Raw genomic sequence first — 112291 nt, forward strand, 5'->3', positions numbered from 1 at the left:
ACTTCGCAAGGTCGGACTCAGCGGAGTGGATGGACGTCAGGCTCCGGAGCGACTCAGCGGCGGACAGCAGCGGCGACTGGCCCTGGCTGTGCAGCTGCTGCGCAAGCCTGATGTGCTGCTGCTCGATGAGCCCACCGCCGGACTCGACTGGTCAGTGCGTACCGAAGTGCTCGAACTGCTTGACCGTTTGAGCCACGACCGTTTGTTGATCGTGGTGACTCACGAGCCGGAACTGTTCCAGGACTGGAGCTGCGAGCATCTGCGCCTGCGTGATGGTCGACTGCACGCTCTGTCACCATGACGCCTGGATTGTTGAAGAGCCATGGCTGATCGGCTGGTCCGCGCCACCGCAGCAGGCGGGGGAATCAGGCTTGTGGCGGTAACCACCGGCGAAACCTCTCGTGTCGCCCAATCACGGCATGGGCTCTCCTACCTCACCACCGTGATGCTCGGCAGAGCCATGGGGGCGGGTCTGCTGTTAGCCAGTTCCATGAAGGTGCGTCACGGTCGCGTCAACCTGAGACTGGGCTCAGACGGACCTCTCAAAGGTCTGACAGTGGATGCCGGCCGTGACGGCAGCGTGCGGGGCTTTGTCGGCAACCCCTCGCTTGAACTCGACCCGATACGCGATACCGAAGGACGAGCGAGTTTCGACTTCAGTTCGGCGGCGGGAACGGGTTATCTGCATGTGGTGCGCGACGACGGCAAAGGCGAACCCTTCAGCAGCACAGTGGAACTGGTAAGCGGAGGCATCGGAGACGATGTTGCCTCCTATCTGCTCCACTCCGAACAGACACCCTCAGCGGTATTCGTGGGCGAAATGATCAATAGTGAAGGCTTGCAAAGCAGCGGAGGGCTTCTGGTTCAGGTGCTGCCCAAGGCAGCAGAAGAACCAGCTCTGGTGGCTCTGCTCGAAGAAAGGTGCCGCGAGATCGAACATTTCAGCCAGAAGCTGCACAGCTGCGGCGACCATCCGGAACAGTTGCTTCGGGATGTGTTCCCGGATCTGGATCCTCAGCCCATCCCAAGCAGCGAACCGATGCAGGCGGTGCAGTTCCTTTGTCCTTGCAGCCGTCAACGCAGCCTGGGCGCACTCACATTGCTAGGCAGCAAGGAATTGCATTCCATGCTGAAGGAAGACAAAGGAGCAGAGCTCACCTGTCATTTCTGCAGTGAGGTTTATCGATTCAATGAATCAGAGCTGCAAAGCCTGATTGAGGACATGACCCAATCAGGCGAGGAGAAGAGCACCGGCAAGCAATAAAAGCAAGGTGGGCAGTGCCTGCCATTGCTCCACACCCAGTGGCAGAGCGGTCTGAGCTGTGACAGCACTGAGCAATGCCCCCAGCGCCAGGCCCACAATCAGAAGCAAAAGGGTCCAGCCAAGAGAGCCCAAGGGCCGCCTGCCTCGTTTGACCTGACTGATGAACACAGCAATCGTGGACAAGGCCAGAAGCAGATCAACGGTTTGCGGAGCCAGCAGCAGCAGCAACAAGGCCAAAGCTCCCGCAATGGAGCGCACGAGCAAACCCTGTCCCTGCACCAATTGAAAATCGGGCATAAAACCGGCGCCACTGAGCGAGGGCGCCGGCAATGACATTCCGCGCAGACGAGTTAACAAAGCGGCGGGACCATTGCCACTGCTGGGCACTCCGGCGGAAACCTGCTGGCGCTCGATTTGTGAAGCAGAGGCGGCTGCTGAACTCAGACGACCTGACTGACGGTCACGAAGACGTGCCATCAACACAGCGTCGTAGGCAGCCTCAACACGCGCGCGCGCGACTGCATCATCGCCGCAGGATGCAACAACCCGATCTCTGGCTTTCTGAACGTCGTCAAATCCAGCGCCAGGATTGACGCCGAGCAAGGAGTAGGGATCTTTCGGATCCGAATCCGAGCTTGGATCCAGCCCTGCAGCCATTGATATACGGAAATCTATTTAGAGATTATCGAGAGACCTGCCCAAGCGAGCACAAACCCTGAATTTGGAAGCGACTCAGAACAGAGGCGGACCGTGACGGAATCCGTGCTGACGCTCAAAACGGTGTCGAAAACTGGGCACATCGGCGTTGAGCAGGAACTGACGGTGCTTGATCAAAGGCATTTGGGGAGGCAAGTGATATCCCTCGAGAACCTCAACGTGATCCTGATGATCGCGAAAACAGACGTAATCGGTACCGCCGTCGTCGCAGGGACGATGCAGCCAGAGGGTGTCCACAGCAGACCGATTCAGGGGCAACATTCTGGCGATGGAATTGCTTCTCCGTGACTGAAAAACGGTCATGAGTGAATCTCAACCTTTCAACAAGGATTGGGACTGCAGCCAGGAACGATTCGAATCAGATCTCGCAACAGACCTCAGGCCACAGAGCAGGCAGCATCCTGCAGACCAACTCAGAGACCACTGAGAGCACCGAGAAAGAGCCTAAAAATTCAAACTGACCAACCCACAAACGCAACGCATTAATATTGATCAAGATCCTTCTGAGTAGCATCTTTACAATTGTCATTCAGCAGAGAAACAATCGATTCCGGAGGCGCATCTTCAAAGTAATAAGCCTCCCATTCAGACTCGTAAAGATCTGAGCCAGGCTGATGACCCAGACGCTTTAAGGCCAAATCCGCATGCTTGTAAGTCAGACCCTTTTTGATTGCATTGGCCCTTAAATTCTGGCTGCTGTAAAGGGACGATGTCCCCCAACACCACTGGGCCATGTGCACGGCTTCATGATGGAGTGCACGTTCAATCAAAGCCAGTGACTCTGCCGATTTTGGACAGATAATCAGGTATGGATTCGGGCCATAGTTAACGAACATTGCATAGTTATCTGCTTTGCATTGATCTTTGATAACGACCTTGCCGCGGTACTCACGAACCGAAGCAACCACTGGATGGGAATCGAGAACGCCTCGAACAGCCGAGACCTCAAGCGCTGATGCAGCAGAGGAGAACATGACCACCACTGAGAAAGCAAGAAAACGCCCGACGGAGAACACAAAAAGCTCATCAGTGCTGATCCGAATCAGATTAATCAATCCAGGACTCACTCAAACCAGCGACTGCGACCATCGAACCGAATCAGATCGACTGGTGAAGATTTGCGTGTCAACAGTTAAGTCGACTGAGCTGTACACAAAAGGAGTGGCATGTACCCAGAACTTGCTTTTGCTCAGCAGGGCAGCGACTGGTGATGTTGACGGCGGCAGACCTCTGGCGTTGCCGTCATCAACTTCAAGACAAGCCTTTGTCAAGAGTCAGCTGGTTTCCTGTCATCAGTTCACAACACCAGGACCACAGCTTGACGCCGAGGCTCTGGCCGAAGATTGCGACTCAGAGAAGCAACCGCAGTGAGAAGAGAGCGGGCTCATCGCCCACTCCACTGAATGAGGCCAATCAAGCGAAAACAGACACTTTTCAGAGAAGCGGTCTCGCTTTGCGCAGAGACAGTCTTTGCGAGAGGTTTTCACACTGAAGCCCAAACACCACAGCTGGCCATGAAAAATGGGCTTTTGGCGAATTCACACCCCTCTAAAACCTGGATCACAGTATGGAAGCACTCAGCTCAACCAGAAACAACAGATCCCTCCGATCCGTTGTCAACGATCTCCACCGCATTCAAGCGCTCAGCAGCACAGACACCCATCCAAACAACACCACCTAGAGAACCGGATTGAATAGTTGACGAACTGATGCGTGTAATGCATAAATAAACATAGATAAGGTTTATCGATGCTTACTGGATCTGATCTTCTGGCGAAGGTAAAAGAGCTTGGTGATGTCTCCAAAACTGACCTAGCCACAGCCTGCGGATACGTCACCGACAAAAAAGATGGAGGCCAGCGGGTCAATTTCACGGCTTTTTATGAAGCACTACTGAGCGCCAAAGGTGTCGAACTGGGCACTGGCACCGCCGGCATCGGCAAAGGTGGCCGCAAACTCAGCTACACCGCAAAAGTTCAGGGCAACGGCAATTTGCTTGTGGGCAAGGCCTACACCGCCATGCTTGACCTCAATCCAGGTGATGAATTTGAAATCAAGCTTGGTCGCAAGGCGATTCGCTTGATCCCCGTTGGCGCAACTGACGAAGACGGCGAGGAGTGATGAGCTGATTGCCAGCTCATTTCAGCATCAATCCACAAGCCCTCCCCATCACGGAGGGCTTTTAATTGCCCGAACATTGAGCGAAAGCTGCGTTCAAAGGCTGATCGGCTCGACCCCACTCACAACGGGAGCCACAGTGTTGAGCTCAAGATCGGGATGCTCTTCATGAAGCTGATTGAGATTCCAGTCGTTTTTGAATAGCAGAACCGGTCGATTCCATGCATCCCTCACGGTTTTGCAATTGAAAATCCGACCGACTTTCTCCAAAGACGGCCATCCACCAGTGACCCAACGAGCCACTTGATAGCCCAGTGGCTCTAACCGCGTTTCAACGCCATATTCGTTCTGAAGACGATGTTGCACAACCTCGAGTTGCAACTGACCAACTGCAGCGAGAATCGGATCCCTTTTGCTTTCGTCGTTGTCATACAGGATCTGAACTGCCCCCTCTTCACGCAATTCATTGACCCCCTTACGGAAATTCTTGAACGCTGAGGGGTTGGGATTACGGAGCCAGCTGAAGATCTCTGGACTGAAGCAGGGAATCCCCTCGTATTCCACCTTGGTTCCGGTGTAGAGGGTGTCGCCGATCGAGAACATCCCGGGATTATTCAGTCCAATCACATCACCTGGGAACGCATCCTCCACAACCTCACGATCCTGCCCGAACAGTTTCTGTGGACGTGACAAACGAATGGCCTTTCCCGTGCGGGCATGACGGACGGTCATATCTTTTTCAAAACGTCCGCTGCAAACGCGTACAAAAGCGACCCGGTCTCTGTGACGAGGATCCATGTTGGCCTGCAGCTTGAACACGAAACCACTGAAGTCAGGCCGCAACGGGTCGACTGGACCGTCTTGGCTTTGACGCGCCACAGGCTTTTGAGCCATCTCCAGAAACGCATTCAGGAAAGGACGCACACCGAAATTGGTCATCGCCGAACCAAAAAACACAGGTGTCAGCTCGCCGGCATGCACCAGCTCCAGATCAAGTTCAGCACCCGCAGCGTCCAGCAGCTCCATCTCCTCAACCGCCTGCTCGAGCAACTCAGCTTCCACAAGCTCTTTGAGCTCAGGATTATCCAGAGTGAGATGACGTTCTTCCGATTGTCGCCCGCGTTCAGCACGGCTGAACAGAATCACTTCGTGGGAGCGTCGATCAATCACCCCACGGAACTGTTCGCCACTTCCGATCGGCCAGTTCACGGCCCAGGGGGTCAGTTCCAGTTCCGATTCAATTTCATCGAGCAGTGCGAGAGGTTCCCGACCCGGTCGGTCCATCTTGTTGATGAACGTGAAGATGGGAATTTCTCGCATGCGGCAAACCTCAAACAGTTTGCGGGTCTGCGGCTCAAGCCCCTTGGCCGCGTCTTCAAGCATCACGGCGTTATCCGCTGCGGCCAGGGTCCGGTAGGTGTCCTCGGAGAAATCCTGGTGGCCAGGCGTATCCAGCAGATTGATGGTGTTACCCGTGTAATCGAACTGAAGAACAGTGGAGGTGATCGAAATACCCCGTTGCTTCTCAAGCTCCATCCAATCGGACGTGACCTTGCGCTGCTCACCACGGGCTTTCACCGCACCCGCCTGCTGAATCGCCCCCCCATACAGCAGCAATTTCTCGGTGAGGGTGGTTTTACCCGCGTCAGGGTGAGAAATAATCGCAAAATTGCGCCGTCTCGCCACCGCATCCAGCAGCTCACGTCCGTCCTGAAGTGCTGAATCCGTGCTCATGGCCTGCGTTGATCAGAACCAGCCTGACAGCCCATGATCCAGCCACTCACCTCCAGATAACGATCTTCAACGGCCACCACCCGCAGATGCCCCAGACCGGCATGCAGCAACTGCTCTTTGACCTCATCCAGCGTGAAGGATGCATGCAGTGATGCCCTGTAATCACGCTGCAGCACTGCAGGCGCATCGGCGACATGGCACTCACAGAGTTGATCAATACTTGCCTCGCTGTCAGGGCGCCGGAGGTCGCGATGCAGTACCAGACAGTGAGGCGATGCAAGTGGAATCAGCGATGACCAAAGCTGCTGAGGATCATGTAAGTGATGCAGCAAGCTGTTGCTGACAATCAGATCCGCCGGTTGATCTGCCTGGTGGATCGGCAACGAAGCCTTTTTGTATCGGAGACGCTCGTGGGACAACCCGAAGTCACGAAGGCGATCCTCCGCAACAGCAATCATCCGGTCTGCCGCATCGAGTCCAAGCACGGAACAGTGAGGCCACCGCCGGGCCAGACGCGCCGTGATATTTCCCGGTCCACAACCAAGATCAAGCAATCGCGACTTTGCCCCGAAAGACGCCCCCGATGACTGAAGCAATGTGCAGATCCGCTCCACCATCGCCTGATCAGTTCCACTGAAATCAGCTGCTGCATAGGCATCAACCTGCAGCGGATCGTTCATGACTTCCGGTTCAGGAATGCGCAGAATCATTGACTTGATCCACTGGAATGCAACTCCAGAGTCTGTGTGGGGAAGGGAATCTCAATGTGATGCTGCGAGAGCACTTCGAGGATCCTGCGATTGAGGCGGTGCACACTGTTTTCAAAAGTGTCATGCGTGGCATGGCATGAACGGATTTCCAACTCATGGTCATAGCTGAATGCTGAAATGCGCACGAGCCGACAAGCCTCGAAATCAAGCTGAGAATCCTCCGCCACCACTGATCGCATGAGCTCCGGAATGCTCTCCAATTGTTCAGGGGTTGTGCTGTAGGAAACACCCACAACAACCTCACTCAGTGAGACGCGTTCCAGCAATTCTTCCAAAGCCACCAGCAGGGTTTCACGCACTTTCAGGAATGCTGTCCAGCCGTGAAGTTGGACCATCACAAACACAATCAGCTGATTTGTGCCGTCCTCGAGTGATTCGAGACTCACTACAGGTTCATGCAGTGCCACCTCCAACCGAAGCGTTTCAGGCATGGCCACCATCCTTCTGGCCTGGCGCATCAACTCCTCCAGCTGAAACGGGGAGAGTGGATCACGAATCGGCAAGCGCAATTCGAGTCCCTGCATCGGCTGACGCTCCCAGCTGACGCCTCGTCTTGAAAAGTTGACGATCGTGGCTTCATCCGCAACTGAATTAGGAATCGTGACGCGACTTTCCAACGTTTGCAGTTCCATTGAACGCAGACCGATCTTGGTCACGAAGCCGAGATTGCCCCCCACTTCACAAAATTCACCCACCCGCAGCGGACGATCGGTCTGAATCGACAAGCCCGCGAACAGATTGCCGAGCAACTTGGAGGCTCCAAGGCCGATGGCGAGACCCGGTACGGCTGAAAAGGCAAGCACAGTGCTGGAAGGAAGGCCCAGCAACAGCAGCAGCCGATAAATCAGAACGACTGAAACCAAGGCGCCGACTGCACGGCTGATCGGCATCACCAGACTGGTGATCCTGCGCAATTGAATCGGAGATTCACCACCGCGAACCCGAGCAAGAAACTCAGAGCTGCTTCGACCAAGCGCCTCAAAGAGAAAGAAAACGAGAACACTGGCCGAGAAATACCAGATCACATAAAAGGAATAAATGGCCACCACGAGTGGCAGGCCAGTGAAATTGAGGATGTTATCGATCAGCTGTTCAGTGACATAGGTGAGAGGCAGTGAAGGCAGCACAATCAGCACCCGCTTCCAGGCTAATGAATCCAGTTGAAAAATCTCCTGATCATTTTCAAGACGCTGGGACCCGGTTCTGTACGTGCTGAACAGCATCCGCAGCAGGCGGTATGAGATCAATCCATAAACACCGATCAAAAGTGCAGCACAAAGCACCTGAAAGAGTGTTTGATCCCCAATTGGCCACTCGAACAAGCCACGCCAACTCTCAGGAAGAGCCAGATACCAGTCTGGGGGGATGAGATAACCAGGCGTGTAGATGAAGTCGGAGTAAAAGCGAGGCGTGGCGAATGGTTGTTGGATCTCGGGAATGGCCCTGATCTCGTCATACATCGAGCGAATCGATGACACCGTGGATGCAGAGAAATAGAAGCTTTCGTTCTCTGGGTCGCCATCAAGCTCCGATGTGAGTGTGACCGCAGTTCCAGGAATCCGCCATGAATTGGTTGGCGTTGAACGACGGTCGTTGAGCTGTTTCATCCCTTCCACATCGGGCACTTCAATCACCTGCCGGCTGTGGGTCAGCACGTAATCGAGCACGTGCTTCAACTGAATCGCTGCCTCATCGGCCATATCATCGCGAACGCTCTTGGGTATCGAGCTGGCATCCAGTGCCTTGACGGCCAGACCAAACAAGAGATTCGTGTCGTCAATCCGTTCCTGACGTGACCGATCTTTGATGGTGAATTTCCGACCGAGACGGTCAGCACGCAGGCCAACATCAGCCATCACGGCATAGAAGTTCAGCAAGGTGGTCCGAGGGCTGTCGCCCACCACCTGATCAAGCACCACATCACTCCAGGTCTCGGAGGACGTCACCAGCTGTGGGTAGAACGGCTGATCCTCAATCGGAATCAGACCTTTGGAGTTCTGGGGTTGTGGCTGAGAAGCCTGCGTCGCTGTGACAGGCAGCAGCGCCGACCCGATGCTCAAGGCCACTGCCAGCAGAGCAACCAACAGAAATCGCAGCGTTCGCAGGAACAATCGCGTGAACAGTCGCCTCACCAGGCTTTGAGCACAAACCATCTGCCTGCTCACGGTCACTGGCCGAAATGGTGGCAGCCCCTCACCCCTGTTGACCAGCGACACTGCAGATAGTGCCACCAACCACTTGCTACCCCCATTGCTGGCGTTAGGGTGCCGGCACTGACCCGCCCGACAACGTGACCCTGTCTCCAAGCCGCAGTGATACCCAGGACATGGCCAAAACCGTGTCCAGCAATGGGGACTTCCCCGTCACAGCACCCGCAGCCAATCCTGTTTTCTATCGGACCTACAGCCGGCGCAGCACCGCTGGACGAGAAAGCTGGAGTGAAGTTGGTGCCCGAAACCTCGGCGGTTTGCAGAAGCTCGGCCAGCTGACTGACGAAGAGGTTTCGCTGCTAGCTCGGATGCAGGCCGACAAGAAAGCCTTGCCTTCAGGACGTTGGCTCTGGATCGGCGGCACCCCCTGGATCGAACGCCAGGAGAATTTCTCAGGCTCCTACAACTGCACTTCCACCAATCTTGTGGACTGGGAAGCCTTCGGTTTGATGATGGACCTGGCGATGATGGGCTGCGGAACTGGCGCCATCATCGAGCCGCACCTGATCGATCGACTGCCGGTGGTCACCAACCCGATTGAGGTGATCAAAGTCACCGACATCGGTGCAACACCTGCGGGTGAGCGTCATGAGTCAACGAGCCACAGCATCGATGGCGACACGGTTTCGATCCGTGTTGGCGACACCCGTCGTGGCTGGGTCGACAGTTATCAGTTGCTGCTGAACCTCAGCAGTGATGAGCGTTTTGCAGGTCAAACGGTCAAGGTTGAGATTGACCTTTCTGATGTACGACCTGTTGGCGAAACCCTCAAGGGCTTCGGCGGCATGGCCAACCCGGTCAAGCTGAAAGATCTCTACGGACGTGTCGCCCGCCTTCTTGGCAAAGCCGTTGGACGCAAGCTCACATCGATTGAATGCTGCCTGCTGATTGATGAGGCTGCCGTCACCATCGTGGCCGGCAACATCCGTCGTAGCGCTGGAATGCGTCAGTTTTCATCCAACGACACCAGCGCAGCTGGAGCCAAAGACAACCTCTGGCAGCAGGATGCTGATGGCAATTGGCGGATTGATCCAGAGCGTGATGCCCTGCGCATGGCCAATCACACTCGGGTTTATCACACCCGTCCCAGCCGCGAGGTGGTGCTGGATGCGGTGACCCGCCAGTTCCACAGCGGTGAGGGAGCGATCCAGTTCGCACCTGAAGCGATTGCTCGATCCAATGCCGACCTGCTCTCCACCCCTGAACTGCGTCGGGAATTCATCGACATTTATTGCGATCAAGGCAAGGAAGAAGCAGGTCGCTGGCTGAATCTGAATCACGGCCCAATTGCTGATGACGAACTCGAGCATCGGCTCGGCCGCTACGGGCTCAATCCATGCGGAGAAATCCTTGGTGCTGATTTCCACTGCAACCTGGCTGAAGTTCATCTCAATCAGATCGACCCAAGCGATGACGAGGGACAACGGGACGCCTTCAGGGCTGGAGCCCTGTCGGTGGCTTGCCTGCTCAACCATCAATTCGAAGTGGAGCGCTATCGCCAAAGCCGCGCCTGGGATCCGATCGTTGGCGTGAGCTTTACGGGCTTATTCGATTTCTTTGTGCACGCCTTCGGAACTCCCTGGCTGAAATGGTGGGAAGCCGGTCGCCCGGACACTGAGGAAGGCCGTGAGTTCAAGCGTCAGGAAGCCGATTACCTCAGTCGCTGGAAGGCAACGGTGAATGAAGCCGTTTGGGAGTATTGCGACCGTCATGGACTCCGTCGCCCCAACCGCTGCACCACGGTTCAACCCGCCGGCACGAAGAGCCTGCTCACCGGTGCTGCCCCTGGCTGGCACCCCCCTAAAGCGCAGCGTTTCATTCGACGCATCACGTTTGGCAAGAACGATCCTGTGGCGATGGCCTGTATGGATTACGGCTACACAGTGGTGCCTTCCCAGTCCGACAAGGACGAGCAAGGTCGCTTGCTCGATGACCCGTTTGACAGCCGCTGCACCGAGTGGCTGGTTGAGATTCCCACTGAAGTGAGCTGGGCCAACCTGCCTGGCGCGGATGCCGTGGACATCAACTCCTTCTCGGCCATGGCCCAGTTTGATTTCTACATGCAGGTGCAGACTCACTACACAGCTCACAACACATCGGCGACGATCGAATTCCGTGAGCATGAAATTGATGCGCTCGTCGACGCACTGCACGGCAGCATCGACCGTGGAGATGGCTACATCTCAGCTGCTTTGCTGGCCCGTTTCGATGCCAATGCCACCTTCCCCAGGCTTCCATTCGAACCAATCGATGCCGCGACCTACGAGCGGATGCAATCCGAGGTGATCCAGCGTCGCGTGAGTACTGATTTCTTCGAGGCTCTGCAGCGTTACGACATGGGTGAAATCAGCGAAGCCGGCCCTGCCGGCTGCGATTCAGACAAGTGCCTGATGCCTCTGGCAAAGCCCAACAGTTGAAAGCAGGAGGGAGTCATCAGGTGGTGACTCCTTTAAAATGATTCAGCGAACGTCATCGATGTAACGCAGCTTGGAGAGGTGGTCGAGTGGTTTATGGCTCTGGTCTTGAAAACCAGCGTAGGTGCAAGCCTACCGTCGGTTCGAATCCGACCCTCTCCGTTTCAAAAACCCAGTCAATGACTGGGTTTTTTAATGTCTAGGCCCAGCCCTGCGGGGGTGTTTTCGGCAGAGGGCACTGGTTTTTTCGCGAAGGATTTGGCATAAAAGCGGAAGATTTATGCCATGGATTTATGCCATCCGGCGCTGACGCCTTCGAACAGCAGCTTTCCCTGATCAACCAAGGCCTTAAGGCTCAGCGTGCCGGTGTTTCGATCAATCGCCGAGGCCAGGGGTTGGCCCTGCTGTCCACGCTTCCATCGAAAACGCCAGGCAAACCACCACAACAGCAGCGGATTCCTCTCTCCCTGAAAGCAGATTCACAGGGATTGGCCAGGGCTCATGAAAAAGCTCTGCAGCTGGCTGGCGAGAAAGCAGCTGGCACATTCAGCTGGGAGAACTGGGCGAATGCAAAACAGGGCAGCAGCGTGCCCGTCCCTTCCGAAGAACCGAAGCTGACGGTGGCGCAGGGCTGTGAACAACTGGAGGCAGATTTTTGGGAGGGGAAGATCAGAACATCAGCAGCGGTCAGAACCTGGCAACGGATTGGAGCTGAGCTGAAGCGGATTGGCACACCTGATGCTGTGCTGACACCTGACCTGCTGCTGACAATCGTCAAAACAACAGAGGCCGGATCTCGCACCAGGCTGGAATCCTGCAAGGTGCTCAAACGCCTCGGCAAGTTGGTTGGTTTCAGCAAGGATGAGCTGAGCGAGTTCGACAAGCTCCGCACTCCCTACACACCAGGCGAACGTGAAGTGCCTGGCGATGCCGAGCTGTTCGACACGATCCGCAGACTCAGGGATCACAAGCGGTGGGGATGGGCTACTGCTGCCCTGGCGGTTTATGGCTGCAGGCCATCAGAGACTTTTTCGATAGAACCAGCCGACAACGGGACCGCCCGATGCCTCACGGTCAAGCGAAAGGGAGAACCACCGGAGTGGCGCACCGCAATGGCCCTGCCCACAGAGCTGGCTGATGAGTTGCAGCTGCAGGATGTGGATCGATCGATGAGCTACGACAGCCCGAGCCAGTACGACAGCTTGGAAGCCAAGGCAACAACCGAGAAATGGGGAAAGTGGCTGGGCCGCCAGGCCGAGGGCCTGCAGCTCTATGACCTGAGACACGCCTGGGCCGTTCGTTCAATCAGAGATGCCGTTCCCACAGGATTGGCAGCACGGTGCATGGGTCACGACATCAGCGTTCACACCAGGACTTATCACCGATGGCTCACTGAAGCCGACGTTGCTGCATTCGTCGCGAACCGGCGATAACAGGCAGGGCTGACACCATCCCCAGTGCCCGTTCGGCTTTGGGGCTTCAGGTACGCGAAACCCTCACTAAAGTCCCAGTGTTCGGCAAGTAGCGCGGTCGTTCTGTGGAGAGCACCGATAGCTCAGGTCCGCAATTCTACGATCACAAAAACCATGTAATCCCTTTTATGCCCTGGCTTTTGGGGCTTTTTGTGATGAGTGCTCCAATCAAAGATTCGCCGATGGTTGATGGTTTCCACCCAAGATCGGATCACGTTCAAGAAGCGATCAGTGACACCTGCGATCTGATCAAGCAGATCATGAAGGACTTCAAGCAGGACACGGGCTGCGATGACATGTTCGTGGCTGACTTCCTCGAGCACTGCACTAGTTATTGGAGGTGCAGCAATGTCTGATGCAAAAGTTCAGCAACTCAAGGCTGATGTTCAGACCCTGCTCCAGCGGGTGCCGAGTCATGAACGCAAATGGATCACACCAACTGAGCTGGCTCAACGTGCAGGCGTCTAAGTCCGCACGATCCAGAACTGGCGCGAGACCGGCGTGATCAAACCTGCGAGCTATCGCCCTGGCGGCAGATCGTTCGAGTTTCACGTTGGTCTGGCCCTGGCCGACATCGATTCGAGGCAGGGCTGATGAAAAGGTTTGCCCTCATTGCCCGAGAGCTCCTAGCTGGAGCTCCTGAGTATTGGCGTTTCACTCCCGTTGGCGATGCAAAGGTTCCGGTCGATCCAAAGAGTGGAAAACCCGCAACAGGATGGCCGCATAACCCCTATTCGCTGGAACAGATCTACTCCATGAATGGAGTCGCAAGGCTGTTGGCCTGATGACTGGTGTAGTCAGCCAGACCATGGCGATCGACTTCGATGGCGTTGGCTCGGACCAGACCTTTGAGCAAAGGACAGGCCACAAGGTCAGTGATTTGCCTGATTCGATCAGCTGGACTTCACAGCGTGAAGGCAGGCATCAGGCGGCCTATCGGGTGCCGATGAGCTTCTGACAGCAACTGAGCAATAAAAAGGTTCTCAAGCCAGAAGGTGGCGGAACTGAGGGCCAGGTTGCACTCCGCTGGAACGGCCATCAGAGCGTTGTTGTCGGCCATCACCCGAAGACCGATGGATATGTCTTCCTGCCAGGCCGATCGCCTTCAGAGCAGGAATTGGCGACTGCTCCAGAGTGGTTACTGACGTTGATGCTGGCTCCGGTCATCACACCGGATGAAACGCCTACCAGCAGCTGCAAACCGTTCACCGATGCGGAGCGGACAAGACAATTCCTGAAAAAGGAGTTCGTTCCTACAGAGCAGTTCTGTGACTATGAAACCTGGCTGTCGATTGGGATGGCGGTGCATGACGTTTCCCGTGAATGCGGCAAGCCGGATCTGCTGCTGCCGGATTGGATTGCCTGGTGCGAGGGAATGCCCAACTTCGATGAAGGCGAGTGCCTGCGCGAGTGGAGCAATTGGACCGCAAAGGGTGTCACCGAACCACGGCTGACCTTCAGGTCACTGGTGGATCGGGTGAAGAAGCTGGGTGGCGACATCCTGCATGACGCCGATTGGCATCCCATTAAAAATGCACGTCCGGGCGGCTTCCTGGAGCGAGGAAGGCAGTATGTCCTTCGGAACGCGGAGCAACTGAAGACTGCTGTCGCAGAATGGAACCGAAGCATTCGTGAAGCTCCCCAGACTGAGGAGGAAAAGGAGGCAGCCAAAAGCCAAGGCTGTCGCCGCCATCGATGAGCGGATGCAGAACCTCTAAGAACTTGAGCGAAGCGGTGATTGCAGCAAACAGGCCTGGGCGCACAAGCAATATCACCGCTCTGTACTGGGCGGTTATCGGGTTCGCTGCGAGGAGGTGGATCGGCGGCTGATCGAGATGGTTGCTGCTGAATAGGATCTCCAGATCCAGAGCGAAAACACCGTGGCCAAGCGTGGTCGCTCAATGTCGGCCGGAACGCAGGAACAGGATCAGCTGGTTCCGCAGATTCCCGGTTTCACCCTGTTGGAGCGTGATGCTCTGCTGGTGGGTTCCGGTGGTGTTGGCAAAACCCTCGCGGCTTTGGGGCTCAGCTATCAGACCGCCATTGGCAACCCAAACGTCTTCGATCGTGCTGATGAGATCAAACCTGAAGCCCTGGGCGCAACACTTTGGATCGGCACCGATGGCGGTGACGGGGCCTATTAGATGCTCAACAAATACATCTCGATCCTGAAGGCACCGCAGGAGCGGACCTGGCGATTGAAGTTCAACTTCAGGGGCTCAAACCGAGCCACGGGCGAAACGCCCTGGGCTTTCAATGTCTCCAACCTGCACAAGCTGTTCGAGAAGCTGGAGCAGGGCTTTAACGGTGATCCCTATCGGTTGGTGGTGATCGACTCGCTTAAGGCTGTAATGGATCTGGGTGGCATTGATTTCGGTATTGGCCCGATGGGCACCTGCATGAGGTTGATTCAGGCCGCTGCTGATCGGTTCAACGTCACGGCGCTGTGGCTGCATCACACCAAACCCGGGGCCGCCAAGGCAGATATGGGGATTGATGGAGCGGGCGGAAACAGCAACATCACTCAAGTGCCGTTTGCGGTTCACACCCTGCACAAGGTGCAGCGCAAGGGCCATGACCATGTTGTGAGGTGGACCGTTCAGAAGCTCCGGGGTGAGCCGAGTCGAACCTTCGAGTACACCTTGGATCCCGACAACGGATTCTTCAAGCTGGTTCACGGTGATGTGGAGGAGAACCGGACCACAGACATCCTTTTCCAGCTGTGGCTGAAGCGATCGGATGGTGTCTCGACCACCGAGCTGGTGGATTGCATCGACAACGCCAAGAAAACGATTCAGAACCGGCTCACCGCCCTGGGCAAAGACAAGCTGATCCGCAGTGAGAAGAGGCGATGGCACATCACCTCCAAGGGAACTGAGCCATTGCTGTTGGCGATACCAGAACTCGCTCCTGAGGTTGAGGAGTGGAAGAAGGGGGGAGGGTAATCACTGGGTAGTCGGGATTTTGGGATTTTCTACCGCTTGAACATTGAGAAGTCAGTGTTTAAACGGTTTTTCAATGTTGGGGAAGGTTTGAAAGTGGTGGGATATTCGAGGGATTTCATCGGGATTCGGGATTTTGGGGGAATTGATGGATCACAGTCCTGGCTTCTACGTCTGGGCGAAAATCCCAAATCCCGAGAAAATCCCGGCTAAATCCCGAGTGTTTTAGTCGTTATCAATCTCTGAAATCTATTAATATGACAATGTAAATTTGATTCTTTTCCCTATATATCCCAAAATCTCTCTCTTAGACCTACCCCCCTCCGGTCCTCGTTCCGCCAGGGCTTGGAGCGGTCAGAGTTGATCCGCAGGGACCAGCTTTTCCAATCATTTCCTTAGTGGAACGGAGTCTTCAAGATGCTCCTTGCGTAGGCGTTCCAATTGTCCCTTGCTTTCAGCTGGTCGATCGCTACTTGGCTGTTTGCCTTGATCGACTCCTACGACGACAACAGTCACTAGTGCAAGCACTGCAATTGCTCCTAACTGCAGAATCCGCACCATCCCCTTAATCCACTATCTCGGGACAGTAGGTACCAGCTTTGCTCATATGGCATCGTCTGGCAGTGCTGAGCCGATGTAGATGTCCGCTGGTCCGAACCAGAGCAGCGAATGTCAGAGGCACTCCAGATCTCCACAAGATCATCAAATTCAAATCCGCCTGGTGATCCACAACCGTGCAAACAGGGCTTGATAAAGCTGGGTTGGGGCTTGGCAATTCAGACCCACAAGCTTGGTTTCGAGCTGCGCCGCATCCAGAGAAAAAACGGCAGTGTTCCTTGCAGTGAGAAATTTATCCACCATCTCGGAAGGAAGACCACGATCGAGCAGTCGTCGTGCAGCGATGCTGAAGATCGTGTCGCAGACCTCAGATTCCGCAGCTTCGCTGTAACTGCTGATGAGCAGCACGCCTCCTGGCAGTGACTGCTCTACAAGGAGCTCAATCATCAGATCCTGCTGATCTGGAGCCATCAGGTGCAGCACGTTATGACAGATGACGCCATCAAAGTTCCTTTGCAGGAGATCCGAGCGAACGGCTTCTTCCAGGGTCTTCGGAACCCACTGGCACCTTTCGAAACCGCCATGGCCTTTCAAGGTTTCAATACTGGTCTGCAACATCTGAGCACTGGGCTCAATCACAACAAATTCAGCTTGAGGACAGGCGTCCAGTAGCTGAGGCAGCTCATCTCCCGGTCCAGGCCCTACGACAAGAATTCGCCTAGCTGCTGGAGCCGTATCACCGATTGCAGCAGCAGCGATCTCGAGAAGGGTTGCATGACCCGGTACGGAGTGTTGGATTGTCGTGCGGTATTTGCGTCCATATTCAGCCTCGAAATCAAGCTGAGTCACAGGATTCATAAGCATCAACTCCTTTCATTGAAGACCAACTACTAATCCAGTAGGGATCCTGGTTCAGTCCACCCTTAAACCAAACCCAGCATCTGCAGTTCGGCTGGAGCGTGGGTTGTTCGGTTCCCAAAAGGGCACCCGCTGTAGCCGGAAGGTAGATGACATGGAGCGGATTACTCGCTGTTGTAACGGCTTGCTTAAGCGATGTCTGAACGGCATCGTCTACGGCAATAACGCCTTTTTGAAATGGATTGGATTATTCGCCCCGTACGAGCTGTCTTCTTCGCTGATGAGCAGGCTTTCAATTGGATTCAAAAAAAGCTGGGATTATCGAATTACCAGATGGCAGCTCTGGTATGGGTAAAAGGCACCATTATTGGAATTCTGCTTGGTTGGTGGTTGCTCTGAGCTGACACTGGAGCAAGCGGGAGATTGTTGGCGGCATCATTGGTTGATGAGTATTCGAAGTGTTCTGCGAATTGGTCATCCATCATTACGTCGACGTGCGGCGCAGATCCCCGATGATTGGTTCGGTAGTCGACGCTTACAAACGCTGATAGACGACTTATTCGATACCAAATCGGCATGCTCTGGCGCGGGGCTAGCGGCACCTCAGATCAATGAGCCGTGGAGAATTTTTGTGGTCGGGATGAGGCATAACCCTCGCTATCCCGACGCTCCACCTTTACCAGAGCGTGTCCTGATCAACCCTGTAATCAAATCGATTGGCGAAGAATCGATAGCTGGCTGGGAGGGTTGCCTGAGTGTTCCTGGTTTGCGCGGTGAAGTGGAGAGGTGGGAACGCATTCATCTGCAATATCAAGACCAAGAAGGGTCTTCCCATCGGGAAAAATTGCATGGATTTCATGCACGAGTCATCCAGCATGAAAACGACCACTTAGACGGCATACTTTTCCCTGACCGTCTTACCAGTTCATTGGCCTTTGGGTTCACTGAAGAGCTTCAGGCTTATGGGAAAATTCCCTAGGAATAAAGCTTTTCTTGTTTCTTCGACAACCTAAACTTTATTTAGTAAAACAGTAAATAGTTTTTACATGGTCGATTCAATTCCGCCTCGAAAACGTGAATATGGGAAGCAATCAGCGTTTGTTGAGCGAGGGAAAGAGGTTTTCAAGCTCAAAGCTCACGGATACAGCCTGAGGGATATTGCTCGTCGGCTTGACATCACTCAATCCGCCGCAAGCCGTGACTTTCAGTGGGCATGCTCCGCCTAGGGAGATCTGCCGGAGAACACAGCTGAGGTTGTGAAAGGCGAATGCCTCGAGATTCTGCGGGGTCTCGCTGGCATGCTCCTGAAAGACATTGAGCGTCAGGCGGCAGCAGGCGTGGTGGTCACAACGCTGGGCGCTGATGGCCAACTGCTCCAGCAGCAAGTGAGGAATGGCATTGATCCTCGAGCTGTATCAGAGAGCGGCCGTTGCGTGGAAAGGATGGCGAAGCTTATGGGCCTGATGGATGGGGGCATTGACGCCGCGGGCGCTGCAACTACTGCCATCCAGGTCACATTGCCGGCGCCTTCAGCCGAGGCATTCATGTCACCGGCTCCAGAGCCAGTGGATGTGGCTTCAGAGCCTGCTGAGAGCCCCTCAGGGGGCCCTGAACCAGCAGCGGCCAATCACCCTCCGATCGCCTCGAGAGCGCTCATCTCGTCATTGGGGCTCACGTCCACATACCGCCTGAGCTGCTCGAGCGAGGCATGGCCGGTGAAACGGCTCACCGTCATGAGCGATGTCCCGGATTGAACCATTGTTGTGGCCAGCGATCGCCGGAACGAGTGGAGGCTCATGCCGCTCGGAAGGCCTGCGGCCTGGCATGCCTGGCGAAGCGCCAAGTCACAGGCCTGGCGCGTTAATGGCTCGCCCACGCCAAACCGTCCGGGGAACACGAGATCCCTTGGCCGCGGCTCCCGGCCATGCCGTTTGATCCAGCGGCCGCGATAACGCTCGACCTCTGCGGCCAAACGGTCGCCGATCCGCGGCTCGCGGGTGGTCTTGGTCTTGGTGGTGCTTTTGATGAAAACAATCCGGTCTGAGTGGATCGCACCCCAGCTCAGCCTGAGCGTCTCCGTGAGGCGTGAGCCTGTGAACCTCATCACCTGCCAGGCGAAACGCAACTCAGGGGTGGGAGCGGCCATGAGCAGGGTGTTCATCTGTTCCGGCGTGATGGTTGTGGCCTGGCCGGCGCCGTTGGTTTTGGGCATGACTGACTTGCTGTTTGGTTTGAAATGGCAAATGCCCTGGCGTGACTGGCTGCTGAGGCCGGCTGGGGCCTCATTCAAAACGTCAAGTCAGACAAAAGGGCACAAGGATGCCGCTGATGGCCGGTGGCCTTTCAGCGGATGAGACTGAAAAATTCTTGCTTCAGTGGTGGACTGGCTTTTGGGATGAGACTTGTCTCATCGCTCGCGAGTATGAGCGGCCTTCACGGCCATCACGCAGTCCACCGCTGCGTCCGGCTCAGGTCCGGCCACCGTCGTGATGGCGCCATTTGCCTTCAGCGCTTCACGCAGCTCGCGACTGAGCTTCGCGATCGCCTTCCAGTCACCGGCTTCCGCGGCCTCGGCCAGGGCACCCGCTAACGCTTGCTGGCTCATGGCGATCATGTCGCTGGCGGTCGGCCGAGCGCTGATGCCCTCGCTTCCGTGTTGTTCATTCGCCTTCGCGACGATCCGGAAGGCCTGGGCCCGTGAATATCCGTGCTGGCGCTGAAGCGTCATGGCCACGATCGATCCGGGCGAGCCCATATCGAGCAACCGCGCGGCCACCTCGAGGGCGGCATCACGTTGCTTGGCCGTTTTGGCGCCTCCTGCCATCAGGCGGCCTCCACAAACGTGACGTGACCGCTCTCGAGCGTGGCCCGGTTGGTGACGCCACGCTCAGCCATCAGGACATGACGCGCTGCAGAGACTGCTTCAATCGATCCGATTGAAAGCACTTCAATGTCAGCGAATCCGCGGAATCGCACGTGGTATTTCTCCACAATTGCTGGCGGAAAAAGTGTCATTTTGTTGTAAAACTAAAGCTGACTTGTCTTTAGTCAGTTGTTGATATCGACTGACTGAATTTGCGAAAAAAGAGTGTAAGACTTTTTCACTCCTTTATTTCAACTCACAAGCTCACGAAAAAGTGGGCAGTGTGACAATTTATCAAGCGGAATTGGCGCCCGAAGCTTACGGACAGTGATTTCCAGTTTTTAACATTCAAGAGCTAATCCTCTAAGTGTTAAACGCCTTCGATTAAAGGTGCTTTGGGAGGGGCAGGGGTTGAATTGATATCAGCTCTTAGAGGCCCATCTTGTCTGAATTTTTAGCTTTTAAGGACTTCCTAAACTGCATGAAAAGCATCACCCCATGGCTGAAATGCAGGAGATAAAGCTCACGTCAATTCGTCTTCCTGAACTACTTCATCGAAAGGCCAAGGCAGAGGCCGCGAGCCAGGGAATCAGCCTCTCAAAGCTGATCGCCAGAGGCCTAGCGCTGGTGGTGAATTGATGGAGCTCCAGACCCCTAATCCATTCCAGGAATTGTTGCTCAAAGCACCGCTTGATGAGCATCTGTTCGCTGGCACCGGCAAGGGCCCCGGTAAGTCCACGGGCGTGAAATTCCTTGTGGCTCGCGACGCCACGATGCTCAAGGAAGACTATGCCTGTCTGATCATCCCAAGTTCATATCAGGCCTTACTTGAGATTCAGGCAGATTTGCTCAAATACTTGTCGGCGGTGTTCCCCGGAACGAAATACTCGACCGCTGATTCAGTCTTTCGCCTTGGTGGAAGGGACCCACCATTCGGCACCGTCGAGCTGGCCTGTTCGGCGAGCTCACCGATGGATCAAGTTCGAGCCATGACCCGCCTCCAAGGCCGATCGAAGAGCTCGATCATCGTCGACGAGGCCGGTGCCACGCCGAGCATTTTGGAATTCACGGATGAGCTTGCGGGCGTCTTGAGGGGTGCGCCATCGGATCCGCGGCGAATGATTGTGCTCGCCAACCCCTGCGGCCCGGCCCATGCCGCACTGAAGGCCAGGTTTGTGGATCCGCTCCCGTTTGAGCTAACCCACATGAAGCCGCAGCGCTTCTTTTCGGATCACTACCAGCGGTTCGTGATCAGCCTGACCGCCAACGCGACGGTGAATAAACATCTCGACTTTGAGGCCTACCGCCGCAAAGTCCAGCTGATGGCGCACGACGATCCCGACGTGCTCGCGGCTCTGCTCGAGGGCAAGTGGGGTGACCTGGCCGGGGGGTCGGCTTTTGGCCCTGTGTGGAGTCCCCGCCGATGCCGCCATGAGCTCCCTTCGGGATATCAACTCTCCGAACACATGCCCCGGCCGTTCGTGGTCGGCGACTGAGGAATGAGCGCACCCAGCGCCTGGTATCTGTGCGTCCCTCGGCCGCCAGGCCTGGACACTCCACGGGGCTCGATTCATCTGTGCGATGAGCTCTATACCTGCAGCCAAAATCGCAGTGGTAGACAGTGGTCTAAGGGATCCATGCTCACTAATCAGGAGCAGGCTGAGGCCCTCCGCGAGTGGCTTGAGCGCTGGGGCCTAAGGCCTCGGCAAATCAAGATCCTGTGTGATGACGCGGTGTTCGCCAGGAACGGCTCCCCGAACGGCAGCGTTACAGGTGACTTCAAGATGGCCGGGGTGCCGCTGCAGCCTGTCGGCAAAAACGTGGCAACCCTTGAGGCCGGCCTGGGAGCTCTGAAGAGCCGGCTCTCGAGCACCCGCAAGAACTTCACCGCTCCATGGCTCACGTGGTCCACCCGGTGTGCGGCCTGGGAAGCCACGGTGCCAAGCCTTTCCCGAGATCCCAGCAATGTCGAGAGGATCGCCTCTGGTCAGGCGGATCACGCCTGTGATGCCGGCCGTTATGCCGTGATCTGGAGCAACACCAAGTGGCTCACGGGCCAGACCGACGTGAGGGTGTGGTGATGTTCTTCGATCCGGTGAGCGGCTGCCACTACGGGAGCCGGGAGGAGTTTGAGGAGGGCAAGGCCGCTACCCGTGCCGTGATCGCCAACCTTGCGGAGTCATCACGCCAACAGGCCGAGCAAGACCGGCTCCGCGAAGAGTCCCACCAGGAGGCCTGGGGAGAGATTGAACCCAATCGCTGTGTGTTGATCAGCGCTGCTGCGAGCCGGAAGATCGACCCCTCCACCAGGACCGATATCGGAGAGGTTTGTCTCGATGGGTTGGTGCAGGAGATCTCAGGGGCCCAGGCCTGGATTCGGATCCACTACCTGACAAAGAATCCCCATCAGCCACAGCTGGAGATGACCACCAGCGTTCACCGTGATGAGCTCGAGCTTCTGGGCCATCCCTTCACCTGGTGGCGCCAGTGGAACCTGAAGCATTCCGCCATTGAGAGAAGTCGTCGCTACGGCCGAAACGATGGCTGGAACCGGCCGAGTTTTTCCCAGTTCTGGGAGCCGGTGTGAATGGGGTGGCCGGCCATGTGCCCCCACAAGGCCGACCGTGGTGGTCCACAGAGAGGGTCACTGACGCCTCAGGGCGCGCGCCCACCACTTGCCTGCTTGAGCTCCGCGATCTGGCGGTGCAGCATCTCGAGCTCAACCTGTGCCTCCTTTAGTCGCTTGGCAAAAGAGCCAAACGCTTCATTCATGAACCGCTGGTTTGTCTTGGTGAGCCGAATGACCTCGGCCTTCTCTGAAGCCACGCTGGCCTGGGCCTCGCGGATCTGGCTGAGGATCTTCTGGTTTTCACCTGCAGCGTTCCTGGCCTCATCACGGCTCTTGCTGAGAGCGGTGTGGATGGCGATCGCATCAGCAGCACCGATCGATGCCGGCGCCGGAGGTGCGGCCTCTGGCTCCGGTTCTGGCTCAGCCTGTGGTTCTGGCTCTTCGATCACCACCGGAGCAGCAGCAGAGGCCTCGGCCTCGAGCTCTGCTGTGGCCTGCTCCATCTCGCCTTTGATCCACTGGTCTTCGATCCAGCTGGCCGCCTTCTCGATGGGCAGTCCCTCCGGGAGATCCCACGTTGAACCGTGCAGCTCGAGGACATCGCCGCGGTAGGTAACGCTCAACGGAACCTCTGGCGGATGGTCTCGGCCTGTGCCAACTGCACACCCCTTAATTGAGATTCATGGCGAGCTCTCTCATGAGCTGCTTTCTGCTGAGTCTGCTGAACCAAGAGTTCATCTTCGCTGGGCCCTCATTGTTTGAAATTCGCTTCAAGTTGTGCATGTAGGGCGGGGTCAAGCTTGGCCAGCTCCAAGCACGGACTCATGTTCATTGGGCGACCGTTACCGCCGAAAGGTTTCTGATCGAAGATTTCTTGAACGCGTGCCCTTCGCTGAGCTTCTGCTCTCTCGCTCTGTCGGCGCCACATCGGGAAAGTCATCAGTCAGGGCATCAGCCTTGAGTTGTGCCGGTGCGTTGATATTGAGGAGTGAAACAAGTTCAGGGTCCTTCACTCTCATCCGGATCGCATCTTCTGGGATTGTTTTGCTAAATGTCGCCCAGTCCTCTGGCATCGGCATCTCAGGATTGTGCTGTGCCCATCTCTTCAGACAAAGGATATTCGAAGAAAGGCCGTGTGTCATTTCTGAGCTTTGCGGTATTTATATTTTATGTCGTGAACGGCCAGTTCCTATGTCAAACACTGCATCTGAAAGTAAACAGATTGAGTTGTCTTTGCCGCGTGAAACTCTTTGGGATGTTGCTGTTGGGATTGATCACATCGAGTGTGATGCCGACCTGAACTGGACCACTCGCCTGTCGGAGGAGAACCACCACCTCAGAGCAGCGATGAACCTCACATCGCTCGAGCGGCTGAGGGCCGCGCTTGAGAAGACCCCATCAACAGCCTCGCCAGGTGATCCGGTCGTGCTCAGGGCCGGTGACGCTGTTCTGCTCGCCCGATGCTTGCTCCAGCGCTTGACCTGCGGCCTAGGCCTTATGCCTCGCCCCTCCATCCACGATGTAAATGCGGCGTCATTCCAGCTTCTCTCTGATTGTTGTTTGTGTATTCAATTAGAGAAATTGTGTTTCCTTTCAGCGCGATTCAGAAGTATCCAAAGTGTAATCAGACTGATCGAGCCGGCAGGACCTATAAATACATGCCATATCTGATTACCACTGGAGCTAAGCATGCCTCCAAAAACCGTTGTAAGCACAACCCCGCAAATCGGATAGATCCAAAGAATTGGATCATGAAAACGTCTCCACCATTGAGCCAAAAATATGATTGTTATGATTGATTGGAGCGAAATTGTGACACCTTTTCCGAGAAGCGGATATACCACAATTCCTGCTATTACAAGCAAATAGAGCGACACTCGGAGTGTTTTGTTCGCAGTGACAGATGCAGTCAAGCTCGCCAGGCCTCCTGCAAGGCCTGCATAAAAAAGTCCGTTCCAACCACTTAAACGATTGATGTAGATCCAGTTTGTTTCTGTGTGATCCAACATTTCCGCAAAAGCAGCAATGCTGAAACAAGTAAAGCCAAATAAAAGCAACGAGATGCCGCCATTTGGCAAAACAGTACACATTGTTGATTTTCTTGAGCTTATACGACTTGCGATCCAAGCTGGAATAAGAACTGCCTGCATGTGTGCCAGCAGTAAAACAACAAAAAACAATGACTTGTCCGGTGGAGTTTTTTAGGAATGATCAGTTGACATTAGTCGCCCATCAGTTGGTGGGCTGAATTCGGGATATAAACCTTGTCAGAATGGATTTAACCCCTCTCACTAAACCAATGTCCGAACCCAAAACCGCCCGCAATCCCTGGGACAGCATTCCCACTCCACAGCCATCGCGCCCTGGAGATGCCACCAGGGCTTCAGATCTGATCATCCCCTCGGTGAATGAGCGAGCCGACAAGGCTCGCGGCAAGTGATCAGCCGCCCTGCCGAGCGCAAAGCTTGACAACCACTCCCTTCCTGGCTTAGTACGCCTGTACTGCAGCAGAGGGGGATCGATGGAGGAATGGGATTTTGTGGATGAACGGGAGCTGCAGAACTGGAAAGGCGCCCGGATCTGCCTGACTTGCCAGCACTTCGCCTATGGCGTGGATGCCAACTGCCGAACAATGGTGGCCTGCAACCTCCGTCAGCAGCTGCTGCAGCAGGGCACTCACTTGGTCAAGCGTTGTCGCCACTGGAGCCCTACCTGGCAAGACCAAGCCGGAGGGTGCTCTGAATACAGATGACGCTGCTGCTGGCCATGGCTAAGTCTTCTGTAATGACCAGTCACACATGTCAGATGAACAGCTCAAAGCTTTCTTAGAAAAGGTCAAAGGCGACACCAGCCTTCAGGAGAAGCTCAAAGCTGCAGCAAATGCCGATGCAGTGGTAGCAATTGCTAAAGAATCGGGATTTGTGATTTCGACGGATGAATTGAAGAAAGCCGAAGCAGAGATTTCCGACAAGGAACTTGAAAAAGCAGCTGGCGGCGATTGAATTTTTACCCACAAAATCATTGAAGATTATACAAATTTATCGTGCTGGATACTCTGTTAATGGCGACCTTTAAATGCGACGGGTTCAACAGGAGTGTGTAATCACTGCGCTACAGATAATGAAAACATCAGCCTCCTATGCCTGGCACCATTTAGCGCAGTGACTATTAACCAAAGACGCTGCAGCAGAGCGTTGGTATAACTGCTGAATAGACTTGATACCCATGTCAGAAGAGCAACTCAAAGCCTTCCTTGAAATAGTCAAGGGCGACACCAACCTTCAGGAGAAGCTCAAAGCAGCCGCTGATGCTGAAGCTGTTGTTGGGATAGCAAGAAAGGCTGGTTTCTCGATCGCTACAGAAGAATTAAAGGTGAGGGATGATGAGCTAGAGAGAGCGGGCGGAGGAGCATGTGAGGTTTTGACTGGGCCGGTCATTGAAAGCTATGTAGGTGATAGCTGGCATGATTACTGTTGTAGAATTACTTAAAAAGGTCTGCTTTGGGTGACAAAAATGATGAGCTTGTAAATGCAAGTAGAACAACAGACTACAAACTCATAGGCCTTACATTAACAGGGTTTTTATAGCTTAAAATCCCGACTAATCCTATAAATAGTTCCCAATACCTGGCACGATTGAGCGCAGTTGAGTAGCAATCAGGCAGGTTAAAGCGCTGCCCGACTAGATGGTGACTGAATCACCAGAAGCTCACCAGAACTTCGCGGGGACTTGACCAGAGCTGTGTAGTGGCGTTCACCAGTAGGGCTGTGATCTTGAAGGAGTCGAGGGGGCAACACCCCCAACACAACTCAAACACTTATCAGCTTTGACAATGACTACTTCAATTTTCAATGCTTCCTTGCAAATCAAGGACGCTGTTCCAACATCCAACCAGGCAGAGCGTCAACCGCTCTTTGATAAAGAGTTGGAAGCTGCTGCTGGGGGAAGGTATCTCGGCAATCTGGATCGACCACTCGATCGCTGTCTCTCACCTCTGGGAAGATGTTTGTAAAAACTGAACGCAGGCCTCTCAACAAGTGAGACAAATTACGCCCCGCCAAGTGCGGGGTTTTTTTATTCCCAACTGCCGACTGCTGCTATGACTGCTAAACAGACCTGACACCTATGTCAGAAGAACAACTCAAAGCCTTTCTAGAGAAGGCCAAAGCTGACACCAGCCTTCAGGAGAAACTAAAAGCAGCAGCTGATATTGATACTGTTCTTGCTATTGCAAAAGAAGCAGGGTTTAGTATTTTTGCTGATGACCTTAGACTTTCTGATGAAGAGCTGGAAGGCGTGGCTGTGAGCGGACTTTCTAACAAGCTAACTTCTAACAACTTCTGTGCATTTGCTGTTAGTGTGCCAACTGTTACAAATAGTCTACTGATCAAAGGCAGTCACCCATGTCCCTAGAACAACTCAAGGCATTCCTTAACAAAGTCAAAGGCGACTCCAGCCTGCAGTAGAAAATAAACGCAGCAGAGTCACCAGAAGATGTTGTAGGTATTGCTAAAGAGCATGGTCATGAATTTACTTCTGACGAGATCAACCAGCTCAGTGAAGAGGAGATGGAAGGCGTGGCTCGCAGGGGCTGTGGATACAGATACTGTCGTAAACAATTATTTAATACCTGTATAAATCACCAGATACAATAGTCTGCTCAATAAAACCCCCGCATTGTCAGGGCTTTTATAGCTTCAACAGCCTGACTAATCCCATAAATAGCCTCCAATACCTTGCACAGTTGAACGTAGTTAAGTGAAGACCAGGCTGGCGATGTCCAAGCCTTGGAGGTTGATTTTGGGCAGAGCAAGATCAGGGCACAAGGAGGGCACCTTTGCTGAGGGTATCCCGTGGACTAACGGTGAAGGCTTGCGTCAGCTGCACCTGTTCAAACTTGATGAGCTGGCCATGCAGAGCGCCGCCCCTGAACCATCACTTACAGAGAGACGGAATTTCACACTGCCGTGATCAGTTCATTTGCACTGCTGTTCATGATTGGCCTAACACAGACTGTTTCGACTCTGGACACCGTCACCATACGCAGCTGCTACGACGGCGACACCTGCCGGACTTCTTTCGGTGAACGGATCAGGCTGGCATGCATCGACACCCCGGAGCTGAAAGGCAAGCGGGCTAAACCGGAGCTTGCCAGAGCTGCCCGTGATCATCTGCAGGGCATGGTTGTAGGGAAGTCCGTCAGCCTTCGCCGCATCACAACCGACCGTTATGACCGAACTGTCGGGGAGCTGTTCATCGACGGGATCAACGTCCAGCAGACAATGGTCACCAGTCGCCATGCAGAGATCTCTTGGAAATACGCCAGCCAGAGCCCCTGGACGCGCTGAAGACCTGAATGAAGGAGACGTAGGGCCTTAAGAGACCCTTTCGGGTGATGTGGATTGAGCTCAGTTCAGCGATGCTGAAGACATCGGAGGGATGACCTCCTGCCCTCACACCAAACCCATGAAACTCATCTCTTCCATCGCTGCCGCTTCTGTTATCGGCGCTTCAATGTTTATTGCTCCACCGGCTGCTGACGCAAAAGAGCATCATCACCATCATCATCATCATCACCATAGACATCATGAACTAAGAAGAATTCATCGTGAATTCCGCCATGATGTTCGCGAATTTAATCATTATCAGAGAGCATACGATCGTGATTGGCGGCATGCTCGCAGGGTTTACAACCGCGAGGTCTATGGCTACCCGAGAGTGATTCCTGCCTACGGATACAACCATCGCCATCCTGGGTTCGGAATCCAGATCAGCTTCTGATTTGAAATTTCTGTCGAGAAGCCTGAAGCCATGAAAGCGAGGCTGAGAGCTATACAAGACCCGAAAGGGAAAATCAGGGGGCGTTGAGTATCGCCATCGATCTCCCGACAAAAAACTCACACTGATCACGCCCCGCCAAGTGCGGGGTTTTTAGCGATGCATTAATACCGATCAGCTGTAGATCTCAGACGTTTGCGGAAGGCTGCTTACCTGCTCGTTCAGAGCAGCATTGACGATGACATGTAGATAAGCTGCTCGCCGCAGGTTTTTCATGTTTTGAGATTCAGGGTTGACCGTGTTCATGGAGCAATGAATTATCTTAAGAGCGAACAAGTTCTCTGCGAGGTTCATGGGACAAGTGGCGGTTGATGTCACCATCGATGAATTCAGCGTCTGACTCAATGCTCAATATCAAGTAAATCTGTGATGGTGCTGACAGTCTCATCAGATCGATGAAAGGGTATGCGTCACCAGACCATCGCTAACCCAGCAAATCACAACTGAATCAACATCAGCGATCTGCAAGAGGAGGGGGGGCTTTGGGCCACATACTGCTCCCCCGCAGTGGATGACCTGGCCTATCAACCAGTGCTTGTCGACCCTTTCAGCGCTCAGATTATCCTGGCGCAGGACCACCATCATTCCCGATAAGGGCCTGACTCCGGAAGATCAGCTGCCCTAAGGGGACCTAGGGGTCCAAGAAGCCATGATCGACCGACACGTTTTCCTGGCTAGTGCACCTGCACAGGTCAAGGTTGGGAGAATCTAGCCAAGACCGCCTGGCAGGTCTGTACAGGAAGGTGCCCTGAGTAGCGGTGACGTTCTGCTGGTCATGGCAAAGTTTTCTGTGCTAACCAACCACCCATATTTGAAAAGCAACTCAACTCATTCGTGAGAGAGTACAAAGCGACACCATGCTTCAGAAGAAGATCAAAGCTGCTGCTGTTATTGATGCTGTTGATGCGATCGAAAAAGAGGCTGGATTTATTATCTCCGCTGACGAATTTAAGAAAGCTCAACTAGAATTTTCAGATAAAGAATTGGAAAGTGTAGCTAAGGGCAAACATCACTGAACCTGGTAATACAAAGACCCCACCAAGCTACAATAGATAAACACTCAAAAGCTCAGCATAGGCGTAGGTTTTTATTGCAGCAAGAACCTTCGTTTTTGATTAAAACGGCATAGGATGCCCGAAAGATGAAATACAGGAATCATTGGCCACAGACAACGCCGCACACCACTGCTAAAACTCTTATACATACTTGACAGTCATGACCCTAGATCAGCTTAAGGGATTTTTAGCAAAAGTAAGAAGCGATGCCAGACTCTTTGAGAGGGTAAAAGCTGCTGAGTCCGCCGACGAAATAACACTTATCGCTGCAGAAAATGGCCACGTTTTTACCTCTATGCATATCAATGAACTCACAGATGGCGAATTAGAAAGTGTTTCAGGAGGAGCAAACATATGCACTGGATGCCAAATCGCAACAACCTGCATAGATGACAGCCAAATACTTCAATACACTAATTCCGGCTGACAAGTCTTTTTTTGAAAGATAGATAATATTTCCAAGATCTAATTTGCAGAAACTGTTGGTTTAATAACCAATAAACCAGACCCCTAGATCCAGCGTTTTCGAGCACAGCAATAACTGGGCAAAGATGCTTCGAAACGTCGAGTGCATAATAGACAGATTCTGCTTTTAGACACGACTAATGAACAACGAACAACGCATAGCTTTCTAGGGAGAAATCAAATCAAATGCTGAATCACAAGGGGAGTTCAAAGCGACAGCAGATCCAAATACAGTTCTTGTGATTGCGCAAGAGGTTGGATTTGTGATATCTGCTGATGACTTAATAAGGCTCACTCAATGCTCTCAGATGGGAAATGCAAGAGATAGCTGCTGGCTTTGAATCGATAAATAAATGCCTTGGCTCGCCACTATGACACTGACCGTACTCTTAAGGTTCGACTGTTATATTTACACCTCCCGTAGGCGCTAATTCACTGCGGCTGTGAATCCATACCTCTTTGTTTCAAAACCATGTCACTGAGGGGGGATTGTATTTAAAAGTGCTTGGAGCAGACTTTGATGATTGACAACTTGCTAGTAGTTTCGCGAAAACGTTATACCGGCAGGACAATTAGAAAGCATTTGGAAGACATGAAACATGTTCAAGGCAACTGTTGCTGCATGAAAACCAATGAAATGAAGGGTCACATCTTGGTTTGAGAGTGGCAGTTCCTCCGCAGGTCTCCAAGTGATAATGGTGAAATAAAAAAGTGCAAGATCTAACCCTAATAGAAACATCAGAGCAAGAAGCAATTCATACGTTGGCTGCAGCCAACTCACTGGGAACAGCACTTTTAGATGGTCCATCCAATGTCTTTGACTTGTTTGCACAATGGAGCAAAACAAAAGGTCAACGCGCAAATTTTTTTGAAAACATTCTTTGCTGCTTGCTGTGAGCTCCAGCCGGGTTTTGACAAACAGCCAAACGCTGACGCCCATATTGACCTATGCAGCACTGCAATAGGACTCTGCAGCAGCTGTTTTGGGGATTTCTTGGGCTATGGACAAAAGGAAAATGCCGAAAGTAATTTCGGCACTTGCTCTCGATCGAACAAGACTCAGGCAGAAGTTGTACTCAGATGCCGTCTTCAACATCACCCCGATCTTTTGCTGCCGAGGGATCACAAATATCATAAATCAGCTCATCTGTATCGATAGAGCCATCAACAGTATTAGCCTGCTCCTCGTCTTTTAACCCCAAACGATCAAGCGCTTCATCTTTAGTGATTTGCTCGGTTTTATATTGAGCACAAATTTCTTTAATCTTTTTATCTGATTCACCTGGAACGTCTGCACCCATTTCGCAAGCAACTGCAAGCAAAGTTAACGGTAGGATTGTCAAAACCTTGATTGGCTTCATTCTAAGAAAATTCCTGGAGTGGTACAAAATCAAAATAACCAATTTTTTCGACAAAATCCCGACATATCAAAAGCTACCGACTACTTTTAACCATAGGGTGGATCCAGAAGCACGACACACATGAATCGTGGATTCAGCAGATGGTACACATGTATCCTCCATTCATCACTCGAATAGCAAATTGAAAGAAGAGCAACCGGCCCTAAAGCGGTCCATAGAATTCCTCAAGCGATAACCACCACTGCTAAGCGGTGATGTGCAAATAAGTTTGTGCTGGAGGCAAAGCAGCAGCCATCAGCTTCGATCAGTGAAAAAAACAGAGTTGCGGTGCTTCTCTGCATTGCCACCAAGTGGTGCACTGGTCAACTGTGACTGGGAACGTCAATCCAGCCAGGAAGACATGGCTAAGGACCTTTCTGGATGACTTCTTGGACGCTCTGGAGCAGTGACTAAGGGGAATGCATGCATTACCAACGGGCTGAAAGTGACGGCATAGCAGAACTGAAGTGCAATCAAAAGCAGCTCCGAAACACACGGATGTGCCTGCAATGCGGAAATCAAAAGGACTGCTGCCCAAAAGTCGTGAAATCAACGACACCCGCATGAGATGAAAAATCTGGCACGAAGGGAAACATCTTTGAATAGATTAACTGCAAGTCGGCTAGTCGGCTCAGCAGAAAATCAGATGTGTCTTACAGAAGAAACAAAAAAAGAACAATCCAAGTGCTCCCGATAAGGAATAACTTGTCTGAGCCTTTGTCAATATCGAAAAGTTCATAGGGCTCTGGAATCATTGCGTTAACGATAGAAAACGAGAATCTAATCGTTCTGACCGCAAGAAGGGAGCATGTGGGATACGAAATCAGAGTTGACCCACCTCACTCCGGATCCTATAGCTGTGATCTGAGCAAGGTTATGGTTCTGAGGATCACAGACAGCCGCACAGGCATGAATAACGCGAAAGGTGAAAATGATGGACTCGATTCTTTACAGGCAGCACCTCCCAGCAAGGAGTCCCTCAACCCTGAAGGCAAATCCGTGTAAAACAGCCTCCCTGACTCGGGTGAGCTGTAAACCCTATGTCAAAAGACATGTCCACAAAACTAGGACACCAGTACCAGCACGTAAAGGAGTTGGGCGCCGGTCAAGCCCGTCAATATGCTCCCGTGGAATCTGGTCTGGAACGTTCCTGAATCCGTACCTCTCAGTGCGGCTGTTTCGGCTTCTTCGCGTTGTGAATCATACGTAGAACTTATTTACCGACAGGGGAAAAGCCAATGACTGCACTAGAGAGCTACTGGAAAGGCGTCACTACCGCTCAAGGCAGAAAACTGCTGAAAGACTGTCAAAAACTTTCTAACCAATAAGCCGGTAGGTGCCCGAAGGTCGGCTGACGCTGCTGCTGGCGGTAGCCAAGTCCTCGGTAGTGTCCAATCACCCATGTCCCTAGAACAACTCAAGGCATGCCTCGCCAAAGTCAAAGCCGACACCAGTCTTCAGGAGAACCTAAGAGGAGCTGCTGATTCTATGCAGTAGTAGCAATTGCCAAAGACCAAGGTAATCAATTTACTGCTGATAAGGTCAGCCAAGTCAGCGAATGGGAGCTAGAGAGCGCAGCTGCAGGAGTATCTTCCTTCGCAGGTGCTTGTACTGGTTGTGAATGTAAAGACTCAAACGTGTGCTTTAGTATATAAATCATGAAAACAGAATCACGCCCATGAACGATACTTTATTTGAATAACTAATTAACTCATGGCCAAGTCTAGCCATCAATTAGCCATTGCATCAGCAGATTTTTCTATTGACTCACTCAACCCAAAGAGGCCCACAAATTATAGGCCAATACCTATCACGATTAAGCGCGCTAGCGATTAGCCAATGACGCTGCAATAGTCCGTTGCTATAAATGCAGAACCGACTTCATACACATGTCAGAAGAGCAACTCAAAGCTTTCCTAGAAAAAGTGAAAGCTGACACTACCCTTCAGGAGAAGCTCAAAGAAGCTGCAGATTCAGATGCAGTTCTTGCGATTGCCAAAGCTACTGGGTTCTCTATCACGACAAAAGATCTAAACTCACATAGCCAAAACATACCTGATGATGAGCTAGAGGCTGGTTTGGGTGGCACGGATAATGCCCTAAACAAATGCACTACTGGATGTTCACCTAGTGGTGAGGTTCCCGGGTATACTAAGCCGTGTGATAATGCCATAATTTAAGGTTATTTGAACAGAGCTACTTTCATACTTCAGCATTCGAGCTCTAGCACAGTCTACACTTTCAAACCCCCTCCAAGAAAGAGGCCTTATTGCTTCAATAGCCTGAAATAATCCCTCAAACAAGCTTCCAACAACTGGCACGATTAGGAACAGTAAGTATTAGCCAAAAACACTACAGCATGCTGTTGCTAGAACTAGACTGTAGCTCAATGCACTCTAATGTCAGAGAAGCAACTCAAAGTTTTTCTTGAGAAGATTGAAGGTGACCCTAATCCTCAGGAGACTGACAGCTACTGCTGATTTTGGTGCTGTTGCTGCGATTGCGAAAGAAATAAGATTTATGATTTCTGCTGATGACCTAAAGAAGGCTCAATCAGCGCTTTCTGACGAAGAGTTGGGAAACGCATCTGGAGGAACCAGATACCCAAAATTGAAGCCAACTGTATTGTCGTTTATTGGGAATCTATGCTGAATCTATACAGATGAAGAGCTGTCTGTGCAGGAGATATATGCAATGGGTAATGGTTGCCAGTCGCCATTTCAAGATTAATTAGATAGAAGCACATCGCCCCTGACCTTATGGACACCAGATCTACGCCAATCAACTCGATAGCCGTTGCTTTCCTGGCACTTGCCGTCATTACGCTCGCGATCAAGGAACCGCGTTGCGACTGCAAAAACACCCTGCCATCCGCAGAAACATCAACCAGTGAGAGGGCGTCTCCACCGCGACCTTCAAATACTGGCCGGCAGCGTGAGCTCCGCAAGTTTTGAACAAGCGAAAATGCACTAATTAGAGATCTGAAAGAAACGGGTCACACCATTGAGGGATCGCGTAAGACGAAACATCACCCTTCCGGGTGATGTGTATTGAGCTCAGTTCAGCGATGCTGAAGACATCGGAGGGATGACCTCCTGCCCTCACACCAAACCAATGAAACTCGTCTCTTCCATCGCTGCCGCTTCTGTTATCGGCGCTTCAATGTTTATTGCTCCACCGGCTGCTGACGCAAAAGAGCATCATCACCATCATCATAGACATCATGAACTAAGAAGAATTCATCGTGAATTCCGCCATGATGTTCGCGAATTTAATCATTACCAGAGAGCATACGATCGTGATTGGCGGCATGCTCGCAGGGTTTACAACCGCGAGGTCTATGGCTATCCGAGAGTGATTCCTGCCTACGGATACAACCATCGCCATCCTGGGTTCGGAATCCAGATCAGCTTCTGATTTGAAATTTCTGTCGGGAAGCCTGAAGCCTTGAAAGCGAGGCTGAGAGCCTTACAAGACCCGAAAGGGAAAAGCAAGGGGCGTTGAGTGTCTCCATCGATCTCCCGACAAAAAACTCACACTGATCACGCCCCGCCAAGTGCGGGGTTTTTGCTGCCGTGGAAGCCTCCGGGATGGTACAGACCAACAAGATCCGATTAGTCAGCGAGTGAAGGGGTCTGTTGCCAAGCTGTGAACAATCAGTCCGTCGGTCGAGACCATGACAGCACAACTGGTGGTGATTACAGGAGCGGGGGCAGGGATCGGAAAGGCTTTGGCCCATGCTTTTTCATCAGCCGGTCACCCCTGTTTGTTGATATCAAGAAACCAGAAGGAGGATCCAACATTGGCCAATCAGCCAGTGCTTTACCGGCGGCTTGATGTCTCCGACGCTCAAGCGCTGAGGGATGCCATCGCGACAGCAGAGAGTCAGTACGGGCCCACAGGCTGTCTGATTAACAACGCAGGGATGATTCACATCGGCGGATTGGACAGCCTCAGCATCGAGCAGATCAATGAGGAAGTCGACACCATGATCAAAGGAGTGACAAATGGCATTCACCTTGTTTTGCCAGGTATGCGGGAACGCAAATGCGGAACAATCATCAATATCAGCTCCATTGGCGATCGCAAGCCTGCACCAGGGGCACCGGTCTATCACGCTTGCAAGCACGCCGTGCGCTCATTGGGTGAGAGCCTGAACATGTCGGAAGCTCACCACAATGTCCGTATTATCAACCTTGCCCCCGGACTGATCCGAACAGCGATTCATCAGAAGATGGGGATCAGCTTTGAGGAATACTGCGAAATGCTTGGCAATCCGACTTTCATTGCTCCAGCGGAACTCGCAACAATCGTCCTCTTCTGCTGGCAGCAGCCACAACACATCTGCATCCGAGATATCGCTGTGATGCCTACAGACTGTGCGTTCTGATTATTGCTACGAATTCCTCGGAAGCATAAGCCTTCCTTCTGTTATGAGAACTAGCAGGTTATACCCGTCCAATTAATTCACATACCAGTTATTCGCTGTGTTCGGCAGTCTTTTTGCTGCTTTGGCTTTTTCAGCAGCAGTCATCTCAGACCAAAGCTTGTAGGTGCAGTCCAGGGCGCCACGATCCTTCAGCGCTTCTTGATAGCAAGCCGATAGCTCTGCAAACTCTTTGACGCGGACAACGGGAACGGTCATGCGGTTTGCCCAGTGGTCATTCATGCTCTTTGAAGCAATTCCTATCAGCGTTTCTAGCAACCAGGAAGGATTTGAGTCACCAGATCGGCATTGACCCACTTGATCTCACCGGAATCCACATCAGCGATCTGAAAAAGGTTGTGGATCTTCGGGTCTCGTGCAGGGCCGCCGCAGTGAATCACTTGCCCCATCCACCAGTCTTTATCAGGCTTCTCCCAAGTCAGGCAGTCATGGCGCACGATCACCGTCATCCCTGGACCAACATCCAGGAAAACCGGCCGCTCCGAGGGGTCCTGCTGAGGAATGAAACCAATGCCAACCGACACACCGTCAAGCATAGTACGCACGTACTCTTGCTGAATAGGTTAAGCCTGGGAGGCAATGCTTACCAGCAATGACTCAACCGAGATCAATCCATGGCCGGTGAGCTGCTGCTGCAGCTGGCACTCGGCATGATTGCTGTTGTAGCCAACGCCCTTTCAGCATTTGCAGGTGGAGGCGCCGGCCTGGTGCAGCTACCGGCGCTGATCCTGCTGGGGTTACCCTTCGCCTCAGCATTGGCCACCCACAAACTGGCCAGCGTGGCACTAGGCCTTGGCGCCGCAGGTCGCCACTGGCAGGCCAGCAGCCTCGATCCCCACTTAAGCCTGTTAATTCTGCTGGCTGGTCTCCCGGGAGTATGGATCGGAGCAAGCAGCGTGCTGGCCTTGCCGGATCGCGTCGCCACAGCCGCCCTTGGGTTTCTCACGCTATCCCTCGGCCTGTACTCGGCCCGTCGCCCCAAACTCGGACGGACCGAACGAGTGGTGAATCACAACAGACAGCAACTGCTGATCGGTATTGGCGTGCTCTTCGTGATCGGCATGCTGAACGGTTCGCTTTCATCAGGCTCAGGCCTTTTCGTCACGCTATGGCTGGTGCGCTGGTTCGGATTGAGTTATCCAAGAGCCGTTGCCCACACACTGATCATGGTGGGCCTCGTCTGGAACGGAACCGGCGCTTTGGTCCTCGGGTTCAGCGGCGAAATTCACTGGAGCTGGCTGCCAGTCCTGATCGTGGGATCGCTCATTGGGGGATATCTCGGTGCTCACCTTTCGCTCAAACAAGGAAGCCGACTAGTGAAGAAAGCTTTCGAATGTATCGCTCTGCTGATGGGCCTTTCACTGCTGATCCGCAGCCTCTGAGCTGATCTCCCAACCAACAAGATTAGAACGAGTCATATCCAAATTAAAGATGACGCTGCGGCTGGCCAGGGCAATTTCTCCTGTAGTGACCAATCCTGCATATCTCTAGAGCGACTTGAAGCATTCATCGCCAATGCAACGATGGTTACAACATTCAGGGGATCGAAAGGCAGCAAAGAGACCTGTGAATGTCATGACTATCGCCAAATAAAGCGGGCACGAGCTTAATCAAGAACATGTCAGTCAGCCCAGCCAAAAGGAACTGAAAGGTGTAACTGGAGGGGGCCCCATGTCCTTTTGAGTTAATACTTAGCAATGGAAATACATAGAGCCCGATGGCTCAATCAGCCACCAAGTCTGATTTATTTCAACAACTCCGGTCAAAACTTATTAAGCGGCAGTCATCAGCCTCGACTGCCTGGCATTGGCGCCATAGCGCTGCAGAGTCACCAGCCCTTACAAGCTTCTTTCAAACTGGCCAAGGATATCAATGCCACGATTTTATGAAATACCATCGCCCTAGGGGAAGCTCCCGTCCTGTTCAGCGTTTGCAAAGAAGGACTACTGAAGTGGGAGCATGCAGAGCCATTCATGGCCGAGGATTTACTCCATTTAGCAATGGGGTACAGAGACTAAATCACGCGTAGAGAAGGAAAATTTTTGAACTTCATCATTGTTCCTATGATAAGTGGAGTGCTTAGCTGGAAATCAGCCAGAACGAGATGAGCCGAAAACTAAACCCTGTATTACACAGCCAAACATTCATTGGCCAACCTAGCCAACTTTTAAATTCGAATAAGCAAAACCAGTCCACATCTACCAGCCAATTATTTATCACTAACGACCGACGAATTTTTGGGAGTGGACAAACAGGAACTCACAGCTTCTATCGGCATTGGCGATCTAAATGGCGACTGAATAAATGATCTGGTTGTCACTAATGGACGCCATTGGCCTCAGCAGAATTATCTGTTTTTTAATTATGGAAAGCAAGGCAAGGTCAATTTCACTGTTCAGCGACCTTTGGACCTGAATCTCTCCACCAGTTATGCTGCGGTGCCTGACGACCTGGATGGAGACGGCGATCTCGATATTGCTGTTGGCAATGCTAATGCGCCCAATCGAATCTTTTACAATGATGGGCAAGGCGTGTTTTATGAGACTGGCTCCTTCGGCTATATATCTAGTTTACGGAGTCTGACTCTTGCTGATATTGATAATGATGGTGATATCGATATTCTGATTCCATGTCGAGGTGCACCTAATCAAATTGCTTTCAATAGTGGTTCTGGTGAGTTCCCTGACGCTGATATCAGAACATTTGGAACAGGAATAGATAAAACCATTGACGTTGCTGTAGTTGATTGGGATGGAGATGATCATCTGGATCTAGTACTCACCAATCGTGTTAATGACCCCAATGTGATCTTGCTGAATGATCGAAAGGGAAATTTCTCAGATAAGCAAATATTGCATGATTCGGAGAGGTTGAATTCCCGAGCAGTAGCCATCGCCGACATGAATGGAGACAAGAATTTAGACATAATTATTGGAAATATAGGTGACCAAAATCAAATCTATTTTGGCAACGGGAGTGGTGGCATCATTGAAGTACGAGAATTTGGAAATACAGATGGTCAGACCTACGATGTTATTACTGGTGACGTTGACAACGACGGAGATATTTTAATTGTAGGCAACATGATGGGAAGCCACCACACAAAACAAAAGAATACTGTTTATATTGACCGGGGTGACGGGAATGAGTTTGATGCCATCCCCTTAGGCCCAGGCAAAGCCCCTAATTATGCAGGAAGCCCTACGTACGGAGTCAGTGTTGCTGACTTTAATCAAGATAGTTTCCTTGATATTGCAGTTGCCAATTCAGGCAATTTCAATCGATTGTACATGAATGAAGCAATTCCATAACACAACCCCAAGGAACGACATAAGATTTATATCGCTTAAATTCCTCAGAGATCAAGGCAGCTGGGCATCCAACGCATGCCACAATTAAGCGGAGTTGGGCAGAAATGGTTCAAAATTGATTGAGAATCAACCCTGTTATCAACCAGCAACAATCTAAAACTCGTTCATCGATAGCGATCAAATTCGGCTCCCCTAAAAATCTTGTAATAAAAACTCTGCAGCTTATTTGGTAAGAAATAATTTAATAATGCACAATCCAATCAAAACACCAGACAATGGTCCAGCCACCGGAACCCATGAGTATCTCCAACAAGATGTGCCTTTGCCATCAATAGGTAGAACGGCATGTGCCAGTCGAGGGCCCAAATCTCTCGCTGGATTGATGGCATAGCCGGTTGGTCCCCCAAGGGATAAACCAATCCCCCAGACGACGAAGCCGAAAATATAAGGTAATGAACCGTCCGAAAAATTGTAAGTGTTGCCATATTCGGCAAGCGCACCGGCGATAATCACAAGTGCGGTTGTCGCCAAGCATTCAGATAGATAATTTGCGAAAAAATTCTTGATCGCAGGCGTTGTCGCAAAAACAGACAATTTATCTATCCTACTTTCCGTGTGCTGCCAATGCGGCAAATAAACAAGCCATACAAACACTGCTCCCAGAAATGCTCCAATTAGTTGAGCAATGATGATTGCCGTAACCATCCATCCAGACGAATACTTACCAAGGCCATATTTCATCAAGGTAATGACCGGATTAATGTCCCCGCCCCGGGACCCAGACGCCATAGAAATAAAAATTCCGATCATTACGGCGAAGCCCCAACCTGCTGAAATAGCCATCCACCCTGAGCTATACGATTTTGAAGCCTTTAATAAGGCTCCGCCGCATACTCCGCATCCAAACAACACCAAGAAAAGAGTGCCCAGTAGCTCGCCAATGAAGTAATTCTGGTACATCAAGTTTTTCCTTTATAAACATATTGTATTGCGGCTTTTTCATGCCAACAACAAAAAAACAAGAATTACAAAGAATAGCAAAACCAATCAATTGACAAATTAAATCACCCTTGTTGGCTACTGGGATGAATACTAATGTAGAGGCTTTTATTAATAAAAATGCATCCGACTCTCTGATGTTGACCACCAAGGGATATTGGGCAAGGCAACACCATCCTGGCTGCGCTGCTACATCCCGATCAAATAAGCGCGCACGAAACTGCGTGCATGATTTGATGTCCCATGCAATCAAGCAGGGGATTGGAGCCTGAGGAATCAGACCAGCAAAGGCAACCACAGCCAAGTCAATCGCCCATCACGGCCATGGTGACTTCGATCCTGCACTGGCAGTCGTTATTGGGTTGAAGCTGGATGAGATCTGCATCCATGATACTGCATGAAATTGAACGAACATTTATCTATAACCTTAGAATGATTCTCGACAGGAGCAAGACCAACCCTTGAGGCAAAGTTTTACGTTCACTGATAGACATTCAAAACGAACAAAAATCAACTCGCTTGAGGTGGATCAACTTTGATGCTGGAAACTACCGGTGGACTGTTCCAAGACATCCACGAAAACTGACCAGAACGCCTTGGCATAACGCCGAGGGTTGGTGGAAGCTCAAAACATCAGAATGGCTCTGTTGGACTGCTCTCGGGTCTGACCGATAGCGCTGGAGACCATGGTTCCTCGCCGACGATCAGCTGTGGCACTCGAGCAACACAGCCGTTTCAGAACAGACAGAATCGCTTTTGGAACCATCCGCTGATGGTTGCCAGAGGCAGCTCAACGTGAGTTCTAGAGAAATACTCATGATGCTAAGTAGCGACGTGAACTGAGGCCAATCCAACTAACTAGACAGTACTCCCCTGCTCTCACTGCACGTGCACAGCGAAGCGCAGCACTGCAGAACGAACTTGAGCTACCAACGAATGTCAGGAGCTACGTATGTGAATATCAGCAACACCATCGCCAGCCAGTTACATCAAAAGTCGGAAAAGATTTTTTTTATTTTGCCATCTATCAGGCTAATCAAAATGAATAATGGAAACCCTGGAAATCAATCATTCTATGACTGCATGAACACTGAAGCAGGCAGACCAGAAACATCCACTTCTGCTATAAAAATACCTCCAGCGGCAGGCATTAAAGAGAGACTTTCCTGATCAAGGTCATATTTAGCAGTTGTGATGTAGAGCTTGTCAAACGCCGTACCCCCAAAACAGCAAGAGGTTACTTGCGAGCATGGAATTTCTATCGTAGCCAAATGCTTTCCATTTCTTGGATCCCAACAAGTCACAGCACTTCCATTCCAAAGAGCAATCCAAAGCATGCCATTACAATCGATGGTCATGCCGTCAGGAGAACAATTCCAATCAGGGGGTATTTGAATGCAGATCTCTCCATCACCAGCCAAATCTCCACTCTCAGACAATGGAAACCGCTTGACATGAAGAGTTGGGGTGTCAACATAATATAAATTTTTTCTATCCAATGACCAGGCAAGCCCGTTTGAGATAGTGACACCTTCAATCATACGACTAGATTTTAAAGATTTATTCAACCTCCAGAGAGATCCAGCATTAGGCAAAAAATCATAATGAAGGTTGCCAGCCCATAGTCTTCCCCAAGGGTCGCACTTACCATCATTGAAACGATGATTAGTTAGATCCTTGATTGGATTATGCAACGACACAATTTCCCCGCTATCTGGATTTATTATTTTAAATCCATCCGACGTTGCAGCCAACAATTGCCCCTCGTTTGTTGGCACGACACAACCCACATGGGAAGCAGTATCGATAAAACGATTGGTCTGACGGCAAGGGTCGAACAAGCCAATGCGTGAGTCTTCAATATCGACCCAAATCAAAAGCCCACGCTCGTCCCACCAGTGAGGACCTTCGGCAAGACGCGCTCCCACATCAAGCACGCATTCCGATGAATAGACTTTGACCTGTTGATGCATGAATAATTTCTGATGGCGGTATTGCAATCATTGTGACAACACTAGCGACGAATGTCATAGAAGCAACGACTTTCAACAAGTCTTCTATCCACTGACATGCGTCATCATTAAGTTCTCATCACATCTGCACATCCAATCAAGAGTTTGGTTGTGCTGGCGGAGCAAATCTGATCATAACTTGAGGTTCTTGACTTTCACACGCGTGCCTCAACTAAGCCCGCTGTGGTGGCTTTCTGTGAGACATGAGTGAACATCTCAGAAAATCCTGAAATGGATCTATCCAGACAGCTGTGGATGACGAAGACTTCGATGTCCTCCACTCTTAGAGAATCAAGCCATCGACTCATCGCAGAATGACAAGGATTGATCTCAGTGGTGGCCTGGTTGTGGTGACCGGTGGAGCAGGCTCGATCGGCAGTGCTGTTGCCGTTCAGGCAGCTCAGGCAGGAGCCAGCGTCGCCGTCTGTGACACCAATTACGAAGCTGCTGAACGCATCGCTGAAGAGATTCGCTCAAACGGTGGCGTTTCCGAGGGCTTCCACGTCGATGTCACCGATGCGACCGCCGTGAGAGAGATCATGCAGAGGTCAGTCGGAGAGCTTGGTGAAATGCGCGGCCTCGTGACCGCCGCCGGACTTTTACGCACCGGACCACTCGCGACCCAGACCCATCAAGACTGGCAACAAATGATGGCCGTCAACGTTGATGGAACATTCCATGCCGTGCAGGCCGCCATTCCCTATCTGAAAGCGGCAGGAGGCTCGATCGTGACCATGGGAAGCGTTTCGGCCTTCATCGGCTCAGCGGAGGGAGGGGGCTACACCACCTCCAAGGGTGCCGTGCTCAGCTTGAGCTACGCCGCAGCCGGGGAGTTAGCGCCGCAGGGGATTCGCGTGAACAACGTTGCACCAGGATGGGTCGACGGAGGGTTCACCCACCAGGCCTTGGAAGCTAGCGATGACCCTGAGGCTCTCAGGAAACGAGCTTGCGCACTCCACCCCCTGGGACGGATGGCCGCACCAGCTGATGTCGCCAACGCTGTGGTGTGGCTTCTCTCTGATCAAGCCGCATTCATCACAGGCTCAATGCTGTTGGTAGATGGCGGTTTCATGATTCAGCATTGACCGCAAATCCAATTTTTGAATGACCTGAGTATTCCAACCAATGCAATCAAGCCGAAAAAGCTTTTCAAGTGATTTGCAGCCAATACAATGAACTTTAAGAGTCCTATCCACAATTCCATTTTAGCCAAGAGAGGCAAAGAAAAGGGATAAGTTTCATATGTATTCAAAGAGTGCTGAGAATGGCCTTGTCTCTTAACCTGAAAAGCATTAGAAGGTCTTTCTATGAATCGATTGGAGAAATCGTGTTTGGGATGGAAGATGGAGCAGTCACCATTTTTGGACTTGTTGCTGGGGTTGCAATTTCAGCTAATAGCAGCACACAAGTTCTATTAGCAGGGGCCTCTGGTGGGATATCCTCGGCCATATCGATGATGTGCGGCGTATTTCTTGATCTTCAGTCCGACCATGATCAAGAGAGAATCAAAGATAAGAAACGCGTTACACGAATCCAGGATTAGCCTGGGAAAGCAGCCAATCATTTTCTTTTGAAGCTATCGGATGCCGGGATAAGTCAACAAACAATTTGCGCCATTCAATCCGAGATCGTTGGTGACAAAAGGAAACTGATCGCTTTGGACTCAGCATTTGATTCGCAAGATTCAGACACCTCTGATAGTCCATACATCCATCCATGCTTGCTGGATGTTCATCTCAAATGCACTATCTGCACTGACTCCAGTGATCACTTTTGCATCTTGGCCTCTGGCAACAGCACGCTGGATATCACTTCTGATGACGCTTGCACTCCTATTCATACTTATTTGGACGGGGAAAAACAGGGCAACGCGCCACCTATCCAACCGTGATACAAACCGTTGGAATTGCAGGCTTCGCAGCGGCGGGCGGAGTCATGATTGGACAGCTCATCAGCCGAAGTTTTTCATAAAAATTGCCAACAAGACTCCGCTAACAGGCTCGGCATGCAATGACTAAAACCCTCTGCCAGTGGCTGAGCATCTTCCACAAGTGATTATTGGGTTGAGGTTGACAAGTCAGCTTTACAAAATACTTCTCAAATTATCTAGACGATTTGCAATTTTTTGATGCCAGAAGCCCCATGTACTTATTCGCGAATGCAAATGGGGCTACGTTCGTTACAAGCCAAGCCGGATCACCAAGAAAAGGAACTGACTTCAAGCGAGTTCGCCCCGTATCAAAAACCAGCCTCTTAATTACGTAAAAAATTAGATCATCAACATTAGGGCGCTCACCAGCGATTATGGTGGCGTTAAAATCAAGACCACCGATTATTAAAAATATTTCATATCTGGAAATTTAGCTTCTCCGCTCAAAAGGACGTCGCGAAGATTCATCATTCGGATGAGTAGTTCCTTTCAACATGCAAAGCCTGAAAAAATTTGGGGTTATTTGAGTCCAGTAAGTACAGGGAACACAATACAGATTGTCAGGGGTATGGTCACGCAGCCGCCTTAGAGAACTTGCTGTGCTCTGAGATGGAAGCTCAGCTCTCTGCCACCTCAATCAACACAACAGGATTTCCATCGTCGTCTTCGTGATCTGAATACCGAAATTCATCGTCACCGCCAAGCTGGAACCTTGAATCGCTGCAATCTCTACCCCTCCCTTGCAGCCTGATGCCGTAGTCCTCAACAAGACGTGTACAGGCACTGATGATTTGCTCCGTGCTGGCCTTCCAGGGATGGTTGCCTTCCAGATCCTCGGCTCCGAGCAGGACTCCTTCCAAAACAGCAGAGATGGGATCCGTCGTCATTGGTTGGTTGACTGGCCGCCCGAGAGGCTCACCAGAAAGCGGGACAGTGCATCCAGCCAATCTGCTGCAGCTCCTTATAGAGAGACACAGCGTCGTCATAGGCCATATGAATGCGTGACTTGATCAGAGCAGGCTGGCTGTGAGGCATGGGTCTGCCGTTTTCCACGACGACCTGGACATCTCCGTCAAGAGTTTTGGATTGCTGGTGGAACCTCATCGCCCAATGAGTCTTAGGGTCTTCCAGCCAGGCATCAGACATAGTTACTTGCTGAAGTCTTGTCCTTATCGATAGAGGCTCGTACCGCCTGATGCCCAGCCAAGTACAAATAAGTACAAAGAGAGAGCCACCGCACCACCGGGGAGAGTGAGGTGCGAGTCGGCCATTGGCATACGCGACGACGCCACAACAAGGCCGTTAAGGACGTTGCAGATCAGGATCCACAGGCCTCCGAGCTGAAACCGTGATGACTGGCTCAGGCCCAAAGCAAACGATCAGCCAGACTCCTCCCACTTAACCCCAATCGAGTTCCACTTCAGCAGACTTCAAACGGCGATAGTCCACGACGGCGTCAGTGCCTGCCGTGGAGATCAAACATGGAGAGGATTCGGTCTATCTGAACAGGCTTTCATCGAGAGCCCCAGAGAGCATCAGCGATTGAGCAGCCTCCATGGATTGCATCAGCTCATGCAGCAGCATTGCCTCTGGGCTTCAGGAGTATTGCCTCAACCAACTCCTGCAAAGTGCTGCGATCAGAGGTGAAAATCCACAGCCGACTTTTGCATTTGACTCTGATCCCTCACCATCAAAGAAATTGCACGTCAGTGGATTCGAGTCGACTGATCACTGAAATCAACACCTCAAAGGTGGTCGCCCTGCTGAAATGGGTCGCCGATCAAAACAAGGCAGGACGATCCAGCCTGGTACTGGCCAAACCGCCTGAGCTCAAGTCCAAGTCACCTCTAACAGGGCAAGAGCTCCTGCAAATGCTGTAACTGAAGCCTGAAAACGAATGCCAGTTCATTTGTTACTTCATCAGGTTCCACAATCAAACAGCTGGCCGCGGACTCCAGCCAACCGGAATCAGCACGGTTGCTTCGCAAGTCTTGATCAGAGACAGCAACCGAGCGCAGGTCTATTGCCCATGAAACCCTCCAAGACAATCAACAACATGCTCAGATGGAAACAAACTTGTTTCCACGGCAGCGTGGATAGGTAGCGATCACTGCCGTCGAATGGTGTCGCAGTGGCTCTGCAGCGCCACCAACAGCTTTATTGCTCAAACGCAGACAAGACCTTCTGAAAAGCCCCAGCATCATCTCGCTTCGTCGTGGCCGTTCGTAAGGCTCGTAAAACGTCAGGGCGCTTCCCGTACGGAGAAAAGTCGAGCAGACCGTCCACGACCTCCTGAGGGCTTCCATTGTCGACAAGAACCTTCAGAGCCCTGTCCATATCTGCAACTAGCTCATCAGTGCTCCATAAGCAGTTCTGTCGGATGAAATAGAGAAGCTCACCAACCACGACCTCCGCAGAAAGGTTGAGCTGCTCTGCCAGCTCTCGAACCTTGTCGTCATCCTCGGCAAAAGGCTGATCAAAACCAACCGTGGCAAGCAGGCCATAGTCGACAAACATCTGGCGCCAGCTGGAATTCGATTCAAGTCCAGACTCGATGAGGGCCCATACCCTTTGATGGGCCTCTCTGAAATCGGTGGGCGCGACGGTCATCCGACTCACCTGCAATCATCATCCATCCAGAATGGCCAGGGTTTTAATTCCTCGCTGTAGGGTTTCAAACCCTCTCACAACATTCAGGCTGGCCGACCAGACCAGCTTGCTTCACGATTGGAGAAAGCTGGAAGACAGACCGAACTGCTTAGACGCAGACAGCATCATTTTTCAAAGCAAAGGCTCGAACTTCTGAACTTGTTCTTGCATTCAAGGACATACCCAAACACGGTCAACCAGGCGAAATCAGCAAGGTGCGCGCACTGTCCGAGCAACACCCTGAGCGAGAGATCTTGATACCTGCCAAAAGCCAAATCAACAAATCTAGAATGCAGAAAAATTTTTCAACAATGCGATCTATGCCGATGGTTTAATCAAAAGACCCTATTAAATGAAACCAAGCAGTTTCCCCCCAGTGGACTCCATGGCGATGAATAGGGTCAATAAGAGTCGATTGACTTGATCTATTGCGTTCAAGATTCCATCAGCCTTCTGTGGTGTTAGTCCGCGTTGTTCTCACCCATTCAGCAGAGGGCATTTATGGCGAAATATGCGTTACCAGGCAACTCGGGATGGGAAAGACAGACCCGGGTGCTGAACCTGACCTGCAATGGCTCATGAGCCGACGCAATTGCTGCAGGCAGGATCGTCTCAGGCGGACGACGCCACCAAGTCATGGATCAACCCAAACGCTCGTTGGATGAAAGCTGCCGTCGCGCTCAGTGCTTCTATTCATCACAATCAAGGTCCCCATCGTTGCCTGTGAAGTTGGCCAGCAACACATCAGCTGAACAGCAGCTGCTACTCATTCATCCGATCGGCGTTGGTCTGTCTTCGCGGTTCTGGGATCGATTCGTGGCGTTATGGCAAAGCGAAAAGAGATCTCCCCTTTTACTCAATCCCGATTTGCTCGGCTGCGGAACAGCACCATGCCCAGCACGGCCACTGACACCTGAAGACTGGGCTGAGCCGCTCATTCATCTGCTTCGAGAGCGAGCCAAAGAACCTGTCGTACTGGTCTCCCAGGGAGCGTCTCTGCCCATCGCCCTGACCATTGCGGCCAACGCTCCCGAGTTGGTGAGTGGCTTGGTGGCGATTAGCCCGCCGGGCTGGCGGGTTCTAACGCAGGAGTTTCCACAAAGCAGAGCACGTTGGCTTTGGCGCTTCTTGTTTGATGGACCTATCGGCAACTTGTTTTACCGCTATGCAAGGCGTCGCAAATTTCTGGACGGCTTTTCCAGAAAAAATTTGTTTGCTCGCCCTGAATCGGTTGATGATGAATGGCTGGAGATGCTCAAACAGGGCTCACGAGCGATGGACACCCGCTGGGCTGTGTATTCATTCCTTGCGGGATTCTGGCGACGCAACTGGGAGCCGCAGCTGACCGGGTTGAACATTCCTGTTCAGATCCTCTTCGGCATCAACACAACCGGGATCGGTTCATCCAGGAACTGGGATGATCTCGAGGAGCGACTTGCGACCTACAGGGAAAAGCTGCCCAACGCCTCGATCAGCACCATCACTGGCAGGAACGTTCTTCCCTATGAATCCACTGAGGAATGCGTCAACAGCGTCCGGGAATGGATCACAACGCCGTAACGGTCAGCACATCGTTCCAGCAAGGGATCTAGGCGAGGGCAGTGAGCGTTGGGCCTGTTTCACGCTCTGGCCGCAAACACCGCCTTGATCTGCTGGCTCGGTAGTCGTGCGCCAAACCAAAAGCCAGATGATCGCTTGTTGCGTTGCAGGTAACCTTAAAAAATCTCATCTTCTGTTAAAAAGCACTGCTTAGAGCTCCCGTTCAGATGCCCGTTGATGTCACGGCAATTCTTGTTTCATCCACATTTATGGGAGCCGGGCTGGCATTGGCCAAATTCTTCCCCGAATCCTCTCTGCTAGCGGCGTTCTTTTTGGGTGGACTGGCCCTTGTCAACATTGCTCTTTCAATCGTTGGTTGAGCAGCTGACAGCTGCTTTTTGAGTCAAACACAAGTCGCGGCTTTTCGAGAATCAGACTCACTGGTAACGGCATCTGGTCAGATGTTGTGGCAATCCTTGGAGCCTATGCCGAACAGACCCCAAGAATTTCTGGATGTTATGGCCTCCTACCGTCCCAAAGTGCAAGCACTCAACAACGAAAACTAAAGAAAGCTGTCTGTTTTCAGATCAGCAGAGCTGGTGAATACTCTTTGACAGGTCAGCGAGAAACGCCCAAGAAGCATCGGTTTGGATCGGCATTGGCGCGCGCATCGTTCGTCCTGGTGCGAGCGTCAATCCGCGATCAGGTCATGCATCTCGACTCTGAAGGGAACAGTTGAACTCAGAGCACCGGAACTTCGAACACTGACCAATGAGGGCTGCAGGTTTTCATGCCGGCAAACAACGACCTGTGCAAGACCAGCTGGCTCTGGCACTGTCAGCGGCGCAATGCCCGGGCCTTGACCTGTGGCTTAATTAAAGCCTCACGCGTTAGGGCAAAGGCTGCGGCTTTCAGCTGCTAGAGAGCCTGATCAACGCCGTTCGCGAAAACTGTCATCGACTGATCAACAAAGCCAACAAACCCTCTCCTGACAGGCTTCCTGAGCAGGCTCCGGACACCTAAGCAGCCGAACCCATGCGAAAACGTGTACGCTTTGATACGTTGAACGGTGTCATGGGAGGCAAGTCGAGCAGCCGACTCATGAACGTTGGGGGGAGGGAGACGTCACACTCCCTCTTTCCGCAAAGTCAGCACTGCGGCGATGGACAGAGAATCCAACCGATTTTCTGCAAATGAATCCACAGCTCAATTCCGAGATGGTGCAGCTTCATCTGTTGACAAGCTGGAGAACCAGAACTGATGACCGCGAAAAACACTCAGGAACGCTGTCAGCGTGGTGTATGGAAGTATCTGACCTGATTGGGATAATCAGACCCTTCTGACGATTGATCAGCCACTCTGCGCACTGGGGATGCTGTTCAAACCACGCGTCATCAAGACGATCCTTGAACATCAAGTCTGTCTGATGCAATCAAAACTGCAGCGTCTGAGCCAGGTCGTTGCCGTTACAGAAGCTGTGAATCATGCAAGGGAATGGGAACTTCAACAGGCACTTGTTGCAGTCCCTTTTTGACTGCTGTTGCAGTGATGAAGCCACCGGTGATCACAACCATCAGACAGCTCAGTCCAGATACAACACCTGTAACCATGATCACTCTGGTCTGAAAATCAACAGGTGTTTGCTGGCCAGGGCTTGACGCCATGGAGTCCAATACAACTGTTTCTGTTCTGGCACTTTATGAAAGACAACGCAAGCAGGCTTGGCGATTGACTGGCCGTGAAGCACTCAACACCAATGCCTCATCGGCCAACAAAGCAGAGACCGACAAACATTGAAAAGTGAAAGAGCCATGCTGAAACCAAATCCTTAGCTAAGTGCCGTGTTGGAGATTGGTCAAATCTTGACAACAGGAAACAAGCTTCCGAAATCAATGCTCTCCAGCTGGAAGCATCGGCAAAGAGCAAACTGTTTATCCACAGACAAGGTAAACGAACCACCAATACCTAGATCAACAGCAATGAAGGCAGAGCGTTATTGGGTCAATAATCGCAGCAAATAAGCGCTTAAAACTCACATTTCCTGGGTATCAGCAGGCACTTGCAACAATAAAGTGCAGTAACGAAAAATCAAAAGCTACTCATTTGAACACGAAATCACAGCAAAAAAAATGACCGCACTTAATTTCGAAGGACCATACGGACAGTCTTATCCCAAAAGTATTCGTCATTCAATACCGGGTTATGACACCCTTCACGAGATTGCACTGTCAGCGATGCATAATATGGCCCCTCTAGCCACTCGGGTCCTTGTGGTGGGTCCGGAGCCAGGAGAACAGCTTCCCGACTTACTGAACACCTGTCCAGAGGCAGAGCTAACGATCCTGGAACAAAGCCAGAGATGATCATGTTCTGCCGGGAGCCATCGCCGACCATGCGGGCAGAGAACGATGCATCTTGATCCAGGAAGAGCTCAATCAACAAACACTGAGATCCCTCGAACCAATCGGCTGAGATCTTGTGTTGTGTCACAACGTGCTGCACTTGTTTGAAGCCAACAAGCAGGTGAGCCTGCTGCGATTACTGGCTCGATGCACAGCACTCAATGGCTTAGTGCTCCTTAGCGGTTACAGCGGGCCCTCTGAGCAGAACACAGCACAACAGATGATGGACATTGGCCTTCAGCGTCTTCGCGACCGTGATCTCAGCGAGGTTCAGATCGAAACCATACGCAGCAGCCGAAACAAGGACGTGTTATCAATTGATTCATACCGGGTCTCATCTGTGATTTCCTCAGAGGAGCTGACACCAGCACTTCAGCTTTATCAGAGATTGTTTTCAAGACTGTGGGTCAGTACACGACAAGGAGCTGAGTTCAAGTAAGGGCCTACATTTTTTATTTAACCATAAGAAATTCAATCATTTTCAGCCATGGCATGAGGTAGCAAATGACTGCATCGTGGGGGTTTATATCTGGAGAAGAGAGCTAACGGAGATCCAGTCAACGATGGGTTTTTTGAGTCGCAGCATAAAAACACCTGAAAGCTGGTTTCAGGATCATTTGCGCAAAGCCGCCAATTTAGATATCACCAAAACAATTAAAATCATGCGACAAGATCCAAGGGAAGCCGCACAGTATTTACTGCTTCCGATTGACGGATTCCGCGCCCTGATAGCACAATGCCTCGTTCTAAACGGTGTCCAAGTGCAACTCAGTGACGAACCTCCCGGGCCGACGACGCTGATCCCTCAGCCTAAAAATCCAACCAACAATTCACATGCCAGTTGAAACCAATTCAAGGTTTACATTATCCCAAAGAATCAGAGAAAAGCAGGCAGGAATTTGATGCAAATAAAGAGGCTTAACATCTGCTAGCAAGTGAAGATTGGCATAATGACAATCACGCAGACGATAGTTAGGAATTCGTTCAGAGAGATGATGGATATGATGATAGGCGATGTCAGCTGTGAACCAATTGAGGACTGGCGGAAGCTGAAGAAAAGATGAGCCTTCGATGGCTCCCTTGAAATAGCTCCAATCCTCCTCATTGCTGGCATAAGATCCTGGAAAGTTATGCTGAACAAAGAAAACAGCGATCATCAAGGCGGCACTGGAACTCATCACACAGGCATAGAGAAGCCAGAAATGCCAATGGCCAATTGCACCTCCAATCAACCACCAACAGGTGAAAAGAATGGCTGAATTGGCAATGGTGTCATAAACCTCACCCCTTGTATAAAAGAAACTGGATTGATGGCTGTTGATTATTGAAAAGATATTTACAAATTCACCTTTAGAAAGAGCATGGAACAACTTTTGAAGAGTTGCGAACAAACATTCAAAAAAGCCCAGAAACAGCGCAATTCTGGGCTTCAAAATAAGATAATAAAAACCTCCAGGGAAAAGCAACAATGGATGACGCAAAATTTGATAGAAATACTTGGCCCATGATTTCTTTGATTCGTATTGCTCACGTGTAGTCAAGGCAGAAGGGCCTCTGTAGCGATCCCAATTGCCGTTATATTTGTGATGAAACGCATGACCTCGCGACCATGGATGATGAGGAATTCCATGAATAATGCTGAGCCCAAATGCAACAATGCGATTTAAATACTTCGTGCGGAACAAACTATGATGACCACAGTCATGCATCAAAGAGAAGCTTCTACTCATCAGAAATACAATGAGGAGAAACAACAAAGGTGCGATTAATATCGACTTCAGATCAAACGAAGTAGTGACTTCACAAAAGGCATACGCACAAACAACCAAAGGAACAACAGTATTAAAAATCTGCCATACAGCAATGCGATCATCGCTGGCCATGTGCGATTTCAGATCAAAATCAACCCTTCGTACAGGGTTTGATTTTGAGGCGCGGGTAACAAAACTATTCAAATGATTGTTGCATTTTGGTTTTCTGTATCAAGCAAAGACGAAATCAACTTATCGAAAATTCCTCAATCATGTCGGATCACTGGACCAGAGAAGGACACTTTGGAGATGGATGGGCGGTTGAGTGGACAGATTTCAGTGAGGGCAGGCACATCTGCCGTGAGACAGCACTTCAGCAGATGTGTCTTGAGTCCGGTCGTCTTCAAGGACGCTCACCAGGATCACCGAACAGAAAGGGTGCACAGGATGGCGAGAGTCCCAGCCGATCAAGAGGAATGGATGATCGAGCAATGACCCGCTGAAAACAAGCCTTTAACCAGACAGACAGCTGAAAACGAGCATGCTGAGATCACATTCTGCAAACAGCCTTGAGAGCAATCAGCGTGATCATCGTCGGAGTCAGCGCCCTGCTCGCGGGGGTGTTGGTTGCAGAAGCCTCAGATAACGAAGGCGAGCAAAGCGAGCTCAGCGAAATTCGAGAGCAGGAATGCACCAACAACGAATCGGATGCCTGGGGTGCTTCCTCACCCCAGCAGCTTCAAAACGATGTCTGCCAACAGTGACAGTGCTCGAAAAACCATCGACCGCGCACCTACCAACGCAGAGCAGTGTGGAGAACAAGCAAAATCTTCCACCTCTCTACCGCTTTGAGCTATGGATCCCACGCTCGATTCCGATAAGTTGTCCGGAGAAATTGGGATTCGATGAACAAACTCGATCTTGAAGTCGTGAACGTGCTTTTTTTTCAACAGATGCTTGACGCTGTTGAACAGGAGCGATGGGATGAAGCAGCAATGGCTCTTTACAAGCTGTACGCCATTGAAGAGGGAGAACGCTTTGATGATCTCCAGGACAATTCAGTTGAACTAAATAATGCTTTGAAGGCAACAGCCGCTAAAAAATAGCGGAATTTTTGATTGAAACTATCCTCAGTGCGCGATTAGATAGTATCTGATATGGTCTTCGTCATAAACATTTCTCGATTCACGCTGAAAAAGTTGAGCTTGAGCGAGACTAAAGTAACTGGCAGAATTGCGATTTGAGGATTTTGCAATACATCTACGAACGAGTATTTCACGCTCCAACAGTACTAGCTGACTTTGATCAGCGATCGGTCAGTGTAGGCTCGTCATTGCAGAAGACACGAGTAAATACTCAGATCTCAGGGCTTTTGCATCCTGGATCCGCTGCTCAATAGCTGATTGCCTCAGTCGCACATCGAAGCGTAAACGCAGGAGAATGGTGTAATCAGGAATGTTGAAACGATCATCTGATGGCAAGTTAGCCTCGTAAGGGATCGTCACCAGATAGACACTGTGAGATGAGACGCTAAGCAAAAAGTGGTCAACATCGCATGCTACAACCCCTGATCTGAACCTCTTCAATTCACTGTTCTACATAGGAGGCTAAAACGTGGATGAATGGACTCTCAGCCAACAGATAGGCCTATGGATACGAACACCAGGAGTATTGAAACGGTTAAAATAAATCTATTTTTAATAGCAAGCGCTTTTGACGACACCTAAGTAAAAAACGACCCAAAAGCAGCCAAGGCCAAGGTGCTGTTTGAAGCGAAGGATGGATGGAGTAAAAGATATCGATCAAATTACACGACCATCAGTCAACCGAACACACAAAACACTTAACAACTATGAATCGTGCTGGTGCAGCTTATGAAGCCTTTCAACAATTGTTTTTTGCAATCGATCTTTTTTTGAAGACAACCAAGTACTGACGTTAGCTTTTTCGTCAGAGGTGAGATTCATTTTTTGCACATAATCCTTGGTTGCATCCCAGACGAGCGCTCCAAACTCCTTGGAATGCTTCAGCCTTTCAGCGACGCCTCCATGAAGATCATCTTCATCCAAGAGAGGATGAGTTTCCACAATCGCTGTCACATCAACGGTTTGGGGATCTGAATTCTCCGACATTGAACTTGCTTACAACCACCCAATGCATAGCAAGCTCAGCAGCTGTCTGCACATGGGAAAGGATCGAAGCCTATTAACTTGACAAAACGACAAAGACGCAAATGAAGTCAACCTGCGCTAGTGGGCAATTGGAATGATTCCGTTCATGCTGCTGGACCATATTCAGAAAGCTCAGCAGCTGTAGGGCTCATGGCCTTGGCCAGCAACAGCAGGTCAGTCGCAAGACCATGATCACCCTCACGCAGGAGCAGTTGCCTCAGACAAATCACGTCGCCATAATCAGCAGCGGCTGTGCCGTTGATCAGACCACGGGCCGTACCACGTGCAACAGCCAGTTGAAGCGTCATGCTCATGATTCCAGACTGGTCGAGGCTCAGGAGTTACTGGCTGTAACCCCCTACAAAGCTCCTGAATTCAGGATTTTTCCATAAAGCAACCAGCGAAGACGAGAGGACTCCTGGACCTCAGCGAAGATCCGTTGCTGTAACTGAGGTGGTCAAAGAAGCCAAGACTTCCTCTGAATCCTTCATCGAACCTCCACCTGACCTCAACAACCCTTTCAAAGCATTACCGAGGAGGGAAGGACATCAGGTAGAAAGCAGGTTTTTGCACACATCCGCTGCAGAAGCCTGTGATCAAAAGCGAATGTCGCTGCAGGTCGTCGGTGAGGACGCACAACCAGAGGAGAAGGGCAAAGGCTAACGACCGAGGAAATCAGAACCAATCAAGCGATGGAGAGCATGGCAAGCCACAAAACGGTACTGCTCATTGGGCAAGGCCATAGGAATCTCAGCTTAAAAGCGACTGACCTGTACCTTCAGATATGCGTATTGATCATTCCTTTGCAGTTTAGAAATCAACAACAGGCCAAGCTCCATCAGCAGACATCCACAAACAGCATGAAGACTTGGACATGTGCAAAGAGAGTCGAGCTGCGGTCTAGGACAGAGAACAGAGACGGTCCAGAGCCGGCAAGAAAAATGTCTCAGGATACTTTCTTCCAGATCACAACAGCTTTCAATCCACAGCAGCAGTCTCCCGTCGGCGAAGATTGAGAGATGAAAAATGAAATCAGAGTCATCTCAGCCTTCCTGATCGTGAACTCCCTGATCATTTCAAGCGTTGTGCTTCTCTATATGAAAGGGGGAATGAAATTTGAGAAAGTATTAGGTTACCTATTGAACTGAGGATGACCCCAAAGCCAGAACCACCCGATTTAGCGTAAATGTATTGGGAATAAAGCAATATCACAGAGAAAAGAGTTTAAACATCAACAACAAAAACCTGCAAAGCAGGTAAAGCTTGCAGCACAAGCATATGATGCTCACATTATCGAAAAGATATCGCATGGATCAACTTCAAACATTGACTGGTCATCACGAAGACCATTTGTCTAATGACGAACACTCCCTCCAAGCATTATGTATTATGCGAATTGCAACTTCATTGATCAAAACATCTTAAAGTTCAGCTCCCACCATATCAAGGCTTGAAAGATATTCAGAACAAAGGTCGGCAGTCAAAAATTACATACATTTACATTGGTTTCAACCAGAGCTTAGTACAAATTGGCATCAACATAGTTGACCGAAAGAAATTAACATACCCATAATCCACCTTGAGAAAGCTTGGACACATCAATTTCACACTTGATAGAGCCAATCATGCACTACGATATATTCTTGTCTCATCCTTACATGAAAATGGTTGACTAAGCACTAACGTTTAGCCTGTTCTTAACCTTCATGGAAAGGATTGAATTGTTCGATTTGATCAAAATACTGGTCTGTCAACTCAATAGCAACAAAACCTTCTGGAAAAACATCTTGCCAGTTATCTTTCAGATATTCAAACCTCTGCCTGGCATCCTGAAGCGTTGAATGGTCACTATCAAGATGCTCCTCACCTTTAATCCAGAAAAGAATAACATATTGATTGGTCTGTACAGTCATACGATTTAAAAGTGCTTTTTAAAAAAGTAGGTGTTGCCGTTAAATACAGACTTATGAAAGTCAAACTGAATCATCTCCTGCCAGAGCTATTCGGGACTTCGCTGCTTCAACAACTTTCTAGGCAGGCAGACCTTAGCAAGAGCACACCAGTCTTTGACGAATTGTTCCAAGACGACACCTTCATCACCCTCGTACTCAGCAAAAAATGATTCTAAAAATTGCTTCGCAGTGCTAATATCGTAACTTGCAAGAATGACAAGAAAACCATCAATATCTTGTTGATCAACTACAAAACAAGTCTTTTTACAGATTATGTCAACAAGATCCTCCTGCACGATCAAGCTTTTTGATTGGTACCAGTTTGACATGTCAGCCATCACACCAGCTTATAATTTTGAGGTCTTCATCACCTTCCTGGAGTAGCTCGACAGAAACATCATTAAACCAAGCAACGAATTCCAATGAGTAACATTCGCCATGAGGCGTTTTTGTATACGTGCCGCTGGAAAAATCCAATCCATCCTTTGTTATAGAAAAGGCTTCAGCATGGTGAATGTAAATTGCATAGGCATATTTTCTCAAACATTCTTCTCGATCATGATCATTTAAACCACAGTCATTGATCCAGAGTTCAAGGTTGTCATCAGAAACCATTCGCAACTTGTATTTGTCGACCATCCTGGCCGAGATAAAAAACAATCCTGAGTGCTGATGATCATACCAGTAAAACCCACTTTCATATCTCGAATAATCCTTGGCGTGCTCAATCAGGTCATCCTTGATGGAATAGAACTTTTCTTCCCATCCTCGATTGTCTTGTGGCTGTCTACTTTGCATCTGATCAGACTAATTGATAAGGAAATAAAAACAAGCTGGCTGATTCTTCTCTGTCCAGAGAAGCTCTTTGGATCAATGCCGTGACAGTGAACAGCAAGTAGCTGCCTGCGTCTCCCCATGTCCTGGACTAGCGCATCATGAGTACCAATCCAACCCTAGAAATCATGAAGGAAGTTCTTCACGGATATTACAGGCGATTCAACCAACCCTCACTAATCCAAAGGATCGGCCTGTAGATCTGGCTTTGTAGCGGATCGAAAACATTTACTTGTGGTCAATCACATCAAGCCACATCAGAACATGGGTTGCTTAAAGAAGATGCAAGATTAGGCAGTAAAAGAGCAAGCAACTCCAGTGATCACGACAGTCATACTATTCCATTAGCGACACGGTTACCAGTAAAGAGTTCATTCTGATCAGGACATCAAGCAAAAACAGTCGGAACAGCCATTAGTTCAAGTGTTGAAGCCTTGCAAGAATGGAATCACTCAGTGGATCACCACGCCCGGTGTAATCGATTTCTAGAAGTAATGAACGGGTCAAGTCAGCTATTGCGATGGGGCTAATGCTCATAAGCCAGCTCGTCAATCTCTGCGAGTCAGCTCTCGTCTTCATCAATTTCGTCAAAGACAACGCATCGATGTGGGTTGTCCGACGCAAAACGGATCGACATCTGTTGGATGTTCTGCGTTTCGTCTGGCAAGCCTCGATATGAGATTCCCTTGGTGATGGACCCCAATGTCAAGGTATCGGGTGTTCTCTTGAGATCAGTGCAATGTGCAGAGAGGTTCGTAATGGCCGCTGCCTCAGAATCTGCTTTGACTTTCCAGAGGACGTCGACTTCAACAGGGGTTGTGATCAGGTAAGTAGGGCTCATTCAGCTCCGACAGACCTATGAATTGTGCATCGCTGCTATTGCGTTGTCAGGTGACTGTTGATGCTGCAGCATCCAAATCCCTCACCTAGAGCAAGGACGCATCGGATGCATGACGCCATGAATGCTGTCTTAATGACAACAAAGTAATCAGCTGAACAGCCCTGACCGGTTGAGGTTGACAGGAAAGTGGGACACAGAATGCCGCTGAGTCAATAACTTACGTTACACACCATCGAGCAGCGTCAGTCTCAAAATCGAGAAAAGCGGCTATGCGCCAACTGGAGCGGCTGATTGGCGAGCGGTGCTCGCACAGGCGCTGAAAATGAGGGTTAAGCGCTGTGATCCCAGATGGCGGTGCGAAAAAAGTGCTGGCTGCTGCATCGAGCTGCCAGCAGCATTGAGGCTGTAACCACAATCACAGAGATCAGTAAGGCCGGTCAACTGATCAGACGGTGAACGGAAAATGATGTGCGCATCGAGAGGTACCAGACCTACAACGCTTGCAGATTGATGCCTCAATAGACGGACATCGGCGGTACCGCCTTCTTTTCTCTGCCTCAAAGGGATAGCTTCGGAAATTTTTGAAGCACAGCAGGCCCGGGGCCACTAGCATGCTCTCACGGGGATCTGGTCGGTCTGAGAACAAGGCAAGGGGGCGAGGCATTCATAGGGGCAGCGAGGTCCGATGTCTTGAACATTCATCGCTAACGAGTGTTCAGTACAGCACCTTTGTTGATAAGGCCGGTTGGGCTGCAGAAAATTGCTTGGCTCTTTCCAAAACCTCGACGCCACAGCTGGTCCAGCTGAAAGAATCTGTATGAAATTAATAACAGAGTAGTCCTTTCAACTTGAGCAAGTAGTCAAGAGACAGCCAAGGGCTTACTTCTTAAATAGAGCAACCAGTAACGAGAAAACGCTGAGAACTATCACGCCATAAAGCCAGGTTTTACTACTGTACTTATTATTGAAGTTGAGGACCCAGTCAGGAACACCGTCGGTGACAAAAAGGATGGTTAGACCAAGAAACAGAACAATGGGAACACCTAAAGCAATTAAAAGATGCATTAATCAAATCAACTCGAATACACTATAACCTGCACCTCATCGTTGAGTGTTTTTGATATTCAGGCAAATATTCTGCTGTTCAATCTCATAATTGAAGAGAGAGGAGCAAAACAATATGCCAACAAGAATCAACCTTTGAACCCCCACAAAGGCAACGACGGTATTTGTCTCTGGATTTTTGATCAATCCTTCAATGCAGTTGATAACATATCGAATCTGAGGCAACCGTCCTCACCGGCTCAAGAGCATGAGAGATCCTTTCTGTGAATTTTGAGTGGATATCCAACTCGGAAGGTAGCTAGGGCGACCATCTGAGCTAATTGAAATCACGACGCATCATCTGAAGCTGAAGAGACAACGGCAAGCGAAAAAGTCAAAGAGTCAAACGCAACCGATAGCTCCTATAATGCTGATATTCTAAATGTTTATACTATACTTTAAGCATAATCTTTAAAAAACTGCACCTCAGCAAGTGAAAATTGGTTAAAAACAGCAAAAACGACTGGACCAGTTAAGCTCATTTTCACCCTGTCAGTCCATTCTCCTCGGATTGCCTGTTCCAACAGGGGGGAACATGAATCTCAGCGGATACCTGTATAATCACGAAAAAAGGGGGGGGGCGCTGTTATAGACCATGGCCCGAAAGCTCAGACAAGAATAACTACACCAATTTCGCAATAACGGCAAAACCCCTTATTTCGAAACTCCGAAACGAAAGCTGAAGGATCAAATCGTTCCTAAATTCTGCCCATTCACTCTTTTCTCTCTACTTCGAAGCGATGCAGCTCACTCGTGATTATGTAGATAAAGCCATTCATTTGCTTGAAGTTGGAAAAATCGATGAATTTTTAGCCAATTATGTAGCAGACAATGTTCAATGGGTGATTACAGGCTCAAGCGTCCTTGGTGGCATTTATTCGTCGAGGACTCACTTTATCAATACTGCGATATCAAGGTTAAAGTCCTCTTTGGATGGCGATATTCAATGGATAGTGAAAAATGTCATCATTGATGGTTCCGTTGCTGTACTGGAAATGACATCGAAGGCTGTTTCCAGACAAGGGCAACCTTACAATAATCAGTACGTATGGATATTAGAGTTTGATGGCATAGTGTTTGACAAAGTCAGAGTATATTTTGATGATGTTTTAGTGAATAAGATTATCAAGTAACTTGCACTTGAAACATCAACATCTCCGCCAACATCATGCTTGCGACTGTATGGTTGAGCACCAAAGCTCTTCACTTGATGTTTTAATCGGAATCAGAAAAAAAGCATTTTATTAAACCGAATTATTCAAGGGTTCAGAATTTAATCTTCAATGGCCAACATACAATCAGAACACGTGCACTGATAGACAGGCCGCTCATGAGTCATTGCAACAGCCTATATATGAAAAAATTGTCTCAACGAAGGCAAAAAACGTAAATCATAGTTAAGTAAGTAAAGACCGAATTTGAAGAACATTTTTTTCAAGACTATAGATCTGGAAGGGGACGACAATGCCTCAAAAGCGCAACTGAATTGCAAAACCTGCGGGTGCTCCATAGACGTTTCCATACCTGACTCCATAGACAGGAATCACACGTGGAGAACGATTGAACTCACGTTGATATGCACGCCGACCGTACCTCTCGTTACGATTGTCGCGGCGGATTTCCCTGCGTAGCTGCCTCAATTTCGTTTCTTGTCGTATTTTATTTTGATAGCTTCTCGCTTCAGCAGCTGGGGCTAGAGCACCTGTTGTAGCTCCAATAAGAGCAACGCAAAGAACTGCTTTGATTACTTTCGTAGCATTGCTAAAGATCGTCATGGCTGAGGAGTAAATGTTTGGGGGTCTTGCCCCCTTGACTTCTTCAAGATCACAGCCTTTCTGGTGAACCCCACTGCACAGCTCTGGTGAAGCACCCAAAAGTTTCTGGTGAGCCTCTGGTGAGAGGCTCAAATGCCTCTCCCAGGCTTCAATCAGCACACGAGGGAGCCATTGATGCCGAGGCAGCCGGATCCCCCAGAAACCAGCGTTTCTAAGAGGCGCGGTTAAACGCGCTCAATCTTGGTATCTGCTGACTGAGGTGTTGATCGTCAACCATGTAGATCATTCCTGTTGACGGCTCTCAGACCTACCGAGATGTTTCGATGCCCATAACCACCTCAAATCAATCGCCCATGAAAGGCTGATCAAAAATACTGACACTGCCAAAGCGAAAGCAACGGTGTGTAGAATTCGAGCTTTCAGATAAAAATATATTTCAAAAAGACATTAAAAGCAAGACTACAGGCTGTACTTCTATAAGTTAAAGCTTGGATATTACTTTTCAGAATTGAAATACACTGATTTTGAAAAATCAATATCCTGGGCCGCCAGTGAAGTTTTCAATCAAACAGATCAACACTTATGGACTCCAATCCTGGAGATGGCAAGCAAAATCAAGCTTGATGAAACCTGCAAAACAAACGAATGCTTGCTTGAATTTCATCATGATGATCACTTATCACTAGATGTATCTTTTGGCATTTTGTCGCCAGCGGCACTTTTACCTGCTGAGTTTATGCCAACCTGGTGGGACTTATATGTTGAGCGTTGTGATCAACTCGTACCATCCCAATCTTTTTTCGAAACCATTGACACCAATAATGCCAGTCCCAAATATAAAAAGCGAAACACTTCATTTAGTTGTGCTTTACCTGATTATCATTATCTCGAATTTGACTTTTTAGAAAATTCAATTCGCCTGGGTGGCGTGTTTCAGAGACTGGACAGCCTTAAGAATGAGGTGCCTCCACAAATGCTGAACGAAATCCTTGATTATTGTCTTATTTTACAAGAGAAGGGTAATCGAACGAGTGAGTGTGAGCAAATGTTGAAGGATATCTTTGAGTGTCTTGGCTGTCCATTTTGGATTGGCCTCATGATTGGACGAGGGGACATGATCAAACTCGTTTTTAAATCTTCTGTATCACTTGAAAATATTCAACCTAGTTTTTTGCAGTGGTTTTCGTCAGACTTTCAGGTTTCATTTAAAAATGCGATAGAATGTCTTTATGCTCTTGAACAAACTGGTGTACGATGCTGCCTTGATTTATGCTTATCAAAGCCATCAAACCACCCAAGACTTTGTTTTGAGATCTTCCCGGCCAATCACGTTAAAGAGTCAACGAGTTGGTCTGTTTTGAACTCACTGCAGAGTAGCTTCAACTTAAAAGAGGACTTGATACTGCAGATATGCAATTTATACAATGATCTGCCGCGAGGAGTCAAAAAAACTCCATTTAGTCATATCTTCCCATGTCCACAATTGCCTTTCAATACGATTGCAGCTATCTTTAGTCATTACAAAATATGCCTTGAGAAAGATAAGCCATTACAGCTAAAAACTTATGCCCACGTTGTTGCAGAATTGTAGGATCGCGCATTAGTGAGACACCTTTTTCGCTCACACGGTTCAAAAAAAAATCTGCCTTTTGAATATTTCAAAGCTTTTCTTATGTTAAATGATGCAGCTTGAGACAGCTCTTTTTCAATGCCTGGATTGAATAATCTAATAAAGAGCGTCAAAGTCAAAAGAACTTCTGGGTAAAGTCAAGTAAATCAAAGTTTCATCGAATGAAGCTAGTAAGCAGCCTGAGGTAACATTACAGGGCAAGAAAAAGCTCTGAACACCTCTCAAATCTTCAAGTTCAGTTTACTGAGCAAGGCAATATGACGAGCAGTCGCTTGAGTACAATATTTTCAACAATCCCAATCAATTAACCAGTAATATTGCTGCTTATATTTTTTCCTGAAGATTGATATGGCCATGTAGGTTTTTTATGGTGCTTTAAGATGTTGCAAAAACATGTAGTAAGTCAATGGCCTTGACATTTAGTTCCAATCTGGAGCTGCAGCTGTTCCTGGTCCGTACCCCCAGCAGGTGTTCATCCAGCATCCACCCGCTACATGCTCTAACTCCTCTTTACTAAGTTGACTGATTTTCTCCGAAGTAAATTCGCAGCCATATTCTTTAGCAAGACACACGACTTCTTCAGCAGACTTAGCTGTTTTGAGCTTTTCTTGAAGGTGTGTATCGCCTTTAGCTTTGGCAAGGAAAAACTGGAGTTGTTCATCGGACATTGGTGTTTTGCGAGTCATCTCAAAATACCCAAAAAGAAAATACAAGCCAATCCTTCGACTAGGGGATATTTAGCGGTGCTTGGCCGGCCGTCAATGCTGCATCTGAAGGATTGATACTGAACCGGGTGGTAACTAGCTTGAAGGAGCACCAAGCAAGACCGATGAAAGACAAAACAGCCAAGAAGGACACCGATGCAAATCAGAACAGACTCAGCGAAAACGAGCTGAAAGCCGTTCAAGGCGGCATGACCTGGAATCAGTTCGTTGGGAATCAGGACAACCTTGGACTGGAGGAAGAGGCCACAGCACATGACCAAGGAGTTTGGGAAGGGCCTTAGTCCCTCCACGAAACCAGGCACTAGGACTCTGGCTGTCGCTCATGGAACCGAAGCTAACCAAGCCTCTCACGCCTGAAAACAAACAAAAGAACTGATGCCGTGATTAGTGAATAGGTCCGGTTCATCAATGCAATCGTTCAGGTCGTGCTCCGAACCACCTCAAGCCTGGCAATTGGTATAGGTGAGTGAGTGATTGCTGGAAGACGCATCGATAGGCACAAATACAGTCACCCTTAACCTGTGGCCAAAAGCTCCTGACTTGGCTGCAGACTCCAAAAAATTCATCAAATTTTTATGGATCAAAGTCAGGACGCCACGGTATGGAAACGACAAACAACATCGATACGTAACACGAGCTCTAAAAATTGATGTGGAAGGAAATCGGAGTGTCAATCACCTCCCCACCGACGCCTGTAGCAACCTGGGACGAGAGCAAGTCGGAAAAGAAACTGATGTGCTGCTAACCGGACAGGGACCAGCTTCATTGCGAAAGAAGGTCAACTGATATGAGCAACGAACATAATTAAAGCGGCAGACGCCCACACAAAGCAGAACCTGAAAGACTTCATCCGAAGCATCATGACAAGCAACAGCTCAAACAGGGCAGTTCAGAACAACGACAGAGTCAACCCAATGGTAAAAGTCGCGATCATTCGCACAACGGTGACACATTTCTGAACGAAGTAAGGCGCGTTGATTCAGAACAGTGATCAGCTGATCTTAAGCGCCAAACACACTCGCAGATGTTATGGCATTCGTCTCAAATTTTGCAGAGCACTGGATCTTGGCCCAGGATTGTTAACGGCTTGTTGGTCATGGCCAAGGACTCATTGAAAAGGGTCATTGCGCCATCTACAAGGACTACCGCGAACATGCATAAAACCCAGAGCCAGAGCAGCCATCCATTCCGGATCTAGGCACTGGGCACTGGGCACTGGGCACTGGGCACTGGATACTGGATACTGGGCACGACTGAAGAAATGACCCACCAACATAATGAGTTTTGGTATCTGTGAAGGGGCATCAGTCGAAGGGTTTCAGTGTTATTCAATCAGCCACCACATCAACAACAGTCCCCAGTGATTCAGGCTGAACATGGGGGCTGAAAGATGATGATTTACACGTCAGAACGTTAAAGACTGATGGCGAAAAGCACGAAATCGAAACCTTGATCACTTGAAAGCAATGATTTTGAGTAGCATTCGTTCTGCGGATTGAATTCATGCATAGAATCAACCATACTAATACACATTGCATGGATCCATCGGGAAGCGTTGCGGTGCAAGCAAATGAATAAAAAGTTAATCACTGGCAGTAACAATCCTCAGCTCAAGGCCTACTGGCGCACCCGTCTAGGAGTGACAGCTTGGCAACACCCTACGGGAATATTGACCAGCCGTCGCCTTCGAAAGGGCCATGGCCCCTTAACCGTTGTTCATTTCAAACGTCTTAGCCTCAGATCGATGACACGGGCGCTTTGTCATCCCAAGCAACTCAATCGCCTTGAGGTTCGTACATCTCTGGCCTTTATTGTTGGCCCTCTTTTATTTGCTATCGGATCGTTGTGGTCGCTGATGGAGCCAGGAGCAGTAGAGATCAGTTCAGCAACACTTGCAATGGGATCCGTGTTCTTTACAGCAGGGGGCTGGTGGCAACTGAGACAGGCACAAATTGCTGTTGAGAAACTTCCTGCAGAAACGGAAAACTGGCAGTGGTGTGGTCTTCGCTGCGCCTTAACCCAGAGCATGGGAACAGTGTTATTTAACATCAACACCTTCTTTCTCTGGGGTTGGGCTCAGCCAAATGACATTGGCTGGCTTTTGCTAGCAGTGCTTCCAAATCTTTTAGGATCTATTTTATTTTTAATCTCCGCTGCCGATGGCCTGATAGAGGTGGGCCACGGAAAGCTGCTGGTCTATGAACCAAATCACCTCGGCTGGTGGATCGCGATGGTTAACGGACTGGGCTGCCTATGGTTCATGCAATCTGCGTTAGCGGCTCTTCCAAATCACTTGCCAGAGCAAAGCGTTTTTAATGCAGATATGGCGGCTCGAACAACGTTCCTTGGCTCTCTTGCTTTCGCAGTGGTTGGACTCCTAAGCCTGGCTGAATGTTCAGAAGACGAGATCACCAGCACATAAAAACCTGTTAACGGTGTGTTATTGATTTAACGACCCCAGCAATGACCTCTGCCGCAATCCAACACTATCAATCATACAGATATTCATCTCACTGAGAATGAATGCCATACTCATCATAAAATTCATTACTTCAGCACTGGAATCTTTTGCTGCCGTGATGCTTGCAGAAGCTGAACAAAAGCGGATCAACCTGAGTAACACCCCAATGAGTTGGCGATATTGATCACCCTCACTGGCTTCCATCAGACACCAGCAGACAACAGACAAGCTCCACTCAACCAACCGCCCCTGAATCGAGAGTGCTGCCTCCATTACGATGAGAAGCCTCCATGCATTCAGAAAGGATCCGGGTCCGAAGGCTGATCACGCCCTCGGAATCTGTGCGGTATCCGGCAATGTTGTGGATCAACCAACAGTATTCAGTGCGTTGACAATAGACATTGGACCATTGAACAAATCACAGCGGTTCGGGCGCCGTTTGCAGAGTCTTCAGTCCGACAAGCTTTCAGATCCATCCACGTCATCATCAATGGAAGCTCTGCAACAACAAGAAGGACCCAAGGCCTGCTTCATACACAGAGCTCAGGCTGCCCGCTGATGAACGGCAGGATGATTCCCTTTCCCTGCAACTGTGGCTACCAGTGAAGAACCGCTGTGAGCAGGAACACGACTTGACCTCCTCTGAATCCGGAATCGATCTCCAAACCACCCTGGGTCACCGCCTCAGCCAAAGCAATCAGACACAGCTTGAATTACCCCGGCATCAGCTCTCCGAACACGGCTTACAGCCGGATCTTGCCTACAGGCTGATCCACGATCACCTGATGCTGGATGGCAACGCCATGCTCAATCTGGCCACGTTCGTTGGCACCTGGATGGAGCCAGAGGCGAAGCATCTGATGCGTGAGTGTGCCGATAAGAACATGATTGATAAGGACGAATATCCACAAACCGCTGAGCTCGAGAATCGTTGTCTGAAAATGCTGGCGCACCTCTGGCATGCACCGGATCCTGATGATGCCGTCGGAACATCGACAACGGGATCGAGTGAAGCCTGCATGCTCGGGGGAATGGTGCTGCGCTGGCATTGGCGTCAACGCAGAAACGCACAGGGGCTGGATGATCGCCGCCCCAACCTGGTGATGGGCACCAACACTCAGATCTGCTGGGACAAGTTCTGCGCCTATTTCGATGTCGAGGCACGCATGGTGCCGGTAACGAGGGATCACCTGCAGATGACGGCTGAGGGCGCTATCCAGGCCTGCGATGAAAACACAATCGGTGTGGTGGGTGTGTTGGGAAGCACCTTCGATGGAAGCTATGAGCCAATCGAAGCCATCCAGCAGGGGCTGGATCAGCTGCAGCAGCAAACGGGACTCGATATACCGATCCATGTTGATGGTGCTTCCGGCGCCTTTGTGGCCCCGTTCAATTCTCCCGAGCTGAGCTGGGATTTTCGACTGCCCCGCGTGAAATCGATCAACACCAGCGGCCACAAATACGGTGGTGTGCTTCCAGGTGTGGGGTGGGTGCTCTGGCGGCAGCAGGATGACCTCCCTGAAGAACTGCGCTTCAACGTCAACTATCTCGGCGGCCAGATGCCAACAATCGGCATGAACTTTTCCCGTCCAGGTGCTCAGGTGGTAGCTCAGTACTTCAACTTCATCCATCTGGGCCAGGCGGGTTATCGCCAACGCATGAGCCGCCTGGAGAACACGGCGTCCTACATCGCTGACTCACTTCAGGCGATGGATTGCATGAAGCTGCTGAGCCACCCACGGGGTCAGCTGCCTGTGTTCGCCGTCACCCTCGAGGACTCGGTGAAGAACTGGAGCGTGTTCCAGCTGTCCGATCACCTGCGAGCAAGGGGCTGGCAGGTTCCTGCTTACACGATGCCTGCCGCCTGTGAAGACCTAGCGGTGCTGCGCTTTGTGATCCGCGCTGGATTCACCCGCGACATGGCTGACCTGCTGTTGCGGGACATTCGCAATGCCGTCGACTGGTTCCAGCAGCTGAAGCAGCCAATGGAGGATCCCAATCCCGATCATCGTCCCTTCCACCATTGATCGATACCAGCTCGTCTCAGCACTACCTGATGCGACTGATCGCCATCGGGAACAACGTTTCAGCGCTGGGAGCTTTTCTGATGCTCACCCAAGGAATACCGCGCCACAAAGTGCACCGGTTGATCCTTATCAGCAGTTTCGCCTGTCTGATCATCCTGGTCTTGTTCATGCTGGTGGGAACACGAATCCTTGATTTTTTCGGGATCTCCGTCGACGCATTTCAAATCACAGGTGGATTAATTTTAGGTCGAGTTGGATTTGGAATGATGAACTCCAAGTCGGACACGACACCTAAACGAGATGCAACTGAAATCAAAAATCGTCAACAACAACTCAGCGACTCAGAATTGTACTCAGCTGCGGTCGTTCCACTTGCAATCCCACTGACAATTGGCGGCGCAACACTTTCGGCTGTGGTTCTCTTCGCAGATACGGCTGCCAGCACGGGCACATCTCTTGAGTTACTTGGAGCAACAATCGTCTTAGTGGTTGTCAACTATGTGGTTTTCAGATTTAGCAGCAAAATCATGACCCTTCTCGGCACAATGGGCATGGAAATCTTCATCAAAGTCATGGGACTCTTCATGCTATCAATAGGGATTCAATTTCTCGCCCAAGGAATCGGATCTTTCTACTTGAAATATCAAGACGCATCAATTAACGCGATTGGGTAACAATCATTATCAAGCTCGCAAACCACACCTCAGCAATCGCCAAGTGATTGAAATAAATCAAAAACCAAAGGCTGCATAAACGCAAAGATTATCGATTCGAACTACGCGTTTAATCAACGCTTGAGAAAGATTAAAAAAGCTTGCAAGAAAATATTCGTGCATCTTTGCAATAAATCTAATATGCAATATTCATTCAGACTTCAAAGAGTGCTGGCACCGAGACCTGAGCATAGCGCCATATCACAGCAAATAATCTTTCCGTCAGCAGGTCAACAACCAGCAATAGTTTCAATTCTGCTTGAGGAAGTTTAGCGAGCTTATAAAGAGTAATTTTGTGATCATATACTTGAGGAATACCCGCGACATCATCAAGAGAATGAGCTGCGATGAAGAACAATAAAGTGCAATCCGTCAAACAAGAGATTCAATATATTTTATGCACTTGTACGATTGATAGCAATAATCTATAAGCGCCTACCTCTAAACGGAAAGAGGAGAGATTAGGACTTTATTATCCTTGATATCCTGGGAAGAAGGCATAAAGAAAGAGGAGGTCAAGATTTAATCCCTTCTTTTTCCTTGTGTCCACCGAAGAAAGGAAATAAATGTTCGGTGTTGCTTGCATCACGCAAACCAGCACCACTATTTATCAAGAATTAGCAAACAACTGCACTGTCTTTACCTATAAAAACTACCACAATCTTTCCTGACTTCACCCTAGTCACTAACCAAATGAGGTGTGAAGAGGTGTGAAGAGGTGTATGTTCCAATCCTGTTGATACCAAGCGGATGAAAAGATGTCCCATGATCAACGAACAAGAACGCCTCAGACTCCATAACGACATTGAGGCTTGCCAGTCACTCCGAGACTTAAAAGACCTCGCACGGTCTCTCGTGGAGCAGCTGATTCAGAACGAAATCGATTCGGCAGATAGTGGTGTACCTATCTGTGATCGCAGTGACGGCACTGAATCGACATCCCCGGATAAAGACAACCTCAGAGATAGAGGTAAAGCGGCTGCTGGACATGAGATGGATAAGCCTTAATAGATCTTCTTCAGAACAACAGAAGATGGGTTGGATATTCCAGCCGACGAATTTAGGCGAGCAGATTCAGCACAAATTCGCAATCGAAACAGCTCAGCATGTGTTTGATGAAACTTACTCGGTATGCAAAGTGATTGGAGCCTCGGACAATCAACAAAAAAAGACGTCGGGCATCCTCGAGAACCCATTCTGTGACTGACGCCCCCTGATGGATTCGGACCATCGAATGACTGCTTAAAAGGTAATTTTCAGCCAATTCATAGCCGAGATTTCGATGCTATGACTGGCTTTTTAATGCCCGGGGTCGATTGGGGACGATCCTGAAATGGACGTTTCTGGATATGGAGCGAGCTGTATCCAGTTTTCTTGTGGATCTACCAATGCTTCCAAAGCAGTGGGTCGTTGTCTGACCAGGAATCGATAAGCAGGTCCTTCTGGAGGAAGTGAAGTGCGCCAGCCATGGCCACAGCACCGGCCCCAGGTTCAGTTCTACTGTCACGACACGCAGCGGGTCAGGTCGAGGGCTGACCCCAGGGAATCGGCATGCAGGAAATCAATCAGTCGCCAGTCTGATTCGACTGGTGGCCAGACTTCACCAATGCCACGCAAGGACCGGCAAGGCAGTTCCTAAAGCCGAACCTCGCAGGACGGTTGACGCACTATCAATCGATAGCTAGCTCTCGTAGAACGAAAGTATCGATCTAGGAGTCAATGATGACTACGTTTGTGAGATGCGAATGCGGTGACCCAGAATGCCGGTGTGTCATCGACCTTTCAAAAGCTGTGATGCGCGGCGGCAAAGCTTTCTGTACCGAAGGTTGCGCTGTCGGCAAGTGGCATGCATGTGGTTGCAACAGAGGGCTTTGCCCAAACTCACCAATTCTTTGAACTTTGGCCTGTAGGCCGGAAGATTATCAGCTGCTCCAACTCCGTGCTGATGATGGGCTGACTCACAACTGTTGACTAATAGATTAGCGAGTCTTGTAAGTAGAATTAAAGCGTTTAATATGCGATTGCGGCATTCTCAATGGGTCGAAGTCGAAACGCGGTTGCTGACAGGAAGCGGGCAGCCAGTGATCGAACGTATGTTGCACCATAACGCCATCGAAGACCGGGAGACCATGCAAAAGTCAGATTGCTGAAAGCGCTGTCAGCCCAGGTGGTGATTGGGATTTAGAGGGGTGAGGCACCGACAGGAAGAACCATCACCTGGTGTGATTCGTAATTAGGAAGGCGGAGAGATGGTGGATACATCCAAAGGGAACAAACCCATGACAACACTCTACCAACTACAAACCGTTGCTGAACACATGTCTAAGTTCGTGTTTCAGGAGAGATTTCCAACCCATCGTGAACTCAGCATCTACCGCGTTGTTTGTCTCCACCAGGCAGGTGAGGAATATGGAAAGCATGGAATGACGAATAGGCAGGAGACGTTCGATAACCTATCAGGGCATATGTTTGTTGAAGACACCACCGACGAGGAACTTGAAACCTGTTGCGCCACCCTCAAGAACATCGAAACATACATTTGGAAGAACGGCGAAACTGACACTTTGGTTCCCGCCGCTTTGTAGGGACGAATCGCCACTGAGGCAGGCGAGGCAGTTCTCGCTAACGCAACCAACTTGACTGAAAACCGAATCGCTCGACTTGACGGTAACTTCATCGTCAGCACATTACGGAAGAATGAAGATGCCGTCTTCAATGATGACTGATAAATAACTGAGTCTTCTTCCAAGCAAACTAGTTAATGGACATTGATCGCTTTGATTCTTTATATAAACTGCGCATTTCAACTGAGATCAATTGGCATCATGGTATAGATACGGCTTTATTGTGCACATGGAAACTGACCAAGCAATTATCGTTAATTCTTCAAACCCTTATTATTTACTGATGAAGATATACTCTGGCCGCCAGGTCATGGTGGGCAAAGAAGTCAGTGGTCTTAAAATTGGCCCTAGCTTGGTTGCGAAGAATCATGATTTTGAAGGTGCATATTTGCAGGGGGCCTTTTTGGCTTTTAGTGATTTAGCTGATAGTAATATAAGTAATGCTAATTTTCAGGCAGGATCGATATCCAAAGGAAACTACCGGAATGTTTCTTTTAAGAATTCTAAGCTCTCCGTCACTTCTTTTGCCGATGCTCATGTGTCAGGGTCGAATTTAAGTGGCGCCGAGATGGTGCTGATGGATAATTCAGGTTGTGATTTTCGTGATGTCCGTTTCAACGGTGCTTTAGTTGTTGGATCATCATTTGATTTTGCTGATCTTAAAGATGCTAGTTTTGATGGATCAACCCTCCAGAATGTTGGTTTCCAATACTCAGATCTACGTGGAGTTAGTTTTAGTGATGTTGTCCTTTCGGGCTGTACTTTTTATGGTGCAACTGTAAATGACGACACATTTAAGGGAGCAATTTTCCGGGATACGATCATGCCCGATGGCACAATCCTCGGAGGCTCTGCTCCTGTCTCCGAATCGGTTCGATTTGGCCCTGCTGATTTTGGATTACTGCTTGAATCTGATGACGTACTGTTCAAACCTGCATTACAGGAGCAGTCTCCAGGGGCCTTAAATTACGGCGATGAGCTCAAAGGCATACGGCTTGTTTCCGGCACTGATGCCTCTGGATACGATTTATCCGGTCTCGACCTTAGTGATTTGTCCTTTGATGGCAGTGATTTTCGCGGCGTTAATCTTTCAAATTCAAATCTTGGTGGCACATCTTTTATCAATTCTGAACTAGATCATATTATCGCTCATGGTGCGGATATTGTTGATAGTTCAATCTCGAATTCTTCCTCTCAAAATTCTCATTACGATCAAACTTGCTGGTTATTTTCAAGCCTTGCAAATACTCAGCTCATGAATTCTAGTTTTCGCAACGCAGATCTGAGATTTACTAATTTATTGTCTGCCAATTTTGAGAATGCCGATCTGCGAGGTGCCGACTTAACAGATGCTAATGCAATTGATGCTAATTTTGCAGGTGCTGATTTGCGTGGTGCAAATCTTACCAACCTTGACTTGACAGGTGCTCATTTTAAGGATGCTGTGATCGATGAAACCACAATTTTTTGTAAGACAGTTATGCCTGGTGGAACCGTTCGTCATTCAATTCATGGTCATTGTCCGTCACAGCCAACCTTTGAGTTCAACCCATTTAACATTTTTTTGGGACCTCAATAGGTGATAATGGGAGGATTCATAAGGTCCTCCCTTTATCGCGTTTATGAGTTCGTTGCTATGGTTTGGATAAATCTTGAAGCAACACCATAGAGGACCCCAAGAACACCAAGGTCGACAAGAAAGAGAGGGAGTCACCGGAACTCAAGGAAGAGTTGAATTAAGAACAGTTAGAGGGTGTGTCTGGAGGACTCTCAAAACAACAAATCGTGGTTGCTCCTTTTCCAGCATGTATAGACCCTGATGAGAATATTTTATAAAGAAAGAGGAGGACAAAAGTAAATCCCTCAACTTTCCTTATGTCCACCAAAGAAAGGAAAAAATGTTCGGTGTTGCTGGCACCATGTGAAACAAGCACCACTATTTATTGTTCAAATCGCACCCATCATACCGTCCTCCTGAGCGAGTTTGGCATCGAGTTGTTCCTGCGGCGAGACGGGGGGCAAGGTTGAGAACAGTCCTTCTGCACCATCGACTCCCTTAAGTTCTTCAGCAGTCAACTCTTCTTCGGGTTGTTGTAATTGCTTTTCTTTCTCAGACATTACCTTGATGAATGATAGGACTACACACTTCATAGCACCTATATCTAATCCTCGTCTTCCTTCGTCTGTAGGATTTCTAGTTTCAAGCACGCAACGGCACGAAAACACGGGCGTTCTGATCCACGAACAACCCTTGTCCCTTATCTCTAGTCATCACATACTCAACGGATGGTTTTCGTACTCTCTTAAAAGAACCTCGGTTACTTGGTTCACGACAACGACAACATCGAATACTTCTTCGCACTTGAACCCACGAGTGACTAGAACGAATTAGAGATTCTCGCGGACACTCAAACTGAAACTCCCACGGAGAAAGAGAAGGACTACTCAGAAGACGAACTCTCCCTGGAAGAAGCCGTGGCACTACTCGACTGAGGAGTTGGGAGGTTCTACCTCCCTTAATACTTTTTCCTACTGGACTTATATAACGCCACCAACTCCTGCATCGTCCAGGGTCTAGGAGTTTTATTGTGCCTACTACCCGAGGGCGAGTTCTTCGTCGCGAATCTGTTGGTTGTAGAGGGTGATAAGTCTGCTATCTCTGTCTTCGATAGTCTCTTCACTCGTATAATCCTGTTTGTCTTTAATGTCGATTTGATTCACAAGTCAGTTTGAAGAGCGTTTCCAACCGGAAATATCCTGTTCCATTTGTTCGTAAAAGGCAAGTGTCGCCAGATACTTCTGGTGCTTGTATTTATCTATGAGCGCTTCGTCTCTTGGGAGGTGCCCGTTCTCCATCAACCACACCTTGTCTGCGAGGGATGCAGGGATGCCCCAGCGAGGGCGTTCAGAGGGTGAACCCATCTAAAAACTTATCTCGTCTCTCCCACTCACAGAAAACAGGGATGCCATCTCTATTCAAAGAACCATCCCAGAACACCGCGTCCTCCTTCGTCTCCTTCGGTTCAGGGAAGTTGGGTTCGAGTCTGTAACCCTCGTCCTTGTCGAACTCGCCGCCCATACGAACGAACTCTTCGTCTGTGCAGTCCATCCACCACTTGAGTGAACGCACGCTGGTGCGGGCAGTGAGAGGGGTGTCGTAGGCGGGTTCACAGGTTATGGACTTCTCCAACTGCCGTTGGAGTTCGGCGAAGACATCCGCCTTCGACTCTCTAAGTGATGTCTTCTCCATACCCTGCTCCTCTCCCACTCACAGATGACTTGTCCCACAGTCAGTTCCTCGGCACCCAGACGGGTGTCCCACTCTTCGTTGATGGACTGCCATTGCTTATACGCTTCTTCCTCGGTGAGGACGCGCTCTTCATAAGCGAATGAAAATGTTTAACCCGTGAATTCAATAAGTCTTTCATAACAAAATCCCCCTAGTGAATAAATTATAGCAATTATCGCAGAGTTTGTTTAACCCATTTGAGTGGTTTATTAGTCGGTTCGAGTTAAACATAGTCCTCCATAGTTACAGTGTTCTGTTGAACTTCGATGAACCGAACTCTCTCCTTGCCCACTCTCTTCCGTGTGGTTTCCAGACGGATACCGTTCTCACAAACCACCTTGTTGATAGAGCGAACTCGTCCATGTTTGGAGTCGTTCTTGTAACCCAAGACATCGAGGTGAGTGTGAAAGATGTCATGAGAGAAGGTTTCTCCGACTGAACGGAAGATAAACTATCTCATCTTGTTCTCTGAGTTGTCCATCACCGCCTAGTTGGCGGAAACTCTGACTTCGTTGAGACGCCAACCGTTTGACTTCGTCTCCACATAATAAGTTGATAAGTGTCCTTCACCCTTTGGAGGGGAACCATCCTGTTCACTTATGACTGTGAGATTTTGATGGGATAGTCTCTCTTGGAGAACATCTCGTTATTGAAGATGGTTCTTCCGAGGCATCCTTCTGGGAACAGACGAAGGAGTCTGTACGTTTCGGTGTAGATAAAGGAAGAGAGTTGGGTGATACTAAGTTCCTTTATCTCCATCGTTCCTCCCACGATACTGAGGGGGTTCACCTGAATAATGTTTCCATCGTTCTGGTAGATACCAAAGTAGTGAGGGCAGACTAATTTGAGTAGTGTCCGATAACAATAAGGAGTTACATTCTCCTCTGAACACCCCCACCTCTTAGTCATCTCTGGATAAACCCACTTGTAGTAGTCAGGATGCCTGTTCCACATAAGGGTTCGGGGAAAGAGTCCTCTCCCTTATCTTGGTGCCAGTTCTTTACTTGAGTGAAGGGTTGAATGTCCTCCATTCTCCAAACTGAACAAGGTGTAACTTTGGTGGTCGGTGTATTATAAACAGGAGTGTCAGTGTCGGGAGTTGCTGTGACATAAGTCATAATCTTTCTTCTGGGATTATTATGATCAGTGGTAAAAAAACCTCTTCGGGTTTGCATGGTGAAGGGGGTTTCTTTTTGTCTAACCACACTCTTATTTAGCAGATTTCTAAACCCTAGTTTTATAACTTTACGGTGTCCCGACTTATCCCAAAAGCCTCCTGACTATAGTAATAAGATAATAATAATATATTAACAACAATATAGTGAGAGGAGTTTCGGGACAACTTGGGACACCCACATAAAACCCCTCCTCACTGACGAATAAATAGCAATACGTGATTGCCATCACTTCAGGCACTGTCATTAAGAACTCCTGTTTGACCGACAGGGATTCTTTTTTTATCTAAGGTATCATTTCCTCACTATCCTTCACTGAAACCCCTTACAGAGGCGCCTAGAAGGGTTACAGAAGGTTTATTCTAAGTCCCTAACAATGTAATCCTCACTGCTTCCCAAGAATATACCTGCCTTCTTCCACTTCTTGCCTTCATCCATCAATACCTGCTTCCTCATTTTCTGACTTCTCATGATGGATGCGGTGTAGTTGGATTCAATAAATCTCACACTGTTACCTGCCCATCTCGCAACGGTAAAGATGGGTACTCCCGCCTCTAAACGAGAGCAGATTCCTACTGCTCTCATTGAGTATTCTGTGTAAGGCATCTTCAGTTCCTTCATAATCACCTTCCACCTATCTGTATAAGTGGTATCTGAGAACCCATTGCCTATATTTGGGTCTGCACCCAAAGGAGTTTCCTTATTCACCTTAAAGTTCGGCAATTCCTCCTGAATCTTTCTGAGTTCAGAGAGTTTATCTGACTTGAATATCACCAATCTTCTACCTGTCTTACCCAGTGAGGGATATTTAACTCATTCTCACTGCCTGTCTTCACCATTCCCCAAGTCAATGGCCTCCATTCATGAGGACGAAGAGCAGCGGCAGTGCAAATATGGACATAACACCTGAACATCTTCCTCATATAAGTCTGCCTGCCCTTTGGTACATCCTCCACATACTTGTCCAACCACTCTGTGATTAGAAGAAAGTCATCAACAGTGATGGGAGGGTTGGAGTCATCTCTCTTTCTCTGGTCGACAGTGCAAGTCTCAATAAAGGGAGGGTCGTAATCAATGTATTCCTCTCGTCTGAACCATCTCAATGCTTCTTTGATGGTGATGATTTCGTTGTTGACAGTGGCAGGGTCCTTACCCATAACAAGTCGGAACTTTGGATAATCCCTGAAGTCTTTGTTGGAGTTGATTCTTCTGGCATCCTTCATTCCTCTCTCTTGGATGTAGGGAAGGATGCCATTCCTTACCTGAGAGTTCTTTGCGTTCCTGGTGTATGGAGATATCTTGCCTATCTCTACCTCACTCTAATTGTGTTCCATAAAGAAGTGAAATAGACGGGTGATAGATGTTTTGGTGACGAGTTACTGTTCAACCTCTCTCATCACCGATTGCCAGATGGTGAAAGACATCTCTTGGGCGTCTTCGAGGTTGGTTGTATCGGTGATCCTAATCCGATAATTCCCTCTCTCCACCATCACTCGGACTAACCAGGTGTCTCCATACCTCTGAGTCCTGAGGAGTTCGACTCCTTTCTTGAACCCTATGATTTTCTCAGTAATGGGTCCATAACCCAGAGGGACAATACGAGAACACCTCACTGTAAAGGGCGTCCCACCTCTGTCCCACCTATCACTTCCCAATAGTGATAAGGGCGTCCTTGTTTTTCCACCACACCCAATCGCGGATTGGAGGCGTGTTGCGCAGCTCTTCACGCGTCAAGCCAAGCCTCAGCTTCTGTGAGGCACCAAGCAGCACATCCAGCATCGCCTCTCCATCGCTGCAGCGGGCCAGCGCCTGATTTGTTTTCTTGGCACCGTCGAGTGCCCTGACCAACAAAGCCACACGACGAAATGGAGAAAGGGAACGGGGGTCCATATCCAGAGCTTTTGACGCTCCACCGTAATCACATTCGCTGACAGCACTGGTGCACACAGTCAGAATCGAGTGATCGAAGCGCTTGAAATGGCGTCTACATGGGGCCATCACTGGGTTATCGGTGACGTTCATGGATGTCACGAGGCCCTTCTTCGCCTGATTTCCGTGTTACCGACCGACGATCATCTGGTCTTCTGCGGTGATGTGATCAATCGCGGGCCTGGAATTGCCGCTTGCATCAATCTGGTATGGGGGTTGGTGGACAGTGGTCGGGCCACCTGGTTGCGAGGAAACCATGAACAGAGATTGGTCGAAGGCCTCCAGGCCGTTTCCACTGAGGAGAGAAATGATCTGCTGGCCATCGAGACGTACCGGCAACTGGGTGATGCACACACAAGAGAGTGGAAACAGCGCCTGAGCACGCTGCCTTTTGTTTATTCAGGTGATGGATGGGTAGCCACCCATGCCGGCTTCGATGAGCATGGACAACCAGATCTGAATGTGCGCGAGCCCTTCTGGGAGGGCTACGACGGTCGCTATGGAACTGTGGTGGTGGGCCATACGCCCCGACCAGCTGTGGAGCGACGCGGCAAGATCATCATGATCGACACAGGCGCGGTCTATGGCGGATTGCTCACTGCGTTCTGCCCCGAAACTGAAGCGGTGGTGCAGGTGATCGGACAGGCCAGTGACAAGGCCATGCCCGCAGCCAGCCATGAGCTGACCGCAGAAGTACCTTGCTGAGGGTTTACCGCAGCAACAGAGCGGAATTGCTCGCTGAGCTTCTGGCCCAGGAACTCAGGCTTGAGCCTCCCGGCCCGTTTGAACAGATCGAAGTGGTCGTCAACACCTGGCCAACCAGTCGTTGGCTCGGAGAACAGCTGGCGAGAGTCAACGGGATCAGTGCACTGGTGCGCTTTCCGTTCCCTGGCAGTCGCTTGCGACAGCTCGTGCAGACCGTGCTCAGCGATGCTCCTGCCATTGAGGATCCATGGAGAGCGGAACGTCTGGTCTGGCAGGTCCTGGAGGTTCTTCCGAACCTGCTTGACCAGAGCTGTGCGACAAACCTTCGAGAGTGGTGGGAGCTCCATGGTGGTCAACAGGGACGACTCAATCGTGACCAGTGGCAGCTGGCTCGCAGCCTGGCCGATGCAATCGACGACTATGCGCTCTACAGACCGGAGGAGCTCGCCGATTGGCTGAATGGAGGTGCGGGTGATCAACTCCCCGAAGGCCTGCAGTGGCAGCCGTTTCTGGCCCGTGCTCTGGCAGAGCGCTTGCCATGCAGGCCCTTTGGTTTGCAGGTGCAACAGGTGGTTGAACGACTCCGCAACGGTCAAGACCCCGCGCTGCCGCTACCCGCACGCCTACGGCTCTTCGGTGTCAGCAATCTGGCCCCAGTCCAGATCAATTTGTTGCAGGCCCTCGCAGGACGCATCAGCGTGGACTTGTTTCTGCTCACACCCTGTCCAGACCTTTGGCAACGGTCGCAGCGACGACGGAGTCAGCTTGGCGAGGATTGGACCAACTCCCCCGATGGCTCCTGGCTGATCGAAGCTCCGCGCCTGGAGGGGATCCTGGGCAGGATGGGAGCCGAATTTCAGTTGCTTCTGGAAGGAAGCGGCGAGTGTCTGCTGGGCAGCTGGGAACAGGGGGACCTGTTTGCTGATCCAACTGTGATGAAACAGCACGAGGACTCCCAGGCGTCCCTGCTGGAGCAGCTGCAACGGCAACTCGCAAAGGGCGAATCGGACCAGGCATCCCTGTCAATCAAGCAAGGCGATCATTCCCTGTTGTTCATGGGCTGTGCAGGTCCCTGGAGAGAAGTGCAGCTCGTACGTGATCGCATTCTCAGCTGGATGGCTGCCGATCCAAGCCTGCAGCCCAGAGACGTGTTGGTGATGACCCCCGATGTAGAGCGCTATGCACCGCTGCTGGCTTCTGTCTTTTCGGACAGGGATGCCACCGGTGTGGACCTTCCCTGGCGATTGACCGATCGCAGTCAGCAAAACTGTCCTGGGCTTCAGCAGGCCTTCATGAGCCTGTTGCGCCTGAGCGCTGATCGGCTGACCGCAAGCGGACTGGAAGCGCTGCTTGGTAACCCAGCACTGCAAGACCTGCAACAGCTTTCATCGCAGGACGCGATGGCGATCACTGATGCACTTCAGCGCAGTGGCTTCCGCTGGGGGCTGGATGCAGGTGAACGCAACGGAGATGAAACCAATAGCTTGCGCTGGTGCCTGGATCGCTGGCTGCTGGGCCTGGCCTTACCGGAAGAACCTGGACTGGCCATTGATTCCTGCGCACCTGCGCTGACGGATCTGAGCCTGCAGCAACTGGAGTTGTGGTGGCCACTGCTGGATCAACTGGCCGGATGGATCGCCCAATTGCGTCGCAGCGCTCCCTGCACTGAATGGGTGGATCGACTGCGCAAGCTGCTTCAGCAGATTTTCAATGACGGTGGTCAATGGGATTGGGAGTTGCAGGCCATTCATCAATGCCTGGAGAACTGGCAGCTGCAGGCCAATGACTGCTCGCTGGAGCTGGATATTGCTGTTGTGATCAGGGTGCTGGAGGAAGCACTTTCAACGGAAAGCGGCCGCTTCGGCCACCGCAGCGGTGCTCTCACGATCAGCGCGCTGGAGCCCATGCGAGCCATCCCACATCGCGTGATCGTGTTGATGGGTCTTGATGCATCCGCCTTCCCAAGGCATCAGGAACGTGCAGGCTTTCACCTGCTCGAACTGCAACGCCGACTCGGCGACCCCAGCAGCACCGACCAGGATCGTTACGTGTTGCTTGAGGCACTGCTCTCAGCTCGACAGCATCTGCTGATCAGCTGGAGTAGCCGTGATGAACGACAAGGCGAGAACCTGCCTCCATGCCCACCGGTTCAACAGTGGCTGAGTCTGCTTGCAGAGCAGCTCGACCCACAGCAGATGGATCTGCTTCTGATTCACCCTCCAGCCAATCCTCTGGATGTCGCCAATTTCATGGCTACGCCACAAACCGATGCGATCAGTTGCGACCGCAGACTTCTGAACGCTCGACGCAATCTCGATGCACAGACCGGGAATGATCAACAGCATCGTGATCTGGGCCTGGCCCTGCCCCTTGGTTGGCAGCATCCAACAAGCGATGCAGGCTTGCCAATCACCTCGGAGGCGATCGAAGGACTGGAACGCTGGCTGCAAGCCCCACAGAAGGAATGGTTGAAACGCCAGGGCATCGATGCTGCTGAATGGTGCGATCCCGTCAACGATCTTTCACCCCTGTCGTTACCGGAACTCGACTGTCATCAGTTGCTCAGCCAGCGTCTCTCTGAACAGCTCGAACTGCTGGCCAACGATCCCAACGCCCGCTGGGATGTTGAGACGACGGGAGACTGGATTGCACGTAGTTACGGGCAAGGCCTGATGCCTCCTGGCGCTGCTGCTGAACTGGATGACGATCGGCTGGAGCGACGCTGGCAGAACCTCCAAAAAACTGCTCTGAGCCTCGGGCCTCTGCGCCTAAAGCAGCAACCGACCTCTCAGCGTTCAGCCCTTGTGATGGCGGGCGAGACAGCCGTTCAGATCAGCACATCAAGGCTGAGGTCACGCACTCTGCTGCAGAGCTGGCTGAAGCACCTGCTTGCCCAGCTGGAAGATGCAGACTGCAACACCGCAGTGGTGTGCCGACAAGACGGCAGTACAAAAGCCGATCAATTCCATATCGCCATACGCTGGAGAGCGCTGAAACCACTGGAGGCTGAACACGAGATCAGGGTTCTGCAAAGGCTGGCTCAGCATGGATCAAAAGTGTGCTGGCCTGTCCCACCCGACAGCGGCCTGGCCAGGGCACTGGCGTGGTCCAAAGGGGCGGAAGCCGCGGACAGGGCCTTCATCAATCGCTGGCAGGGAAGCTTCAGCGGCTGGGCTGAACGGGATCAGTCCGAACAGAAAGTCTGCTTCGGCAGCCACTGTGACGCGGAGTTGCTGTTGGGTCATGAAGGTTTCGGAGCAGCCTTCCAGGCCTTATATGAGCCTTTGCTCGAGGCACGGTGCTGATGAAGATGGCAACCGCTGGTGGAACGAGACGATTCGAAGCCAATACCTACCCATTGACACCCGGCGTTCGACTCCTGGAGGCGAGCGCTGGAACGGGGAAGACCTTCGCCCTGGCCCACCTCGTACTGCGACTGGTGACGGAGAAAGCGTTGAGCCTCGATCAACTGCTTGTGGTGACCTTCACGGAAGCCGCCGCCGATGAGTTGCGCGACAGGATTGGATGCCGTCTTGACTCGGCGCTGCAGGGCCTGCTGAAAAAGGAACGGAACAGCACCCTGTTGCCTGAAACGGATGCAGTCCTGCAGAACTGGCTTGAACAACACGGGCAGGATTCCAAGCAGCGCAGGATATTGGCCAGTCGACTGCTCGAGGCCCTCGAAGCCCTGGAGCGGGCCGACATCACAACAATCCATGGATTCTGCCGCCGCAGCCTTCGTCGGCAGGCGCTGCAGAACGGTCAGGCCATCGATCTCAACCTTGACGATGATCCACAGACCCTGGCCATCCAGGTGGCTCATGACCTCTGGCGAGAAGAGGTCCTCAAGCTTGAACCTGGACATGTGGCTGGACTGATGCGAGCAGGTCTTTCGCCCGAAGCGCTCGCCTCCGCACTCCAGAAGCTTGATGGTGACTGTGCGGTGCGCATCGCAGAAGACGCGGAAGCGATTGCAGCGGAGCAATCTCTTTGTGAGGTGTTTCAGAGCTGGTTGCAGAGCCGCTGGGAGCTCTTCCTCGATCTATGGCACACCGATGGTTCGGCTCTGGAACAAGCCCTTCGAGGCTGCGCTGCTGAATGGAGAGGCGTCGGTTGTAGCGACACCAAGCCTTTCAGTGCCCGCCCCAGAAAAGACCGAAGCCGAGAGCTCGACACTTGGACCGACCACATCAGCAAGACCAGTGGACATCCAATCCACTACATCGAAGTCCGTAACCAGGTGCTTCTCGGTGGTTATTTCCATCCAGGCACCTTTCAGAAAACAGCGCGTTCCTGCGGTGAAGCCGATCCCAACCTTGCCTATCCCGCACTGCAGGCCGCTGTTGCCGACCTCTGGGACGGACCAGCCGAACAGACCTGGCGCCATCTGCTGATCAAGGGACTGAAGCAGCTCCATGCCCGACGCCAACAACGCGGAGTGGTTGGATTCTCAGGGCTGCTGGACGCACTCGACCCCGCACAGTCAGAAACAGCAGAAGCCTGGCTCACGCCTCTGCGAGCGCGTTACCGGGTCGTGCTGATCGATGAATTTCAGGACACCGACCCGCTTCAGTGGAGACTGCTCAAAACCGCATTCACAACGCCGAACCACCTGCTGCTGATGGTCGGTGACCCCAAACAGGCGATCTACCGCTTCCGAGGTGGAGATCTGAACACCTATAAAGCGGCACGGCGTGATGCGGATTGCATCGATGAACTGCTCGACAACCGCCGCACAACACCGCTACTGATGAAGGCCATGAACCAGCTGATGGCTCCTGGACTTCGACTCTCCGAACTATCGGTACCCGAAGTCGTCCCAAGGTCTTACGCACAACCACTACCACTACCGAAGGGGAGCTCATCACTCCAGATTGTCGACATCAATTCTGATGACGACGACGGGGGAAGCAGCAGAACCTCACTGGAGGAGCGGATCCCCCGCATTGCAACAAACCTGATCCTGCTCACCCTGGGACACGATCCGGAGCTGGATCCCTCCGAACTCTGCATCCTGGTGAGCAGGCATCGTCAAGCCGAAGACATTCGAGCCGAACTGGCGGCTGCCGGTCTACCGAGCCGCCTTGTCAGTCAGGGCGATGTCTTCACCAGCCAAGGAGCCTCCGATCTGCAGACATTTCTTGACGCGCTCGCACGTCCTGCCCATACCGGTGGCTTACGGCAGCTGGCAGTGTCCTCACTCCTGCAGTGGAGAAGCGAGGATCTAGCAGCCGCCGATGACAACGGTCAGCTGGATCAGCTGGCTTCACAGCTCCAGCAGCTTGCCTTCGAACTGCCGAAACTGGGACTGATGGGTTGCCTCGCACGCCTGATGGATGGGCAGACCGTGGCAGATCTGTCCAGCCGCGGCCGCTTACTCGGCGACCTTCAGCAATGTGCACGACTCGTGCAGGACACAATGCACCGCCTGGGGTTGGATGCTTCCAGTGGTGCCGACTGGTTGCGACGCCAACGCTTTCACCCTCCAGACACAATCCAGGAACAGCGACAGCCCTTCAGTGATCTGGCCGAATGTGCGATTGCCGTTGTGACTGTTCATCGCAGCAAGGGTCTGCAGTATCCGGTGGTGATCTGCCCCTATTTATGGGAAGCGCCCTCCCCAGGGAAAGGTCCGCTGTGGCGTGTGCCCCAGGGGGATAACTCCGGCAGCTGGCGCGTAGCGCTCAATGCTCAATGGGGACTGGGGCACGCGGCCAGTCATTGCGATCTACTTGAAAGTCGAGCGGAAGCAGAACGCCTCGCCTATGTCGCGATCACGCGGGCCGAACGCCATCTTGTTCTGTTTCAGGCCAGGGCAGCACGCCAGGAAGGCAATCCACTCGCACCATGGCTGGAGGAACTCGCTGATCCACCGGGACCGTTGATCAGCCTGCACCGAACTGAAATCAATCCTGATCGCGAGCGCTGGCACCCCCGAGTTGTTGAGCGGAACCTGCAATGTGGTGCAGTGCCAGGTCACAGCTTTGATCGCAGCTGGGGGCGCAGCAGCTATTCGGCCTGGATCTCAAGTCATGGCAGTGCGAAAGCCACCAGCCCGGACCCCCGCAACCTTGAGGAAGGGCGCGACATGGATGCCAGGACCGGCGCAGACTCCGAACGCCTCTTGTTCGATGATCAGGGTGAGCCGATAGATCCGGATGACAGCCCCTTGGGATCATTCCCGAGGGGTGCAGCAGCCGGTGATTGCCTGCATCGCATCCTGGAGCAGATTCCCTTCGATCAAGAGATCGAACAGGAGAACAATCGCGCTCTGGTGGAACGAGAACTGACGCGCTCCGGCCTGGAAACCGACCTGGTTGATGCAGTTTTCGAGGGTCTGGAGACACTGGTGCAAGCCCCCTTTGGAGGACCCCTCGGCGATCTGCAGCTGAGGTCACTGCACAGTGGACGACGCCTGCATGAACTCAGTTTTGATTTGCCTGTGGCTCACCAGGGCAGAGCAGTTCAGCCCAAGCAACTGGCGCGTGCCTTTCGCATCGAACCCAAACGACGGTTCGGTGAACGCTATGCCGATTCCCTCGAAGATCTGGAGTTTCTGAGCCGAGGCTTTCTTACCGGCTCCATCGATCTGGTGTTCACAGATGGCAACGACCCCGCCACGGCACGCTGGTGGGTTGCGGACTGGAAAAGCAACTGGATCGGTGAAAGAGATGTAAATGGGCGTCCGCTGCACTGCGGACCACGACACTATTCACAGTGCGCCATGGAGGAGCAGATGTACCAGCATCACTATCCTCTCCAGGCCCATCTCTACCTCGTAGCCCTGCACCGATTTCTGCAGTGGCGCCTGGACGGCTATCAACCTGAGCGACATCTTGGCGGGTACGCCTACGTGTTCCTTCGTGGTGTTTCCAGATCTGGTGGCAGCGGCGTGATTCTTGAAGCCGCACCCCTTCAACGCCTCCACGCTCTCGATTCTGTTCTGAGAGGTGAGGCCTGATGGATCCACGTGATCGAACAGGTTCCTCAACAGCTCTGAGCAGAGGAATGATGTCGATGCTGCTGCGTCGCTGTCCCCCTCCGGCAGAGTTCGGTGACAACGAGCTCACCGCACTCAACGACCTAGTACAGGCGATGACCCAGGCCCTCAGCCAGGGAGAAATGAGCATCGATCTGGGAGCCGACGGCAAGCAACCCTCTGAGCTTGAGACCGATGGCTGGCCAGAGACGCACCGACAGGTGCTTGAAGCCAGTGGCTGGCTGCACAGAGACCCTGTGCTGATGGTGATGGACGGGGATCACCTGCTCTGGCGACGTTGGCATCAGGGCATGGAGACACTGGAGCAGACGCTGATCAAACGCAGCGCACTTCCACCCTTTGGTAACCCAAACGGACGTCGCAGTGAGAGTGACATCGAAGCCATGGCTTCAGACCAGCAGTTGAATCCGGAGCAGCTGGCGGCGGTGAACGCCGTCAGCAATCACAGGGTGGTGTTACTGAGTGGAGGGCCTGGTACCGGCAAAACCAGCACCGTTCGCGCCATGTTGATTCAAGCCATGGCCGATCGTGGCGACCTGCGCATTCATCTGGCTGCTCCGACAGGCAAAGCGGCACGACGACTGCAGGACGCGATCCGCTGCGATCAACGCACCTCGGAATTGCCCTGCACCACACTGCATCGGCTGCTGCAGGCCAGACCAGGAGGCTTCAGCCGCCATCGCCGCAATCCTCTGGCGCTGGATCTGCTGGTGGTCGACGAAGCGTCAATGGTCGACCTGACCCTGGCGCAGGCACTAATGGATGCTCTGCCAGCCAATGCACAGCTGTTGCTTGTTGGTGATGCCAACCAGTTGCCGCCGATCGGAGTGGGAGCTGTCTGGCAGCACCTCCAGAAAGCGGACCTCCAACGGCGATTCGGCGCTGCTGCTGTGCGTCTTCATCAGGTGTACAGAAATCGAGGAGACCTGGCTCGGCTGAGTTCTCTGCTGTGCCAGAAGGGGCCGGAGGCCTTCTGGGCTGATCTCGCTGATCTCGATGACGAGGCCAACGTGCATCAACTACTGACGGAGTCTTCTGGGTTTCCAGATGCGGTGACGGATGCCGTGAATCAGCAGCTGGAAAAGCTGAGACTGGCGGCCAACAGCCTGGACGTCAGAGCTGATGGCTCTCCAGATCCCGAACAGGCCAATGCCCTGCTGGAGCATCTCGATGCCTTGATCGTGCTTTGTCCGCGACGTCGAGGGTTATGGGGCGTGGACAGTCTTCACCGGCATCTGGTGTCGGGCACTGATGCCGGTGAATGGCCCGAGGGGCTGCCGGTTCTCTGCAGCGACAATCAAATGGAACTGGGTCTTGCCAATGGCGACCTCGGTCTGTGCATTGGCAGCGGCGAGACACGCAGACTGCTGTTCCGATGCAGTGATGACTCCGGCAAAGGGGTTTATCGACTGCTGCATCCCGCCAGAATCCGGCGAATCGAGCCTGCGCTTGCTCTCACCGTCCACAAAGCTCAGGGCAGCGAGGCTGATCAGGTTCTGTTGCTCTGGCCACCTTGTGAAGACGCAAGCAACACAGCTCTTCTCTACACCGCTATCACCAGAGCGCGACATCAACTGACCGTGATGCGACTGGCATCCTTGAAGAGCAGCGGCATGCTTGGGGCGATCGATCGTCAGGGGTCGGTGTGACAACGAGAGTGGAGCGTCCCTGGGGTTGGTACGAGGAGCTGGCCGAAGGGCCCGGCTACAAAGTGAAGCGGCTGCTTGTCAAAGAGAACGCACGGCTCAGCCTGCAGCGCCACCAACATCGCAGCGAGCATTGGGTGATTGCCGCTGGCACAGGGTCTGTCTATTGCGATGGCGCCTGGATGGACGCTTCGGTCGGAAACTCTTTTGAAATTCCCGTCAAGGCCATTCACCGGGCCTTCGGAGGCCCCGGAGATCTTCTGATCATCGAAGTCCAACAGGGAGCAATTCTGCTGGAGTCCGACATCGAACGACTGGAGGATGACTTCGGCAGGGTGATAAATTAATTTTTCACCTTTGAAAAGAAGGCAAGCAATACAGCGCGGCACAACATGCCGATGGGACGTTGCAGGCCTGATTTGAAGGATCAATCAGGCAGACCGCCATCATCGACATGACCCAGACGCAATCGCAGGCTGTAGAGCCCTGCGCAGTGGATCTCACTGTTTCCGAACGTCCTCAACAGAAAGCCGCTGCTGAGGAGCAGGATCTCTTCACCACCGTGATTGAACCGAGCGGAGAAGACGAATCAGCTGCAAACCAAATCCCTGAGGAGCCGAATCCTTCCGGCTTTGCCGGATTCGGATTCAGCGAGGCCTTGCTGAAGACTCTGGAAGAAAAGGGCTACAAGGAACCATCCCCGATTCAGAAAGCGGCGATCCCGGAACTCATGCTGGGACGCGATCTGGTCGGCCAGGCTCAGACAGGCACAGGTAAGACGGCTGCCTTCGCGCTTCCCCTGCTGGAACGCCTTGAGGGGCGCAGCAATCAGCCCAGGGTGCTGGTGCTTGCACCCACCCGCGAACTGGCCATGCAGGTGGCCGACTCCTTCAAGGCCTATGCCGCCGGACATCCCCATCTCAATGTGCTGGCGATCTACGGAGGATCCGATTTCAGATCACAGATTCATGCCCTCAAGCGTGGTGTGGATGTGGTGGTCGGTACCCCTGGCAGGGTGATGGACCACATGCGCCAGGGAACGCTCAACACCTCAGGGCTGCGCAGTCTGGTGCTGGATGAAGCCGACGAGATGCTGCGGATGGGCTTCATCGATGATGTGGAGTGGATCCTCGAACAACTGCCTGATCAACGTCAGGTGGTGCTGTTCTCGGCAACGATGCCGAACGAAATCCGCCGTCTCTCAAAGCGCTATCTGAGCGAACCGGCGGAGATCACCATCAAGACCAAAGACCGTGAGGCCAGACGAATCCGCCACAGATCCATCACGCTTCAGAATTCTCACAAACTCGAAGCCCTGAACCGGGTCCTGGAGGCTGTGACCGGGGAAGGCGTGATCATTTTCGCCCGCACTAAGGCCATCACCCTCACCGTGGCTGAGTCCCTGGAGGCATCAGGGCACGATGTTGCGGTTCTCAATGGCGATGTTCCGCAGAACCAGCGCGAACGCACTGTTGATCGCCTGCGCAAGGGCACGGTGAACATCCTTGTGGCCACAGACGTGGCCGCCCGTGGTCTCGATGTGGACCGGATTGGGCTGGTGATCAACTACGACATGCCATTCGACAGCGAGGCTTACGTGCACCGCATCGGGCGCACAGGTCGTGCCGGTCGCAAAGGGGAAGCCATCCTGTTCATCACGCCTCGGGAACGTCGCTTTGTCGGCAACCTCGAACGGGCGGTGGGTCAGGCCATTGAACCGATGGACATTCCCAGCAATGCCCAAATCAACGAAAGCAGGCTGAATCGGCTTTGCAGTCGTCTGACTCAGGCGGCTTCAGCCGAAACCAACGAGGAAACAGCGCTGCTGCAGGAGCTGATTCAAAGGGTGGGCCAGGAGAACGAGCTGAGCATGGAGCAGCTGGCAGTTGCAGCACTGAAGCTTGCAGTGGGTGATCAACCGCTGCTGGTTCAAGGTGATGAAAGCTGGCTCAAGACACCTGCCCGCGCCGATCGTCGTGATGATCGCCGTGATTCGCGCGGTCGTGATCGTCGCCGCGTGGATCGGGAATCACGCGCACCCGAGGACAACATGATGCGCTATAGGGTTGAGGTGGGTTATCGCGACCGCGTCAAACCGGGGAACCTCGTCGGTGCGATTGCCAATGAATCAGGCCTTCAAGGGCGAATGATCGGAAGGATTCAGATCTTTGATGCGCACAGCCTTGTGGATCTGCCCAAAGGCATGCCTGAGGATGTGTACAACGCTCTTCGCAAATTGAAAGTCATGAACCGAGAGCTTCAGATCTCTCAAGCCTCCTGAACCTGATGGTCGGCCGCAATTGCTTGATCAGCATGGCTCTAGCCACGCTGATTCCGGCCTCCTTGCCGGCAAGCTCCATGGAAGCTGAAAACAAGATCACCCAGCTTTGTCTTGCAGGTTTTAAGACAGCCATGAATCAGGCCGGGAAAATCCCCCCTGAGGGGATGGGAGATTTCACCTGTGAGTGCTTTCTCAGGGAAATGAACCAGGGCAATTCAATTCAGTGGCAATCTCTGCTGAGCACGATTGAAGCGGCCCAGGAAACCTGCAAACAGAAGGCTGCAGAACGCTTCAAAATCTGAATTACATCAGCAATTGATCACGGCTTCACGCAGAAATTAAAGTGTCCATCGCTGAGCAGGGGAAGATGATCCGACACCCAGCCATCCACTCATCAACAAGCCCCGTCGGAAATCAGACACCGGTTTCGCATCTCTTTCCTGTCCAGGCTGTAGCGTGTGATGGCATCAGCTTCATCGTTCGGCTCTGATCGGCTCGCTCCCCCCGGCTTCAGCTTCTCGGCTACAGCATCAAGGACTTTCCAATTCGGACCACGGCTTCACTGATCAAATGTCCATCGGTCCCAACAGGAAATGACCATTTACATCGGCAATCTCTCCTTCCAGGCTGAGCAGGAAGACCTGCTTGACCTGTTCAGCCAGTACGGCGAAGTGAAGAGCGCCAGCCTTCCACTCGACAGAGAAACCGGTCGCAAGCGCGGCTTTGGCTTCGTTGAAATGAACACCGACGAGGACGAGCAGAAAGCAATCGACGACCTTCAAAACGTTGAATGGATGGGTCGAATGATCCGTGTCAACAAGGCCACACCTCGTGAGCGCGGTGGCGGTGGCGGCGGTCGCGGTGGTTATGGCGGCGGCGGCGGCCGCGATGGCGGTGGCGGCGGTTACGGCGGTGGTGGCGGAAATCGCTGGTGATTCATGCCTTGGAGCCGGCTCAGACAGCCGGCTCCTGCTCCAATCCATCCAGTCGCTGATCACGCATGAGAGCACGTCGCTTCAAACGATCACTCACGTTCAGTGGTTCCGTGTGCCCCCTTTCAGGCTGAAGGCTTGGGACTCTGCAACGCAGGACCTGCCGATGACGATGTGCCAGATACCGATGAAAGCGGTTCAGTGCGCGTGAACGGGTCATACAACCTCTTCGTTCTCTTTACGGTCTACCTCGGCTGTGACTTAAACCAAGCGTTCGCGCAAAACAAAAAAGCATTGAGTACATCAACACAGTGACATGCACTGGCATCACTGAGATAACACTTGCTCAGATCGGCCAAACGCTGTGACAGTGTCTTAGAAAGCCGCGGGTTTCCACCGAGGCGTGCATGCCGAAGATGCTGAGCTGCTGATTCCTGCTGCTGTTGTGGCCAATAGCTGCAGGAGTCTCGACCAGACCAGCCTCAACAAGGGCTTGCTATTGCGAAAACTTTAATATCAGCTGGCGCGATCTGCTGAAGGGGCGAGAAGCAGGATTTCACATTGTGGCCGAAGCACGCCTGCAAGCTCGCAAACATGCCCTGAGAGGCATCCACCCAACCAATTTCAACGCAAACAGCACCCCACACAGGTCCAAGCAGAGGACGAGCTCAGCCACATTCAGGGCGCCTACGCCTGGGAGCCTGAGTTGATAATTGCCGCCGAACGAGCTTTGACAGCAGTTGGTGGTAGACAGCAAGTTTGATTACTCATTAAAAGCTGTCCATTTCAGCCCAACTGCGCTCAGAGCTGCAGATATTTGGCGGCTGGTTTATGGGCTTTTTTTAGGGGTGGGGAATAGAAATAAAAAACCTTTCAATGCAGGGGCCTTTAAATGCATAAGCTGGGAATCGATAGTTACAGGTGGGTTGCTGAAATAATCAAAAATTTTGATTCTATCTGCGTTGCTCAAACCACCGGACAACGTCTTCCATTCATTGCCGCGCAGCTCATCCCGTTTTGAGTCGTCAACAGAAATTGCATCCCTGTCTTGAGCCATTACGACGACTGCATCAGAATTGGCCTTAAGCTTTTCTAGAAGACTGCTATTTTCTTTCACCTTCTCCAGGAAGGGCTTGAGTTCTTCTTCTAACATGGGTAGCAGCGCTGTTTAGCGGAATTTCTAGCAGGTTTTCAACTTGGCTGTTCATTCAGATCTGGCCTTTTTGACAACACAGAGCTTGCGTCCAATTTTGCTTATTCGTCTGAGGACCTACTGAACATCTCCAACCACCAAGAATAACTTCTAATTCTTTTTCACTGAGTTCATTAAGACTATCAGTGGTAAATTCGCATCCCTGCTCTTTTGCGATACCAATAACCTCATCAGGCGAATTCGCCATCTTCAATTTATCCTGGAGAGAGCTGTCCTCTTTGACTTTTTCCAAGAAAGTCTTGAGCTTCTCCAGAGACATCGGTGATTGGTCAGCACAGAAGACTTAGCCATGGCCAGCTACAGCGTCAGCCGTACTCAGGGCACCATCCGACCTGGTCCTGCCAGGTTGGCGACCAATGGCGACAGCGCTTGATCAGATGATCGCCTTGCTGGAGCTGCTGCCGCCTGAGGCTGCAGGCCACCATCGTTCTGCAGTAGCCATCCACGCCATAGGTGAAGTGCTGACAGGTGAGGCAAATACACGAGCCCTTCCAGCCCTGCAGCTCGCGCTCGTCAACGAAATCCCATTCCTCCATGCGCAGCCCACTCGACCTGGAAACAGTACACCTGTACTACTACCCAGAAGGGCGTTGACGCAACACGTTCAGCGATCTCTTATGGATCTCTTCAAAGGAATTGGGAATGCGCCAGGGAAGTCGCGGCCAAGACCCACAGGATCGTCAAATGCGCGTCTAGTGCCGCTTAGAGCCGAGCTGGGATCGTCGTAGAAACGATCTAGAAACCGTTGTAGAAAACCTCCTTTCGTCGTAATAAAAACCAGTCAGGGCTTGACAGGTGGCTCAACGCTTGAATGAAGCTGTGATCAGCCCGAGCGGATGCCTCATTCCAAGCCCCATGCCATTGAGCAGGCGCCTCTGATTCGTTTATTCCAGCATCTGCGCCCCTACCGCCGGAGGGTTTGGTGTGCTGCCAGCTGCTCGGTGATCAACAAAATCTTCGATCTGGCACCACCGGTACTGATCGCTCTCGCCGTGGATGTGGTTGTTCAGCAGGACACGTCCTGGCTTGCTCAACTTGGAGCCACAACGGTGTTGAGTCAGCTGATCGTGCTGGCGATACTGTCTTTCCTGGTCTGGACGGCTGAATCCTTTTTTGAGTATCTGTATGGCCTGCTCTGGCGAAACCTGGCCCAGAGCGCTCAACACAGCCTGCGCCTTGAGGCCTATGACCATCTCCAGAAACTGGAGATGGACTTCTTCGAACACGACAGCAGCGGACGGCTGCTCACGGTGCTCAACGATGACATCAATCAGCTTGAAAGATTTCTGAACCATGGCGCTAATGAGATCCTGCATCTCATCACAACAGTGCTGCTGGTAGGTGGTTTGATGACGGCGCTGGCACCAGGTGTGGCGCTCTTCGCCTTCCTGCCGATCCCAATCATTCTCTGGGGCTCGCTGAATTTCCAGAGCCGTCTTGCCCCACGCTACGGCGATGTACGCCGGCGAGCAGGAGACATGGCCTCAAGGCTCACCAACAACATTGGAGGCATGCTCACCATCAAAAGCTTTGCTCAAGAAGATTGGGAGCTTGAGCAGCTACGCCGGGAAAGTGATGCCTACAGGGAGTGCAACCGCCATGCCATCAGGATCTCGGCAGCTTTCATTCCGCTGATCCGTTTCGCCATTCTGTTTGCGTTCTTGGCAATCCTGCTGGTCGGTGGGGTGCAGGCCAGGAATGGCGTGATCGCAGTTGGGACCTACAGCTTTCTTGTCTTCATCACCCAGAGGTTGCTCTGGCCACTCACCACGCTTGGCCGCACACTGGATGACTACCAACGCTCCATGGCCTCAACCAATCGGGTGCTGGATCTGATCGACACACCGATCCAGATCGCGGGTGGAAGCCGCTGCCTCGCCGCAGACCAGGTGCGTGGAGACATCCGCTACGAGCTGGTCGATTTTGCCTATCGAAATCGACCAGCTCTCCTGAACAAATTCAACCTGACCATTCCCGCAGGAAAAACACTGGGAATTGTCGGAGCCACCGGTTCAGGCAAAAGCTCGCTGGTGAAACTCCTGCTGAGGCTGTATCCCCTCAATTCAGGGAAAATTTTCCTGGATGAAATCCCGATTGAGCAACTGCGACTCGATGATCTTCGGCGCTCCATCGCGCTTGTCAGTCAGGACGTCTATCTCTTTCACGGCAGCGTGGCTGAGAACATCGCCTATGGAGCACCGAACGCATCGCCGAAAGAGGTGCGTGCCGCCGCTCGAGAGGCAGAAGCGCTTGAGTTCATCCAGGCACTGCCGGAACAGTTCGACACCATCGTGGGAGAAAGAGGACAACGTCTCTCAGGAGGGCAGCGCCAACGCATCGCATTGGCGAGAGCGATCCTGAAGAACGCTCCTGTGTTGATCCTTGATGAAGCAACGGCTGCAGTCGACAACGACACCGAAGCGGCGATCCAGCGTTCACTGATGCGCATCACCGCGAACCGCACCACACTGGTGATTGCTCATCGACTCAGCACAGTTCGACATGCTGATCGCATCGTTGTCATGGATCACGGTTGCATCGTGGAAGACGGAAGCCATGAACAACTGCTGCATCAAGCCGGTGTTTACGCCGATCTCTGGCGCGTTCAGGCCGGACTTCGCCGCGATGAAGCACTGATCCTTTGATGCTCCACCAGCTCGCTGCGGCGTCACCGGGGTTCACTTCGCTGTCCCATCTGGCACATCAGCCATTGGGAAGCATGGCCTTGCTCGTGGCGCTGGCCATGCTGGTTCCGCCACTGTTCAGGCGAACAGGCCTTCCCGATCTCGTCGGACTGCTGCTCGCTGGCGTCCTGATGGGCCCCAGCGCTCTCAACCTTCTGCAGCCAGACGGTGAGACCCTTCAACTCGTCTCTGACATCGGCGCGATCTACCTCCTGTTCATTGTGGGATTGGAGATTGATCTCGATGAATTCAATCGAGTACGCAGTCGATCTCTGAAAATTGGAGTTCTCCATTTTGTCGGTGGCATGGCAACAGGGGGAGCCATCGGACTCCTGCTCGGCTACCCATTGGTTCCCTGCCTGCTGATCGGGAGCCTGATTGCAACGCATACCCCTTTGGGCTACCCAATCGTGCGTAGTTATGGAGCGCAGCGAGACGAGGCTGTCGTGGTCAGCGTGGGCAGCACCATTCTCACCGATATCGCCTCTCTGGTCGTACTCGCGATCGCCATCGGTCTTGGCAGGCACTCCTTTTCACTGACCAATTTGGCCGGCCTGATCGCCAGCGTCGCAATCTTTGCCGTGGCAGTCGTCGCCATCATTCGCAAGGTCGGACGCAGGATCTTCCGCGGAAGCGTCAACGACGAAAGTCGGATCTTCCTCACCATTTTGCTCATCCTGTTCATCGCTTCGCTTGGTGCGGAACTTGCCGGCGTCGAAAAAATCGTTGGGGCCTTTCTGGCTGGACTGGCGGTGAACTCCGTGCTGCCGGAGGGCAAGTCAAAACAGCAGGTGATTCTGGTTGGTGCGGCTCTGTTCATCCCCATCTTTTTCATTCACCTCGGCCTCCTGCTGGATCTGAGCAGCCTCAAAAACTCCATCACCCACTTTCAGCTGCCTCTCTTGATGGTGATCGGGGTGATCAGCTGCAAAGGGATAGTGAGCCTGATTGCCGGCCGGGCCTTCCGGTACAACGGCAATCAGATTGTGATGATGTGGTCGTTGGCCATGCCACAGGTTGCGGCCACACTGGCCACAGCATTCATTGGCTACGAGGCCGGATTGCTCGACCAGTCGGTGCTGAATGCGGTTCTGGCGATGATGGTGGTGACCGCAACCCTTGGACCAATCCTCACCGCACGATCCGTCAGGCAACTGGTGGAACCGAAATGGACAATGCGGAGCAGCAAAGAGCTTAGCGACGACACCTCATCAGACGATGACACCCCATTCGATGTGGTCAGCCGACCACTGACCATCGTCGTTCCGATCGCAAATCCTTCCACGGAACAGGGGCTGCTGAGCATTGCCTCTCGGCTGCTGAGCGGTGGTGCCGAATTGCAGGGTCAGTTGCTGCCCCTTGCTCTGGTGTGTCCCAGCCTTGAAGAAGCGCGAGGGGGCTTGAATCGTGCAGTGGCATCTGCCAGAGAACGACTGTCCCAGGCTGCGGCTATCGGCAGGCAGCTGCAGGTCAAAACCCGCTGCCTGCTGCGGCTGGATGAAGACATCGCAGGCGGAATGAGTCGCAGCGCACTGGAGCAGGGTGCTGATCTGTTGATGATTGGAGCGGGACGACCGGACAAGGTGAGGCGCTGGTTCTTCGGTGACCTCGTGGACGGTGTCTGCCGCACCGCACACTGCCCAGTTGTGGTGGTCAACCTGGCTGACCGTCCGATCGAAACGCTTCAACGAATTCTTGTTCCAATCAAAGATCTCTCCGCCAGCGCTCGCGAACAGTTTGAACTCGCCCAGCGGATTCTCGCGAGCCAATCCAGCGAACAGGGCCTGATCACACTGCTGCACATCTGTGATCCTCGGCTCAATCGATCGGAACGAATCCGGATCAAACATGAGCTGCGTCGGTGGCAACCTCGCAACAGCATGGGCGCCGTCATTCGCATTCAGCTCGCGTCCGGGCCAGGGGTTGAAGCCAAGATCGAACTCAGCAGCCGCGATCACGATCTGGTGATACTGCGCTCTCAGCGCCGTCAGGTCGCAGGCTTGCCCATCCCAGCAAGTGATCGAACCAGCAATCTGGTGTCTGTGCTGAATTGCGCTTCGATGGTGATCAGCGAACCCCTGACCTGAACCAAGCCAACCAAGCAAGGAATCATTAAGAAATTGAGATTTTGGGCTTAAAATGCGCCAATGGATGAAGCGAGGAAAGTTCGGCCAAAAACCCTGATCCTGTCAGCCATCGTTGGGTTGACGGGCGGTTTTTTACTGGCGATTCCCCTCAGCCGCTCGCTCATACCTGAATCCGAAGCTCCCCTGCTGCTTCCTGTCAGCAACCCTTTTTCAGCCTGGTCCGTCTTCGATAACCGCGAGATTCTTGTGCTCGGGGTTGATGATGGTGGCGGCAATACCGATGCGATCTTCACGTTGAAGGTGGAAGGAGGCCGCACCTCCATCACTCAGATTCCAAGAGACAGCTTCATTGATTCCCACAGCTTCGGGCCTGTCAAAGCCAATGCTCTTTATGCCTACGGGGGGCATGAAGCGGTGAAGGCTGAGCTATCAAGGCTGATGGGTCGACCGATCGACCATCACATCCTTGTGAACCTCAATGGGATCCGCACACTCAGTGATCTGGTGGGCGGCGTTGAAGTCGATGTCCCCAAACGCCTTTATTACCGCGACAACAGTCAGGGCCTGCTGATCGATCTGCAACCTGGACCTCAGCTGCTCAAAGGTCGAGATCTTGAGGGTTTCCTGCGCTGGAGACACGATGAGGAAGGTGACCTGGGTCGTCTGGCGCGTCAGCAGCTCGTGCTGAAAAGCCTATTCAGCCGACTCACCCGGCCTGAACATCTGGTGAAACTGCCCGCTCTAATCAAAGAAGCCGGCAACAATCTTGAGACCGATCTCGGTGCCATGGAGCTGGGCGGATTAATCACAGCGATGGGTCTGACAGAACTGGAAACCGAGCGTCTTGATGCACGTCCCTTCTACAGAAACGGCATCAGTTATCTCGATACGGCATGGCCTGCACAACAGAGCGGTGGTGATGCCAGCGAATCCAGCAGCTGGCGCTACCGCTTCCTCTACTGAGCCAACGACGAGACTTCATCGCCTAAGGCGTCCACAATGGCGACGCCGGCGGTTGTATCTGTGGACAGGAATCTGCTGCGACAGAGCCTCAGGCTCGGGTTAAGCATCCTGATCACGTGTGCCATCGCTCAACACTTTCAACGGATTGCTTATCTCTGGTATCCGCTTCTGGCCGTTAATATTGTCGTTGACGACCAGGACGAGAACAGCCTGAGAGCTGCGCGTGGACGCATCCTCGGAACTGTGAGCGGTGGTTTGGTCACCTTTCTGGTCCATTCGATCATGACCGGCTGGATCGGCATCCTGGTGAGCCTGTTGATCACGATTCCGCTGCTGCGGCGGTTTGGTTGGGCCAGTGGGATGTCCACAGCCGTGACAGTCAGCGTGATGTTTCTGGGCATTCACAGCTATTCCACGCTGAGCTGGGACTACGTGTTCAACCGCAGCATCGACACGCTGGTGGGAATCATTGTGGCCCTGGTGATGGGTCGTCTGCTCTGGCCGAAGAACCGTCTGGCTCGGATGCAGAACCTGCACGATCAGCTCACCGACCTTCTGCAAACAAGGATCGAGGCCCACAGTCTTGCGCTGCAGGGCATGGGTTCTCCTCCACCTGAAATCCAGCCTGCAGTGATCACGAACAAGCTTCTGGAGCTGCAGCGTCTGATCAATGTGGAGCTGAGTCTGGGGCCTCGTCATGTACAGCGACTGGATCGCGACCACTGGCGCCAGTGCCTCAGTTTGTGGCGCTGCCAACAGGTGCGTTGGCTACTCGTGGAACGGCTGATTGAGCGGCTTCACCGGGACAAGGGGAGCGAATATCTCCCTGCACTTGGCAGATACCTGGCTGAACGACCAGCACCCCGACGTCGACTGGATCTGAACGGCTGCGATGAAGGGTTGTCGTTACCCCAACGGATCGCTCTTGAAGAACAGGTGACCCGCTTCCGACGTGTGCTGACCTGCCAGCAACTGCTCAATGCCGAGCGAGCATCATGAGCGTCCCCGCAAAACAAACCAATCGCTGGATCCTGCGATCCGACCTTCGACTCGCCCTGGTGACGGGTCTGGGTGCAGGCTTCGGATTGCTGAACTCTGTTCCTTTCGGCTACTACGTGCCTCTTTGCACAGCCGCGGTTCTGTCGGGAAGCTACGGCAACTCAATGAAGCTGAGTATTCAGCGCATCCTCGGGTCGGTGATGGGTGTGGTGATCGTGTTGCTCTTCTCTCGCGGTCTTGAACTTCCTCTACCCCTTGGGCTCGGTCTGGCCCTCGCCAGCGTTCGTCTGCTCGGAGGTGCTCTGGGATTGCAGGTGGGTTACAAAGTCGCCGGCAACATCGTGATCATGGGCTGGCTGGTCCACAGCGCAGAGGAATCAATCTGGGGCATGTCGCGCCTGTTCTGGACAGCCTTCGGCATCGCGCTGTCGCTGTGGGCGACCCGCTACGTCTGGCCCAGCGGCACGATTCCGTCGCTTCACAGGCAGTTCGCCCGATTCATCGACGAACTGATCCAAGAATTTGAGTTGGAGAAACAACGGCTGGAGGAGGAAACTCCCACCCGAATCTCAATGACCAATCGCAGAGACAGACGCACCGAGATCCTGCAACAGCTCAATGCCCTGAGACAGCAACGCGACCAGGCCCAGGTGGAACTGGGCCTGAATCCGGAGAACCACCCGCTGCACCAGCTGTGGACAGCACTTGACTTACTGATCTCGCAGCTGATTTCAGTGCTGGATGGCTTGCGAGGACTGCCGGCACCAATACAGTCACCACCGAGCATCAAGGCGCTTCATCTCGAAGAGGCGGACGTTCTCAAGCATCAGATCAACCTTCTTACAGCCCTGTCCGGAAACCTGCGCCAGCCCGATCTAGCCGAGAAGCAGTGCCTCGATCTGCAAGCCCTGATGGTGATGAACAGAGATCTAGAAGCGGTGGCCGAACAGCTGACGAAGAACCTCGAATTGCATGCTGGACGCAAGGGCAAGGAGGCAGACATCTCCCCAGAGCGGATGCGACAGATCGTTCTGCGCTCATCCCTGATCGAGCATGGAGCTTCCGTCATGCACGACTGCCTGCCGGGAATGGCCAGATCGAAGCCTGTCACTTCAACTCGCTGAAGTTGTTGTACGGCGTCAGGATCAAGGCCCTCAAGGACAACAGGCTCATCCCTTGATCAGGTCGTTCATCAGGGGTTCATTTCTGATCCCGATTGTTGGCCTGCTGATGCCGGCGGCCTCTAAAGCCACTCCGGATGCAGGAGCTCCAGCCCGCCTCAATTACGGCGGCAACACCTATCAGCTCGAACGCAGCTGGAGCCAACTGAACCAACAACTCGACAGCCTGGACACGCTGTTGGGCCCTGCTCCAGATCTTGATGATTCGGACAACCTGAAGGCGCCGGAACTCCCGTCCAACCTCATGGACGCCAACCGACCGGCCGAAGATGCGCTCAGCCAGGACGACAGCCTTCCAGATCCAACCCTCAGCCTTCCTGGACTGGCTGATCAAAGCTCCACGGTGAAATCCGTGAGCCTGCAACAGGCGATCGCGATTGCCTTCCGCAACAATCCCGAGCTTCAGATTCAACGGGAACAGATTGCTGCTCAGGGCGCCACGGTCGCCTCGCTCTCAGGGGCTTACTGGCCCACCATCAGTGTGTTTGCCGATCTAGAGGGTTTCCAGAGCGGCAGCACCACCTTTTCGCCTTATGGCAACAACAACTTCGGATTTGGTCCTCTGTTCGCCAAAAAAGGCCAGAGCACCAATTTCGCGGTCCTCGAAAACGACGACAAAAAGATCAGCGGAACGGACGGCCCCTTCTACATACCTGCAGGAGGTGGGTTGTATGCCGACTCCAATGGCGTTGACTCACAGGCGGGCCTGCAACTCAACTACGCGCTGATCGACTTCGCCCGCACACCAAGGGTCCGCTCCGCCGATGCCAAGCTTCAGCAGTTCAAACAGCAGTACGCCAACCAGCTCCGAGCTCTGCAACTCGAGATCAGTGAGGCTTACTACCAGCTTCAGCTGAATGAGCAGTTGGTGCGCATCCGTGATGCGGTGGTGCGAACCGACCTGATCGTGCTGGAAGACACGCTCAATCTCAAACAGGCAGGGCTTGTGCCGCGAGTGGATCTTTTGCGCCGCAATGCAACCCTCGCCACCGATCAGGAGGAACTGATCCAGGCGCTGGCTGATCGAGCTGTTGCAAGAAGAGCGTTATGGACCCTGTTGAATCTGCCCGCCGATGTGATTCCCAGTGCAGGCGATGCAATCGGGCTGGCCCCGGCCTGGCCGCTGAGTCTTGAACAGTCCTTGTTAGCCGCCTACGACAGCAACCCCGAGCTCGATGCGATCCTCGCCACACGTCGGGCCCTGGCATTGCAGCAGGACGAAACTGCAGCTCAGCTGCTGCCCAAGCTGAGCCTGTTCGCCTCCGTGGGAGGCATGGCATCGGTGGAGCGCACCTTCAACTTCTCTGTGATGGACGCATGCTGCGGTGGCACGTTTTTCCCCCTGGAGCAGGTGGCGGGATACGACTGGTCGGTTGGACTCGCGTTCAACTGGATGATCTTCAATGCTGGTGCAACGGCGAATGCCGTGAAAGCTCTTTCACTGCAGGAGCAGGCAGCAAGCCAGTCGTACGCCGCCACCCGCAACACCATCCGGCTTCGCCTCGAACGGGCTTTCCTCAATCATGAAGCAAGTCTTGCCAAGCTGGTTTCTGCGCGGCGCGCAGTGGGAGCAAGCAAGGAAGCCTTCCGGGACAGCACACTCCGCTACAAAACAGGACTCACCAATGAAGTGGATCTCTCGGTGACTCAGACACAGCTGGTTGATTCACTGGTCAACCGCCTGATCGCAACTGTGGACGTGAATGTGACCTACGCCCAGCTGCTGCGCGAACTACTGCCCATGCCAACAGATCCTGATACAACGGTTCCTACGGAACTAACTCTGGAGGGGTTCTCAATGCATGAACTGAATCAACCCTGACCAGCCGAACATCTGGGAATCAGAATTGAAAACCGGCGCTGAGCGAATACTGGCTTGTCTTCCAACTGACAGCAGATTTGATGATTCATTGAATCCCGTTATGTCTGCTCAACTGCGCTCAATCGTGCCAAGCCTTGAAGGCGAATCAAAGGGATTTGGGATCCGTTCTAAGCATTGAGCTGCCCTGGGAAGGCTCTGGATTGCTCTTCTGGAAGGGTGGTTGACCAGTACTGAAGCAATAGCCATGGCCAGCTAGAGCGTCACCCGTACTCCGGGAAACATTCGGCCTTGGTCCTGAAACCGTACCTTCAGGGGCGGCTCTTGCCCTATCGAGAAACTTTCTACAGGAATAAACCAAGATCATCGATCCCGGAGTCGCCCATGGATGCTGATCTGATCAGGTGTGAATACCAAGGCTGTCAGTGCATCGTTCCAACGGCGAAAGCTGTGATGAGCAACGGCAAAGCCTTCTGCTCTGAAGCCTGCGCCGATGGACGCGGCTGCGAATGTCATCGGGGATGGTGCCCCTCAGCCATGGTGATCTGAAACGAACAGAACCCAACCCCAACCGTCAGCTGATCTCGCCTCTTTGCTGAACTCAACCCACCGAAACGGGCGCAGTTCTTATTCGGCATGGAGCACATCTGAGAAACAGCGCTGCCGTACTACTTATCAGCGGGTCTGGACGACCACCACCGCTCGATGCGGTAGCCGAAAATAACGAGGAACACAACAAGCCAGAACCACAATTCAGGTGGATTGGCATTGAGCAGAACGATCAGCAGAACCAGTTCTGAAACCAGCCAGGGAAGTTCCTGACGCAGAAGGGGACGGAGTGACATGGCCAAGTCAGAACTTCATTGAGGGGTCCCGGGCTGCCGCAGGAACGGCAGATCCCAGATGCGATCGATACGGAATGTGCGGAACCCACCGGTGAGCGAACGCAACCCGGGAATGATGTAAGTGACCGGAGAGCGCCACTCCACATAGGCGAACGTATCCACGGTGAGACCCTCGCGGATCGGGAAGACTCCACTGCCCTGCGAAAGCGTCCATCGGTAGCCGTCGTCAGTGCGGGGGTGACGGTCGAGCTCGATTTCAGCACGCATCACGGGACCGTTTTCGACAAGCGCTTCGGCCAACTGGTTGTTGCCGATGGTGGTGGAGATGTCTTCCTGCGTGGCGGGAAGGGTGAGCACACTGCGCACCTTGCCAACAATCCCCCCAAAACGACCGCGCTGATTCCAGAGGGGCACAACCTCCACCGGCAAGCCAATCGGAAGTCGACGGGCATCCGCAGGCGAGAAATACGAAACAGCGATCAGATCACCTCCGGTTTTGCTTTCGCCCTTCGGAGGTCTGGTGTTACGGCCAATGGTGCCCAGACGATCACCAAGCTTGACCGTCTGCCCCTGAATGACCTGCAGGTCAAGCACCGTGCCACTGCGCACCGCAGTCACATTGCCGTCAAAGGCGATTCTGGCCTCCATGACCTTGATCTCCCGCTTGAGATCATCGATCTGAAAGCGTCGATCTAGCTTTTCAGACTCGATGTTGAGCTTGATCTGCTGAAAATCGGTGATCTGGTCTTTGCGCTGAATCTTGATGTCATCCAGCTGGACACTTGTCGTGGTGAGGCCCTGTTCCGCAGACACCACCTCCTGGGCCAATGGAGCCACCACCTCCCGTCTCGCCAACCAGTTGAGGTTGTCGAGCTTGCTGTTGTAAGTCGCCTGAAGCCGGGACAGACGCTTTTCATCGTCGTCCAGCTTGGCCAGAGTTGTATCAAGAGCCAGCTTGGCTGTGCGGATACGCAGAGCATCCCGCTCATCCAGTTCCGCGTTCTGACGCACCAATTGACGCAGATTCCCCTTCTGCTGATCGAGCTTCCGTTCCAGCACAGGCAGATACAGAGTCATCAGCACCTGACCCTTGCCCACACCCTCGCCAACCTCGGTGTTGATGCTCAAGACCTGGCCAGCGGCCCTGGCATTGAGAATCCCAGCATTATCGGGATAGATCAGAACGCCACGGCCTTCCACTTCAGTGGGCACCGGCCAGAACAGAAGCCATACGCCAAACAGCGCACCCACCCCGGCCAGTGAGGCACCGACCTGCTGATGGTCGGTGAGGCCGTTCCATCGGCCTCGAAGACGCTCAACGCGGGAAGACGTGGTCATGCACGCCATCTTGCTGGCGGTGAACTGTCACTGTCGGTGCCGAGAGGACAGTTCAGAGCAACGTCCGAAGACTCAGATCAACAGCGTGAACGAACTGATCACTGAACTGAACAGTCCCTGAACCTTCGACCAGCGATCTTCATTGGTGCTGGTTGCCAAGGTATAAAGCCGACCGCGATCGACCACCACTGTGGCCAGCTCATGGCGATCGCGGTCCTCCAGGTGCACGGCATATTCCAGGTCGTAGAAGACATGACCATCGGAATCACGCTCAGTCGCTGCGATCAGCTCGGCATTCCGCCCAGTTCCATCAGGAGCGATCACCTCACGCCGCAGTCGCTCGCCAACAGCCACGGCGCTCCCGAGACTCTCAAGATCATCATCGGGATCAACATCGGAGACCACCAGGCTCACCGTTTCATCACTGTGGATCAGGTCGTGAAACACCACAGCTGGCCCACCGGTCACCGCAACCCGGGTCCAGCCGGTGGGGTAGAGGAAGGCGTAGCGGCCATCGGGACTCTTGAAGGAGTTGAGGCCGGCGCTGGCTCCGCCGCAGGCGCTGAGCATCAGCACACAAAGCAAAACGAGCAGTGACCGGAGCGGTTGACGCAGCAATGAGCCCATTGAGGAACTTGAATTGAAATTGACCGAATGCGCGCCATTCTGCCCGCAGCTTCCCCTGTTTAGATTTTCGCCACTTGCCTCAGTGTTCTGAGCGGATTCACCCGACCCCTTGCTCGTCTGATCGACCAGTTCGAGCGACTGCCGGGGATTGGACCCCGCACCGCGCAGCGACTGGCCCTGCATCTGCTCAGGCAACCGGAAGAGCAGATCCGCAGTTTCGCGGATGCCCTGCTGGCCGCACGCACCCAGGTCGGGCAATGCCAGACCTGCTTTCACCTCAGTGCCGATTCCGTGTGTGAGATCTGCCGTAACGAAGAGCGTTCCAACGGCCAGATCTGCGTGGTTGCTGATTCACGCGATCTGCTTGCGCTCGAACGAACCCGGGAATTCAGCGGCCGTTATCACGTTCTAGGAGGGCTGATCTCTCCCATGGATGGAATTGGGCCCGATCTGCTCCAGATCAGCAGCCTGGTGAAGCGAGTGGCCGCCGATGACGTGGAGGAAGTGATTCTGGCTCTCACCCCCAGCGTGGAAGGAGACACCACAAGCCTCTACGTGGCCAGGTTGCTCAAGCCGTTCACCCGGGTCAGCCGCATTGCCTACGGACTCCCGGTAGGCAGTGAACTTGAGTACGCCGACGATGTGACTCTCAGCCGTGCACTGGAGGGTCGACGCGACCTGGACTGATCTGCGCTGCTGACTGCAGCGAGGCGATCAATCACCGGTATGGAGTCGGCAATCAGGTTCTCTCTTCGTGGAAATGGAGCCACTCTGAAAGCAGACACGTTTGAAGGCGTGCGCAAGACCAGTCGCTTTTCAGCCATCCAGCCGCAGGAGCGGTTGCCCGAGTGGCTGCGTCGCCCCCTGGGAGAGGCCTCTGCCATCGAAAGAGTGCAGGGGCTGGTGAAGTCCAACGCCCTTCACACCATCTGCGAGGAAGGGCGCTGCCCCAACAGGGGTGAGTGTTATGCCGCCGGCACCGCCACGTTCCTGCTTGGGGGATCGATCTGCACGCGCAGCTGCGCGTTCTGCCAGGTGGAGAAAGGTCGCGCGCAGGCCGTCAACCCGCTCGAAGCCGAGAGGGTTGCCGATGCCGTTGAAGCCATGGGGCTGCGATACGTCGTGCTCACAGCCGTGGCGCGCGATGACCTCGATGACCATGGGGCCTGCCTGTTCACCTCTGCCATGGACGCGATCAGGGCAAGGAATCCCCTGATCGCCATCGAAGTGTTGACCCCGGATTTCTGGGGAGGGCACTCCAACCCCAGGGAAGCCATCAGTTCTCAACGTGATCGGCTGGCGACGGTGCTGAATGCAGCGCCGGTGTGCTTCAACCACAACCTCGAAACCGTGCAACGCCTACAACGCGAGGTTCGCAGGGGAGCCACCTACGAGCGATCCCTCGGACTGCTCGCCGCAGCGCGGACACTGGCACCGGAGATTCCCACCAAAAGCGGCTTGATGCTTGGCCTTGGAGAAAGTCGGGATGAAGTGATCGAAACGATGCGCGACCTGCGAGCCGTTGACTGCCAGCGGCTCACCATCGGGCAGTACCTGCGCCCGTCACTGGCCCACATTCCGGTCGCCCGCTACTGGCATCCTGATGAATTCGAAGAGCTGGGATCGGTGGCCCGCGACCTTGGGTTCTCAGTGGTGAGAAGTGGACCTCTGGTGCGCAGCAGCTATCACGCCGCGGACTGACGCCAACGCTCCACGGCACGATCGCGAACCTGCGCGCAGTCTCCAAGCATCAGTGCACCAGCGCCGCCCCACACCATCCGCAAGGGAAGATCCCAGAGTGCTGCCTGCACCTCGCGCATGGGTTCAAACCCTCGCCACCTGAAGTACCGCACGAGGCGTTGATGCTGTTTGTCGTCATCACGAATGGCCAGCAGCCTGGCCTTCCGGCAAGGGGTGACCTCCATCGCCCAGGCCATCGTTGCCGCCCAGATGAGATCACCGCATCCCGCAGGGGCAGCCGGCAGCACGCGCATGGTGTCGAGCTGCAATCCATGGGGCCCGCTGTAGGCCCAGGCCTTCATCTCACCGAGAAGCTGCAGTCGTTCCGACTGCGAACGGGCCACCACAAGCCGCAGACTCCATAGGCCCAGTGGGCGGCCGACCTGAAGCCTCAGCAGCAGATCTCGCTGACGGGCTTCTCTCTCCAGTTGATCCAGCATCAGCTCTCCGCACCTGTCAAGGGACTGGCATCAATCACAGCTTTGATCGGCAAGGGTCCATAGAGGTGCGGGAACAACTCCCCGCTTGGAATTGCATCGGCGCGCAGAGGAGAGGTCAGCTGTGCCGCATCAATGGTGAGCAGGAGCACTGAGTCCGCATCCGCATAGAAGCGCTCATAGGTGCCCGCCACCTGTTCTCGCCAGGACAGATGAATAAATCCCACCTGATCGAGATGCAGACCACGGGTTGAGATGCCGTACTGGCCTGACCGGCTTGCAGCATTCCAGTCTTCAGCCAGCGCCAGATGGAACAAGGGCTGGTCAGCTGGAACGTCAACGGCATCCGCGGGGAACAGGGGCTGAAGCCCTCCGGGATGCCAGGGATCAGCCCTCTGCATCAGGCGCTCAAAATCCGGATGCTGCAGAAAGCGCATCAACCATCGGCGCAGCGGCTCCAAAGCTTCATCAGCATCAAACCCTTCAGGATCAGCGATACGCCACTGACGCACAAACGGCCAGAGCGCACCGTCAGCAAGCGAACAGCGGCCATCCACAAGCCAGCCACCACAGTCACCAATCCGCTCAGACCAACTCCGCAACACGCCCAACCCCTGCTGCTGATGCTCCTGTCTGGACTGCCCCGGATAGCGATCGCTGTATTTGAAGCGATCGAGATGGTGCTTGAAGGTTGTGTCGTTGAGCTCAATCAGCTGCTGGATGCAGTCCTGCGCCTTGCTTGAGCCCTGCCGGCAGAGATCGCGCGGGTCCGCCTGGTTGAGCGCCCAGAACATCACGGCAAGACTTTCATCGATCACCGTGCCGTCAGCGAGAACCAGAACCGGCACTGTTCCTTTCGGAGAAGCCTCGAGCATCGGCGCCGGTTTGTCCTTGAGTGCAATTTCCCTCCAATGCACGATCTGGCCTGCTTGCAGCAGGGCCCAACGGGCGCGCATCGCATAAGGACAGCGACGGAAGCTGTAAAGAACAGGTCTTTCGCTCATCCGTGCTGATCAGGGCTGGATGGCCAGCCGGATGATTGGTTGAGGTGGCCTTGCTGGAGCTGGCTCTGCCGCATCGCGAAGCGTGCCCGGTCGCCATCGGTGAAACGGTCCCTGCATTGCAGACACTGCACTCCGGGGATGTAACTCTCCAATTGCCGCTGCTTCGGCGTCAGCGGCAGACCACAGGCATGGCACAGGCTGTGCTCGCCAGGCTCGAGCTGATGGTTGAGGGCCACGCGTTGATCAAATACGAAACACTCACCCTCCCAGCGGCTTTGCTCTTCAGGCACCTGATCCAGATAGTTGAGAATGCCGCCCTTGAGATGATGAACCTCGGGGAATCCACGCTGTTGCAGAAAGCTGCTGGCCTTCTCACAACGGATTCCACCGGTACAGAACATGGCGATGCGAGCCGGTGAAATGCGCTCAACCAGCGGGCGGAGATGCTGTTCCACCCAGTCAGGGAAACCCCGGAACGTCTCCGTTTCCGGGTCCAGGGAACCGACGAAGCTGCCAACAGCCACCTCGTAGCGATTACGGGTGTCGATGACCAGCGTGTCGGGGTCATCCACCAGCTCATTCCAGTGGTGCGGGTCGACATAGGTGCCCACATTGCGCCGGGGATCCGCACAAGGCTGCCCCAGACTGACGATCTCGCGCTTGCGACGAGCCTTGAAACGACGGAACACCTGGCGGCTACAGCGGCTCCGCTTCACCTGAAGGCGCTCGAAATGGGCATCCCCAAGTGTGATCTTGCTGCGCAGGCACTCCAGGATCATGGTCACTCCCCGGTCGGGGCCGCTGATCGTGCCATTCACACCTTCCGATGCCAGCAACACAGAACCCACAACCTGTTCGCGCGACGCCAGTTCAGGCAGATCTGTCAGCAAGGACCCCAGTTCATCAGGCGCAAGCGAGGTGAAGGCGTAAAAGGCGGCGACAAGGTAATCCCCTGAGACACGTGACACGACCGAATCCTCAGAAACCGTTTTCTGACGGGGAGGTGTACTGGTCATGACAAACGAAATGAGTCTCGAAATTGTTCAGAAGGCCCTTACAGAGCCATCAAGTCTGTGCAGTGCAGGCGTAGCTTGCGGGCAAGTCCACGGCGAGTGAGGACCCTTGGCGGTCAGTTTCGGAAGCTGCCAGAGCTGACGGTTCATAGGCACAGTCTCAGGCTTCGCGGGGACACCCTTTGGCTAACCATCGAGCACGACGGCAATACCAACTTCGCAAAAAGCCTTGGATCAGGATTGACGCTGGGGCTGACGCTTCTGACCTCAATTCCCTTCGGCCACCAAGAGGGCAATCGATCAATCAAAGAAGCCCAGGAAGGCTCGGATCTGCCTGTAGCAAGTGGGCCGCTCGCTACAGACAAATGCCAAGCACTGCAGGAGATCGAAGCCTCAAGCTTTCGGTCAAGGTCACAGCTCAACGCAGCCGGCACCTCGACAAGGGCTGTGGAACCCGGTACCGGTCGAGATCGGAACCGATATCCGCTGCAGGGATGACAAGGAAGGAAGCAGCCGTGAAGCCAACCTCTGCCCGTCCTGGAAGGATCGACTGCTGGCATTGCCGAAGGGCTTGACGGACACCCCTCCCGAGATGTTGAAAGAGGCCTGCTGGAAACCATTCGACCGGACTCCAACGCAGGAAGAGCACTGCTGTCAGCAGAGGACCGCCAACTCTTGGATTTCAGGCAGCTACGACATCACCGCTTTAGGGCTGCCGAAAATGTGAAGCGGATCTTCGGCTGAGAATCCGATCACGAGCCAACGAGCGCACCAACTGGAAACAATGTCGATTTAATCGACAAAAGCCTTAGCCATAACAAGACAATCTGGTACTCAGACCTGCTTTCCCAAGCTATTTCACCTGATCATAAAAAGTAGGGGATTCGTCTTTACCCTGCATTTAATCAACAGAATCAAGACGAACTGGCCTCCATTCGGCTGCAAATATGGCTAAAGCAATAATCAGAATTGAAAAATAGGCACTGAGCGGCAAATGGTCTTTCAAGAAAAAGACTCCTAAGAAAACACCCACAACAGGGACAAGATAGTTAGCAAATCCAGCAAAAGTAGCACCTGCCACGTTAACAAGACGCACGTACAAAACGTAGACAACACCACCAGCCAGAACGCCTTGAGCCAATAAAGCAATCACCGCACTGGTCTGTAAGGGGTGATGCACTAAAGGTTGCCTCATTAGCAGTAAAACTGCACCCAACTCAACAGTTCCGCAGAAAAGGATATTTCTAGCGGTAAGAACAGGAGAGCCGGCCTGAGGCAAACGACGAATCAGCACAAGGCTAACGGCAAAGCTCATAGCAGCAGCAAGGATGGCCAGGCTCCCAAGCGCGCTTCCTGTACCAGTGGATTGGCTGAACTGCGGCCAGAGAAGAACAACAACGCCAATGAAGCCGAGCATGATTCCAATGAATTTGCCTTTGGTAACAGGCTCATCTCTCACAAATATCAAAACCAATACAAGCGTGAATATTGCCACAAGTGACATCAGGATTGCAGCAACAGCACTATTAACATGCTGCTGTCCCCATGCCACTAAAAAGAAAGGTAATGTCGCTTCAAAAAAACCAACAAGAATGATCTGCAGCCAATAGCGTGAGCCAGAGATTCCATTGGTCTTTGAATCTCGTGATCCTGGTGCTAAAGCCATGAAAAAGCTGAGCGTTAAAAATCCAATTGCCGCCCTCAGCCATGCCACAGATTCAGCCGTAAAGACCTGCAATGCAAAGTGGTTAAAAAGAAATTGTGACCCCCAAATCAAGGCGATCAGAAAAAGTAGGGCATAGCGATAGGCCAACCCCTGTTTTTTTTCGCTATGCAATGCCGCCACCACTCATTCGTCGCAATATAGGCGCCAAAAAAAACTTGCTTAAAAACTTAAAGAGGTCACATTCAACTTAATCAAACTCAAAGCGGCATGCGAGCCAAAGCGACCTAAGGCATATTCTTGCGAATAAAAATAGTCAACTTACAAGGAGATTTATCACAAACCAGAGGCGCAAGTTTCTATCCAAAAGTGCGCAAGATACAATCAACAAAGTTACAGAATTTTCTTAATGGCATGTCATCGACTTTTACCATCAAGGATGGACATGGATGGTTAGTTCTCGGACCCGAAGGGTTATTGGCTTGCACCGTTTCACAGGGGTCCAGCAAAGAACGGGGGCAAGAACTAATGCTGTTTGTTGACCAAGGCCGCCAATGCCAGATGGTCCGGCTTCGCTCAAGAAACGCTGGGAGATGCGATACGCGGACGCCGTTGCTCTCTGGGAAGAGCTTCAACGCTGTGGATGGGCTGCGGCCGAACCCGCTTGGGGAGCTGACGTAGAGCCTTGATTGCCACATCCTTGCTGCCAAAGACAGGTACTTCAGCGGATGTTCATGCGGCTACAGCGTAGTTAGAAATAATCCAAGGTCAGAGACCACCGGGAATAGGTCTCAACGGCCTTCAGGGGGGACAGAGAGCCCCCCTTCTTCATGGCAGAGGGCCGATAACATTTTGGCCGTTGATCGCAGCCGCTAGCTGCTGAATTGCAGCGACTAGCGCTTGGCTCGGAGGCTGACTGGAGCGCTCCACGCGGCCACAAGAAACGATGGTCTTTCGGCTTGTGCTGCCGTCATGCCGCTGCTATCGCCTGCTCAGGCTGCTTCTCGAGTGACTGTTCATGCCAGCTGGCCTGAACACCTGCAGCTTCAAGCAGGGCCCGGTCGGCATCCACAGCAGGGTTACCGGTTGTGAGCAAGGTATCGCCGTAAAAAATTGAATCGGCACCGGCCTGAAGGCAGAGGATCTGAGCTTCCCGATTGAGTTCTTCCCGGCCGGCGCTCAGACGCACGCGGCTAAACGGCATCAGAATTCTGGCGACGGCCACCATCCGCACCAGCTCAAGCGGATCAACGGTGGGCAGACCCTCGAGCGGTGTTCCCTCAACAGCCACCAGACCATTGATCGGGACGCTCTCAGGGTGCGGGTCGATGCAGGCCAGGACCCGCAGCATCGAGGCACGGTCCCGAAGCGTTTCACCCATGCCGATGATTCCACCGCAACACAGCGTGACTCCGGCACGACGCACGCGCCGCAGTGTCTCCAGCCTCTCCTCATAGGTTCGGGTGGTGATGATCCGGTCGTAGTGCTCCGGACTGGTGTCGAGGTTGTGGTTGTACGCCGTGAGTCCGGCTTCGGCCAGACGCTCCGCCTGCGTATCCGTCAGCATTCCTGCAGTCACGCAGGCTTCAAGGCCCAGCTCACGAACGCCTCGAACCATCTTCAGCATCGACTCAAAGGCCGGTCCTTCACGGATTTCTCTCCAGGCCCAGCCCATGCAGAAGCGATCCGCACCAGCAGCCGCAGCCGCACGAGCCCGGTCCAGGACAGCCTTCACCTCTAAGTCAGCCTGACCAGCGACATCACTGCTGTGGTACATCGACTGAGAGCAGTAGGCGCAGTCCTCCTCGCAGCCACCGGTCTTGACGCTGAGCAAGGACGCCAGCTGAACCCGGTAACCAGGATTGGCAGCTCGATGCACGCTTTGAGCGCGCCAGAGCAGATCCATCAGCGGAAGGTCAAGAAGGTCTTGAATCTCCTCAAGACTCCAGTCGTGGCGTAGGTCCACCGTGTCCGTCATTGAACCAGCCACCATTGCCGCTGCTCTCAGGATCCCAGAGCGTGGGGCTCGATGGACTGAAGTCCACCAAAACGTCGCTGACGGCCCTGGTAATCCTGCAGAGCGCGCTCGAGAGCCTCAGCGTCGAAATCCGGCCAGAAAAGATCGGTGACATGGATCTCGGCGTAAGCCAGCTGCCAGAGCAGGAAATTACTGATCCGCCGCTCGCCGCTGGTCCTGATCAACAGATCCGGATCACGCTCCCCTGCCGTGAACAATTCAGCTGCCAGTGCATTTTCATCGATCTGCGATGGCTGCAACTCTCCACGAGCCACGCGTTCCGCCAGCCGCTGGCTGGCACGCACCAACTCACGACGACCGCCGTAATTCGTGCAGACATTGAAGTGAATGCCGCTGTTTCCAGAGGTCCGATGCGTGGCTTCAGCGATCAGTGACTGCAGCTTGGCCGGCAGTGCGTCCAAATCTCCGAGGAAGCGGATCCGCACCTGTTCCTGCTCAAGCGCTTGCAGCTCCCGCTGAAGAACGCTTTCAAACAGAGTCATCAGAAAATTCACCTCGTCACCTGGCCGGGACCAGTTCTCGGTGGAGAAGGCATAGGC

Annotated in this window: 122 protein-coding genes, 1 tRNA gene and 1 pseudogene (2 of these 124 running past the window's edge); 69 read left to right on the forward strand and 55 right to left on the reverse strand. The window is 52.3% G+C overall.

Going from position 1 to position 112291, the window contains the following annotated elements; all coding sequences use genetic code 11:
- Window positions 1-301 carry the 3' end of an ABC transporter ATP-binding protein gene (locus SIB58_RS08515; protein WP_066905295.1) on the forward strand. It extends 332 nt beyond the left edge of the window, so only the last 301 of its 633 coding nucleotides appear in the window; the start codon falls outside the window, past its left edge; the stop codon is at window positions 299-301.
- A 21-nt stretch (window positions 302-322) separates the two neighbouring features.
- Window positions 323-1264, forward strand: a complete 942-nt coding sequence (gene hslO / locus SIB58_RS08520; protein ID WP_067325327.1) for an Hsp33 family molecular chaperone HslO — start codon at window positions 323-325, stop codon at window positions 1262-1264.
- Here the strand turns inward: hslO and SIB58_RS08525 are convergent.
- From SIB58_RS08525 to SIB58_RS08535, 3 genes are all read right to left on the reverse strand, one after another.
- Window positions 1232-1921 carry a CPP1-like family protein gene (locus SIB58_RS08525; RefSeq protein WP_066905291.1) on the reverse strand — a complete coding sequence of 230 codons (690 nt, stop codon included), beginning with the start codon at window positions 1919-1921 and terminating at the stop codon, window positions 1232-1234. The genes hslO and SIB58_RS08525 overlap by 33 nt on opposite strands.
- 75 nt (window positions 1922-1996) lie before the next feature.
- Window positions 1997-2242 (reverse strand): hypothetical protein, encoded by a 246-nt coding sequence (locus tag SIB58_RS08530; RefSeq protein WP_197461085.1) that lies wholly within the window; start codon window positions 2240-2242, stop codon window positions 1997-1999.
- 221 nt (window positions 2243-2463) lie between these two features.
- A complete protein-coding gene (locus tag SIB58_RS08535; RefSeq protein WP_156486509.1) occupies window positions 2464-3036 on the reverse strand; it encodes a hypothetical protein in 573 nt (190 codons plus the stop codon).
- 694 nt (window positions 3037-3730) lie between these two features.
- Here SIB58_RS08535 and SIB58_RS08540 point away from each other — a divergent pair.
- Entirely contained in the window at window positions 3731-4102 is a 372-nt protein-coding gene (locus SIB58_RS08540; protein ID WP_066905281.1) for an AbrB family transcriptional regulator, read from the forward strand.
- A gap of 93 nt (window positions 4103-4195) precedes the next feature.
- Here SIB58_RS08540 and SIB58_RS08545 read toward each other — a convergent pair whose 3' ends face one another.
- From SIB58_RS08545 to SIB58_RS08555, 3 genes are read right to left on the reverse strand one after another with little or no spacing between them, the layout of a single operon-like run.
- On the reverse strand, window positions 4196-5833 hold the full coding sequence (locus SIB58_RS08545) for a peptide chain release factor 3 (RefSeq protein ID WP_066905279.1): 1638 nt from the start codon (window positions 5831-5833) through the stop codon (window positions 4196-4198).
- Entirely contained in the window at window positions 5830-6543 is a 714-nt protein-coding gene (locus SIB58_RS08550) for a class I SAM-dependent methyltransferase (RefSeq protein WP_197461071.1), read from the reverse strand. The genes SIB58_RS08545 and SIB58_RS08550 overlap by 4 nt, the downstream gene beginning before the upstream one ends.
- Window positions 6540-8756, reverse strand: coding sequence for a mechanosensitive ion channel family protein (locus SIB58_RS08555; protein ID WP_082823278.1), 2217 nt, complete (start codon window positions 8754-8756; stop codon window positions 6540-6542). Before SIB58_RS08555 ends, SIB58_RS08550 begins: the two co-directional genes overlap by 4 nt.
- 137 nt (window positions 8757-8893) lie before the next feature.
- On the opposite strand from SIB58_RS08555, the gene nrdJ reads away from it, so the two are divergent.
- The 9 genes from nrdJ (at window position 8894) to SIB58_RS08600 (ending at window position 15644) form a co-directional block, all read left to right on the forward strand.
- Window positions 8894-11230, forward strand: coding sequence for a ribonucleoside-triphosphate reductase, adenosylcobalamin-dependent (nrdJ, locus tag SIB58_RS08560; protein WP_066905277.1), 2337 nt, complete (start codon window positions 8894-8896; stop codon window positions 11228-11230).
- 72 nt (window positions 11231-11302) lie between these two features.
- A tRNA-Ser gene (locus SIB58_RS08565) sits at window positions 11303-11389 on the forward strand.
- 131 nt (window positions 11390-11520) lie between these two features.
- On the forward strand, window positions 11521-12660 hold the full coding sequence (locus SIB58_RS08570; RefSeq protein ID WP_066905275.1) for a hypothetical protein: 1140 nt from the start codon (window positions 11521-11523) through the stop codon (window positions 12658-12660).
- Between the two features lie 104 nt (window positions 12661-12764).
- On the forward strand, window positions 12765-13055 hold the full coding sequence (locus SIB58_RS08575; RefSeq protein WP_156486508.1) for a hypothetical protein: 291 nt from the start codon (window positions 12765-12767) through the stop codon (window positions 13053-13055).
- A gap of 237 nt (window positions 13056-13292) precedes the next feature.
- Window positions 13293-13484 carry a hypothetical protein gene (locus tag SIB58_RS08580; RefSeq protein WP_156486507.1) on the forward strand — a complete coding sequence of 64 codons (192 nt, stop codon included), beginning with the start codon at window positions 13293-13295 and terminating at the stop codon, window positions 13482-13484.
- A 23-nt stretch (window positions 13485-13507) separates the two neighbouring features.
- Window positions 13508-13657 carry a hypothetical protein gene (locus SIB58_RS08585; protein ID WP_414494844.1) on the forward strand — a complete coding sequence of 50 codons (150 nt, stop codon included), beginning with the start codon at window positions 13508-13510 and terminating at the stop codon, window positions 13655-13657.
- A 159-nt stretch (window positions 13658-13816) separates the two neighbouring features.
- A complete protein-coding gene (locus SIB58_RS08590) occupies window positions 13817-14398 on the forward strand; it encodes a PriCT-2 domain-containing protein (RefSeq protein ID WP_067325322.1) in 582 nt (193 codons plus the stop codon).
- 202 nt (window positions 14399-14600) lie between these two features.
- The gene (locus SIB58_RS08595; protein WP_156486506.1) at window positions 14601-14843 is read left to right on the forward strand and encodes a hypothetical protein; all 243 of its coding nucleotides are present in this window, start codon (window positions 14601-14603) and stop codon (window positions 14841-14843) included.
- Window positions 14844-15644 carry a hypothetical protein gene (locus SIB58_RS08600; protein WP_066905264.1) on the forward strand — a complete coding sequence of 267 codons (801 nt, stop codon included), beginning with the start codon at window positions 14844-14846 and terminating at the stop codon, window positions 15642-15644.
- 705 nt (window positions 15645-16349) lie between these two features.
- Here SIB58_RS08600 and SIB58_RS08605 read toward each other — a convergent pair.
- Window positions 16350-17048, reverse strand: a complete 699-nt coding sequence (locus SIB58_RS08605) for a class I SAM-dependent methyltransferase (RefSeq protein ID WP_231856966.1) — start codon at window positions 17046-17048, stop codon at window positions 16350-16352.
- 454 nt (window positions 17049-17502) lie between these two features.
- Here SIB58_RS08605 and def point away from each other — a divergent pair, with 454 nt between their 5' ends.
- Entirely contained in the window at window positions 17503-18036 is a 534-nt protein-coding gene (gene def / locus SIB58_RS08610) for a peptide deformylase (RefSeq protein WP_074159266.1), read from the forward strand.
- A gap of 112 nt (window positions 18037-18148) precedes the next feature.
- Here def and SIB58_RS08615 read toward each other — a convergent pair whose 3' ends face one another.
- The 4 genes from SIB58_RS08615 to SIB58_RS08630 all read right to left on the reverse strand — a co-directional run bounded on the left by SIB58_RS08615 (window position 18149) and on the right by SIB58_RS08630 (window position 20072).
- Window positions 18149-18427 carry a hypothetical protein gene (locus SIB58_RS08615; protein ID WP_156486505.1) on the reverse strand — a complete coding sequence of 93 codons (279 nt, stop codon included), beginning with the start codon at window positions 18425-18427 and terminating at the stop codon, window positions 18149-18151.
- Between the two features lie 257 nt (window positions 18428-18684).
- Window positions 18685-19269, reverse strand: coding sequence for a tyrosine-type recombinase/integrase (locus SIB58_RS08620; protein WP_156486504.1), 585 nt, complete (start codon window positions 19267-19269; stop codon window positions 18685-18687).
- A 195-nt stretch (window positions 19270-19464) separates the two neighbouring features.
- Entirely contained in the window at window positions 19465-19881 is a 417-nt protein-coding gene (locus SIB58_RS08625) for a hypothetical protein (RefSeq protein ID WP_066905254.1), read from the reverse strand.
- On the reverse strand, window positions 19881-20072 hold the full coding sequence (locus tag SIB58_RS08630; RefSeq protein WP_067325311.1) for a hypothetical protein: 192 nt from the start codon (window positions 20070-20072) through the stop codon (window positions 19881-19883). The genes SIB58_RS08625 and SIB58_RS08630 overlap by 1 nt, the downstream gene beginning before the upstream one ends.
- Before the next feature lie 346 nt (window positions 20073-20418).
- Here SIB58_RS08630 and SIB58_RS08635 point away from each other — a divergent pair, with 346 nt between their 5' ends.
- The 4 genes from SIB58_RS08635 to SIB58_RS08650 are packed head-to-tail and all read left to right on the forward strand — an operon-like array spanning window position 20419 to window position 22507.
- The gene (locus tag SIB58_RS08635) at window positions 20419-20559 is read left to right on the forward strand and encodes a toxin-antitoxin system HicB family antitoxin (RefSeq protein ID WP_082823263.1); all 141 of its coding nucleotides are present in this window, start codon (window positions 20419-20421) and stop codon (window positions 20557-20559) included.
- The gene (locus tag SIB58_RS08640; RefSeq protein WP_414494848.1) at window positions 20556-21416 is read left to right on the forward strand and encodes a hypothetical protein; all 861 of its coding nucleotides are present in this window, start codon (window positions 20556-20558) and stop codon (window positions 21414-21416) included. The genes SIB58_RS08635 and SIB58_RS08640 overlap by 4 nt, the downstream gene beginning before the upstream one ends.
- 3 nt (window positions 21417-21419) lie before the next feature.
- Window positions 21420-22001: a hypothetical protein gene (locus SIB58_RS08645; RefSeq protein WP_156486503.1), complete on the forward strand. Its 582-nt coding sequence runs from the start codon at window positions 21420-21422 to the stop codon at window positions 21999-22001.
- Window positions 21965-22507, forward strand: a complete 543-nt coding sequence (locus tag SIB58_RS08650; RefSeq protein WP_156486502.1) for a hypothetical protein — start codon at window positions 21965-21967, stop codon at window positions 22505-22507. Before SIB58_RS08645 ends, SIB58_RS08650 begins: the two co-directional genes overlap by 37 nt.
- Before the next feature lie 68 nt (window positions 22508-22575).
- On the opposite strand, the gene SIB58_RS08655 is transcribed toward SIB58_RS08650, so the two are convergent.
- Both SIB58_RS08655 and SIB58_RS08660 read right to left on the reverse strand, forming a co-directional pair.
- On the reverse strand, window positions 22576-23112 hold the full coding sequence (locus SIB58_RS08655) for a hypothetical protein (RefSeq protein WP_066905248.1): 537 nt from the start codon (window positions 23110-23112) through the stop codon (window positions 22576-22578).
- Between the two features lie 945 nt (window positions 23113-24057).
- The gene (locus SIB58_RS08660) at window positions 24058-24639 is read right to left on the reverse strand and encodes a hypothetical protein (RefSeq protein WP_231856965.1); all 582 of its coding nucleotides are present in this window, start codon (window positions 24637-24639) and stop codon (window positions 24058-24060) included.
- Between the two features lie 149 nt (window positions 24640-24788).
- Here SIB58_RS08660 and SIB58_RS08665 point away from each other — a divergent pair, with 149 nt between their 5' ends.
- The 8 genes and pseudogenes from SIB58_RS08665 (at window position 24789) to SIB58_RS08700 (ending at window position 28270) form a co-directional block, all read left to right on the forward strand.
- On the forward strand, window positions 24789-24929 hold the full coding sequence (locus tag SIB58_RS08665; RefSeq protein WP_156486501.1) for a hypothetical protein: 141 nt from the start codon (window positions 24789-24791) through the stop codon (window positions 24927-24929).
- An 81-nt stretch (window positions 24930-25010) separates the two neighbouring features.
- Window positions 25011-25241, forward strand: a complete 231-nt coding sequence (locus tag SIB58_RS08670) for a hypothetical protein (protein ID WP_067325299.1) — start codon at window positions 25011-25013, stop codon at window positions 25239-25241.
- A gap of 46 nt (window positions 25242-25287) precedes the next feature.
- Window positions 25288-25491 (forward strand): Nif11-like leader peptide family RiPP precursor, encoded by a 204-nt coding sequence (locus tag SIB58_RS08675; RefSeq protein ID WP_066905242.1) that lies wholly within the window; start codon window positions 25288-25290, stop codon window positions 25489-25491.
- 223 nt (window positions 25492-25714) lie between these two features.
- Complete coding sequence (locus SIB58_RS08680) at window positions 25715-25978, forward strand: Nif11-like leader peptide family natural product precursor (RefSeq protein WP_066905241.1); 264 nt, start codon at window positions 25715-25717, stop codon at window positions 25976-25978.
- Between the two features lie 636 nt (window positions 25979-26614).
- The gene (locus tag SIB58_RS08685) at window positions 26615-26902 is read left to right on the forward strand and encodes a Nif11-like leader peptide family natural product precursor (protein WP_082823261.1); all 288 of its coding nucleotides are present in this window, start codon (window positions 26615-26617) and stop codon (window positions 26900-26902) included.
- A 53-nt stretch (window positions 26903-26955) separates the two neighbouring features.
- Window positions 26956-27144 (forward strand): annotated as a pseudogene (locus SIB58_RS08690) (Nif11-like leader peptide family RiPP precursor); the annotation flags it as partial.
- A 339-nt stretch (window positions 27145-27483) separates the two neighbouring features.
- Entirely contained in the window at window positions 27484-27837 is a 354-nt protein-coding gene (locus tag SIB58_RS08695; RefSeq protein WP_066905583.1) for a thermonuclease family protein, read from the forward strand.
- 91 nt (window positions 27838-27928) lie between these two features.
- Window positions 27929-28270: a hypothetical protein gene (locus tag SIB58_RS08700; protein ID WP_156486500.1), complete on the forward strand. Its 342-nt coding sequence runs from the start codon at window positions 27929-27931 to the stop codon at window positions 28268-28270.
- Window positions 28271-28441: 171 nt separating this feature from the next.
- On the opposite strand, the gene SIB58_RS08705 is transcribed toward SIB58_RS08700, so the two are convergent.
- Together SIB58_RS08705 and SIB58_RS08710 are read right to left on the reverse strand one after the other, a co-directional pair.
- Window positions 28442-28573 (reverse strand): hypothetical protein, encoded by a 132-nt coding sequence (locus SIB58_RS08705; RefSeq protein ID WP_255355627.1) that lies wholly within the window; start codon window positions 28571-28573, stop codon window positions 28442-28444.
- Between the two features lie 141 nt (window positions 28574-28714).
- Window positions 28715-28912: a DUF3104 domain-containing protein gene (locus tag SIB58_RS08710; protein WP_066905236.1), complete on the reverse strand. Its 198-nt coding sequence runs from the start codon at window positions 28910-28912 to the stop codon at window positions 28715-28717.
- Window positions 28913-29157: 245 nt separating this feature from the next.
- On the opposite strand from SIB58_RS08710, the gene SIB58_RS08715 reads away from it, so the two are divergent.
- Together SIB58_RS08715 and SIB58_RS08720 are read left to right on the forward strand one after the other, a co-directional pair.
- Entirely contained in the window at window positions 29158-29343 is a 186-nt protein-coding gene (locus tag SIB58_RS08715; protein ID WP_369818620.1) for a Nif11-like leader peptide family RiPP precursor, read from the forward strand.
- A gap of 199 nt (window positions 29344-29542) precedes the next feature.
- The gene (locus SIB58_RS08720) at window positions 29543-29809 is read left to right on the forward strand and encodes a Nif11-like leader peptide family RiPP precursor (protein ID WP_066905234.1); all 267 of its coding nucleotides are present in this window, start codon (window positions 29543-29545) and stop codon (window positions 29807-29809) included.
- A 573-nt stretch (window positions 29810-30382) separates the two neighbouring features.
- On the opposite strand, the gene SIB58_RS08725 is transcribed toward SIB58_RS08720, so the two are convergent.
- Window positions 30383-30787, reverse strand: coding sequence for a hypothetical protein (locus SIB58_RS08725; RefSeq protein ID WP_067325293.1), 405 nt, complete (start codon window positions 30785-30787; stop codon window positions 30383-30385).
- Window positions 30788-30923: 136 nt separating this feature from the next.
- Window positions 30924-31208: a hypothetical protein gene (locus SIB58_RS08730; RefSeq protein WP_156486499.1), complete on the reverse strand. Its 285-nt coding sequence runs from the start codon at window positions 31206-31208 to the stop codon at window positions 30924-30926.
- A 1440-nt stretch (window positions 31209-32648) separates the two neighbouring features.
- Between SIB58_RS08730 and SIB58_RS08735 the strand changes: the two genes are divergently transcribed.
- From SIB58_RS08735 to SIB58_RS08755, 5 genes are all read left to right on the forward strand, one after another.
- Window positions 32649-32744, forward strand: coding sequence for a Nif11 family protein (locus tag SIB58_RS08735; protein ID WP_197461068.1), 96 nt, complete (start codon window positions 32649-32651; stop codon window positions 32742-32744).
- A 392-nt stretch (window positions 32745-33136) separates the two neighbouring features.
- Window positions 33137-33427, forward strand: coding sequence for a Nif11-like leader peptide family natural product precursor (locus tag SIB58_RS08740; RefSeq protein WP_066905228.1), 291 nt, complete (start codon window positions 33137-33139; stop codon window positions 33425-33427).
- A 340-nt stretch (window positions 33428-33767) separates the two neighbouring features.
- Window positions 33768-33899, forward strand: a complete 132-nt coding sequence (locus tag SIB58_RS08745) for a hypothetical protein (protein ID WP_369813409.1) — start codon at window positions 33768-33770, stop codon at window positions 33897-33899.
- 435 nt (window positions 33900-34334) lie between these two features.
- Window positions 34335-34664: a hypothetical protein gene (locus SIB58_RS08750; RefSeq protein WP_156486498.1), complete on the forward strand. Its 330-nt coding sequence runs from the start codon at window positions 34335-34337 to the stop codon at window positions 34662-34664.
- Window positions 34665-34923: 259 nt separating this feature from the next.
- The gene (locus tag SIB58_RS08755; RefSeq protein WP_066905224.1) at window positions 34924-35637 is read left to right on the forward strand and encodes an SDR family oxidoreductase; all 714 of its coding nucleotides are present in this window, start codon (window positions 34924-34926) and stop codon (window positions 35635-35637) included.
- A 72-nt stretch (window positions 35638-35709) separates the two neighbouring features.
- Here the strand turns inward: SIB58_RS08755 and SIB58_RS08760 are convergent, their stop codons facing one another.
- Both SIB58_RS08760 and SIB58_RS08765 read right to left on the reverse strand, forming a co-directional pair.
- Window positions 35710-35916 carry a hypothetical protein gene (locus tag SIB58_RS08760; protein WP_066905222.1) on the reverse strand — a complete coding sequence of 69 codons (207 nt, stop codon included), beginning with the start codon at window positions 35914-35916 and terminating at the stop codon, window positions 35710-35712.
- 29 nt (window positions 35917-35945) lie between these two features.
- A complete protein-coding gene (locus SIB58_RS08765) occupies window positions 35946-36230 on the reverse strand; it encodes a DUF3104 domain-containing protein (protein ID WP_066905219.1) in 285 nt (94 codons plus the stop codon).
- A gap of 78 nt (window positions 36231-36308) precedes the next feature.
- Between SIB58_RS08765 and SIB58_RS08770 the strand changes: the two genes are divergently transcribed.
- Together SIB58_RS08770 and SIB58_RS08775 are read left to right on the forward strand one after the other, a co-directional pair.
- Window positions 36309-37076, forward strand: coding sequence for a sulfite exporter TauE/SafE family protein (locus SIB58_RS08770; RefSeq protein ID WP_197461067.1), 768 nt, complete (start codon window positions 36309-36311; stop codon window positions 37074-37076).
- Window positions 37077-38099: 1023 nt separating this feature from the next.
- Complete coding sequence (locus tag SIB58_RS08775; RefSeq protein ID WP_074162579.1) at window positions 38100-39005, forward strand: FG-GAP repeat domain-containing protein; 906 nt, start codon at window positions 38100-38102, stop codon at window positions 39003-39005.
- 222 nt (window positions 39006-39227) lie between these two features.
- On the opposite strand, the gene SIB58_RS08780 is transcribed toward SIB58_RS08775, so the two are convergent.
- The 3 genes from SIB58_RS08780 to SIB58_RS08790 form a co-directional block, all read right to left on the reverse strand.
- Window positions 39228-39965, reverse strand: a complete 738-nt coding sequence (locus SIB58_RS08780) for an MIP/aquaporin family protein (protein WP_067325540.1) — start codon at window positions 39963-39965, stop codon at window positions 39228-39230.
- Window positions 39859-40308, reverse strand: coding sequence for a hypothetical protein (locus SIB58_RS08785; protein ID WP_156486496.1), 450 nt, complete (start codon window positions 40306-40308; stop codon window positions 39859-39861). The genes SIB58_RS08780 and SIB58_RS08785 overlap by 107 nt, the downstream gene beginning before the upstream one ends.
- A 769-nt stretch (window positions 40309-41077) precedes the next feature.
- A complete protein-coding gene (locus tag SIB58_RS08790; RefSeq protein ID WP_074159262.1) occupies window positions 41078-41977 on the reverse strand; it encodes an SMP-30/gluconolactonase/LRE family protein in 900 nt (299 codons plus the stop codon).
- 353 nt (window positions 41978-42330) lie between these two features.
- Here SIB58_RS08790 and SIB58_RS08795 point away from each other — a divergent pair, with 353 nt between their 5' ends.
- Together SIB58_RS08795 and SIB58_RS08800 are read left to right on the forward strand one after the other, a co-directional pair.
- Entirely contained in the window at window positions 42331-43101 is a 771-nt protein-coding gene (locus SIB58_RS08795) for an SDR family NAD(P)-dependent oxidoreductase (protein ID WP_067325284.1), read from the forward strand.
- A gap of 179 nt (window positions 43102-43280) precedes the next feature.
- Window positions 43281-43559 (forward strand): VIT1/CCC1 transporter family protein, encoded by a 279-nt coding sequence (locus SIB58_RS08800; protein WP_066905212.1) that lies wholly within the window; start codon window positions 43281-43283, stop codon window positions 43557-43559.
- Between the two features lie 1004 nt (window positions 43560-44563).
- Here SIB58_RS08800 and SIB58_RS08805 read toward each other — a convergent pair.
- The 4 genes from SIB58_RS08805 to SIB58_RS08820 all read right to left on the reverse strand — a co-directional run bounded on the left by SIB58_RS08805 (window position 44564) and on the right by SIB58_RS08820 (window position 47233).
- Entirely contained in the window at window positions 44564-44833 is a 270-nt protein-coding gene (locus tag SIB58_RS08805) for a hypothetical protein (RefSeq protein ID WP_066905206.1), read from the reverse strand.
- Window positions 44834-44861: 28 nt separating this feature from the next.
- Entirely contained in the window at window positions 44862-45092 is a 231-nt protein-coding gene (locus SIB58_RS08810; RefSeq protein ID WP_066905202.1) for a DUF1651 domain-containing protein, read from the reverse strand.
- A 1011-nt stretch (window positions 45093-46103) separates the two neighbouring features.
- Window positions 46104-46556, reverse strand: a complete 453-nt coding sequence (locus tag SIB58_RS08815; protein WP_066905196.1) for a hypothetical protein — start codon at window positions 46554-46556, stop codon at window positions 46104-46106.
- Between the two features lie 524 nt (window positions 46557-47080).
- On the reverse strand, window positions 47081-47233 hold the full coding sequence (locus SIB58_RS08820) for a hypothetical protein (protein WP_414494857.1): 153 nt from the start codon (window positions 47231-47233) through the stop codon (window positions 47081-47083).
- Window positions 47234-47318: 85 nt separating this feature from the next.
- On the opposite strand from SIB58_RS08820, the gene SIB58_RS08825 reads away from it, so the two are divergent.
- The gene (locus SIB58_RS08825; protein WP_414494920.1) at window positions 47319-48155 is read left to right on the forward strand and encodes an alpha/beta fold hydrolase; all 837 of its coding nucleotides are present in this window, start codon (window positions 47319-47321) and stop codon (window positions 48153-48155) included.
- Window positions 48156-49600: 1445 nt separating this feature from the next.
- On the opposite strand, the gene SIB58_RS08830 is transcribed toward SIB58_RS08825, so the two are convergent.
- Window positions 49601-49798 carry a hypothetical protein gene (locus tag SIB58_RS08830; protein WP_066905192.1) on the reverse strand — a complete coding sequence of 66 codons (198 nt, stop codon included), beginning with the start codon at window positions 49796-49798 and terminating at the stop codon, window positions 49601-49603.
- Between the two features lie 1253 nt (window positions 49799-51051).
- On the opposite strand from SIB58_RS08830, the gene SIB58_RS08835 reads away from it, so the two are divergent.
- Window positions 51052-51381 carry a hypothetical protein gene (locus SIB58_RS08835; protein WP_066905180.1) on the forward strand — a complete coding sequence of 110 codons (330 nt, stop codon included), beginning with the start codon at window positions 51052-51054 and terminating at the stop codon, window positions 51379-51381.
- Here SIB58_RS08835 and SIB58_RS08840 read toward each other — a convergent pair.
- Window positions 51367-52419 carry a fatty acid desaturase gene (locus tag SIB58_RS08840; protein ID WP_067325273.1) on the reverse strand — a complete coding sequence of 351 codons (1053 nt, stop codon included), beginning with the start codon at window positions 52417-52419 and terminating at the stop codon, window positions 51367-51369. The genes SIB58_RS08835 and SIB58_RS08840 overlap by 15 nt on opposite strands.
- A 437-nt stretch (window positions 52420-52856) precedes the next feature.
- Between SIB58_RS08840 and SIB58_RS08845 the strand changes: the two genes are divergently transcribed.
- On the forward strand, window positions 52857-53051 hold the full coding sequence (locus SIB58_RS08845) for a hypothetical protein (RefSeq protein WP_067325268.1): 195 nt from the start codon (window positions 52857-52859) through the stop codon (window positions 53049-53051).
- 141 nt (window positions 53052-53192) lie between these two features.
- Entirely contained in the window at window positions 53193-53393 is a 201-nt protein-coding gene (locus tag SIB58_RS08850; RefSeq protein WP_067325266.1) for a hypothetical protein, read from the forward strand.
- Window positions 53394-54137: 744 nt separating this feature from the next.
- Here SIB58_RS08850 and SIB58_RS08855 read toward each other — a convergent pair.
- The 5 genes from SIB58_RS08855 to SIB58_RS08875 all read right to left on the reverse strand — a co-directional run bounded on the left by SIB58_RS08855 (window position 54138) and on the right by SIB58_RS08875 (window position 57208).
- Window positions 54138-54419, reverse strand: a complete 282-nt coding sequence (locus tag SIB58_RS08855) for a hypothetical protein (protein ID WP_067325263.1) — start codon at window positions 54417-54419, stop codon at window positions 54138-54140.
- Window positions 54420-54562: 143 nt separating this feature from the next.
- Window positions 54563-54766, reverse strand: coding sequence for a hypothetical protein (locus SIB58_RS08860; RefSeq protein WP_231884098.1), 204 nt, complete (start codon window positions 54764-54766; stop codon window positions 54563-54565).
- A gap of 1389 nt (window positions 54767-56155) precedes the next feature.
- Window positions 56156-56371, reverse strand: a complete 216-nt coding sequence (locus SIB58_RS08865; RefSeq protein ID WP_067325258.1) for a hypothetical protein — start codon at window positions 56369-56371, stop codon at window positions 56156-56158.
- 86 nt (window positions 56372-56457) lie between these two features.
- A complete protein-coding gene (locus tag SIB58_RS08870) occupies window positions 56458-56748 on the reverse strand; it encodes a hypothetical protein (protein ID WP_067325256.1) in 291 nt (96 codons plus the stop codon).
- Entirely contained in the window at window positions 56741-57208 is a 468-nt protein-coding gene (locus tag SIB58_RS08875) for a hypothetical protein (RefSeq protein ID WP_066905159.1), read from the reverse strand. Before SIB58_RS08875 ends, SIB58_RS08870 begins: the two co-directional genes overlap by 8 nt.
- Window positions 57209-59192: 1984 nt before the next feature.
- Here SIB58_RS08875 and SIB58_RS08880 point away from each other — a divergent pair.
- The gene (locus SIB58_RS08880) at window positions 59193-59417 is read left to right on the forward strand and encodes a hypothetical protein (RefSeq protein ID WP_066905154.1); all 225 of its coding nucleotides are present in this window, start codon (window positions 59193-59195) and stop codon (window positions 59415-59417) included.
- A gap of 512 nt (window positions 59418-59929) precedes the next feature.
- On the forward strand, window positions 59930-60322 hold the full coding sequence (locus SIB58_RS08885) for a nuclear transport factor 2 family protein (protein ID WP_066905152.1): 393 nt from the start codon (window positions 59930-59932) through the stop codon (window positions 60320-60322).
- 336 nt (window positions 60323-60658) lie between these two features.
- Here the strand turns inward: SIB58_RS08885 and SIB58_RS08890 are convergent, their stop codons facing one another.
- The gene (locus SIB58_RS08890) at window positions 60659-60964 is read right to left on the reverse strand and encodes a hypothetical protein (protein ID WP_156486490.1); all 306 of its coding nucleotides are present in this window, start codon (window positions 60962-60964) and stop codon (window positions 60659-60661) included.
- A 508-nt stretch (window positions 60965-61472) separates the two neighbouring features.
- Here SIB58_RS08890 and SIB58_RS08895 point away from each other — a divergent pair.
- A complete protein-coding gene (locus SIB58_RS08895; RefSeq protein WP_067325253.1) occupies window positions 61473-62555 on the forward strand; it encodes a hypothetical protein in 1083 nt (360 codons plus the stop codon).
- Between the two features lie 458 nt (window positions 62556-63013).
- Here the strand turns inward: SIB58_RS08895 and SIB58_RS08900 are convergent, their stop codons facing one another.
- Window positions 63014-63280 carry a Nif11-like leader peptide family natural product precursor gene (locus SIB58_RS08900; protein WP_414494862.1) on the reverse strand — a complete coding sequence of 89 codons (267 nt, stop codon included), beginning with the start codon at window positions 63278-63280 and terminating at the stop codon, window positions 63014-63016.
- Window positions 63281-63423: 143 nt separating this feature from the next.
- Between SIB58_RS08900 and SIB58_RS08905 the strand changes: the two genes are divergently transcribed.
- The gene (locus SIB58_RS08905; RefSeq protein WP_156486489.1) at window positions 63424-63600 is read left to right on the forward strand and encodes a hypothetical protein; all 177 of its coding nucleotides are present in this window, start codon (window positions 63424-63426) and stop codon (window positions 63598-63600) included.
- 1274 nt (window positions 63601-64874) lie between these two features.
- Complete coding sequence (locus tag SIB58_RS08910) at window positions 64875-65741, forward strand: hypothetical protein (protein ID WP_414494864.1); 867 nt, start codon at window positions 64875-64877, stop codon at window positions 65739-65741.
- 18 nt (window positions 65742-65759) lie between these two features.
- On the opposite strand, the gene SIB58_RS08915 is transcribed toward SIB58_RS08910, so the two are convergent.
- A complete protein-coding gene (locus SIB58_RS08915; protein ID WP_067325248.1) occupies window positions 65760-66053 on the reverse strand; it encodes a hypothetical protein in 294 nt (97 codons plus the stop codon).
- Between the two features lie 359 nt (window positions 66054-66412).
- Between SIB58_RS08915 and SIB58_RS08920 the strand changes: the two genes are divergently transcribed.
- Window positions 66413-67807, forward strand: a complete 1395-nt coding sequence (locus tag SIB58_RS08920; protein ID WP_067325537.1) for a glutamate decarboxylase — start codon at window positions 66413-66415, stop codon at window positions 67805-67807.
- A gap of 29 nt (window positions 67808-67836) precedes the next feature.
- Window positions 67837-68481 (forward strand): MarC family protein, encoded by a 645-nt coding sequence (locus SIB58_RS08925; protein WP_067325242.1) that lies wholly within the window; start codon window positions 67837-67839, stop codon window positions 68479-68481.
- A 193-nt stretch (window positions 68482-68674) separates the two neighbouring features.
- On the opposite strand, the gene SIB58_RS08930 is transcribed toward SIB58_RS08925, so the two are convergent.
- Entirely contained in the window at window positions 68675-68896 is a 222-nt protein-coding gene (locus tag SIB58_RS08930; protein WP_156486488.1) for a hypothetical protein, read from the reverse strand.
- A 1346-nt stretch (window positions 68897-70242) separates the two neighbouring features.
- Here SIB58_RS08930 and SIB58_RS08935 point away from each other — a divergent pair.
- The 3 genes from SIB58_RS08935 (at window position 70243) to SIB58_RS08945 (ending at window position 72723) form a co-directional block, all read left to right on the forward strand.
- On the forward strand, window positions 70243-70416 hold the full coding sequence (locus SIB58_RS08935) for a hypothetical protein (RefSeq protein ID WP_074159272.1): 174 nt from the start codon (window positions 70243-70245) through the stop codon (window positions 70414-70416).
- Window positions 70417-70799: 383 nt separating this feature from the next.
- A complete protein-coding gene (locus SIB58_RS08940) occupies window positions 70800-71105 on the forward strand; it encodes a hypothetical protein (protein WP_156486487.1) in 306 nt (101 codons plus the stop codon).
- Between the two features lie 268 nt (window positions 71106-71373).
- Window positions 71374-72723, forward strand: a complete 1350-nt coding sequence (locus SIB58_RS08945) for a pentapeptide repeat-containing protein (RefSeq protein ID WP_156486486.1) — start codon at window positions 71374-71376, stop codon at window positions 72721-72723.
- Between the two features lie 368 nt (window positions 72724-73091).
- Here SIB58_RS08945 and SIB58_RS08950 read toward each other — a convergent pair whose 3' ends face one another.
- The 5 genes from SIB58_RS08950 to SIB58_RS08970 all read right to left on the reverse strand — a co-directional run bounded on the left by SIB58_RS08950 (window position 73092) and on the right by SIB58_RS08970 (window position 77630).
- Window positions 73092-73262, reverse strand: a complete 171-nt coding sequence (locus SIB58_RS08950) for a hypothetical protein (RefSeq protein ID WP_156486485.1) — start codon at window positions 73260-73262, stop codon at window positions 73092-73094.
- A gap of 787 nt (window positions 73263-74049) precedes the next feature.
- Window positions 74050-74412, reverse strand: a complete 363-nt coding sequence (locus tag SIB58_RS08955; protein ID WP_067325228.1) for a hypothetical protein — start codon at window positions 74410-74412, stop codon at window positions 74050-74052.
- Between the two features lie 1553 nt (window positions 74413-75965).
- Window positions 75966-76385, reverse strand: coding sequence for a hypothetical protein (locus SIB58_RS08960; protein ID WP_067325222.1), 420 nt, complete (start codon window positions 76383-76385; stop codon window positions 75966-75968).
- The gene (locus SIB58_RS08965) at window positions 76379-76831 is read right to left on the reverse strand and encodes a hypothetical protein (RefSeq protein WP_067325219.1); all 453 of its coding nucleotides are present in this window, start codon (window positions 76829-76831) and stop codon (window positions 76379-76381) included. The genes SIB58_RS08960 and SIB58_RS08965 overlap by 7 nt, the downstream gene beginning before the upstream one ends.
- Before the next feature lie 421 nt (window positions 76832-77252).
- Window positions 77253-77630 carry a hypothetical protein gene (locus SIB58_RS08970; protein WP_231856991.1) on the reverse strand — a complete coding sequence of 126 codons (378 nt, stop codon included), beginning with the start codon at window positions 77628-77630 and terminating at the stop codon, window positions 77253-77255.
- Between SIB58_RS08970 and SIB58_RS08975 the strand changes: the two genes are divergently transcribed.
- The 8 genes from SIB58_RS08975 (at window position 77586) to SIB58_RS09010 (ending at window position 90104) form a co-directional block, all read left to right on the forward strand.
- On the forward strand, window positions 77586-78242 hold the full coding sequence (locus tag SIB58_RS08975; RefSeq protein WP_066905570.1) for a metallophosphoesterase: 657 nt from the start codon (window positions 77586-77588) through the stop codon (window positions 78240-78242). The two genes, SIB58_RS08970 and SIB58_RS08975, sit on opposite strands and share 45 nt — an antisense overlap.
- Window positions 78236-81547, forward strand: a complete 3312-nt coding sequence (locus SIB58_RS08980; protein WP_066905115.1) for an exodeoxyribonuclease V subunit gamma — start codon at window positions 78236-78238, stop codon at window positions 81545-81547. Before SIB58_RS08975 ends, SIB58_RS08980 begins: the two co-directional genes overlap by 7 nt.
- A 5-nt stretch (window positions 81548-81552) precedes the next feature.
- Entirely contained in the window at window positions 81553-85203 is a 3651-nt protein-coding gene (locus SIB58_RS08985; RefSeq protein WP_067325534.1) for a UvrD-helicase domain-containing protein, read from the forward strand.
- Window positions 85203-86891 carry an ATP-dependent DNA helicase gene (locus SIB58_RS08990; protein WP_066905112.1) on the forward strand — a complete coding sequence of 563 codons (1689 nt, stop codon included), beginning with the start codon at window positions 85203-85205 and terminating at the stop codon, window positions 86889-86891. Before SIB58_RS08985 ends, SIB58_RS08990 begins: the two co-directional genes overlap by 1 nt.
- A complete protein-coding gene (locus SIB58_RS08995; protein WP_066905110.1) occupies window positions 86888-87235 on the forward strand; it encodes a phosphomannose isomerase type II C-terminal cupin domain in 348 nt (115 codons plus the stop codon). The genes SIB58_RS08990 and SIB58_RS08995 overlap by 4 nt, the downstream gene beginning before the upstream one ends.
- 107 nt (window positions 87236-87342) lie before the next feature.
- Window positions 87343-89169 carry a DEAD/DEAH box helicase gene (locus SIB58_RS09000; RefSeq protein WP_067325214.1) on the forward strand — a complete coding sequence of 609 codons (1827 nt, stop codon included), beginning with the start codon at window positions 87343-87345 and terminating at the stop codon, window positions 89167-89169.
- Window positions 89170-89201: 32 nt separating this feature from the next.
- Window positions 89202-89471, forward strand: a complete 270-nt coding sequence (locus SIB58_RS09005) for a hypothetical protein (protein WP_066905566.1) — start codon at window positions 89202-89204, stop codon at window positions 89469-89471.
- 291 nt (window positions 89472-89762) lie between these two features.
- Window positions 89763-90104 carry an RNA recognition motif domain-containing protein gene (locus SIB58_RS09010; RefSeq protein ID WP_067325211.1) on the forward strand — a complete coding sequence of 114 codons (342 nt, stop codon included), beginning with the start codon at window positions 89763-89765 and terminating at the stop codon, window positions 90102-90104.
- Between the two features lie 19 nt (window positions 90105-90123).
- On the opposite strand, the gene SIB58_RS09015 is transcribed toward SIB58_RS09010, so the two are convergent.
- From SIB58_RS09015 to SIB58_RS09030, 4 genes are all read right to left on the reverse strand, one after another.
- Entirely contained in the window at window positions 90124-90321 is a 198-nt protein-coding gene (locus tag SIB58_RS09015; protein WP_067325208.1) for a hypothetical protein, read from the reverse strand.
- Window positions 90322-90930: 609 nt separating this feature from the next.
- Window positions 90931-91254, reverse strand: a complete 324-nt coding sequence (locus tag SIB58_RS09020; protein ID WP_067325205.1) for a Nif11 family protein — start codon at window positions 91252-91254, stop codon at window positions 90931-90933.
- A gap of 55 nt (window positions 91255-91309) precedes the next feature.
- Window positions 91310-91573 (reverse strand): Nif11-like leader peptide family natural product precursor, encoded by a 264-nt coding sequence (locus SIB58_RS09025; RefSeq protein ID WP_067325202.1) that lies wholly within the window; start codon window positions 91571-91573, stop codon window positions 91310-91312.
- A 46-nt stretch (window positions 91574-91619) separates the two neighbouring features.
- The gene (locus tag SIB58_RS09030; protein WP_066912490.1) at window positions 91620-91850 is read right to left on the reverse strand and encodes a hypothetical protein; all 231 of its coding nucleotides are present in this window, start codon (window positions 91848-91850) and stop codon (window positions 91620-91622) included.
- A gap of 300 nt (window positions 91851-92150) precedes the next feature.
- On the opposite strand from SIB58_RS09030, the gene SIB58_RS09035 reads away from it, so the two are divergent.
- From SIB58_RS09035 to SIB58_RS09065, 7 genes are all read left to right on the forward strand, one after another.
- Window positions 92151-93959: an ABC transporter ATP-binding protein gene (locus tag SIB58_RS09035; RefSeq protein WP_066912488.1), complete on the forward strand. Its 1809-nt coding sequence runs from the start codon at window positions 92151-92153 to the stop codon at window positions 93957-93959.
- Window positions 93959-96085: a cation:proton antiporter gene (locus SIB58_RS09040; protein WP_067325199.1), complete on the forward strand. Its 2127-nt coding sequence runs from the start codon at window positions 93959-93961 to the stop codon at window positions 96083-96085. Before SIB58_RS09035 ends, SIB58_RS09040 begins: the two co-directional genes overlap by 1 nt.
- 60 nt (window positions 96086-96145) lie before the next feature.
- Window positions 96146-97048 carry an LCP family protein gene (locus SIB58_RS09045; RefSeq protein ID WP_066912482.1) on the forward strand — a complete coding sequence of 301 codons (903 nt, stop codon included), beginning with the start codon at window positions 96146-96148 and terminating at the stop codon, window positions 97046-97048.
- Window positions 97049-97084: 36 nt separating this feature from the next.
- A complete protein-coding gene (locus SIB58_RS09050) occupies window positions 97085-98047 on the forward strand; it encodes an FUSC family protein (protein WP_067325196.1) in 963 nt (320 codons plus the stop codon).
- Entirely contained in the window at window positions 98044-99171 is a 1128-nt protein-coding gene (locus SIB58_RS09055; RefSeq protein WP_066912478.1) for an FUSC family protein, read from the forward strand. The genes SIB58_RS09050 and SIB58_RS09055 overlap by 4 nt, the downstream gene beginning before the upstream one ends.
- Window positions 99101-101050: a TolC family protein gene (locus tag SIB58_RS09060; RefSeq protein ID WP_231857215.1), complete on the forward strand. Its 1950-nt coding sequence runs from the start codon at window positions 99101-99103 to the stop codon at window positions 101048-101050. The genes SIB58_RS09055 and SIB58_RS09060 overlap by 71 nt, the downstream gene beginning before the upstream one ends.
- Window positions 101051-101500: 450 nt before the next feature.
- Window positions 101501-101596 carry a hypothetical protein gene (locus tag SIB58_RS09065; RefSeq protein ID WP_231857216.1) on the forward strand — a complete coding sequence of 32 codons (96 nt, stop codon included), beginning with the start codon at window positions 101501-101503 and terminating at the stop codon, window positions 101594-101596.
- Window positions 101597-101715: 119 nt separating this feature from the next.
- Here the strand turns inward: SIB58_RS09065 and SIB58_RS09070 are convergent, their stop codons facing one another.
- The 3 genes from SIB58_RS09070 to psbP all read right to left on the reverse strand — a co-directional run bounded on the left by SIB58_RS09070 (window position 101716) and on the right by psbP (window position 103857).
- Entirely contained in the window at window positions 101716-101892 is a 177-nt protein-coding gene (locus SIB58_RS09070) for a hypothetical protein (protein WP_197461060.1), read from the reverse strand.
- 15 nt (window positions 101893-101907) lie between these two features.
- The gene (locus SIB58_RS09075; protein WP_066912275.1) at window positions 101908-103230 is read right to left on the reverse strand and encodes an NHLP bacteriocin system secretion protein; all 1323 of its coding nucleotides are present in this window, start codon (window positions 103228-103230) and stop codon (window positions 101908-101910) included.
- A gap of 72 nt (window positions 103231-103302) precedes the next feature.
- Window positions 103303-103857, reverse strand: coding sequence for a photosystem II reaction center PsbP (gene psbP / locus SIB58_RS09080; RefSeq protein ID WP_066912315.1), 555 nt, complete (start codon window positions 103855-103857; stop codon window positions 103303-103305).
- Window positions 103858-103974: 117 nt separating this feature from the next.
- Here psbP and recR point away from each other — a divergent pair, with 117 nt between their 5' ends.
- The gene (gene recR / locus SIB58_RS09085; protein WP_066912278.1) at window positions 103975-104544 is read left to right on the forward strand and encodes a recombination mediator RecR; all 570 of its coding nucleotides are present in this window, start codon (window positions 103975-103977) and stop codon (window positions 104542-104544) included.
- Window positions 104545-104583: 39 nt separating this feature from the next.
- Window positions 104584-105558 (forward strand): lipoyl synthase, encoded by a 975-nt coding sequence (lipA, locus tag SIB58_RS09090; protein WP_082823257.1) that lies wholly within the window; start codon window positions 104584-104586, stop codon window positions 105556-105558.
- Here lipA and SIB58_RS09095 read toward each other — a convergent pair.
- From SIB58_RS09095 to SIB58_RS09105, 3 genes are read right to left on the reverse strand one after another with little or no spacing between them, the layout of a single operon-like run.
- On the reverse strand, window positions 105543-106037 hold the full coding sequence (locus SIB58_RS09095; protein ID WP_066912280.1) for a hypothetical protein: 495 nt from the start codon (window positions 106035-106037) through the stop codon (window positions 105543-105545). The genes lipA and SIB58_RS09095 overlap by 16 nt on opposite strands.
- On the reverse strand, window positions 106037-107038 hold the full coding sequence (locus SIB58_RS09100) for a DUF952 domain-containing protein (RefSeq protein WP_067325193.1): 1002 nt from the start codon (window positions 107036-107038) through the stop codon (window positions 106037-106039). The genes SIB58_RS09095 and SIB58_RS09100 overlap by 1 nt, the downstream gene beginning before the upstream one ends.
- The gene (locus tag SIB58_RS09105) at window positions 107035-108054 is read right to left on the reverse strand and encodes a rhodanese-related sulfurtransferase (protein ID WP_082823256.1); all 1020 of its coding nucleotides are present in this window, start codon (window positions 108052-108054) and stop codon (window positions 107035-107037) included. Before SIB58_RS09105 ends, SIB58_RS09100 begins: the two co-directional genes overlap by 4 nt.
- A gap of 340 nt (window positions 108055-108394) precedes the next feature.
- Here SIB58_RS09105 and SIB58_RS09110 point away from each other — a divergent pair, with 340 nt between their 5' ends.
- The gene (locus tag SIB58_RS09110; protein ID WP_067325190.1) at window positions 108395-108778 is read left to right on the forward strand and encodes a hypothetical protein; all 384 of its coding nucleotides are present in this window, start codon (window positions 108395-108397) and stop codon (window positions 108776-108778) included.
- Window positions 108779-108952: 174 nt separating this feature from the next.
- On the opposite strand, the gene SIB58_RS09115 is transcribed toward SIB58_RS09110, so the two are convergent.
- Complete coding sequence (locus tag SIB58_RS09115) at window positions 108953-109897, reverse strand: DMT family transporter (RefSeq protein WP_231884096.1); 945 nt, start codon at window positions 109895-109897, stop codon at window positions 108953-108955.
- Between the two features lie 371 nt (window positions 109898-110268).
- On the opposite strand from SIB58_RS09115, the gene SIB58_RS09120 reads away from it, so the two are divergent.
- On the forward strand, window positions 110269-110403 hold the full coding sequence (locus SIB58_RS09120; protein WP_156486482.1) for a DUF1651 domain-containing protein: 135 nt from the start codon (window positions 110269-110271) through the stop codon (window positions 110401-110403).
- Between the two features lie 281 nt (window positions 110404-110684).
- Here the strand turns inward: SIB58_RS09120 and bioB are convergent, their stop codons facing one another.
- A complete protein-coding gene (bioB, locus tag SIB58_RS09125; RefSeq protein ID WP_066912327.1) occupies window positions 110685-111692 on the reverse strand; it encodes a biotin synthase BioB in 1008 nt (335 codons plus the stop codon).
- Between the two features lie 26 nt (window positions 111693-111718).
- Window positions 111719-112291, reverse strand: the 3' portion of a protein-coding gene (locus SIB58_RS09130) for an isoprenyl transferase (protein WP_066912289.1). 225 nt of this gene lie beyond the right edge of the window; only the last 573 of its 798 coding nucleotides appear in the window; its start codon lies beyond the right edge, outside the window — the gene reads right to left on this strand; it ends in the stop codon at window positions 111719-111721.

The sequence above is a fragment of the Synechococcus sp. MIT S9504 genome (assembly GCF_047497135.1).
In the GTDB taxonomy this organism is placed as follows: domain Bacteria; phylum Cyanobacteriota; class Cyanobacteriia; order PCC-6307; family Cyanobiaceae; genus Synechococcus_C.

Excerpts from the sequence above, each read along its gene's own strand:
- hslO (WP_067325327.1), top strand. The coding sequence starts at position 323 with ATGGCTGATCGGCTGGTCCGCGCCACCGCAGCAGGCGGGGGAATCAGG.
- SIB58_RS08525 (WP_066905291.1), bottom strand. The coding sequence starts at position 1,921 with ATGGCTGCAGGGCTGGATCCAAGCTCGGATTCGGATCCGAAAGATCCC.
- SIB58_RS08530 (WP_197461085.1), bottom strand. The coding sequence starts at position 2,242 with ATGTTGCCCCTGAATCGGTCTGCTGTGGACACCCTCTGGCTGCATCGT.
- SIB58_RS08540 (WP_066905281.1), top strand. The coding sequence starts at position 3,731 with ATGCTTACTGGATCTGATCTTCTGGCGAAGGTAAAAGAGCTTGGTGAT.
- SIB58_RS08545 (WP_066905279.1), bottom strand. The coding sequence starts at position 5,833 with ATGAGCACGGATTCAGCACTTCAGGACGGACGTGAGCTGCTGGATGCG.
- SIB58_RS08550 (WP_197461071.1), bottom strand. The coding sequence starts at position 6,543 with ATGATTCTGCGCATTCCTGAACCGGAAGTCATGAACGATCCGCTGCAG.
- SIB58_RS08555 (WP_082823278.1), bottom strand. The coding sequence starts at position 8,756 with ATGGTTTGTGCTCAAAGCCTGGTGAGGCGACTGTTCACGCGATTGTTC.
- SIB58_RS08570 (WP_066905275.1), top strand. The coding sequence starts at position 11,521 with ATGCCATCCGGCGCTGACGCCTTCGAACAGCAGCTTTCCCTGATCAAC.
- SIB58_RS08580 (WP_156486507.1), top strand. The coding sequence starts at position 13,293 with ATGAAAAGGTTTGCCCTCATTGCCCGAGAGCTCCTAGCTGGAGCTCCT.
- SIB58_RS08585 (WP_414494844.1), top strand. The coding sequence starts at position 13,508 with ATGGCGATCGACTTCGATGGCGTTGGCTCGGACCAGACCTTTGAGCAA.
- SIB58_RS08595 (WP_156486506.1), top strand. The coding sequence starts at position 14,601 with ATGTCGGCCGGAACGCAGGAACAGGATCAGCTGGTTCCGCAGATTCCC.
- SIB58_RS08600 (WP_066905264.1), top strand. The coding sequence starts at position 14,844 with ATGCTCAACAAATACATCTCGATCCTGAAGGCACCGCAGGAGCGGACC.
- def (WP_074159266.1), top strand. The coding sequence starts at position 17,503 with ATGAGTATTCGAAGTGTTCTGCGAATTGGTCATCCATCATTACGTCGA.
- SIB58_RS08620 (WP_156486504.1), bottom strand. The coding sequence starts at position 19,269 with ATGCCCAAAACCAACGGCGCCGGCCAGGCCACAACCATCACGCCGGAA.
- SIB58_RS08625 (WP_066905254.1), bottom strand. The coding sequence starts at position 19,881 with ATGGCAGGAGGCGCCAAAACGGCCAAGCAACGTGATGCCGCCCTCGAG.
- SIB58_RS08630 (WP_067325311.1), bottom strand. The coding sequence starts at position 20,072 with ATGACACTTTTTCCGCCAGCAATTGTGGAGAAATACCACGTGCGATTC.
- SIB58_RS08635 (WP_082823263.1), top strand. The coding sequence starts at position 20,419 with ATGGCTGAAATGCAGGAGATAAAGCTCACGTCAATTCGTCTTCCTGAA.
- SIB58_RS08645 (WP_156486503.1), top strand. The coding sequence starts at position 21,420 with ATGAGCGCACCCAGCGCCTGGTATCTGTGCGTCCCTCGGCCGCCAGGC.
- SIB58_RS08660 (WP_231856965.1), bottom strand. The coding sequence starts at position 24,639 with ATGCAGGCAGTTCTTATTCCAGCTTGGATCGCAAGTCGTATAAGCTCA.
- SIB58_RS08665 (WP_156486501.1), top strand. The coding sequence starts at position 24,789 with ATGTCCGAACCCAAAACCGCCCGCAATCCCTGGGACAGCATTCCCACT.
- SIB58_RS08670 (WP_067325299.1), top strand. The coding sequence starts at position 25,011 with ATGGAGGAATGGGATTTTGTGGATGAACGGGAGCTGCAGAACTGGAAA.
- SIB58_RS08675 (WP_066905242.1), top strand. The coding sequence starts at position 25,288 with ATGTCAGATGAACAGCTCAAAGCTTTCTTAGAAAAGGTCAAAGGCGAC.
- SIB58_RS08680 (WP_066905241.1), top strand. The coding sequence starts at position 25,715 with ATGTCAGAAGAGCAACTCAAAGCCTTCCTTGAAATAGTCAAGGGCGAC.
- SIB58_RS08685 (WP_082823261.1), top strand. The coding sequence starts at position 26,615 with ATGTCAGAAGAACAACTCAAAGCCTTTCTAGAGAAGGCCAAAGCTGAC.
- SIB58_RS08695 (WP_066905583.1), top strand. The coding sequence starts at position 27,484 with ATGATTGGCCTAACACAGACTGTTTCGACTCTGGACACCGTCACCATA.
- SIB58_RS08700 (WP_156486500.1), top strand. The coding sequence starts at position 27,929 with ATGACCTCCTGCCCTCACACCAAACCCATGAAACTCATCTCTTCCATC.
- SIB58_RS08705 (WP_255355627.1), bottom strand. The coding sequence starts at position 28,573 with ATGAACACGGTCAACCCTGAATCTCAAAACATGAAAAACCTGCGGCGA.
- SIB58_RS08710 (WP_066905236.1), bottom strand. The coding sequence starts at position 28,912 with ATGATGGTGGTCCTGCGCCAGGATAATCTGAGCGCTGAAAGGGTCGAC.
- SIB58_RS08720 (WP_066905234.1), top strand. The coding sequence starts at position 29,543 with ATGACCCTAGATCAGCTTAAGGGATTTTTAGCAAAAGTAAGAAGCGAT.
- SIB58_RS08725 (WP_067325293.1), bottom strand. The coding sequence starts at position 30,787 with ATGGGCGTCAGCGTTTGGCTGTTTGTCAAAACCCGGCTGGAGCTCACA.
- SIB58_RS08730 (WP_156486499.1), bottom strand. The coding sequence starts at position 31,208 with ATGAAGCCAATCAAGGTTTTGACAATCCTACCGTTAACTTTGCTTGCA.
- SIB58_RS08735 (WP_197461068.1), top strand. The coding sequence starts at position 32,649 with ATGTCCCTAGAACAACTCAAGGCATGCCTCGCCAAAGTCAAAGCCGAC.
- SIB58_RS08740 (WP_066905228.1), top strand. The coding sequence starts at position 33,137 with ATGTCAGAAGAGCAACTCAAAGCTTTCCTAGAAAAAGTGAAAGCTGAC.
- SIB58_RS08745 (WP_369813409.1), top strand. The coding sequence starts at position 33,768 with ATGATTTCTGCTGATGACCTAAAGAAGGCTCAATCAGCGCTTTCTGAC.
- SIB58_RS08750 (WP_156486498.1), top strand. The coding sequence starts at position 34,335 with ATGACCTCCTGCCCTCACACCAAACCAATGAAACTCGTCTCTTCCATC.
- SIB58_RS08755 (WP_066905224.1), top strand. The coding sequence starts at position 34,924 with ATGACAGCACAACTGGTGGTGATTACAGGAGCGGGGGCAGGGATCGGA.
- SIB58_RS08760 (WP_066905222.1), bottom strand. The coding sequence starts at position 35,916 with ATGAATGACCACTGGGCAAACCGCATGACCGTTCCCGTTGTCCGCGTC.
- SIB58_RS08765 (WP_066905219.1), bottom strand. The coding sequence starts at position 36,230 with ATGCTTGACGGTGTGTCGGTTGGCATTGGTTTCATTCCTCAGCAGGAC.
- SIB58_RS08770 (WP_197461067.1), top strand. The coding sequence starts at position 36,309 with ATGGCCGGTGAGCTGCTGCTGCAGCTGGCACTCGGCATGATTGCTGTT.
- SIB58_RS08780 (WP_067325540.1), bottom strand. The coding sequence starts at position 39,965 with ATGTACCAGAATTACTTCATTGGCGAGCTACTGGGCACTCTTTTCTTG.
- SIB58_RS08790 (WP_074159262.1), bottom strand. The coding sequence starts at position 41,977 with ATGCATCAACAGGTCAAAGTCTATTCATCGGAATGCGTGCTTGATGTG.
- SIB58_RS08795 (WP_067325284.1), top strand. The coding sequence starts at position 42,331 with ATGACAAGGATTGATCTCAGTGGTGGCCTGGTTGTGGTGACCGGTGGA.
- SIB58_RS08800 (WP_066905212.1), top strand. The coding sequence starts at position 43,281 with ATGGCCTTGTCTCTTAACCTGAAAAGCATTAGAAGGTCTTTCTATGAA.
- SIB58_RS08805 (WP_066905206.1), bottom strand. The coding sequence starts at position 44,833 with ATGACGACGGATCCCATCTCTGCTGTTTTGGAAGGAGTCCTGCTCGGA.
- SIB58_RS08810 (WP_066905202.1), bottom strand. The coding sequence starts at position 45,092 with ATGTCTGATGCCTGGCTGGAAGACCCTAAGACTCATTGGGCGATGAGG.
- SIB58_RS08815 (WP_066905196.1), bottom strand. The coding sequence starts at position 46,556 with ATGACCGTCGCGCCCACCGATTTCAGAGAGGCCCATCAAAGGGTATGG.
- SIB58_RS08820 (WP_414494857.1), bottom strand. The coding sequence starts at position 47,233 with ATGACTTGGTGGCGTCGTCCGCCTGAGACGATCCTGCCTGCAGCAATT.
- SIB58_RS08830 (WP_066905192.1), bottom strand. The coding sequence starts at position 49,798 with ATGGCGTCAAGCCCTGGCCAGCAAACACCTGTTGATTTTCAGACCAGA.
- SIB58_RS08840 (WP_067325273.1), bottom strand. The coding sequence starts at position 52,419 with ATGGCCAGCGATGATCGCATTGCTGTATGGCAGATTTTTAATACTGTT.
- SIB58_RS08850 (WP_067325266.1), top strand. The coding sequence starts at position 53,193 with ATGAACAAACTCGATCTTGAAGTCGTGAACGTGCTTTTTTTTCAACAG.
- SIB58_RS08855 (WP_067325263.1), bottom strand. The coding sequence starts at position 54,419 with ATGTCGGAGAATTCAGATCCCCAAACCGTTGATGTGACAGCGATTGTG.
- SIB58_RS08860 (WP_231884098.1), bottom strand. The coding sequence starts at position 54,766 with ATGACGCTTCAACTGGCTGTTGCACGTGGTACGGCCCGTGGTCTGATC.
- SIB58_RS08865 (WP_067325258.1), bottom strand. The coding sequence starts at position 56,371 with ATGACTGTACAGACCAATCAATATGTTATTCTTTTCTGGATTAAAGGT.
- SIB58_RS08870 (WP_067325256.1), bottom strand. The coding sequence starts at position 56,748 with ATGGCTGACATGTCAAACTGGTACCAATCAAAAAGCTTGATCGTGCAG.
- SIB58_RS08875 (WP_066905159.1), bottom strand. The coding sequence starts at position 57,208 with ATGCAAAGTAGACAGCCACAAGACAATCGAGGATGGGAAGAAAAGTTC.
- SIB58_RS08885 (WP_066905152.1), top strand. The coding sequence starts at position 59,930 with ATGCAGCTCACTCGTGATTATGTAGATAAAGCCATTCATTTGCTTGAA.
- SIB58_RS08890 (WP_156486490.1), bottom strand. The coding sequence starts at position 60,964 with ATGACGATCTTTAGCAATGCTACGAAAGTAATCAAAGCAGTTCTTTGC.
- SIB58_RS08900 (WP_414494862.1), bottom strand. The coding sequence starts at position 63,280 with ATGACTCGCAAAACACCAATGTCCGATGAACAACTCCAGTTTTTCCTT.
- SIB58_RS08905 (WP_156486489.1), top strand. The coding sequence starts at position 63,424 with ATGAAAGACAAAACAGCCAAGAAGGACACCGATGCAAATCAGAACAGA.
- SIB58_RS08915 (WP_067325248.1), bottom strand. The coding sequence starts at position 66,053 with ATGGAGGCAGCACTCTCGATTCAGGGGCGGTTGGTTGAGTGGAGCTTG.
- SIB58_RS08925 (WP_067325242.1), top strand. The coding sequence starts at position 67,837 with ATGCGACTGATCGCCATCGGGAACAACGTTTCAGCGCTGGGAGCTTTT.
- SIB58_RS08935 (WP_074159272.1), top strand. The coding sequence starts at position 70,243 with ATGACTACGTTTGTGAGATGCGAATGCGGTGACCCAGAATGCCGGTGT.
- SIB58_RS08940 (WP_156486487.1), top strand. The coding sequence starts at position 70,800 with ATGACAACACTCTACCAACTACAAACCGTTGCTGAACACATGTCTAAG.
- SIB58_RS08945 (WP_156486486.1), top strand. The coding sequence starts at position 71,374 with ATGGAAACTGACCAAGCAATTATCGTTAATTCTTCAAACCCTTATTAT.
- SIB58_RS08950 (WP_156486485.1), bottom strand. The coding sequence starts at position 73,262 with ATGTCTGAGAAAGAAAAGCAATTACAACAACCCGAAGAAGAGTTGACT.
- SIB58_RS08965 (WP_067325219.1), bottom strand. The coding sequence starts at position 76,831 with ATGAAGGATGCCAGAAGAATCAACTCCAACAAAGACTTCAGGGATTAT.
- SIB58_RS08975 (WP_066905570.1), top strand. The coding sequence starts at position 77,586 with ATGGCGTCTACATGGGGCCATCACTGGGTTATCGGTGACGTTCATGGA.
- SIB58_RS08970 (WP_231856991.1), bottom strand. The coding sequence starts at position 77,630 with ATGAACGTCACCGATAACCCAGTGATGGCCCCATGTAGACGCCATTTC.
- SIB58_RS08985 (WP_067325534.1), top strand. The coding sequence starts at position 81,553 with ATGGCAACCGCTGGTGGAACGAGACGATTCGAAGCCAATACCTACCCA.
- SIB58_RS08990 (WP_066905112.1), top strand. The coding sequence starts at position 85,203 with ATGGATCCACGTGATCGAACAGGTTCCTCAACAGCTCTGAGCAGAGGA.
- SIB58_RS09000 (WP_067325214.1), top strand. The coding sequence starts at position 87,343 with ATGACCCAGACGCAATCGCAGGCTGTAGAGCCCTGCGCAGTGGATCTC.
- SIB58_RS09005 (WP_066905566.1), top strand. The coding sequence starts at position 89,202 with ATGGCTCTAGCCACGCTGATTCCGGCCTCCTTGCCGGCAAGCTCCATG.
- SIB58_RS09010 (WP_067325211.1), top strand. The coding sequence starts at position 89,763 with ATGACCATTTACATCGGCAATCTCTCCTTCCAGGCTGAGCAGGAAGAC.
- SIB58_RS09015 (WP_067325208.1), bottom strand. The coding sequence starts at position 90,321 with ATGACCCGTTCACGCGCACTGAACCGCTTTCATCGGTATCTGGCACAT.
- SIB58_RS09020 (WP_067325205.1), bottom strand. The coding sequence starts at position 91,254 with ATGTTAGAAGAAGAACTCAAGCCCTTCCTGGAGAAGGTGAAAGAAAAT.
- SIB58_RS09025 (WP_067325202.1), bottom strand. The coding sequence starts at position 91,573 with ATGTCTCTGGAGAAGCTCAAGACTTTCTTGGAAAAAGTCAAAGAGGAC.
- SIB58_RS09030 (WP_066912490.1), bottom strand. The coding sequence starts at position 91,850 with ATGGAGGAATGGGATTTCGTTGACGAGCGCGAGCTGCAGGGCTGGAAG.
- SIB58_RS09035 (WP_066912488.1), top strand. The coding sequence starts at position 92,151 with ATGCCTCATTCCAAGCCCCATGCCATTGAGCAGGCGCCTCTGATTCGT.
- SIB58_RS09040 (WP_067325199.1), top strand. The coding sequence starts at position 93,959 with ATGCTCCACCAGCTCGCTGCGGCGTCACCGGGGTTCACTTCGCTGTCC.
- SIB58_RS09045 (WP_066912482.1), top strand. The coding sequence starts at position 96,146 with ATGGATGAAGCGAGGAAAGTTCGGCCAAAAACCCTGATCCTGTCAGCC.
- SIB58_RS09050 (WP_067325196.1), top strand. The coding sequence starts at position 97,085 with ATGGCGACGCCGGCGGTTGTATCTGTGGACAGGAATCTGCTGCGACAG.
- SIB58_RS09055 (WP_066912478.1), top strand. The coding sequence starts at position 98,044 with ATGAGCGTCCCCGCAAAACAAACCAATCGCTGGATCCTGCGATCCGAC.
- SIB58_RS09060 (WP_231857215.1), top strand. The coding sequence starts at position 99,101 with ATGGAGCTTCCGTCATGCACGACTGCCTGCCGGGAATGGCCAGATCGA.
- SIB58_RS09065 (WP_231857216.1), top strand. The coding sequence starts at position 101,501 with ATGAGCAACGGCAAAGCCTTCTGCTCTGAAGCCTGCGCCGATGGACGC.
- SIB58_RS09070 (WP_197461060.1), bottom strand. The coding sequence starts at position 101,892 with ATGTCACTCCGTCCCCTTCTGCGTCAGGAACTTCCCTGGCTGGTTTCA.
- SIB58_RS09075 (WP_066912275.1), bottom strand. The coding sequence starts at position 103,230 with ATGACCACGTCTTCCCGCGTTGAGCGTCTTCGAGGCCGATGGAACGGC.
- psbP (WP_066912315.1), bottom strand. The coding sequence starts at position 103,857 with ATGGGCTCATTGCTGCGTCAACCGCTCCGGTCACTGCTCGTTTTGCTT.
- lipA (WP_082823257.1), top strand. The coding sequence starts at position 104,584 with ATGGAGTCGGCAATCAGGTTCTCTCTTCGTGGAAATGGAGCCACTCTG.
- SIB58_RS09095 (WP_066912280.1), bottom strand. The coding sequence starts at position 106,037 with ATGCTGGATCAACTGGAGAGAGAAGCCCGTCAGCGAGATCTGCTGCTG.
- SIB58_RS09100 (WP_067325193.1), bottom strand. The coding sequence starts at position 107,038 with ATGAGCGAAAGACCTGTTCTTTACAGCTTCCGTCGCTGTCCTTATGCG.
- SIB58_RS09105 (WP_082823256.1), bottom strand. The coding sequence starts at position 108,054 with ATGACCAGTACACCTCCCCGTCAGAAAACGGTTTCTGAGGATTCGGTC.
- SIB58_RS09120 (WP_156486482.1), top strand. The coding sequence starts at position 110,269 with ATGCCAGATGGTCCGGCTTCGCTCAAGAAACGCTGGGAGATGCGATAC.
- bioB (WP_066912327.1), bottom strand. The coding sequence starts at position 111,692 with ATGACGGACACGGTGGACCTACGCCACGACTGGAGTCTTGAGGAGATT.